We start from the raw sequence: 115,302 nt of genomic DNA on the forward strand, positions 1-115,302 counted from the left end.
CGCGGTGGCCGAGGCCAGCGCATCGCGCAATTCGCTTTCCATCTTGGTCAGGTCCTCTTCGGCGGCGGCCCGGCGCGCGCGACCTTCATCGGCGATGCGCAGACTGTCCTCGATCGTCGCGATCAGTTCGGCATTGGCGGTCTTGACTGCGTCGATGTCGAAGACGCCGCGTTCGGTTTCGGTCCGGATCTGGGCGTTCGCCTGACGCAGGTTTTCCGCATTCCGGGTCAGCAGGTCGTTGGTCAGGTCGCCGGCTTCCTTGACGGCGCGCGCAGCCTCGGCGCTGCGCTGGATGGTGACGGCCTGCGCAAGCTGGGTTTCCCAAAGCGGGACGGTATTGACCAGTGTCGAGTTGATCTTGGTGACCAGCGACTTGTCGTTTTCCTGCACCAGCCGAATCGACGGCAGCGACTGCATCGTCACCTGCCGGGTCAGTTTCAGGTCGTGCACGCGCCGTTCCAGATCGTCGCGGGCCGCGCGCAGGTCGCGCAGTTCCTGCGCCTGCATCACCTGATCGGGCTCGCCGGCCGCGTGGACCGCCGCTTCGCTGGCCGGGATCACCTCGCTGTCCAGTTCATGCAGTTTCGCCTCGCCCGCCGCGATGTAGAGGGCTAGTTCGTCATAGAACCCAAGCGTCCGGTCATACAGCATGTCCAGCGCCTTGATGTCCTTCAGCAGACGCTGTTCATGCGTTTCCAGATCCGATGTCACGCGGTCGATCTGGGTCTGGACCTTCTCGTAGTTGGCGACGAACTTGGCGAAGGGCGCGGACCGCCCAAGCAGTTTTTCCCACCAGCTTCTTCCGCGGCGCATGTCCAGTTCCGAACTGGAAAATCCCCGGATCGTCGTCACGATCTCGCGCAGGCTTTCCCCGGCGGGGCCGACATCCTTGCTTTTGACATCAGCCAGCATCTTCTGGCTGATCTCCTGCAACTCCGACTGTGCGCGAGTGCCGAAGCGAACGATCGAGCCGGTGTCGCCGATGTCGATCTCGGCCATGCGCCGCCGGATCTCGTCACTGGTTGGGGCGTCGGCCTTATCCAGCGTGACCGGATCCTGACCTGGCTCGGGCAGCACGACCGAGGTCACGTCCTCGATATCCTTCAACGTGGCTTCGGCGCGGCGGCGGGTATCTTCGGTCATGGACGCAGTCCTTTTGCTAAGCATCGGTCGGCGATGGCCGGACGCATGTTGCGCTGCAGCATATGCTGATTTTGGTACGGATCAACGGTCGAGGGGGACGAAACCTCGTCCCCCTTGCAACCTCGCCACAGCCCGTCACCCTGTCGCCAGAGCAGCGGCCGGTCTATCACGCGGCGCGCGATCCGAACCTTCCGTAGAAGCTGTCCCCGCTGTCGGCCATGTCGCGCAACAGCCTGGGCGCTGCGAAGCGGTCGCCATTGCGTTCGGTCAGTCCGTCGCAGATTTCGACCGCGCGGGCGGCGCCCAGCATGTCCAGCCAGCCGAAGGGTCCACCCGACCAGGGCGCAAAGCCCCAGCCCAGGATCGCCCCGACATCGCCTTCGCGGATATCTTCCAGCACGCCGGATTCCAGTGCGCGCACGGCCTCCAGCGTCTGGGCGAACATCAGGCGGTGCTGCACCTCGGTCAGATCAGGCTGGTCGCCCGCGTGCGGATAGCGGGTCTCCAGCTCGCTCCACAGACCATGACGCTTGCCCTTCTCGTCATAGTCGTAAAAGCCGGCATTCGCCTTGCGGCCCATGCGGCCTGCATCGGCCATGGCAAAGATCACCTCATCGACCGCATCGTCGGGATAGGCGTCGCCCATCGCGGCGCGGGTTGCCTTGGCGATCTTAACACCCAGATCTATGCTGGTCTCATCGACCAGTTGCAGCGGCCCCAGCGGCATCCCCATCATCTTTGCGGCGTTTTCGATCAGGGTCGGGTTCACGCCCTCGCCGACCATGCGGATGCCTTCGTTGATATAGGGGATGATGCAGCGGTTGGCGTAGAAGAACCGTTCATCATTGACCACGATCGGCGTCTTGCGGATCTGGCGCACGAAATCCAGCGCTTTGGCGACGGCGCGGGGACCGGTCGCCTTGCCCTTGATGATCTCGACCAGCAGCATCTTGTCCACCGGGCTGAAGAAATGGATGCCGATGAACTGTTCGGGGCGGCTGCTGGCACCTGCCAGATCGGTGATCGGCAGGGTCGAGGTGTTGGTGGCGAAGATCGCATCCTCGGGGATCACGGCCTCGGCCTTCTTCGTGACCTCGGCCTTGACGGACGGATCCTCGAACACGGCCTCGACGATCAGGTCGCAGCCTTTCAGTGCGTCGTAATCCGTCGTGGCGGTGATGCGGGCCAGCACTTCGGCCTTCTTTTCCTCGGTCGATTTCTTGCGGCTGATCGCTTTGTCCAGCAGGCCTTCCGAATAGGATTTGCCCTTTTCGGCGCTGTCCTGTTTTGCGTCGATCAGCACGACCTCGATGCCCGCCATCGCGCTGACATAGGCGATGCCCGCACCCATCATGCCCGCGCCAAGGATGCCGACCTTCCTGACGGTCTGGTCAGGCGCTTCGGGGCGGTTCGCGCCTTTTTCCAGCGCTTCCTTGTTGATGAACAGGCTGCGGATCATCGCGCTGCTGCTGGGGTTCATCATCACATTGGTGAACCAGCGCGCTTCGATTTTCAGCGCCTGATCAAAGGGCACCAAGGCACCCTCATAGACCGCCGAAAGCAGCGCCCTGGCCGCAGGATAGACGCCCATGGTCTTGCCATGCACCATCGCGGATGCACCAACGAAGGTCATGAAGCCTGCGGGATGGAACGGCTCGCCGCCCGGCATCTTGTAGCCCTTGGAATCCCAGGGCTTGATGATGTCGGCGTCCGATGCGTTCAGCACCCATTCCTTGGCGGCGGCGACCGGATCGTCCGCCACTTCGTCGATCAGCCCGGCGGCCTTTGCCTTCTTCGGGTCCGACAGCTTGCCTTCCAGCAGGAAGGGGGCCGCAGCCATCGCGCCCAGCTTGCGCGTCAGGCGGGTCGTGCCGCCGGCGCCGGGAAAGATGCCGACCATGATCTCGGGCAGGCCGATCTTGGCCTTGGCGTTGTCGGCCGCAAAGATGCGATGCGTCGCCAGCGGCAGTTCCAGCCCGATGCCAAGCGCGGTGCCGGGCAGGGCGGCGGCGATGGGCTTGCCGCCCTTCTTGGTCTTGGGGTCCATGCCCGCCAGTTCGATCTTGCGCAGCAGGTGATGCAGGCCCATCACGCCGTCAAAGACGCCCTGCGCGCCGCCGTTGTCGCGCATCCCGGCGATGACGTTCAGGTCCATCCCGGCGGCGAAATCCTTCTTGGCCGAGGTGATTACGATGCCCTTGACCGCGTCATCGGCCAGCGCGTCGTCGATCAGGTCGTTGAGGGTGTTGGCGCCCTCCATGGACAGCACGTTCATGGATTTTCCCTGAACGTCCCAAGTGATGATCGCGGCGCCGTCGGCGCCTTTTTCCATCGTGAAATCGGTCATGGTCTGATCCCTCACACGCGTTCAATGATGGTGGCCGCGCCCATGCCGGACGCGATGCACAGGGTCGCCAGACCCACATTCTTGTCCTGGCGCTCCAGCTCATCCAGCAGGGTGCCGATGATGATCGCGCCGGTCGCGCCAAGTGGGTGTCCCATGGCGATGGCACCGCCATTGACGTTCACCCTGGCCGGATCGACCTGGAAAGCCTGCATGAATCGTAGCACGACCGAGGCAAACGCCTCGTTCACCTCGAACAGGTCGATATCGCCGATGGACATGCCGCTGTCCTTCAGGATCTTCTCGGTCACGGGGACCGGACCGGTCAGCATGATCGTCGGATCGGTGCCGATCTTGGCAGTGGCGCGGATGCGGGCGCGCGGTTTCAGGCCGTGGGCCTTGCCGAATTCCTCGTTCCCGATCAGCACGGCCGCCGCACCGTCCACGATGCCCGACGAGTTCCCGGCGTGGTGGATATGTTCGACATGGTCCAGATGCGGATATTTCAGCATCGCCACCTTGTCGAAACCGGGCATCATTTCGCCCATTTCCTTGAAGGCGGGTTTCAGCTTGGCAAGGTCGTCGATCGTGGTGCCGGGGCGCATGTATTCGTCACGGTCGAGGATGGTCAGACCGTTCTGATCCAGAACCGGGACGATCGACTTGTCGAACCGTCCTTCCTGCCATGCCTGCGCGGCGCGGCGCTGGCTTTCCAGCGCCAGTGCGTCGGCCTGATCGCGATCAAAGCCGTATTCGGTCGCGATGATGTCGGCGCTGATGCCCTGCGGTACGAAGTAGGATTTCATCGCGAGGCTGGGATCGACCGCGATGGCCGCCCCGTCACTGCCCATCGCGACGCGTCCCATCATCTCGACCCCGCCGGCGATATAGGCCTGGCCCGCGCCGCCCCGGATCTGGTTCGCGGCCAGGTTCACGGCTTCCATGCCGCTGGCGCAGAAGCGGTTTATCGACAGGCCGGGAATGCGTTCGTCCAGATCCGAGGCCAGCACCGCGCTGCGGGCAAGGCAACCGCCCTGTTCCTTGACCTGGGTGACGTTGCCCCAGATCACGTCCTCGACCGCATGGCCCTCCAGCCCATTGCGTTCCTTCACTGCGTTCAGCAGGCGCGCGGACAGCGCCAGCGAGGTGACCTCGTGCAGGCTGCCATCGGGGCGGCCCTTGCCGCGCGGCGTGCGGGCGGCGTCATAGATGAATGCGTCGGTCATATGTCCTCCTTGGGCGCCCGGTCGGATGGATTGCCGGGCATCAGGTCATAGGGGTGTTTCCAGCCGGGCAGGGCTTTGATCCCGTCCAGCCAGCGGTCGATATGGGGCCATTCCTTGCGGTCGAAGCCGAAGGGTTCGGGGTAATACAGATAGCCGCAGCAGGCGAAGTCGGCGATCGTCGGCGCGTCGTCGGCGATCCAGTCGCGCCCTGCCAGATGATCGTCCAGGATCTTGTAGGCTGATTTCACGCGGCCCTGCAGATAGTCGATGCCGCCCTGTGGACGCTTTTCCGGCGGCAGGAAGTTCATCAGAAAGCGCAGCGGTCCCGCCTGTGCGGACAGTTTGTGATTGTCGAACATCAGCCAGCGCAGTGTTTCGTTCCGATCGCGACCAAGGAATTTCCCGGTCCGCTCGGCGATGTGCAACTGGATCACGGCGGATTGGCTCAGCGTCAGATCGCCCTCGCGGAAGACCGGGACTTCGCCCATTTCGTTCAGCGCCCGAAACGCGGGGGCGCGCGCCTCTCCATTGAAGAAATCGACATAGACGGGCGACCAGTCGTAGCCCGCCAACTGCATTGTCAGCGCCGCCTTGTAGGCATTGCCGGATTCGCCAAAACACCAGAGTTGAGCGGTCATATTTCCTCCTTGCCGCGGGGGGCTTTGCGCCCGCCGCACCCCCCGCTGGGTATTTCCGCAAAGAAGAAGATGGGGTTAGCCCTTCTTCAACCTTGCATTGCTGGAACGGCTTCCGCGGTACAGGCTGAGTAGCCGGTGGCCGCCAAAGGAGAAGTCGTCCCGGTTCCGGGGCGGCCAACGTCCGCCCCGCCGCAGCGACGGAGGGGCCGGGACGCGTTCGTGCTTATTTGCACAAATACCCATTCCAACCTTCTCATAGCGCTGCGTGTCAGAACAGGTCCGCGTCCAGCGCCATGACGGGTTCGCCACCTGACTGAATGCGGGCCAGATGAGTCGACGTGATCGGCAACTGACGCTTCATGTAATAGCGTCCCGTGGTCAGCTTGGTCTGCAGGAAAGATGCATCTCCCTGGCCGGCATCCAGCGCGGCCTGCGCGGCAGCGGCCATGCGCGCCCACATGAAGCCAAGCGCGACATGCCCGAACAGGTGCATGAAGTCATAGGATCCGGACAACGCATCGTCGGGGTTCTTCATGCCGCGTTCGGTGAAGTACATCGCGGCAGATTGAAGATCCTTCGAGGCCGATTTCAGCGGCGCGATGAAATCGTCGGCCAGCATCTGGTTGTCAGCATGCTGCTTGCAGAACGTCTTTACCCGTTCGAAGAACGCCATGATGTGCTGACCGCCATCCTGCGGCAGCTTGCGCGCCACCAGATCAAGCGCCTGCACGCCGTTGGCACCCTCGTAGATCATCGCGATCCTGGCATCCCGAACGAACTGGCTCATGCCATGTTCCTCGATATAGCCGTGTCCGCCGAAAACCTGTTGGGCCTGTACGGCCGCGTCGAAACCACGGTCGGTCAGAAAGCCCTTCGCCACCGGCGTCAGCAGCGACACGAGGCCTTCGGCCTCGGCATCGCCATTCTGGCCGCGGTCGATCAGATGCGCACACCACAGCACCAATGCGCGCGCGCCCTCGACGAAGGATTTCTGATCCATCAGGCTGCGGCGGATATCGGGATGCACGATCAGCGGATCGGCGGCACCGTCGGGATTCTGCACGCCCGTCGCCGCGCGGCCCTGCAATCGGTCCTTGGCATAGGCGACCGCGTTCTGATAGGCGGCCTCGGCGCAGGCATAGCCCTGCAAGGCGACGCCAAGACGCGCCTCGTTCATCATCGTGAACATCGCCCGCATGCCCTTGTGCAGATCGCCCAGAAGCCAGCCTTTCGCGCCGTCGTAGTTCATGACGCAGGTGGCGTTGCCGTGAATGCCCATCTTTTCTTCAAGGCTGCCGACGCTGACCGCGTTGCGTTCGCCCAGAGAACCGTCTTCATTCACAAGGAATTTCGGCACGATGAACAGCGAGATGCCCTTGGTGCCTTCGCCGCCGCCGGGCGCCTTGGCCAGCACAAGATGGATGACATTTTCGGACAGGTCGTGGTCGCCGGCCGAAATGAAGATCTTCTGCCCCGAGATAAGATAGCTGCCGTCGTCCTGCGGTTCAGCCCTGCTGCGCAACAGACCCAGATCGGTGCCGCAATGCGGCTCGGTCAGGTTCATCGTGCCAGTCCATTCGCCGCTGACGATCTGCGGCAGGTATTGCTGCTTCTGGGCGTCGGTGCCATGGGCGTGGATCGCCGAATAGGCGCCATGGGCGAGGCCCGGATACATCGCGAACGCCATGTTGGCGGACGAGAACATCTCGCTGACGGCCTGTCCCATCACCACCGGCAGGCCCTGACCGCCATATTCGGTGTCACAGTCCAAAGCGGTCCAGCCGCCCTCCTTCAGCGCGTCATATGCGGCCTGAAAACCCTCGGGCGTACGCACGATGCCGTTTTCAAGGCGGCAGCCCTGCCGGTCGCCGGATACGTTGATCGGGGCCATCACTTCGGCCGCCAGCTTGCCTGCTGCATCCAGGATCGCTTCGGTGAAGTCGGGATCCAGATCCTCGTGGCCCGGCAGCTTGGCATGCTGCAGTTGCAGCAAGTCTTGCAGCACGAATTGCAGGTCGCGAACGGGGGGGGTGTATGAAGGCATGCTGTTATCCTGTCTTCGTGTCGTCTTGGGCCGTGGCAAGGCGTTGCTCGGCGTCTGCGATATGCTGTTTCAGTTCGTCGATGGCCTCACGCAGTTCGGCATATTGGCGTTCCATGTCCGCCAGCCGTTCGCGGCCGACCGAAAGGGTCGCGGCGATCTGGGTGCGGTTGCAGCCGCCCGGTTCGTAGATTTCAAGAAGCTGGCGCATCTGTTCCAGGCTGAATCCGAACCGCTTTCCGCGCAGGATCAGAATCAACCGGGCGCGGTCGTGGCGATCATACAGCCGGTGCTGACCGCGGCGTTCGGGAAATATCAGTTCCCGTGCCTCGTAGAAACGCAGTGTGCGCGGCGTGACGTCGAACGCGTCGCACATTTCGCGTATCGTCATCAGGTCGTCGTTTGGCATGAAACGTGACGCCTCCTTCGCGGGCTTCTGCCGATCTTCAGAGACGATATAGGGGCTACTTGACGCGAACGTAAGCGGGACGCTGCGTCACGGCTTCGCGAGGTTGCGCAGTCGTCTAGCTGGCGCCGTCCACCTGGTCGCTGGTCTTGTCCCGCAGCGATTTCAGATCGGCGCGCGCGCATTGCAATTCGGCGATCTGTTCATCCAGCAGCTTCAACTGCCGATCGGCCAGCGCCAGCCAGACCTCGTGCTGTTCACGGCTGCCTTTCTGTTCATAGATCAACAACCACTGGCGGATTTCCTCGAGCGAGAAGCCAAAGCGGCGTCCGCGCAGAATCAGTGTCATTCGCGCAACTTCGCGGGCGCCGTAAAGGCGTGACCTGCCTTCACGGCGCGGGCTGATAAGCTCGATATACTCGTAATACCGCAATGTCCGGGGCGTAACGTCGAAACGCGCGCACATGTCCTTGAAGCTGATCTCACGCTCGTCCGGCATCCGATATCTCCGTGACGGTTCATCCGCCAAACAAGCTAGCCCCTTGCCGGATGCTTCTCAACCTTTGCGCGCGTCAGAGTTGATCGGGGTTGAGAACATGCGGCTCGGACGGCTAAGCCTGTGCAGGAACCGCAAGGAGGCGCCGAAGCCGATGGATGACAGGGACACGCAGGACGATGAGAACCGGATAAGGATTGCGCAGCAGTTCATCGGCGCGATCCCGCATGCCCGCGCGCTGGGGATGCAGGTCGATGACCTGGGACCGGGACGCGCCACGATCAGCATGCCCTGGGCGGAACATCTTGTCGGCGATCCGCGGCGCGGCGTCGTGCATGGCGGCGTGGTGTCCGCGCTGATGGATACCTGCTGCGGTGCCGCGGTGATGATGCATCCCGCAACGCCGCGTTCGACCGCGACGATCGATCTGCGTATCGACTATATGCGTGCCGCCGAGCCCGGCCAGCGGATTACAGCAAGGGCGGAATGCTATCACATGACGCGCAGCGTGGCCTTTCTGCGCGCCGTTGCGGTGGACGAGGACGATCAGAATCCGGTCGCCACCGCAACCGGAACCTTCACGGCCGAGAGGTAAGCGCCATGGATCGCAACGAACCCCTGGAGCAGATCAAGTCCCGGCGCGATTCGGCGCTGAAGGCGCTTGTTTCCGGCGTGCCCTACATGAACTGGCTCGGGATCATGTTCGACCGTCGCGGTGACGAACTGACCGCGGTGCTGCCCTTCGACCAGAAACTGATCGGCAACCCTGCCTTGCCGGCATTGCACGGTGGGGTGACTGCCGCATTCCTGGAGATGACCGCGATCATCGAACTGTCCTGGACCGCGATGTGGGAAGATCTGGAATCCGGGCGCATCGCACCGGATGCCGCCGTGCCTGACAGCCTGCCGCGGCTGCCCAAGACGATTGATTTCACCGTCGATTACCTGCGCAGCGGCCTGCCGCGTGACGCCTATGCCCGGGCGCGGGTCGTGCGGTCCGGGCGGCGCTATGCCAGCGTCCATGTCGAGGCATGGCAGGACAACCGCGCCCGGCTGTTCGCGCAGGCGACCGGGCATTTCCTGATGCCACAGGGATAGGCGGCGACCGATGAAGACCCAGATCGGCCCGCTGACCCATCGGCGGGTCCTGAACATCGCCCTGCCCATTGTCCTGTCGAACGCGACTGTCCCTCTGCTGGGTCTGGTCGATACCGGCGTGGTGGGCCAGTTGGGCCGGGCCGAACCGATCGGTGCAGTCGGCATCGGCGCGGTGATCCTGACGTCGATTTTCTGGATCTTCGGTTTCCTGCGCATGGGCACGTCCGGGCTGGTGGCGCAAAGCCACGGCGCGGGCGATGAGGCGCAGGTGGGCGCCCATCTGCTGCGCGCATTGACCATCGCGGGATCTGTCGGGCTGATGATCGTCGCGCTGCAGATACCCTTGTTCTGGGCTGCCTTTCGCGTCGCACCCGCCAGCGCCGAGGTCGAGATGCTGGCGCGCAACTATCTTCAGATCCGCATCTGGGGGGCACCGGCAACCATCGGCCTGTATGCGATCACGGGCTGGCTGATCGCGGTGGAGCGGACCCGTTCGGTCCTGGCGCTGCAGTTGTTGCAGAACGGACTGAATGTCGCGCTGGACATCTGGTTCGTGCTGGGACTTGGGCTGGGCGTCGCTGGTGTGGCTTGGGCCACGCTGATCGCCGAATGTTCCGGGCTGGCGCTGGGACTGTGGATGGCGCGCCATGTCCTGCGTTCCGCCTTGGCCGCGGCGCGCAACCTGGCCACGCTGTTCGCACGGGATCAGCTGAACCGTTTCATGCGAATCAATGTCGACATCATGATCCGTTCGGTTCTGCTGCAGGCAAGTTTCACGACGTTCCTGTTCCTTGGTGCGGCGGAAGGTGATGTCACGCTTGCGGCAAATCAGGTGCTGGTACAGTTCCTGTCGATCACAGCCTTTGCACTGGATGGCTTTGCCTTCGCGGCGGAATCCCTCGTGGGCCAGGCGGTCGGCGCGCGGCGCCCCGAACATGTTCGCCGGTCCGCGATCCTGACATCGCAGTGGGGTCTGGGCGGTGCGATGGCCTTGGGGGTTCTTTTCTGGTTCGGCGGCGGGGCCATCGTCGATCTGCTGACCAGCGCGCCCGAGGTGCGGGCCGAGGCGCGTCAGTATCTGGTCTGGCTTGGCTTTGCACCGCTGATTGGCGTGGCCAGCTGGATGTTCGACGGGATCTTCATCGGCGCAACCCTGACGCGAGAGCTGCGGATCGCGATGTTGCAGGCAGTCGCCGTCTATGTGGCCGCGGTCATCATCCTGCCGCCGGTGATGGGCAATCACGGTCTGTGGGCCGCCCTGATGATCCTGAACGTTGCGCGCGGCCTGACGATGGCACGGCTTTATCCCCGCGCCGAGGCGGCGGCGCGACCGGCGGGCTAGCGCATCCGCGCATCGCCTGTATGCGGCGTCGGTCCAGCGGGCAGGCTGACCACCCCTTCCAGCAGGCCGGGCTCGACGATGGTCGTCGCGCCAAGGTCGCGCGCAAGAGCCCGCATGCCCAGATTGTCGGGCACATGAAAGATGTGGATCTTGCCTATGCCCGTGCGGCGCGCGATCAGCACCATCGCAAGGCTCAGCAGCTTGCCGATGCCCGCGTGCTGATAGGCGCGCTCGACCGAAACGGACAGTTCGGCCTCTTTGCCCTGTTTGTTCGGGATCAGCTCTGCCAAACCCCGCAGCGTGCCGTCGACAAATGCACCAAAAACCCAGATGTGCCGCCAGTCGAGGTTGCGGGAATAGGCAAGGATCGCGTCGTCGCTGAGCGCGGTGTTGAACCGCGCGCGTCTGTCCTGCGCTGTCAGGCGCAGCAGATGGGCGGCGTGCAGCGCGTGATCGCGCGCGACCAGTCCCCGTAGCCTGACATTGCCGCGATGCACCGCCATCAGCGGCCTTGCAGGATTTCGGTGCCGTGATGCCGGCATGTCTGGCCTCCGTCGGGTCGCCACGGGTAGGGCAGGGCGGACGCGATGCCCGATCTGCAACGCCGCTGTCGCGGCATCGACCGGTATGTTGGGCGCCCGACATGCGTTCGCCAGCACGGGCGGTTCATTTTTCCGTGATCCTCGCGGGTGGTATCTGCGTGCCCCGTCTGGTCAGAAATCCAGTCCCAGATCCAGCGTCGGCGCCGAATGGGTCAGCGCGCCGCAGGAAATATAGTCCACGCCGGTCGCGGCGACTTCGGCGATCCGATCCAGCCGCATGTTTCCCGACGCCTCAAGAACGACGCGGCTCTGCGCCATGGCAACGGCTTGTCGCAGCGTCGCCGTGTCCATGTTGTCCAGCAGAACGACATCGGCGCCGCCTTCGTCCAGCACCTCGGACAGTTGGTCCAGCCGGTCCACCTCGATCTCGACCCGCATCATGTGCGATGCGCGGGCCTTGCAGGCCTGCAGGACCGGTCGAATGCCGCCCGCCGCAGCGATGTGATTGTCTTTGATCAGGATCGCATCGGACAGCGAAAAACGGTGAGCAAAGCCGCCGCCATGCAGCACCGCCTGTTTCTCGACCAGCCGCAATCCGGGTGTCGTCTTGCGAGTGCATGTGATGCGTGCGGTTGTGCCCTGGGTTCGGGCCACGAAGGCGGCCGTCATCGTGGCAATGCCGCACAGACGTCCGGCAAAGTTCAGCGCAACCCGTTCGGCGGACAGGATCGACGCCGCATCGCCTTCGATCTCGGCCAGCACGTCGCCGGGCTGAAAGGCCATCCCGTCGGCCCGCAGGATGCGCACATCAAGCGCCGGATCGATCAGGTGGAACGCGATCCGGGCAAGGTCCATCCCCGAGGCGACCCCGGCCTCGCGTGCCCGGATGCGCGCGCAATAACGTGTGCCGGCGGGGATCACGATGCGGGTCGTGATGTCGCCATTGGTGCCCAGATCCTCGATCAGCGCAGCACGGACCAGCGGTTCAAGGATCATCGGGGGCAGGGGAGAAGTGGCGTGCGTCATATCGTCTCCGTGGCAATCGCATCGCGGATGGCCATCGCGTCTGCCAGCGTCAGCTGGCTGCGCGTGGGGGTGGGAGAGGCATCGGGAAATTCACTGCGGTAATGTGCGCCGCGGCTTTCCCTGCGCTGCAGCGCGGCCGCGCAGATCAGCGTCGCCGTTGCTGTCATGTTCAGAAGGTTGTCGGAATTCGGCTGCAGCGACTCGATCGTCGCGATTTCGGTCAGCGCCCTTCGCAGGCCCGCCTCGTCACGCACGACGCCAGCCCCATCGGTCATCGCGCGCCTCAGTCGCGCGACCAGATCCGCGTCAGGCAGTTCCCCGGCAGGCAGGTCGGGCAGCGCGACAGTGGCGCAATCCGCCGTCATGCTGATCGTCTTCTGGATGCTGGCCGCACAGATCCGCGCATAGACCAATGCCTCCAGTAACCCGTTCGAGGCCAGCCTGTTCGCGCCGTGCAGCCCGGTCGAGGACGCCTCGCCACAGGCCCAAAGCCCGTCAAGGCTGGCGCGTCCGGTGCTGTCCACGGCGATCCCGCCCATGTGGTAATGGGCGGCTGCGGCCACAGGGATCGCTTGGGTCGCGGGGTCGATACCGTTTCGCAGACAGGCGCCGGCGACCGCGGGAAATTCGGTCAGGATACGCGTGCCCAGACAGGCGCGTGTGTCCAGAACCGGTCGCAGCCCGGCCTGTGCCTGCGCATAGATCGCGCGCGCGACGATGTCGCGGGGCGCAAGTTCGGCGTCAGGGTGCAGCGCCTGCATGAAACGGTCGCCCTGCCGGTTTCGCAACTGAGCGCCTTCGCCCCGAAGCGCCTCGGTCGCCAGCGGTGCGGGGTCTTCGCCGCAGTCGATCGCAGTCGGGTGGAACTGCACGAATTCGGCATCCGCGATGATCGCGCCTGCGCGGGCCGCCATGCCGATCACCTGTCCGCAGATGCGTGGCGGGTTGGTCGTGATCGCGAACAGACCGCCCGAGCCGCCACCCGCCAGCAGGACCGCCGGTGCCAGGATCTGGACGGAATGCGAACCATGGGTGCGCGCAATCCGCACCCCCGTCACGCGGCTGCCGGTTGTCACCAGCCCGGTCGCAATGGTGCCTTCCAGCACCTGGACCGACGGTGTGTCGCGGACGGCGGAAACCAGGGCGCGCATGATTTCCGCCCCGGCCTGGTCGCCCTTGACCCGCACGACGCGGGCGAAACTGTGCGCAGCCTCGCGCGACAGGACATAGCCGCCCTCGGGGGTGCGATCGAAGGGGGTGCCGAAGGAGGTCAGGTCAAGGATGTGGGCGCGCGCCTCGTCGGTGACCAGTTCCGCGATGTCGGGATCGACGGTGCCGGCCCCGGCGCGCACGGTGTCGCGCGCATGCGATCGGGCGCTGTCCGCGGGGTCCATCGCCGCGGCGACCCCGCCCTGAGCCCAGGCGGAGCTGGCGCCCTGCCCAAGCGGATCGGGTGAGATCATCAACACCGGACGCGGGGCAAGCTTCAGCGCCGCATACAGCGCACCCAGCCCGGCACCGACGATCACGACACGGTCGGTGGCGATCTGCCTCATGCGCGAGCGATCCTCAGGCTGCCAACTGGCGCGACAGATCGATCATGCGCTGAACCGCGACGCGCGCACGGTCGGCAATGTCGGGTGCGACCTCGACCGCGCCGGTCATCGTGTGCAGCGACCACAGCACCTTCTCGAGCGTGATCTTCTTCATATAGGGACACATGTTGCACGGCCCCAGGAACTCGACCTCGGGATGCGCGTCCGAGATATTCGCGGCCATCGAGCATTCGGTGACCAGCATCGCCTGCCCGGGACGTTCGCGGCCGACCCAGTCCAGGATTCCTGCGGTCGAGCCCGCGAAATCCGCCTCGGCCAGCACATCTGGGGGGCATTCTGGATGGGCGATGATCTTCAGATCGGGGTGCCAGCCACGAAAATCGCGCAGATCCTGTGCGGTGAATTTCTCGTGCACGATGCAGCGCCCATCCCACCACACGATGTTCTTCTGCGGCACCTGTTTCGCGACATTCTGGGCCAGATACTTGTCCGGCGTCATGATGACCGTGTCACCCTCCATCGCGGCGACGATCTGGGCCGCGTTGGCCGAGGTGCAGCAGATGTCCGAGGCTGCCTTCACCTCGGCCGTGGTGTTGACATAGCTGACGACCGGTGCCCCGGGATACTGTGCGCGCATTTCCGCGATGCCCGCAGCGGTGATGCTTTCGGCCAGCGAACAACCTGCCTCCATGTCGGGCATCAGAACGGTCTTGGCCGGGTTCAGGATCTTCGAGGTTTCGGCCATGAAATGCACGCCGCATTGCACGATCACGTCTGCTTCGACCCGGGTCGCCTCGATCGCCAGCGCAAGGCTGTCGCCCACCACATCCGAGATGCCGTGATAGATCTGCGGCGTCATGTAGTTATGCGCCAGAACCACGGCATTGCGTTCACGTTTCAGGTCGTTGATTGCCTTCACATAGGGCGCGGCGATGGCCCAGTCCGGCAACGGCACGACACGTTCCATGCGGGCATGGATATCGGACATGCTCTCGGCAAGCTCAAGCGAGGGCTGAAGATCGTAATGCGTCTCAAGCTCTGCCCGAATGGTCGTCAGATCAAGCAATGTCCTCTCCTCCTGCGGCGGTCGTCGGGCCGTGGCACGGGCGTTGCACCCGTGACCGCGCCTGTTACCGAAAAGCTGACCTAGGGGCAATGTTGAACTGACCGGTCCGGCGCGGCTGCCGGCCCAGAGATGCTATTTGCCGCGCTTCTGCCATGGCGCCCCCCATTGCAGCCAGATCGCCGCCAGCCACCACAGCGCAAGGATAGCCCAAAGATCGACGACAAGCTTGCGCAGGAAGCCCTGGTCGGGCGGGTTCATCTGGAACGCATCACCGATCACGGACAGCATGACGCAGGCGATAAAGGACCAAAGGCCGCCCCTGCCGATCTGTTGAAGACCGACCCCGGCCCGGGTCGAGGCCAGCCGTTCCATGATGCCAGCCAGCGGCACGGCGACCAGCCAACTGGCGGCAAGGATGGCCAGAAAGCGGGTGCCGTCCAGCGGCCATTTGTCGATGCTGCCATAGACAAGCTTCAGCGCATTGCGCAGCGGCAGCGCGGGTTCCCCGAATTTCGAGGCGATGACGATGGTCGCGCCAAAGGCGAACATCGCCCAGGCGACGATCGTGATAAGCTTCGCGTGCGGCATCAGGACCGGCATGAAGCGCTGCCGGAACAGGCCCATCGCCACGCCGGCATAGAACAGCATCTGCCACCCGAACGGATTGAACAGCAGCCCGCCATCGCGATGATTGGGCACCAGCGGGTTCAGGATCGGGGCAAACCACCAAAGCGCCACCGAGCCCGCAGCGAAGCTGAACGGATAACGCAGCAGGATCGGCACCAGAACCGGCGCCGATGCGATCAGGATCACATAGACCGCCAGCACGTCCAGCAGGTTGGGCTGCAGCCACATCGTGGCCAGCACGCCCAGAAAGCCCCACGGATTGTCGATCACCCATTCGGCATACTGGTTCCAGATCGCGGTATGCTTCATGCCGGCCTCAAGCAATCCGGCCGACAGCAGTGCCATGACGATCCCGCCCACGACCAGCGCGCGCCAGACCTCGAAGGCGCGGCGGGCAAAGCGCCAGCGGGCGACGGGGCGCCCCTCCTTGCGCTCGACGCCCAGCCAGACCAGACCAACCAGAAAGCCCGATAACAGAACGAACAACTCGGCAGCGTCGAAGATCGAGAAATTGGCCAGCGTATACCCGCGAAGCGTGGACACCGGCATGTGGTCCAGCATGATGCAGACCAGCGCATATCCGCGCAGCATGTCGAGGGCGATCAGGCGTTTCATGAGGCTCGATATCTTATGGACCGCCGCTGCTCAAGCTGGCAGGCGGCTCCAGCGTTGCAGCAACGCTGCGTCCGAGACAAGCGCCTCGGTCTCGGCGCGGTCCAGAAAGCCCAGGGCCTCGGTTCGGGTGGTGGCGTGGTCAATCTTGGCTTCGGCGGTGATCAGGTCCAGACGGCGCGACTGCGGCATATCCCTGTCCGGTTCCAGCAGCGCGCAGTGGCTGGCCAGCGCCGCGGGATCGTCGCCCAGATGCAAGATCGCACTGTCTTCGGGCAGCGGCCGGGGCAGGGCGCGGGTGGCCGATGACGCGTCGGACAACAGCGGGGGGACGCTGCGTTCCTCGGGCGTGACAAGAAGGCCGCGCATCCTTGCCCAACGCCCGAAGACGGGGCTGGCCGAAAAGCGCGACGTGAACGGGGACAGGATCAGCCCGGCAAGGATCGGCGACAGCCAGATCAGCTGCGGCGGCGAAAACTGCGCCAGCACGATCAGCGTGCCAAGGCCCAACAGCACATGCACCCAGTGCCGTGCGATCACGACACCCCAGCCGGGCATCGATCCGGCACGGGTCTGGGCATTCCAGCCGCTGTCCCGGCCGCGCAGGATCTCGAAGATCTGGCGGGTCTGGATCAGCATCTGGACCGGGGCGATCAGGGCCGACAACAGGATTTCGAACAGCGAGCTGGCAAAGATCCGCACGGGGCCGCCCGAGGCGCGGGCCAGCGGCCGCATCCAGGCGCGGAACGTCGCGATCAGCTTGGGAAGCAGCAGCAGCGCCATCGCGCCGATGAACAGCCACAGCATCCTGCGGGCGTCGAAGATCGGCCATTCGGGGAACAACTGGTAGGCGTTCGGGAAATATTCTGGCGTGGACAGCAGCACGGTCGCAGATAGCACAAGCCCGACAAGGATCAGCGCAAGCCAGATCGGGCTCATCAGGAAGCCCATGATGCCGATGGCGAAATGCACGCGGCTGATGGCACGTGCGCCCTTCATGCCGAACAGCCGCGAATGCTGAAGATTGCCCTGCGCCCAACGGCGTTCGCGCGCCGCCATGTCCAGAAGCGTCGGCGGACAGCCTTCGAAACTGCCGCGCAGATCGTGATCCAGCCGCACCTTCCAACCGGCACGGCACAAGGCCGCCGCCTCGACGAAATCATGGCTGAGGATGGTGCCGCCGAAAGGGGGGCTGCCGGGCAGGCGCGGCAGGCCGCAGCATTCCGCGAACGCCCTGACGCGGATCATCGCGTTGTGCCCCCAGTAATTGCCGGTATTGCCCGACCAGGCGGCGACGCCGCGTGCGATCATCGGGCCATAGACACGACCGGCGAACTGGGTCAGCCGCGCAAAGATGGTTTCGCCGCCGATCAGCACCGGCATGGTCTGGATCAGCGCCAGATCCGGATCGGCATTCATGCGGGCCGACATCTGGCGGATCGTGTTGCCGGTCATCACGCTGTCGGCGTCCAGCACCACCATCTGATCATAGCGCCCGCCCCAGCGACGGACAAATTCGGCCACGTTGCCGGATTTTCTGTCTTCGTTGGTCTGCCTGCGCCGATACCAGATCGGCACCGGCGATGCGGCACGCGCGGCGTCGATCGCCAGCGTCTCGTTCACGGCGATCGACGGATCGCGGCTGTCGGACAGCACAAAGATCTCGGTGCGTTCTGCCATGCCCTCTTGCGCCAGTTCGCCGGCGAGCGCGGTCAACAGGCCGATGCTTTTCGTAGCATCTTCATGATATATGGGCATGATCACCGCGACACGTGCCGTATTGGGGTCGTGGGGAGTTCGCAGGCGAGGAGCCAGAAGTCCGGCGATCAGCCCGCAGAACGAGAACCCGACCCAGGCGAAGGTCGGAACGAACAGCACCAGCAGCGCCCACTGCATCGGTGTCGGCTTGTCGCCGAATGTCTGCAGCATCTGGGAAAAGCCGATCACGGCCAGCGAGGCAGTTCCGCCAAATGCGATCAGGCGTGCCAGCCAGACGCGCCAGCCCTCGCGCTGCCGGCGGCGCGGCGCGGGATGCGGGGCGCCGAAATCCTGAACCGGCATGTCCAACGGGGCCTCGGGCGGGATCGCCGCCGATGGCCGGGTGATCGCGACGGGGATGCTCATGCGGTCCAGCGTGCAAGCCAGCTTTCGCTAAGCGCGACGCCGTTCTTGTCGGTCAGCAGTGCCTGAAGATCGGCCTCTTCCGCGTCGCCCGGCTCGAATTCGAAGGCAAGGCGCAGAACATGCTGATCGGGCAGAGGCTTGAGATAGGCGTGGACGATCTTGCCCGCCGAAGTGGTGACCTTGGATTCGGGCATGTCGTCATCAAACAGCGACAGGTCGAAATCGACGATGAAGCTGCGGGTCGTTTCAACATTGATCGACCGGCCCGACCGTACCTGCCGAACCTTGGCCAGCGGCACGTCATTGGGTGGCAGCGGTGCGAAGCTGAGGCGATAGCGGAATTCGTGCCGCTGATCCTTGACCAGCGGTTCCTTGGGCAGCCAGTAGCTGACGACGTTATCGTTGAACTCGTTCTCGACCGGGATCTCGATCAGCCGGACTTCGCCTTCGCCCCAGTCCCCCTCTGGCTGGATCCACGCAGACGGACGCTGGTGATACATCGCCTCGGCGTCCTGGTAGTCGATAAAGTCGCGATTGCGCTGAATCAGCCCGAAACCGTGCGGATTGTTGTCCATGAAGGAAGAGGTTTGCAACGCCTTGTGAGAGGCCAGCGTCCGCCACAACGCCTGACCGGCCCCGGTATGCATCTGCAATCCGTCGCTGTCATGCACTGCCGGGCGATAGTCGTCGACCGTCCTGCGACTGGCCGGGCTGAACCAGAACATCGAGGTCAGCGGCGCGATGCCGGTATTCTGCAGATCGATGCGCGGGAAAATCGCGACGCGGGTCCGGATCATGGTCACGGCGCCGGGATTGACGTCGAACTGGAACGCGGCAGTCAGCGACTTGCTGTCCAGCACGGCATGGATGCGAACCCATTCGGACGTCTCGTCCGGCTCGTGGATCCAGAAATCGGTGAACAGGGGAAATTCCTCGCCGTCGGAACTGCCGGTCTTGATGGCAAGCCCGCGCGCAGACAGGCCGTAAAGCGTGCCGCGTGCAACGGCGCGGAAATAGCTGGCGCCCTGGAACACCAGGAATTCGTCCATGGTACCGGGCCGGTTCAGCACCGTGCGCAGACGGAAACCCGACCATCCCATCTCGCCCTTGGTTTCCAGATCGGCGCCGTCTGGAAACTGCGAGGGATCAAATTCCAGCAGATGCGGATCGAAAGCCAGTGTCTGGGGCTGGCCGTCGCGGACGATGCTGATATTCACCGGCTCGTAGAAGATCGCCCCGGGCGGCAGCAGATCCATGCTGAAGCGGCCCTTGCCCCCCAGCGGATCGGCGTCACGGCGAAAACGTATGCCGCGATACTGATCATAGTTCAGATCGGCAAAGCTGCCGACCTGTTCGGCGACAGGTTGGGTGTAAATGCGCGTTGCGCGTTCCGCCGCCAACTGGGCGACCTCTTCGAAGCCGAACACGGTCGGCGCGGATGTCGGCGCCTCGTTCTCGGCAGCGTTGGCACTGTCGGCTGCGGATTGCGCGTTCACAGGCGTTGCGGCCAGCGAACCGCCGGCGGCCAGGGCTGTGGCGGCATTGAGAAATTGACGACGCTTCATATCACGAGATTTGCTTGGAAAACCCGAGGACTATATCCGTCTCGCCGCGGCGCGGCAAGACAGGTCGGAAACGACGAATGATGCCCTCAGGTTGCATCAGGCCAGTAAAATGGCTGTCGTTGGGCGCTTTTCTGCCGATGCCGGTCACTGTTGTGCCAGCCATTCCGTCACCGGCCTGCGCAGATTGGTCACGCCACTGTCCTGCGCCTCATCAATCACCTTGCGCAGATCGGCGATCGAAACACGGCGGACCAGGTGCTTGACCGGCCCAATCGATGCCGGCCGCATCGACAGGCGGCGGATCCCAAGCGCGGCAAAGGTCAGCGCCTCGACCGGGCGTCCCGCATCCTCGCCGCAGAAGGACAGCGGCACCCGTGCGTCCTCGCAGCGCGCCACGATCTGCCGCAGCAGCGCCAGGAACGATGCATTCATCGTATCGTAACGCCGCCGCACGCGTTCGTTCTCGCGGTCCGCGGCGAAGAAGAACTGCTTCAGGTCGTTCCCGCCGATCGACACGAAATCGCACATCTCGAAGAACTTTCGGGGTGCGAAGGCCATCGAGGGCGTTTCCAGCATCGCGCCGACACGGATATCCGTCGGCATCTGATGGCCAAGCCGTTGTTCGCGCGACAATTCCTGCATCAGGATCCGATAGGCGTCCTCGTACTCGCTCATGTCGGCGATGAAGGGGAACATCACGTGCAGGGGCCGGCCTACAGCGGCGCGGATCAGCGCCTGCAACTGCATGCGCAGCACCCCTCGCTTGTCCAGCCCGACCCGGATCGCGCGCCAACCCATGGCGGGATTCGGTTCGTCCTGGGGCTTCATGTAGGGCAGCACCTTGTCCGATCCGATGTCCAGTGTCCGGAACATGACCGGCTTGCCCATCGCGCGGTCCATGACGTGCCGATAAAGATCCGCCAGTTCGCCCCGGCGCGGAACATGGTTGCGCGTCAGGAACTGCAATTCGGTCCGGAACAACCCCACGCCTTCGGCGCCCGAGCCTTCCAGCGACGGCAGATCGGCCATCAGCCCCGCGTTCATGAACAACTGGATCGTGGTTCCGCAGGTGCCGGTGGCCGGCAAGGACCGCAGATCCGCGTAGCGATTCTGTGCCTCGGCCTGCATCGCCATCTTGTCGCGAAACGCCGTGGCGACGGATTCCTCGGGGCGCAGATGCACGACCCCCTGATCGCCATCGACCAGGATCGGGTCGCCATTCAGCGCCTCGGTGGTGATCCGTTCCGCATGGATCACCAGCGGAATGGCCAGCGCGCGCGCGACGATGGCGGCGTGGCTGCCGACCGAACCTTCTTCCAGCACCACCCCCTTCAGGCGGCGGCCGTATTCCAGCAGTTCCGCCGGACCTATGTTCCGGGCGATCAGGATCGGGTCTTCCGGCATCTCGGCGCCGGTGTCGATGCCCTGACCGGTCAGGATCCTCAGCAGCCGGTTCGACAGATCATCCAGATCGTGCAGGCGGTCGCGCAGATAGGGATCGGCGGCCATTTCCAGCCGGGCCCGTGCCGCGGACTGTTCCTTCTCGACCGCGGCCTCGGCTGACAGGCCAAGCCGGATATCCTCTTCCATGCGCTTCAGCCAGCTGCGCGAATGGGCGAACATCCGATAGGTTTCCAGAACGGCGGCGTGTTCGCCTTCGCCGTCCATGTCCGCTGCGGCCATCATCGAATCGACTTTGGTCCGCAACTGTTCGACACCCTCGTGCAGCCGCACCAGTTCGCGGTCGGGATCGTCGCCGACCGGGTTCGAGACGACGACGCGCGGCTCGTGCAGCCAGACATGTCCTTCGGCGACGCCTTCCTGACCGGTGGTGCCCCGCAGCATCAGCGGGAAGCGATGTGCCAAAGGCAGGCTGTCGGACTGGCTGCCCTGAAACGCGCCAAGTTCGGTCATCTCGGCCAGCACCATGGCGACGACCTCGAGCCCGTAGACCTCATCCTCGCTGAACTGCCGCGCATCGGAACACTGGACCACCAGGACACCCAGCTTTTCTCCGACCCGTTGGATCGGCACGCCAAGAAAGCTGGGGAAGACCTCTTCCCCTGTCTCGGGCATGAACCGGAAACCGGGTTCGGACGGCGCGTCGGCGGTGTTCACGTGGCGGCCGGTGCGTGCGACGCGACCGACCAGACCTTCACCCAGGCGCAATCGGGTCTGATGGACGGCCTCGGCCCTCAGCCCCTCGGTCGCGCACAGTTCCAGCGTCTGGGGATCGCGGAAAAGATAGATCGAACAGACCTGCGAGCCCATCGAATCGGCGATGTGATGGGTGATCTGATCCAGCCGATCCTGACCGCCGCCGGGCGCGGCCAGAATCTCTTTCAGCCGCCGAAGCAGCTTGCGTGAATCGCTGTCCTTGCGGTCTTGCATCGCGTGCCTGCCTTTGCTGTCGCGATGGCCCCGCGGGCCTGTTCCGGATCTTCCGTCCGGCTTTGATCAGGCCGCTTCGAGGCCGAAGGCATCATGCAGTGCCTGAACTGCAAGTTCCATATACTTGCGGTCGATCAGCACCGAAATCTTGATCTCGCTGGTTGCGATGACCTTGATGTTGATGTTTTCGTCGGCAAGTGCCTTGAACATCCGCGCCGCGACACCGGCCGCGCTGCGCATCCCGATGCCCACGACGCTGACCTTCGCCACTTCGGTATCCACGATCAGTTCATCATAGGCGATGGTGCCGGCGGCACGCGCCTCTTCCATGGCGCGCTTGGCGCGCTCGACCTGATTGATCGGCACCGAGAAGGTCATGTCGGTCACCGATCCCTGGTGATGCTCGAAGTTCTTTTCCGAAATGTTCTGGACGATCATGTCCACGTTCACGCCCGCCTCGGCCAGCGGGGCAAAGATGCCCGCCGAGATGCCGGGCCGGTCCTCCACGGTCACCAGGGTGATCTTGGCCTCTTCCCGCGAAGAGGCGACGCCGTTGACGACTTTCGATTCCATGATTTCATCCTCATCGCAGATCAGCGTTCCGGAATTCTCATCGGTATCCTCGAACGAGGATAGCACGCGCAGCCTGACCTTGTAGCGCATTGCAAGCTCGACCGAGCGGGTCTGCAGGACCTTGGCGCCAAGACTGGCCAGTTCCAGCATTTCCTCGAACGCGATCTTCGGAAGCTTGCGCGCCTTCGAGGTGATGCGCGGATCGGTGGTATAGACGCCGTCCACATCGGTATAGATGTCGCAGCGTTCGGCGTCGAAGGCTGCCGCAAAGGCCACTGCGGTCGTGTCCGATCCACCGCGCCCCAGAGTCGTGATGCGCCCATCAGGCGCCAGACCCTGAAAACCTGCCACGACCGCGACCTTGAAGCCTTCCGAGAATTTCTGGTCCAGATTGTCGCGCGGAATATCGACAAAGCGCGCGGCGGAATGGGCGGCGGTGGTGTTGATCGGCACCTGCCAGCCCTGCCAGCTGCGCGCCGGAACCCCCATCTCCTGCAGGGTCAGGGCCATCAGCCCTGCGGTCACGTTCTCGCCCGAACTGACCACGGCATCGTATTCGCGGGCGTCGAACAGGGGCGAGGTCTTTTCGACCCAGCCGACCAGTTCGTTGGTCTTGCCCGACATCGCGCTGACGATCACGATGACGTCGTATCCGCGATCGACCTCGCGTTGCACCTTCTTGGCGGCATTCTTGATCCGGTCCAGATCGGCCACGGACGTTCCGCCGAATTTCATCACCAGAAGCGGCATCGCGGGCCTCCAGCCTCAGGGTTCATCATCGGCGGGGCTTGTATGGGGGGCGTGCAGAAAGGGCAAGGGGCGATGAAAGATATGCGCGGGCAAGTTGGGCCCGCACCGGCGCGTCGGCTCAGTTGGACTTCCGGCGCGGAATGAAGGGCAGAGGGGCGATGGGCACGCCTTCCTCGACCAGCTTTCGTGCCTCGGCCGGGCGCGCTTCGCCGTGGATCGAGCGGTGTTCGCTGCGGCCTTCATGCATCGCGCGGGCCTCATCTGCGAAGCGCAGGCCGACATAGTCCGAGTTCGCCTCGACATGCGCACGCAACCTGGCAAGCGCGGCCTCGGCCTCATTGCCCGGTTTCGGGGCCAGGGGGCGTTCGCGGCCGGCGGCTTCCTTTGACACCGATGGGGCCATCAGCAGTTTTTCGACCTGTCCCGATCCGCATTGCGCGCACACGACCTGGCCTGCGGCCCGCATCTTCTCGAACCCGTCGGACGAGCGGAACCAGCCGTCGAAGGCATGGCCTTCCTTGCAGCGCAGATCATAACGGATCATGTGACTTCCCCGAACATCGTCCTGAATATATCGGGGCCTCAGCGAGAATTCGCAAGATCGCGCAGATGGGCGATCAGCGGCGTCGGATCGCCTGCGCGCGCCGTCAGCAGCGCCCGTGCCGCAGATCCCATCCGCCGCGCCTGCATCGCGTCACCGGCAAGCCCGGACAGCGCCGCACCAAGACCGGCGGCATCGACAGATCGTGCGGCGCCCGCATCTTCCAGCGCGGCATAGGCATCGGAAAAATTCGAGACGTAGGGACCGTGCAGGATTGCGCAGCGATGGGCCGCCGGTTCCCAGGGTGTGTGGCCGCCCTTGTCGACCAGCGAACCCGCCACCAGACAGATCGCCGCTTGTCGATACCATTGGTCCATCTCTCCCAGCGTGTCTGCCAGCAGCACGGGTGCGCCGATCAGATCCTGCCCAAGGGTTTCAGACCGGCGGACCACCGGCAGGCTGCGCTCGGCGATCAGTCCGGCGACCTCGTCGGCGCGCGCGGGATGACGGATGGCAAGGATCAGGCGCAGACCCGGATGAAGGCGCCGTGCCGCAAGCCAGCCGTCCAGAATCGCCGCTTCTTCGCCTTCATGCGTCGATGCGGCCAGCACGGTCCGGTCACGCGCGGCGTCGTCGGGCGGTGGGACAACACGGGCAGGGGTCAGCAGCTTCAGGTCCAGCGCGGGCAGCAGCGCCCGTTCGGGCAGGCCGAGTTCCCGCAGCCGGGTTTCGCTGCCGCCGTCCTGTGCGGACAGGGCTGAGATACGTCCCAGCATCGGGCCGATGACGCCCGGCAGCCGCGACCATAATCCCGCCGAGCGTTGCGACATGCGCGCCCCGATCACGGCCTGGCTGACGCCGCGCTCGGCCAGCAGGCGCGACCGCAACGGCCAGAACTCGCTTTCGACGGTCAGTTGCAGCCGGGGCTGCACGGCGTCAAGAAACCGCGTCAGCGCGCCCGGCATGTCGAGCGGGGCCAGCCGTGCGGGCAGCCCCCAGGCCGAGACCATGTCGCGTCCGGTCGGCGAATTGGCCGTCACGATCACGCGGGTTCCACGGGCCAGCGCCTCGATCACAGGGCGGGCCGAGGTCAATTCGCCGACAGATGCCCCATGGACCCAGATATCTGCCCTGCCGGGCGGCGCGTCAGCCAGCAGCCTCTGCCGCAGATCCTGCGATCCGCCAAGCCGTGCCCGCACGCGCAGCGCGGCTTCGGCAAGGCGTGAGGTGACCGCATAGATCATCCGCGCGTTCGCGGCCTATTGGGACAGTTTTTCGGCGACCAGCTTGTTCACCGCCGCCGGATTGGCCTTGCCGCCGGTGGCCTTCAGAACCTGGCCGACGAACCAGCCAGCCAGCTTCGGATTGGCCTTTGCCTTTTCGACCTGCGCGGGATTGGCGGCGATGATCTCGTCCACGGCAGCCTCGATCGCCCCCATGTCGGTCACCTGCTTCATGCCGCGCGTCTCGACGATTTCCGCCGGATCGCCGCCCTCGGTCCACAATATCTCGAACAGGTCCTTCGCGATCTTGCCCGAAATGTCGCCCTTGGCGATCAGGTCGATCACGCCGCCCAACTGTGCGGCCGAAATCGGCGAGGTCTCGACGCCGAGTCCTTCCTTGTTCAGGCGTCCGAACAATTCGTTGATCACCCAGTTGGCGGCCATCTTGCCGTCCCGGCCCTGCGCCACGGCCTCGAAATAATTGGCGTTATCGACATCTGCGGTCAGAACACCCGCGTCATATTCCGAAAGTCCCATATCCTTCACGAACCGGGCCTTCTTTTCATCCGGCAGTTCGGGCATGTCGGCTTCGATGGCATCGACCCATGTCTGCTCGATCTCCAGCGGCAGCAGATCGGGATCGGGGAAATAGCGGTAATCATGCGCCTCTTCCTTGCTGCGCATCGACCGGGTTTCGCCCTTGTCGGGATCGTAGAGACGGGTTTCCTGGACGATGCTGCCGCCGTCTTCCAGAATGGCGATCTGACGTCGCGCCTCGTATTCGATGGCGGCCTGGATGAACCGCATCGAGTTCATGTTCTTGATCTCGCAGCGCGTGCCCAGATGGCTGAAATCCTCGGTCTCCTGGTATTTCTCGTAGGCGCCGGGCGGGCAGACGCTGACATTCACGTCGGCGCGCAGGTTGCCGTTCTGCATGTTGCCGTCGCAGGTGCCCAGATAGCGCATGATCTGACGCAGCTTGGCGACATAGGCGGCGGCCTCTTCGGGGCCACGGATGTCGGGGCGGCTGACGATTTCCATCAGCGCGACGCCGGTGCGGTTCAGGTCCACGAAGGACATGTTCGGGTCCATGTCGTGGATCGACTTTCCCGCATCCTGTTCCATATGGATGCGTTCGATCCTGACACGGCGTGCGACACCGGGCGCCATGTCCACGATCACCTCACCCTCGCCGACGATCGGATGATACAGCTGGCTGATCTGGTAACCCTGCGGCAGGTCCGGGTAGAAGTAATTCTTGCGGTCGAAGGCGCTGCGCAGGTTGATCGCGGCCTTCAGTCCCAGCCCGGTGCGCACCGCCTGGGCCACGCAGAATTCGTTGATGACGGGCAGCATGCCGGGCATGGCTGCATCGACGAAGGCGACATTGCTATTCGGTTCGGCCCCGAATTCGGTCGAGGCGCCCGAGAAAAGCTTGGCCTTCGAGGCAACCTGCGCATGCACCTCCAGGCCGATGACCATTTCCCAGTCGCCCTTGGCGCCGGCGATCGTCTTTGGTTCCGGTGATGTGAAGGTGAGGTGATCAAGCATCCAGGTGCCTCGCATGCGAAATGGCGGTGTGGCAGCGGTTCTAGGCCAGCCCGCAACCATTGTCACGGGTCGCGGTCACCTGCCGCGTGGTTTCGGTCCGGTTCGGTGGACCGAGCCGATTCGACGAGGGTCGATGCCGGAGGTGAGAGCCGAACTGCGCAAAGTTGAACACAGATCCGGGAAAAACGCACGGATCGGCGGATTTTCGTCACCATAGACATTGCTGGTGGCGTGATCTTGCCGAAGCAAATGCGCCAAGCTTGCGTCGCACGCCACCAAGACTAACGAGAACGGGCAACAGTCAACCCCGAGAGTCGCATGCGCGCCGCCATCCTGTCCTTCGCCGCCTTTCTTGCCCTGGCAGGGTGTCAGTCGGAGATCGAGCCCAAGACCAAAGCGCAGATCCAGGCCGAGGCACAGCAGATGCAGCTTGCGTCGCGTCCGCCGATGCGCTGGGGCGCGCGCAACGGTTCGGACGAATGGACCCGGGCCACGCTGGCGGCACTGGATCGCGACGGGGTCACCATCCTGTCGAACGTGCCGCATGACATCCAGACATACTGCCCCAATTATGCCGAACTGGGGCACACTGGGCGCAAGGCGTTCTGGGCCGGACTTCTGTCGGCGCTGGCAAAGCACGAAAGCACCTACAATCCGCAGGCCAGCGGCGGTGGCGGCAGGTGGCTGGGGCTGATGCAGATCGCGCCGGCGACCTGGCGTCACTATGGCTGCAGCGGAAACATTACCAATGGCGCCGACAACATGGACTGCGCAGTCCGCATCATGTCGCGTCAGGTGGGCCGCGACAACGCCGTGGTTCGCGACGGCAGCGGCGGCTGGCGTGGTGTGGCGCGCGACTGGGCGCCGATGCGCAGCGCGTCGAAGCGCGCAGATATCGCCGCGTGGACCAGTAGCCAGAGCTATTGCACCGCCGATATCGCCGGTTGAACCCGGGCTGGTCCGGTTTGTTGGCCAGCATCCTCACCCATACTGCAGCTGGCGGCGCCCGCGTCCGGCGGTCGGCGTAAACCCGACTTTCGAATCGAGATTCGATGTAAAACGCCACGGGTGAAATTCCGCCGAGGCGCTAGTACCGCAAGGGTTGAATTCCAAAACGTTTCAGCACTCATTTGGTGCGCCACGGCATTTGACCTGTCCCAAAAGGCAGGTCCGATTCCAGTTTATTATAGTTTTAACGATGGGCGGAAACGTGCCGAGATGTTATCTTCACCTCGTTAAAAGGCATCTCCTCCTCGATGCGAAAAGGCGCCAGGCGCAGTGGTTTTTGGCGAGGGGCCTTCGACAGTTCACAGTGCCGTCAGTGGCAGTTGTAGTCGGAGGGCAGGTTGCCGTGTGTCAATAGTGTGGGCGATATGTCGATGGATAATCAAATGGTTGCCGGTGTTTCAGTTGCAGGCGTAAAGACCTCCAGACAGCCAAAGCCGTGGTTTTACCGAACGTTTCTCAAACGTCCGCTTGATATTCTTCTGGTCGTGATGGCCGCGCCGTTTATCGTTTCGATTGTGTTTGTTTTGGCTTTTCTCGTTATGCGGGATGGCGGTAATCCGTTCTACTCGCAATTGCGGATCGGGCGGAGCGGACGGCTTTATCGGATGTGGAAACTGCGCAGTATGGTTGTGGATGCCGATCAGCGGCTTTCTGCCTATCTTGATGAAAATCCCGAGGCTAAACGCGAATGGGATGAGACACAGAAACTTCGCCAAGATCCCCGTGTGACCCGCTTCGGTCGGCTTCTGCGCCGCAGCTCGATGGATGAGTTGCCGCAGTTGTGGAACGTTCTGAAAGGCGACATGAGCCTGATCGGGCCGCGGCCGATGATGCCCGAACAGCAAGAGATGTATGAAGGCACCGGTTATTACGGCCTGCGTCCGGGTATCACCGGCTTCTGGCAGACCACGGGACGCAACGCGACGTCGTTCGCGGACCGTGCATGGTACGATGATCGCTATGAGCGGGATCTGTCCCTGACGGGTGATGTCGCGATCCTTTTCCGCACCTTCGGGGTGGTGATGCGCGCGACGGGTTGCTGATCGCAAGCCCCCTTCGATCATCCTTGACCTGAATGAAAGACCGGCCGCCTCTGTCAGAGGCGGCCGGTCTTTCTTTGTCGAAGTCCGGCTTGTGCGCGGTCTTACCGTTCGATGCTGCACACACACGCACAGGCTGATCGTCAGCCCATCGGGTTTGCGCGGACGCGGCGAAGCAGCGGCACTCAGCCGCTGCGCTTCTCGCGAATTTCGGGGATCGTCACCACCGGGCGCAGGCCTGTCCCACGCTCCATCTGTCCGGCAGATCTCAGCACCGGCTTCAGCATCTCCAGTAGAACCGCAATGGCCAATGCGAGCATCATCGATCCGGCCAGGCCGAAAACCATGATCTTCTTGCGGCCCGAGGAAAGCGGATAGTCGGGCTGGACCGCCTGTTCCAGCAGGATGAACTGTTCGCCTTCCTGTTCGACATTCAGGCGCTGCGCGGTTTCGGCCGCAGCGCGGCGCGCACCCATTTCGGCCTGCTGTTCGCGCAGATTGACAAGGCGGCGTTCGAAGGCCTGCATCTGAGCTTCGGCATTGACGCTGCGCCGACCCGAAGCTCGGATCTCGGTCATCCGATCCTGCAGTTGTTGTTCGCGTGTCGTCAGAACCTGGATTCGACTTTCGATCTCTCGCGCCTGGCGCTGTTCGATCGTGCTCAGCGTGCCGCGAGAGACAAGCTCTTCGTAGGCGCTGCGCGTTTCCAGAAGTTCACCGGATATCTCGTTCAGTTCGCCATCGATCGTGCGCATCTCGTCGGGACGATTGTCCAGAACGGTTGTCGGCAGAACGTCCAGGTTCTCATTGCGGAACGACGCCATCTCGTCTTCAACGGCATCGATCTGCGCCGCGATCCTGGCCTCTTCGCGACTATAGAATTCCAGCGTCTCCTGCGTCCGCTCGGTCTGGGTATTGGCATTCAGGTCAAGGACGCTGCGCGCCATTTCATTCGCCATATCGGCAGCCAGTTCCGGCGTGGACATGGTTGCGGTCACGCGCAGCACACCGGGCCACTGGTCGCTGTTGCCGTAATATTGGCCGCTGGTGATCGGTTCGATGCTGAACGCGCGACGCACGGCTTCGACCTGGATCGCCTCTGTCATCTGCGGCGTGTCGGAAAACAAATCGAACTTGTCGATCAGCGTCTGGATGTTTTCCCGAACCATAAGTCGTGCCTGAACCAGCTGAAGCCAGTAACCGGCAGGAATGCCGCCGCCGCTGCCGGCACGCGGCCCCTCGGACAGGGATCGAGGTGTCTCGATCTGCAGGATGGCCGACGCCTGATAGCTGTGAGGTTGACTGACCGCCACCTGATAGCTGACCGCAGCACCGGCCAGTATGGTGGTGCCCATGATCCAGCGGCGCCGCCACAGCATGGATACGATATCGCCGATTGAACCCAGACTACCCATTACACTTGTTCCTTGTCTCGACCGCCGAAAAATCGGTCGCGAATACCCTGAATGATCTCGAAGACCGATCTTCTGACCTCTCCGCGGTTCAGCACGACCGCGACCAGCCGGGTGCGTCCGGTCAACAGATCCTCGGCCTCGCGGACCTGCTGGCTGGTGTTCCGGGTGCCGTCCGCCACCAGCACCACCCCGTCCAACTGGGGCAGGAAGGACAACAGGTCGTCGCGTCCCAGAACCGGTGGCAGGTCATAGATCTCCAAAGTCGGCAGAAACTGTTGACGCATCTCGCGCAAGGCGTGTGCGGTGGCCGGCTCCTGCAGCATCTCGGCGCTGCTTTCGACGTTCTTCGAATTCAGAAGCAGCGCCAGGTTATTACCGAACAGTCGCAGATGGCCCGCCGCCGGCGCGCCGCCGGTCAGGACGTCCGACAAGGGGGCGGGAGGGTTCGCGCCGAACATCCGCGCAAGACCGGGACGCCGCAGGTTCATGTCGGCAAGCACAACGCGGGAACTGGGCCTCCGCGCCATCGCCAACGCCAGGTTCGCAGCAATGAAGGAAGTGCCCGAGCCACGCGTAGGCGCGGTGACGCCAAGGCGCAGGATCCCGTGTTCCTCGATCGTGTCGGCCATCAGCGTGCGCAGCAGGTCGAATCGGCGGGTGATGTCGTTGTCGCTGCTTTCCGCATACAGCCTGTGACGCCGCATCGTCGCGGGATCCGAGTTCAAGGCGCGCAATCCCGACCAGGCCGGTGCGCTGTCCAGGGCCGTCAGTCCGACATTGTTCTGGCTGCCAGTGCGATCAAGGCGCAGTCGTGCGACCTTTACAGGCGCCTGCGCGATCGCAGGCGCCTTGTCATGCGCTTGTTGCGGCGTCTCAGAGCTCATTACTCACAACCCATTCGTGACCATGCAAAATAGTCTGGCCGATACATGGCCTGCCTAACAGATGCATTGTCGGAATCAATTTATACAATAGAACAAGTCTGGTGGTTTTATCCGGATATTTGCAAGGTAGGCGGTTCATGGACAGGAAACAAGCTCAGGACGAGAATGGCGTGGTGGATGCCGTCGCGATAGGTCGCAACGAAGGATCGCGGCTGGTCGAATGCCTGGCCTCTCTGCGGCGCGCGGGTGTCCGCAGGATTGTCTATGTGGACAGCGGGTCTACCGATGGCAGCATTCTTGCGGCCGAGGCGGCTGGTGCCCATGTCGTCGCGCTGGACATGACCCGCCCCTTTACGGCCGCACGGGCAAGAAATGCCGGGTTTGCCGCGCTTCTGGAACAGGAAACACCGCCGGACTACGTGCACTTCATCGACGGCGATTGCGTGCTGCAACCCGATTGGCTGCCGCTGGCGCAAGCCTGCCTGCGCGACTATCCCCAGACCGTCGTTGTCTGCGGCCGCAGGCGCGAACGTCATCCGCAGGCATCGGTCTTCAACAGGTTGTGTGACGATGAATGGGATACGCCGGTGGGCGAGGCGCTGGCATGTGGCGGCGATGCATTGATGCGCCGAACGGCGCTGCAGCAGGTCGGAGGGTATCGCGAAGACCTGATCGCCGGGGAAGAACCCGAACTGTGCCTGCGGCTTCGCATGGCTGGAGGAAAGATCCGGCGTCTGGATGCCGAGATGACGTTGCACGACGCGGCGATGACCAGATTTTCCCAATGGTGGCGCAGGACGCGCCGCGCCGGGCATGCCTTCGCGGAAGGGGCCGCGCTGCATGGCGAATCAGATGAGCGGCACTGGGCTGCGGAAACGCGGCGGGCGATCCTGTGGGGCTCTGCGCTGCCGTTGCTGATCCTGATCCTATTCGCGCTGTCGCCGGCGCTGGCGCTGCTGTTGCTTCTGGCCTATCCGGCGCAGATCCTGCGACTGGCCGCGCGGCGCGGCATCTCTGCCCGCGCCTCGTGGGAAGCCGCGATCTTCATGGTGCTGGGAAAATTCGCCGAGGCGCAGGGCATCCTGTCCTATTGGCTGAACCGGGTGCGCGGACGGCGTGGCGGCCTGATCGAGTACAAGTAGCGCCTAGCTTTGGGGCCTCTGGCGAATCGCCCGGACGGCCTCGACCGGAAGGATCGCAGCGCATTTCGCATATCGCGGAACAAGACGGCGCGGCGCGGACAGCATCCGCCAGACCCATTCCATCGCGATCCTGCGCACCCAGATGGGCGCGCGTTGCTGGTTTCCCGCCAGAAAATCCAGTCCCGCCCCGACCGAAACAAATCCGATCCGTGGCTGAGCCTGCCGGCCACGCGCGGCAAGTCGTTCCTGCTTGGGTGCCCCCAGCGCCACGAAACAAAGCCGGGCGCCACTGTCTGCGACCTGCTGCAGGATGTCGTCGGCGACCTGTGAGTCGGGATCGAACCCCATCGGGGGCGCAATTCGCGCCACGATGCGCGCGCCCGGAACCTCGCGACCGATATGCTGCGCTGCCGCGTCCAACGCAGCCTCGGTCGTGCCAAGCAGTGCGATGGGCACATCCTCGGCAACGGCAAGACGGGACAGGGGAAGAACCAGATCGGATCCGGGCACCAGCGACACCGGTCGGCCCGCCAGGCGCGACAACCAGACGATCGGATTCCCGTCGGCGACCACCAGATCCTGGGCGGCATAGGCGTTACGGAACGACGGCTCCAGGCGCAGTTTCACCAGATGGTCAAGGTTGACCGTCGCAAGCGCAAAACCTTCATTTTCGCGGAAACGGCGTGTGACCTCGGCCATCAGTGCCGCCTGGTCAGGCATGTTCACGCGAATGGTGTGGTCGCCATAGCAGAAATTCATTGTCCAGACCGTCCGATGGCGCTGCAGCGTCGAAAACCTGTCGCTTTCTACAGGTTATCTGGCAGTTTTGACGGCGAGAGGCAATTGGCGACGCTTTGTATCGGTCGTGGCTTGTGCTATTTGTGCCGTGTTACAGAGTTCGCCCGGTTACGACAAAAAACGATATGCCCAACAGTCTTGCCATTCTGATGATGACCAGCTGGCCGTTTGTCACGCTGATCATGTATCTGCGGATGCCGGTGCGGTCGGCCGTGATCTGGTCGATTCTTGCGGGATATATGCTGTTGCCGGCGGCAATGTCGCTGGATCTGCCGGGGCTGCCGGGGCTTGGCAAGCAGACGATTCCCTCTCTCTTTGGCTATATCTACGCCAGCTTCATGCTGGGCCGGATGATTCCGCTGTTCCCGCAAAGTACCGCGGGGCGGGTGTTCGTCGGATTTCTTCTGGCCGGACCGTTCCTGACCGTCCTGACCAACGGCGACCCGATCCACCTGAATGGCAGGACGCTGCCTGGCCTGCGCCTCTATGATGCAGCGTCGATGGCCGTGGGACAGCTTGGCTTTCTGTTCACCTGGTCGCTGGGTCGCGAATTCCTGCGCGATTCCGCAGCGCTGCGGCAACTGGCCTACGCGTTGGTCATCGCATTCCTGTGGTATTCACTGCCGATGCTTTACGAGGTGCGGATGTCGCCTCAGCTGCATATCCGCATCTATGGTTTCTTCCAGCACGATTTCGCGCAGATGATGCGGCAGGGCGGTTTCAGGCCGATCGTGTTTCTGGAACACGGCTTGTGGATCGCGGTTCTGACCGCGATGTCGGCGATGCTTGCGGTCGTGATTGGTCGAGACGCGCCGCCCGAACGGCGCACCCGCTGGTACGGTGCTGCAGCTTACCTCATGATACTTCTGGTTCTCAGCAAAAGCCTTGCGGCACTGTTGTATGCGGCACTGCTGATCCCCGTCCTGATGTTTCTCGACGGGCGGCGGATTGCGCAGGTGGCCATGCTGCTTGGGGTCCTTGTGCTCAGCTATCCGGTGGTCAGGACGCTGGATGTCTTTCCGACTGACCAGTTGCTGGAACTGGCGAGCCGTGCGTCGGTCGAGCGTGCGCAATCGCTGCAGTTCCGCTTTGAGAACGAGGATGCCTTGCTGGCGCGGGCGATGGAACGGCCGCTGTTCGGCTGGGGCGGGTGGGAACGCAGCTTCATCCACGATCCCGCCACGGGCGAGACCATCTCGACCACTGACGGACTGTGGGTGATCGCGATGGGGTATTCGGGGTTCACCGGGTTCATTGCCCAGTTCGGCCTTCTGGCGCTGCCGATCTTCATGCTTGGCTCGGCCTATCGCGCCGCCGGTCGCGAGGTTCCGGTCTTTGCCGCGGGGTTCGCGGTCGTGCTGGCGGTGAACCTGATCGACCTGTTGCCCAACGCGACCATCTCACCGGTGACCTGGCTGTTTTCGGGTGCGATGCTGGGCTGCCTTGAAAGCCTGCGCCGCGGTGCCGAGGATCAGTCCGATCAGCAAGCCGCGATCCCCAATCCGGCGGCACGACAATCCTATGCAGGACTGGTCGGGCGACCTGCGGCGGGTCCGCGTACCCTGCTGTGAACAAGGTCCGCCAGGCCGCGTTAACCGTCGGCAGGGGTTCCTGTCGGCTTGACCCGGCTTTCATGCTAAGGTGCCAGTTGAAACGATCCGCCAATCCCGGAACCTGTCCAAAGCGGCAGGTTCAATCGCGGCGGTTTGCGTTTTAGCTGTTATGTCTGTGTGTGAATGTTGAATTGGTGCAAAATCATGATGGCAAGGGCGTATTCTGCCCCGGGATCCCGGTATCTGGCAAAGATGCCGCGTTTTATTATGCTCGGTCATGCTGCAAAACATGCATCAGTATTTGAACGGCGGGTGTCGATTCGATTTTCGACCGCTGCCGGATCACAGGAAAAAATGACGAAATGGACGGTGTGATGACTGGCCGGAATAGCTCTGTGGACGTTCCCGAAGGTGCAATTGCGATTGTGGGCATGTCGGCACACCTGCCGGGGGCGCCGGACGTGGCGACATACTGGACCAATCTGCGCGATGGCATCGAATCCATCCGCCATCTGACGGTCGAGGAGTTGACCGCGAATGGTGAAAGCCCGGCCCGGATGCGGCAGAAGAATTATGTCCCGTCGGCGTCGGTGCTGCAGGATTTCGAAAAGTTCGATGCCGAGTTCTTTGGCCTGTCGCCCAAGGAAGCCGCGATCATGGACCCCCAGCATCGCCAGTTCCTGGAATGCGCATGGGAAGCGCTGGAGAATGCCGGTCACACGCCCGAGGGCTTTGACGGTCCGATCGGCGTCTATGCCGGCTGCGGGATGGGTAGCTATTTCTATTTCAATGTCTGCTCGAACCCGGATCTGGTCAGGAACACCGGCATGTTCCTGTTGCGCCACACAGGGAACGACAAGGATTTCCTGTCCACCCGCGTCAGCCATATTTTCGATCTGAAAGGGCCCAGCCTGTCGATCCAGACGGCCTGTTCCACATCCCTGGTCGCGGTGCATCAGGCGGCGCAGTCGCTGCTGAACGGTGAATGCGACATGGCGCTGGCCGGTGGCGTGACCATCGAATTGCCGCATGCACGTGGCTATCTGTTCGAAGAGGGCGAGATCCTGTCCCCGGACGGGCACTGTCACGCCTTCGACCATCGCGCGCAAGGCACGGTGTTCGGATCGGGTGCGGGCTGCGTGGTGCTGCGCCGGCTTGAGGATGCGATCGCGGATGGCGATCATATCTGGGCCGTGGTGCGCGGCACCGCAATCAATAACGACGGTGCGGCCAAGGCCGGCTATCTTGCCCCGTCGGTCGAGGGTCAGTCGCGCGCGATTGCCGAGGCGCATGGCATCGCCGGCGTGACCGCCGACACGATCGGATATGTCGAATGCCATGGCACCGGCACCTATCTGGGCGACCCGATCGAGGTCGCGGCGTTGACCCAGGCTTTCGAGGAAACCACGCAGCAGCGCGGCTTCTGTGGCATCGGCAGCGTCAAGACCAATATCGGGCATACCGATACGGCGGCGGGTGTCGCCAGCCTGATCAAGGTCAGCATGGCACTGCATCACGGCCAGATCCCTCCCTCGCTGGGATACGAGGCACCGAACCCTGCCATCGATTTCGAGAATTCCCCGTTCAGGGTCAACGCGACGCTGAACGATTTCCCGCGCCTGAACGGCGCGCCGCGTCGCGCGGGGGTCAACAGCCTCGGCGTCGGGGGCACCAACGCCCATGCCGTCGTGGAAGAGGCCCCGCAGCGCGCCGCGTCCGAGGAAAGCGACTGGCCATTCCAGTTGCTGGTCCTGTCTGCGCGCAGCAAATCGGCGCTGGATCAGGCCAGCAGGAATCTGGCCGCGCATCTGCGCACCCATCCCGAACAGGATCTGGCCGATGTGGCATGGACGCTGAAGCAGGGCCGCCGCGCCTTTGAACATCGCCGCGTCCTGGTGGCGGGCAGCCATGCCGAGGCTGCCGAAAAGCTGGAAGAGGCCGATCCGCGCAAGGTCTTCACCCATCAGGAACTGCCCGAACAGCCCGAAACGGTGTTCATGTTTCCCGGCGGCGGCGCACAGTTCGCGGGCATGGCGCGCGATCTCTACGAGACCGAACCGGTCTTCCGCGAATGGATGGACAAGGGGCTGGATCATCTGGCACCGAAACTGGACTATGATCTGCGGGCGCTGTGGTTGCCCCAGCCTGATGGGATTGATGCGGCGACCGAACGGCTGAAGAAGCCTTCGGTCCAGTTGCCCCTGATCATGATTACCGAATACGCGCTGGCGCAGCTGTGGATGGATTGGGGCGTTCAGCCCGCCGCGTTGATCGGGCACTCGATGGGCGAAAATACCGCCGCCTGCCTGGCTGGCGTGATGTCGTTCGAGGATTGCATCGGGCTGGTGCATCTGCGCGGCCAGTTGTTCGACACGATCGCGCCCGGCGGGATGCTGTCGGTGCCGCTGTCGCAGGAAGGGCTGCAGGCCTATTGGGCCGACGATCTGGACATGGCGTCGGTGAACGCACCCGATCTGTGCGTCGTGTCCGGGCCGCAGGCGGCGCTTGACGCGCTGCAGGCAAAGCTGGCGGCCGACGAGATCGAGGCGCAGCGCATCCAGATCGACATCGCCGCCCACAGCCGAATGCTGGAACCGATCCTGACCCGGTTCGGCGATTATCTGCGGGCGATCACGCTGTCCGCCCCGCGCCTTCCGGTGATCTCGAACCGGACCGGCAAGCCGTTGACCGACGCCGAGGCGACCAGCCCTGATTACTGGGTCGCCCATCTTCGCAACACGGTCAATTTCGCCGATGGCATTTCGCACCTGATGGATCGCAAATGCCGCGTCTATGTCGAGATGGGACCGGGGCGCGCCCTGTCATCTTTGGCGCAGGCCAACGGCGTTCCGGCCAATCAGGTCGTGCCCGCCTTGCGTCATCCGCAACAGGACGTCCCCGACGATGAATTCTTCATCGCGACCGTGGGTCGTCTTTGGGCACTTGGGGTCAAGGTCGACTGGACTCCGATCTGGGGCGAGGCGCGGCGCGTTCGTGTGCCGCTGCCGACCTATCCGTTCCAGCGCGCCAGCTATTTCATCGAGCCGGGCCGCGCGGGCGCCCCGGTCGAGGAAGAGATGATCCAGCGGGTCGAGGGGATCGAGAACTGGGGCTGGCAGCCGCATTGGCGCCCCCGTGCCGCCGAGACCGAGATCGAGGCCGACGAACTGGATCAGGCGCCACAGCGCACATGGCTGGTCTTCGCGGACGAAGCCGGGCTGGCCGGACGCGCCATACGACGGCTTCGCGACGCCGGTCATAAGGTCATCGAGGTTCGTGCGGGCGATGTCTACGCCAGTGCCGGAGAAGACGCCTACACGATCTCGCCGGAACGCGGGCGCGAGGATTACGACCGCCTGATCCACGATCTGGTCGCGGCGGGTCTGGCGCCTCAGCGGATCGCGCATTTCTGGCTTGTGACGGCGGGCGAGACGTTCCGGCCGGGATCAAGTTTCTTCCATCGCAATCAGGAACAGGGGTTCTACAGCCTGATGTTCCTGGCCCAGGCGATCGCCGAGGAAAACCTGCCGCGTCCGATCCATCTGCTGGCCGTGACGAACGGCGCCGTGCAGGTGCGCGGCGAGACATTGCCCTATCCCGAGAAGGCGACGGTCGCCGGGCCGCTGCGGGTCATGCCGCGCGAATTGCCCGGCGTCACCTGCTCGGCCCTCGATCTGACGCTGCCCGAGGGGCGCCGCAACGACGCAGCATGGAATTCGCTGACGGATCATGTGCTGGAGGAAATGCTTGCCGATCCCGCGGACCTGTCGGCCGCACTGCGCGGCGACCGGCGGTATGAGATGGGCTGGCGGCATCTGAAACTGGCCGAGACTGCCGGCGACCTGCCGCAGGGTGCGGTGGTCATGCTGACCGGCGGTTATGGCGGGATCGGTCTGACCGTGGCCGAACGGCTTGCGCGCGACCGCGGCGCAAGGATCGCGCTGGTCGGGCGCCGCGCGCTGCCCGATCGCGACCAGTGGGACCGCATCCTGCGCAGCGCCGCACCGAACGACGTCATCGCGACGCGAATCCGCGGTGTTCAGGCGCTGGAGAGCGCCGGGGCCGAGGTGATCTGCCTGACCGCCGATGTCTGCAATCTTCAGGACATGCAGTCCGCGCGCGACGAGACGGTCATGCGTTTCGGGCGCATCGACGCCGTGATCCATGGCGCGGGCGTGGTGGATGACGCGCCGATTCTTGCCAAGACGCCGGGCAGCGCGGAAAATGTCTTCGCACCCAAGGTCCACGGCACAGAGGTGCTGGACAAGGTCTTTCCCGACGGTTCGGTCGGGCGGATCGTGGTGTTCAGTTCGACATCGACGGCCATCGCCCCGATCGGGCAGATCGACTATGTCGCCGCGAACGAGTTCCTGAATGCCTGGGCAAAGTCGCGCGCTGGCGGCAAGACCACAGTGACGGCGATCAACTGGGGTATCTGGTCGGGCGTCGGCATGGCTGCAGAGGCGCTGGCCGAACCAGAGCCCGCGCCGGTGACAGAGGCTGGCACTCCGCTGCTGGACAAGGCGACGTTCGACGCTGATGGCACGCGGATCTTCACGGCCGAGTTCACGACCCGGCAATGGCTTCTGGACGGTCACCGGACCAGGGACGGACAGGCGCTGGTTCCCGGCACGGGCTATCTGGATCTGATCGCCGAAGCGCTGCGCGCCAATGGCGAGCAGGGCGGGTTCGAAATCCGCGATCTGTATTTCTTTCGTCCGCTGGCGGTCGATGACGGCGCGACACGCAAGATGCGCCTGTCGCTGGCGCGCAATGACGAAGGCTATGCGGTCCAGATCCGCAGCGATGCCACCGCGGATGGACGCGAGGGATACGAGCTGAACGCACAGGCCCAGATAGGTTTTGACATCGACCCTGTTCAGGCAATTGATCTAAAAGAAATTTCAGCGCGTTGTTCAGGTGGTGTCGAGGTTGATCCCAAGGGTCTTGTCAGCCCGCAAGAGGCGCATCTGCGCTTTGGACCGCGCTGGCGGGTCCTGCGTCGCCGCGCCTATGGCGTGGGCGAGGGCCTGGCCGAACTGACGCTGCCCGACGCGTTCAGGGCCGAGCCTGCCCAAGGCTATCCGATCCATCCGGCGCTGATGGATCTGGCAACTGGTTGGGCCATGGGTCTGATCGAAGGATATCAGGCGAACCATCTGTGGGTGCCGGTCAGCTATGGCTCGGTTCGGGTCCATGCGCCGTTGACGGCCGAGATCCGCAGCTGGGTGCGCAACGCAGGCGATAATCGCAGTGGAAATCCGTTCGCGCGCTTCGATGTCACGCTGACGGATCCCGACGGCAAGGTTTTGATCGAAATTTCTGGCTTTACGATCCATCGCCTTGAAGGCGCTTTTGATTTCTCTGCCTCCAGCGGCAAGAGGGATGTGATTTTTCCCGATCAGCGTCAGTCTGATCGGAAGCTGTCTCAGGCCGAGGAACGTCTGCAGCACAACCTGTCCCAGGGCATTCGTCCAGAGGAAGGCGCCGAAGGTTTTGTCCGGGCGCTTGCGACCGGCAAGGCGCAGGTTGTGGTCTCTTCGATGCCATTGCCGCAGCTGATCGAACAGGCCGGGCAGGGCAGCGAGGAAATCGAAGAACGTCAGGGCTTTGAGCGTCCACAGCTCGACAGCGACTATGTCGAGCCGCGCAATGGCATCGAACGCACGCTGGTCGGATTCTGGCAGGAATTGCTGGGCGTGGGACAGGTGGGGGTCGAGGACAGTTTCTTCGATCTGGGCGGGCATTCTCTGATCGCCGTCCGGCTGTTCGCGATGATCCGCAAGACCTATTCCGTTGATTTCCCGATCTCTGTCCTGTTCGAAGCGCCGACGATTGCCGCCTGTGCCGCTATGATCGAGGAACGGATCGGACCTCAGGATGGCGAGGCGACCGATGCGCCGAAGAAGGCGCCGTCGCGGCGCTTTACGCATCTGGTGCCGATGCATCAGGGCGAGGGTGGGCCGAAGCGGCCGTTCTTCCTTGTCGCCGGCATGTTCGGCAACGTGCTGAACTTGCGGCATCTGGCACAGCTTCTGGGCGGCGACCGGCCGTTCTACGGGCTGCAGGCGCGGGGGTTGTTCGGCGAAGACAAGCCGCACGACAATTTTGTAGATGCGGCAACGGATTATGTCGCCGAGTTGAAGCAGGTTCAGGCCGAAGGCCCCTATCTTCTGGGCGGGTTCTCGGGCGGCGGGCTGATCGCATGGGAAATGGCCCGTCAGCTAGAGGCCGAGGGCGAAGAGGTCGCGTTGACGGTGCTGCTGGATACACCACTGCCGATGCGCCCGTGGCTCAGCCGTCAGGACAAGGCGCTGATCAAGCTGGCCGAACTGCGTCGCAAGGGGCCAGGCTATCTGGTTGAATGGATGAAAGCGCGCGCCGATTGGAAGCGGCAGCAGGCGGAACGTGCAAACGCCGCGCCCGAGGCTGCGAACCAGTTCCACAACACCGCCATCGAGGCGGCATTCCGCGCCGCGCTGCCGAATTACGACATGCAGCGGCGCGACGGTCGCGTGGTGCTGTTCCGTCCGCCGCTGGACCTGCACTGGCAGGTGTCAGGCGGGCGCTGGGTCAGTGCGGCCAAGGAATATGTCTTCCCTGACAACGACCTGACCCGGTTCGCGCCGGAATTGCAGGTGATCGAGGTTCCAGGCGATCACGACAGCATGGTGCTGGAACCGAATGTCCGGGTGATGGCGGCACGCATGCGCGAGGTGATTGCCGAGTCCGAGGCCGGGATCGCGCCACGCCTGGCGCAGGCGGCGGAGTAGATCATGGCCAGCGTTCTGACTGTCATCCTGAACTGGCGCACGCCCGACATGACCCTCCGCTCGGCCGAGGCGGCGATCCTGGCGATGGAGGGGATCAAGGGCGGCATCGTGATCGTCGACAACGACAGCGGCGACGGCTCGGAGGAGCGGCTGCGGGCGGCGGTCGCTGATCGCGGCTGGGATCGCGTCCGGGTCATCCAGTCGGGCCGCAACGGCGGCTTCGGTGCGGGCAACAATGTGGGAATACGCGCCGGACTGCAGGACGGCGCGCGACCGGACCATGTCTATCTTCTGAATTCGGACGCCTTTCCGGCAACGGACGCGATCCGCGTGTTGCTGGATCACATGCAGTCGCATCCCGAAACGGGAATGGCGGGCAGCTATATCCACGGCACAGACGACGCGCCGCATGTGACCTGCTTCCGCTTTCCCTCGGTGGCGTCCGAATTCGAGGGGGGCGCGCAGACCGGGCCGATCAGCCGCATCCTGCGTCACGCGATCATCCCGCAACCGATTCCCGATGGGACCACGCGGATGGATTGGGTCGCGGGCGCCAGCCTGATGATGCGGCAGGACATGCTGGACCGGATCGGTGCCTTCGATGAGGAATATTTCCTGTATTTCGAGGAAACCGATCTGTGTCTGCGTGCCGCGCGGGCAGGGTGGCACACCGATTACGTGCCGGCCAGCCGCGTCGCCCATATCGGGTCGGTCTCGACCGGAATGAAGGAATGGGGGCGCACGCCCGGCTACTGGTTCGACAGCCGATGGCGCTATTTCCGCAAGAATCACGGGCTGGGGACGGCAATCGCCGCGACGCTGGCGCAGACCGCCGGGTTGATGATCAACCGGCTGCGGGTCGCGCTTGGCAGTTCCCGCCGCACGGGCGGTCAGCGCTTCATGCGCGACCTGTTGGCCCACGACATACGCGCGCTGACGACGGGTATCCGGCCCGCCGTCCATCATCCTGACGAAGCTTCCGTCACCGAGAGGACGACATGACGCAATCAGCCCTTTTCATCGGCAACGAATCCCTGCTGATCCAGTGCGCCACCCAGTGGCGCGACCGCGGGCATTCGGTCAGCGCAATCCTGACCCGCGACCCGGCCATCCGCGACTGGGCCGAGGCGCAGGGCATTCGCGTGGCGGCCCAGGCGGACACCCGCGAGCCCGGCGATCTGGAATATGACTGGCTGTTCAGCGTCGCCAACCTGTCGCTGGTGCCGGATGCGCTGCTGACCCGCGCGGCCAAGGGCGCGATCAATTTCCACGACGGCCCCCTGCCGCGCCGGGCCGGGCTGAACACACCCGCCTGGGCAATCCTTCAGGGCGACACGCAGCATGGCATCACCTGGCACCTGATCGAGGGGGATATCGACGAGGGTGACATTCTTGAACAGCGGCTGTTCGACATTGCCCCCGACGATACCACGCTGACACTGAATACCCGCGCGTTCGAGGCCGCCATCGAAAGTTTCGGCGCGGTGATCGGGCAGGTCGAAAACGGTCTGAACCGGCAGAAACAGGATCTGTCACAGCGCGGCTATCACGCCCGCGCCGACAGGCCCGAAGCTGCGGCCCGGCTGGATTTCCACGGATCGCGCGAGGCGGCGTCGCGGCTGATCCGGGGTCTGGATCATGGCGATTATGCCAACCCGATTGCCCTGGCCAAGTTCGAGGTCGAGGGCCGGGTGATTGCCGTCGCGCATGTCGAGCCGGCCGAAGGCTATGGCGCGCCCGGCACGGTCACCGCAGCCTGCGCGCAGGGCGCGACGGTGATGTTCGCCGATGGCGCGTTGCGAGTGAACGGTCTGACCGCGCTGGACGGGGCCGAGTTCGATCCGTCCAGCCTGCAAGGCAAGGTTCTCGCGACCTCTGGCGATATGTCGAACCTGACACAGGCGATGGCGGCGGTCGTTGCCGGAGAGGGATACTGGCGAAAGGCGCTGAAATCCCTTGCGGCGGCGTCTGTTCCCTTGGCGATCAGTGGGAACGCGGCGGACGGCAAGGCGGATTGGCAGTCCCTGCCGGTCGAGGGCAGCGCAGGCGATCTTCTGGCGGCCACGGCCATGCTGGCAACGACGCTGTCGGGCGGCGAAGCGGTCGATCTGGCCCTGCACGATCCGGCCGCGCCGCGGGCGCCCGGATATCTGTCTGACTGGGTGCCGCTGCGCGCCCATGCCGATCCCGAAGTCACGACCGACGATCTGCGCCAACGGATGACTGCGTCGCTGGAGCGGGCGCGCCAGTATCCCGCCTTCGCGCTGGATCTGCCTCTGCGCGACCCGGCAATCGACACGCCGCAGCGCCCGCAGATCGGCGTCGCGGCGGCGGGCGAATCGCCTGTCCCGGGCACCGTGATCTCGGTGGCGCCGGAGAGCGGCCACCTGCATTACGATGCCTCGCGGATCGACGCGGCGTCGGCGCGCCTGCTTGCAGCACGCCTGGCGCATCTGACGGCGGCAGTCGGGCAGGGCGGGCGCGTGGGCGATGTGGCGCCGATGCCCGATGCCGAACACGACCAGGTCGTGAATGGCTGGAACAACACCGCGACCAACTTTCCCGACATCTGCATCCACCATGCGTTCGAGGCCCAGGTGGCGCGCACGCCGGGCGCGGTCGCGCTGACGGTCGAGGATCGCAGCCTGACCTATGCCGAACTGAACGAACGCGCCAACCGCGCGGCGCATGTGCTGCGCGGGATGGGGGTGAAGCCCGGCACGCTGGTCGGCATCTACACCGGACGCACCGAAAGCCTGCTGATCGGCACCCTGGCGATCATGAAGGCGGGGGGCGCCTACGTGCCGCTGGACCCCGCCTATCCGGCCGACCGGATCGCGCTGTATATCGAGGACAGCGGCTGTCCGGTGATCGTGACCGAGGCTGCGCTGTCGCAGAACCTGCCCTCGCACGGCGCGCAGCTTCTGGTGCTGGATCAGGACAGCCGGCTTCCCGAGGCGGAAACAGGCAATCCGGACAGTGGCGTGACGACCTCTGATCTGGCCTATCTGATTTATACGTCGGGTTCGACCGGCCGGCCGAAAGGCGTGATGCTGGAACATCGCAATGTCGCGAATTTCTTCACCGGGATGGATGACCGCATCCAGCACGACCCGGCTGGCGTCTGGCTGGCCGTCACGTCGCTGTCCTTCGATATCTCGGTGCTGGAACTGTTCTGGACGCTGGCGCGCGGTTTTCAGGTCGTGCTGATGGGCGATGCCGAACGCGCGCTGGTGTCGGGCGGCGCATCGGTCAGCGACAAGAAGATGGACTTCAGCCTGTTCTACTGGGGCAATGACGACGGCATCGGACGCGAGAAATATCAATTGCTGCTGGACGGCGCCAAGTTTGCTGACCAGCACGGCTTCTGCGCGGTCTGGACGCCGGAACGCCATTTCCACGCGTTCGGCGGCCCATACCCGAATCCGTCGGTGACCGGCGCGGCGGTTGCCGCCGTGACAAGGAATCTGGAGGTTCGGGCCGGATCCTGCGTCGCGCCGCTGCATCATCCGATCCGCATCGCCGAGGAATGGGCGGTGATCGACAACCTGACCAATGGCCGGACCGGGCTGGCCATCGCATCGGGCTGGCATCCCGAGGACTTTGTCCTGCGCCCCGAGAACTCTCCGCCGGAAAACAAGCCGGCGATGTATAAATCCATCGACATCCTGCGCCGTCTGTGGCGCGGCGAGAAGGTCGCCTTCCCGATGGCGGGCGGCAAGATGGTCGATGTCCTGACCCAGCCGCGTCCGGTGTCGGACGAAATCAATATCTGGGTGACGACGGCGGGCAATCCGCAGACGTGGAAAGAGGCCGGCGAGATGGGCGCCCATGTGCTGACCCACCTGCTTGGCCAGTCGATCGAAGAGGTCGGCGACAAGATCAAGATCTATCACAAGGCGCTGCGCGACAGCGGCCGCGATCCGTCCAAGTATCGCGTCACGCTGATGCTGCACAGCTATCTGGCAAAGGACCGCGAGACCGCGCGCGAGGTCGCGCGCCAGCCGATGAAGGATTACCTTGCCTCGGCCGCCGCGCTGGTCAAGCAATATGCTTGGGCCTTCCCTGCCTTCAAGAAGCCGCAAGGCGTCAACAACCCGATGCAGATCGACCTCGGCAGCCTCAGCGATGAGGAAAACGAGGCCATTCTGGACTTCGCGTTCCACCGCTATTTCGAGGATTCGGGTCTGTTCGGCACGATCGATGAGCTGCTGCCGCGCGTCGAACAGCTGAAAGAGATCGGCGTGACCGAGATCGCGGCGCTGATCGATTACGGCATCCCGCGCGAGCAGGTTCTGGAAGGTCTGAAGCCGCTGGCCGAATTGCTGGCGCGCGCAAATGCGGGCACCGCGCCCGCGCATGACGACTTCTCGATCGCGGCGCAGATTCGACGTCACGATGTGTCCCATCTGCAATGCACGCCCTCGATGGCGCGGATGATCGCGATGAACGATGACGCGCGCGCGGCGCTGGCCAGGGTGCGGCACCTGATGATCGGCGGCGAGGCACTGTCCGGGTCGCTGGTCTCCGATCTGAACCAGGCAAGCCATGCGGGCATCGAGAACATGTATGGTCCGACCGAAACGACGATCTGGTCCACGACCGCGACTGCCGACGCCGCCGAACCGATTGCCAGCATCGGCACGCCGATCGCCAACACCCAGGTTTATGTGCTGGACGAGGCCATGCAGCCGCTGCCGGTCGGTGCGCCGGGTGAATTGTGGATCGGCGGCGCAGGGGTGGCGCGCGGCTATTGGCAACGCGATGATCTGACTGACGAACGTTTCAAGCCCAACCCGTTCCACGCGGGCCGCATGTACCGGACCGGCGATCTGGTCCGCTGGAAGGCCGACGGAAGATTGGAGTTCCTTGGACGCGCCGATCATCAGGTGAAGATGCGCGGCTACCGGATCGAACTGGGCGAAATCGAGTCTGTCGCCGAAGGTTTTGCCGGTGTCCGTCAGGCGGTGGTCATGGCGCGCGAGGACCGGCCCGGCGATATGCGGCTGGTCGCTTATGTCACCGGCGACAGCTGGCTGGCGACCGATGCGCTGAGGGATCATCTGGCGCATGTCCTGCCGGCGCATATGGTGCCCGCCCATGTCGTGAAACTGCCGGAATTCCCGCTGACGCCGAACCGCAAGGTGGACCGCAAGGCACTGCCCGCCCCGGCCGACGCCACGGCGCCCGCAAACCAGACCTATGTGGCGCCCGAGGTCGGTGTGCAGGCGACGATCGCGCAGGTCTGGTCGCGCATCCTCAACCGGCCCCAGATCGGCGTGAAGGACAATTTCTTCGCGCTTGGCGGCCATTCACTGCTGGCCGTGCAGGCGCATCGAGAGATAAAGCAGGCACTGGGTGGCGGGGTGAAGCTGTCGATCACCGACATCTTCCAGTTCCCGACACTGGAGGCGCTTGCCGGGCATCTGGGCGAGGGAGATGCCGCGAACAGCGCCACCGAACCCGCCGCGGGGCCTGCGGGCGATGCGGGCACGCCCGAGGAGCGGGCAGCGGCACGGGCCAAGGCGATGTCGGATCGACGCGCGCTGCGGGCCGGGCGGCGGCAGGGCTAGGCCATGACAGGGCTGGCGCGCGTCATCGCGGGGCTTTTCCCCCACGGCGTCGGGTCGGCGGCCGTGACCATCGGTGCCGCGCCGCAGCCTTTGCGGGACGAACTGCGCGCTGTCGAGAACGCCGTGCCGCATCGCAGGCTCGAGTTTGCGGCGGGCCGGGCCGCGGCCCGCGCGGCGATGCGCGCCGCAGGGCTTGCCGAGGCGGCGATCCCTATGGATGATGATCGCGCGCCTATCTGGCCGTCCGGCATGGTCGGCAGCATCACCCATGCCGAAGACGTCGCGCTGGCTGCTGTGGCGTCACTGGATGTGGTCGCGGGCCTGGGCCTTGATGCGGAACCGGATGCGCCTCTGCCCGACGACGTCCTGTCGGAGATCTGCGACGGCGAGGAATGCGCCTGGATTGCCGGTCAGGCGCAGCCGTTGCGCTGGGCGAGGCTGATCTTCGTCGCGAAAGAAGCGGCGTTCAAGTGCCAGTATCCCGCCAGCAAGACGATCTTCGGCTTCGACGGGATGCGGATCGGGATCGATGTGGAACGCGGCGCGCTGACGGCGGCATTTCGGCGGGCCATCCCGCCGTTTTCCGAAGCCGAGGTGTTGCATGGACGCTTCGCCCGGTCGGCTGGTCTGGTCGTCGCTGGCTTCGTCCGGCAGCATGACTAGGATATATCTGTAATCGGGGAAGACATGAATCGCAGAGTGGGGTTGATCGGTGGACTTGCGGCGCTTGGCCTTGCCGGGCTGGGTGCTGCCGGGCTGTTCATTCGACGCCGCAACACAGGCGTTCCACAGCCGCTGCCCCAGATGCCGGCAGATGCATTCGCCGATGCACATGCGCCCTTGACCCCGCCCCAGGGATCGCTGCGCGTCTTTCATCTGGGTCACAGTCTGGTCGGTCGCGACATGCCGGCCATGCTGGCGCAGTTGGCGCCTGCGGGACATGCCTACGCCTCGCAACTGGGTTGGGGGGCCACTTTGCGATCTCATTGGCTGGGGCCTGACGAAGTGCCCGGATTCGCCGAAGAGAACGCCCATCCCGCACATCGCCCGGCTCGCGAGGCAATCCAAGGCGGTGACTATGATGCGGTCATCCTGACCGAGATGGTCGAACTGCGCGATGCGATCAAGTGGCATGGCAGCGGCAATTATCTTGCCGAATGGGCGCGTTTCGCGCGGCAGGCACGGCCCGATGCGCGGGTCTATCTTTACGAGACATGGCACCGGCTGGACGACAAGGAAGGCTGGCTGGACCGCATCGCGGGCGATGCCGGCCCGCTGTGGCAGGATGAACTGATGCGGCGCGCGATGGGGGCAGAAGGTGTAGGCCCGATCTATCGGCTGCCCGGCGGTCCGGCGCTGGCGGCCGTCGTGCGCGCTGCCGAGGCGGGCGAACTGCCGGGCGTGGACGGTCGCGAGGCGCTGTTCGCGCGGACGCCCGATGGCTCTGTCGATCAGATCCATCTGGGCGATCTTGGAAACTACGTGATCGCCCTGACCCACTATGCCGTCCTGTATCAACGCAGCCCAGAGGGACTGCCTGCGCAGCTTGGTCGCGCCGATGGCAGCGCGGCGCAGGCATTCGATGCGGAGAATGCGGCACGGGTTCAACGGATTGTCTGGCAGGTCGTGGCGTCCGATCCGCTGACCGGGATCGCGTCGTGATCGGTTGCGCCATTCTGACGGACATCCTGTTCATCGGAATGGGATTGTTCGGGGCAGACATGCCACAGATGATCGCCTCGGCGGGGCGCATGAACGGCGGTGAAACGACGGTGGAAGCGCGCCAGGCGCCCGAAGCGCCGCTTGCGTATCACTGGGTCAACGCTGCAGCCGGACCGGGTGTCGATCCCCGGGCCGTGCTGTCTGCAGGCGGCGTAGATCAGTTGGTCATGACCGAGGCGTTGCCCCTGACGGAAAGCCTCGTCCGGCATGACAGCATCGAGTATGCGACCGATTTCTGCGATCTGGCGGTTCGCGGAAACCCGCAGGCTGAATGCTTGCTGTATGAAAGCTGGCCGCCCCTGGATGGTCGAGACCCTAAGGGCTGGCGCGAAGAGGTGGCCGCTGCGGCGCCGCTGTGGCAGGCGATTGTGCAAGCGTTGAACGATCAGGGCCTTGCCGACAAGGATCACCCGCCCGCGAGGCTGATCCCACTGGCGCGGGGTTTGCTGGCGCTGGACGGTGCCATCGCTGCTGGTCAGGTGCCGGGGCTTTCCAGCATCACCCAGATCTTCGCCGAGGATGGACGGCGGCTGAACGGGCGCGGCAGCTATTTCGCAGCGATGCTGTTTCACGCAGCCCTCAGCGGCGAAGACCCACAGGGTCTGCCGGTCTGGCTGGGGCGGAACCGTCCGGCAACCCTGGAAGATGCCGTCACCGAGCCGATGGCGGGCGCCATGCAGCGCATTGCCCTGCGGGTCGTGCAGGACAGGATCGCTGTCGGGTCCGTCGATCGTGCGATGTGGCGTCAGGCAAAGGCGCTGGTCGACAGCACGATCTCGGATGACCGCGGATTCGTGTCGTGGCAGGGCCCCACCGACTCGTATCTGTCCGGGGTCGAGCGCGACGGCATCGCCTTCAACCTGACAGGCATATCGGACTGGTCGGCGAATTTGCCGTTTCTGGATGTCTTCAAGAACGCTCGTCCATGGATCGGGCATCTGCCCGGACAGTGGGGCGGATTCGACGCGCCGAAATTGCGCGAGGCCGGCTATCTTGACGAACATGGCTGGCCCAAGCGGATGCCGGACGAGGTCACGCATCTGACCACCCTGATCCTCAGCGATCTGGACAGCGGGATGATCTCGGCCGCCGGGCGATATGTCCTGCGCTATCGCGGCATGGGACGGATCGAGTTGGAAGGCAGGTTGGCGCGGAATATCAGCTACGAGGAAGGGCGCATCGCCTTTGACTATCTGCCGGGGCGCGGATCGGTGCATATCCATCTGCGCAGTACCGATCCCGAAGATCCGATCCGCGATATCAGCGTGGTGCGTCAGGACCGCCTTGCCCTTGCCGACGCAGGCCAGATCTTCAATCCCGACTTTCTGGCGCGATTGCGCGGGGCTGAGTTGCTGCGGTTCATGGACTGGATGCGGACGAACAATTCCACGATGACCAGCCCCGACCAGATCCCCGCGCGTGACGATTATATCTGGAGCACCGACCGCGGCGTCCCGCCCGAGGTCATGGTTGCGCTGGCCAACGAACTGGAGTCCGACCCGTGGTTCACGATCCCGCACCTGGCCAGCGATGATCTGGTGCGGCAATATGCGCGACGGGTTCGGGACAATCTGGCCCCCGGCCGCCGGGCGTGGGTCGAATTCTCGAACGAGATCTGGAACTGGTCGTTCGATCAGCGGGCCTGGGCGGACCACAAGGCTGCCGAGCTTTGGGGTGTCGAAGACGCGGGCATGCAATATGGTGCGTTCCGGGCGGCACAGGTTGTCGATATCTGGACCGAGGAATTCGCCCCTTCGGCCAGCGCCCGTCTGGTTCGTGTCGTGGGCACATTCACCGGCTGGACCGGCACCGAAGACGACATGCTGAACGCGCCGGCCTGGAAGGCGGCCGACCCGGACGGCTGGGAAACGCTGTCCGAACATTTCGATGCCTACGCGATCACTGGTTATTTCCATGCCAATCTGGAGAACCCCGAGAGGATGGAAATGCTACGATCGTTGCTGGAGGTCAGCCAGAACGATGCCGTCCGCCGCGCCGGGCTGCAGGGCTTTCAGGGGGCAGAACGCGAGGCGTTCATCCGTGCGCACCGCTTCGATCTTGCGATCGACCGCATGATCGCGGAATTGCGCGACGGCGCGATCAGCGGAGATCCGGAAGGCTCGGTCAGGTGGGTCATCGACAACCTGTTCCGCCATCACAGGCGCGCCGCCGCAAGACACGGCCTGGACCTTGTCATGTATGAAGGCGGCAGCCATGTCGTGGCCACGGGACCGGCCGCTGACGACGAGGAACTGACCGAGTTCCTGATCGCGCTGAACTATTCACCCGGCATGGGCGATCTTTATCTTGACCTGATCGAAGGCTGGCAACGCTACAGCGACCAGCCATTCAATTTCTACACCGCGATCGGCGGCCCCAGCCAATATGGCAGCTGGGGCGTTTTGCGTCATCTTGACGACGAAAACCCGCGCTGGGACGCTGTTTCGGAGTCTGACCCATGACCCATCGGCCCGCGCTCAGCGTTATTCTGCCGGCCAGCAACGAAGAGGCGTATCTGTCGTCCTGCCTGACGGCTCTGCTGAAAAGCGATCCGGTCCACGGTGGTGCCGAGGTGATCGTGGTCGCCAATGGCTGTCGCGACAAGACTGCGGATATCGCCCGCGGCTTTGCCGAGACAGCCCGCGCGTCAGGCTGGACCCTGCTTGTGATCGAACTTGAGAAGGGCGACAAGATCGGCGCGCTGAACGCGGGTGATCAGGCCGCGCAGGCGGAGCTGCGCGCCTATCTGGATGCCGATGTGATCGTCAGCCCGTCCTTGATGGGCGACCTTGCGCGGGCGCTTTCCGCGGCATCGGGGGCGGCCTACGCCAGCGGAACGGCAATCATTCCGCGTGCCGCCAGCCCGGTCACCCGCGCCTATGCCCGGCTTTGGCAGCGGCTGCCCTTTGCTCGCAGCGAGGCGCCGGGATATGGCCTGTTCGCGGTGAACCGGGCCGGACGGGCGCGCTGGGGCGCGTTTCCGCGGATCATTTCGGACGACACCTTCGTGCGTCTGCAATTCGCGCCCGACGAACGGATCGGGCTTCCTGCGACCTACAGCTGGCCAATGGTCGAGGGGTGGTCGCGTCTGGTGCGCGTGCGCCGTCGGCAGGACGCGGGTGTCAGGGAAATCGCCGCCCGCTGGCCGGATCTTTTGCGCAACGAAGGCAAGGCGGCACTGGGTGCCGGAAGAGCCGCGCGGCTGGCCCTGCGTGATCCGGTCGGATTCGCTGTCTATGCAGCGGTTTCGGTAGCGGTCCGGATGGAACGCGGACCGGCAGCCGGGTGGACGCGGGGACGATGAGATTGTCCCGAAGTGCAGGCAGGTGGCGCTTTCGCGGGCAGGCGAAATCAGCTAGGCCGAAACCGCCGCCTGTTGCGGCATGAGGTTAGGATCGTCGTGCGTATCGGTTACTTGTTGAATACCTATCCCCAGCCCAGTGTTACCTTTGTCCGGCGCGAGATTCACGCGTTGGAACGGCGCGGCATTTCGGTGCACCGTTTCGCCATGCGAAGCGACCGCGATGCGCTGGTCGATCCCGCCGATCTTCAGGAATACGACCGCACAGAACTGGTGTTGCAGGCTGGTGCGGGGCGGCTGCTGCGGGATCTGCTGGGCATGATGGTCGCCCGCCCCACCGGATTTGGTCGCGCGCTGGCATCGGCGTGGCGGATGGGCGGGCGTTCGGCACAGGGCAGGTTGCGCCACCTGATCTACCTTGCTGAAGCGGCGCATGTCGCCCGTCGGGCCACGGCACTGGGGCTGGACCATCTGCACGCGCATTTCGGTACCAACTCGGCGGCAGTTGCGGCGCTGGTGCGCGATCTGGGTGGACCGGGCTACAGCTTCACCGTTCACGGCCCCGAGGAATTCGACAGTCCGCTGGCGCTGAGCCTTGGCCGCAAGGTGGCCGGGTCTGAATTCGCGGTCGCGATTTCGGCGCATGGGCGCAGCCAGCTTTGCCGCTGGGCAGACTATGCCGACTGGCCCCGGATCCGGGTGGTGCATTGCGGGATCGAGCCTGCGCGATTTCCCCAGCCGGCCGAGATGCCGGGCGGGGGCACGCTGCGGCTGGTCAATATCGGACGGTTCGCCGAACAGAAGGGCCAGTTGCTGCTGCCCGAGGCGTTGGCGATGGCGCGCGCGCGCGGCGTGGATGTTCACCTGACACTGGTCGGCGACGGTCCGATGCGACCGCAGATCGAAGCCGCGATCGCGGCGCACGGGGTTGGCGATGCGGTCACGCTGACCGGCTGGCTTGACGAGGCGGGGGTGCGCCGCGTTCTGGCAGAAAGCCACGCGCTGATCCTGCCCAGCTTCGCCGAGGGCCTGCCAATGGTGGTGATGGAGGCGATGGCCGCCGGTCGTCCCGTGATCGCCACCTATATCGCCGGGAACCCCGAACTTGTCGTACCGGGTGAAACCGGATGGCTGGTTGCTGCAGGTGACGCCGAGGCGTTGGCGAAGGGCATCATCGACGCGGCCGGGACGTCGGGCGAACATCTGCATCGGATGGGGCAGGCGGGGCGCGCCCGTGTCCTGCAACGCCATGACATTGACCGCGAGGCCGAAAAGCTGGCTCGCCTGATCGAGGAAGCGACCCGCCGATGAAACGCGTTTTCAGCTTTATGTCCGGCACCAGCATCACCCAGCGGGTGCTGCGCGGATCGGCGATTTCGGGAATGGGCTATTTCTTCAGCCAGGGTATCCGGCTGGCCAGCAACCTGATCCTGACACGTCTGTTGTTCCCGGATGCATTCGGCCTGATGGCGCTGGTCACGATGTTCGTCCTGGGCGTCGTGATGATGACCGATGTCGGACTGACGCCCTCGATCATGCAAAGCAAGCGTGGCGACGATCCGAAATTCCTGAACACCGCCTGGTCGGTCAAGATGCTGCTGCACAGCTTCTATTTCGTGGTCATCTGCGCGCTTGCATGGCCCGCTGCGCAGTTCTATGACGCGCCGCAATTGGTGCAGCTGATGCCAGCGGTCGGTGCCAGCCTTCTGATCGGCGGGCTGGTATCGCCAAATATCGAACACGCACAGCGCCATATCAAATTGGGCACGGTCACGTTGATCGACCTTGCCAGTCAGGCAGCGTCGGTCGGCTCGATGGTGATCTTCGCGCTGCTGACCCGGTCGATCTGGGCGCTGGTTTTCGGGCAGTTCGTGGCGGCTGGCGTCAAGGCGGTGCTGACCCGCTATTACCTGAAGGGGCCGACCACCGGTTTCGGCTGGGACAAGGAGGCCGTGCACGAGCTGATCCATTTCGGCAAATGGATCACCCTCAGTTCGGCAGGCGGGTTCGTGCTGTCGCAGGGCGACAAGGCGGTTCTGGGCAAGTATCTGAGCCTTGAGCAGCTTGGCGTCTACAACATCGGCTTTTTCCTGGCGTCCTTTCCGATGGCGCTGGCCGAGAACATCACCGGCCGCACGATCATTCCGGTCTATCGCGACAGTCCGCCGCATGAATCGCCGCAAAACTTTGCAACCGTCCGCCGGATGCGCATGGGGCTGTCCGCCATCGTCCTGTCGATGATCGCGGTCATGGCGGTCGGCGGGCCGTGGATCATCGAACTGCTCTACGACATCCGCTATCAGGGCGCGGGGCCGATCGTGTCGCTGATCGCCAGCGCGCAGGTGCCGGTTGTGCTGGGCATGACCTATCCTCAGGCGGCGCTGGCGGCCGGGGATTCCCGCAGCCCGTCGCTGTTGCAGATGCTGCGGGCCGGGGTCCAGATCGGCGCCTTCCTGATCGGCGCCGAACTGGGCGGGCTGACCGGCGCGATCATCGGGCAGATGATCGCCGGTTGGGTTCTGCACCTGTTCATCATCCGGATCGCCATCAAGCATCGGGTCTGGGATCCGCTGCACGATGTCATCTTCGCGATCTTCGGGGCGCTGATCACCTTCGTGGGCATGTCCCACATGCTGATGACGGGCTGAACCGGAACCGCCCGCCGCATCAATCGCGGCGGGTCAGCCCTTCGGCAGGTAGGGAATTCCGCCTGCCAGGTCGGTGTCGTCGATGACATGGAAATTGCTGACGCTGCCCTTCTGACGCCCCTCGGCGAAGGGAGCGTATTCGGGATCGTTGGCGAACGCCGACACCGCCTCGCGCGAGGGGAACTCGATCAGCGCGATCAGGGTACTGTTCAGGGGCGTGCCTTCGATGGTTTCGATATTGCCACTGCGCGACAGATAGCGGCCGCCATGCTTGGCCGCAATATCATGAACCCGGGCGGCATAGTCGGGCACCCACGCGTCGTCGGTCACCGTAACCTCTGCAATCAGATAGACAGGCATCGTGCATCCTCCCTCGTGCTGAAACGATCCTGCCGACACAGTAGCCCGTCGGCGGTATCCGGCAAACCCGGTCATTCGTCTGGTGTGACGCGAGGTCGAACAGACTCCGGCGCCGGTCAGAATGCCCCTTGGGGATCTGCCCGGTGCTAGATCGCCTCGACCAGGTGACGAGCGTGCCGGGCATGCCGCTGCGCAAGGTCGCGCCCTTCGCGACCGCTTAGCAGGCGCCGCGCGCCGATGGCCTGGAACCCCGGCTGTGACATTTGCGGAAACAGCGCGAAAATCTCGTTTCGCGCGTCGGGCCCTACGGCTTCCATCGCTTGCGGGCCGATGAACAGGCTTTCGCTCCAGGCGCCATCGGATGACACCACTTCGTGGCCGTCGAACAGCATGTGCCAATAGGTCACACCATGATCGGGTCGCATGACCTCGATGCCGGGCAGGCCGACAAGATGCTTGGCAGCGACAAGGATTTCTTCCTCGCCGAACAAACGCCGCGCGATGGACGAGCGTACCAGGATCCGATGCTGCGGAGACACGATCAGGTTTCGCGCCGGAACCCCTTGCGCCAAAGCGCCCGCCCTGATCCGGATCGGACGCAGATTGGGCTGCTGGTCAAGCGTCCCAGCGTCGAGATAGGTGGACCCGATCCAGGACAACCACCGCATGCCGTTGTCGCGGGTGCGGATCATGTCACCCACGGAAAGGCTGTCGATGGCGCGCGGCCCGAACATCGTGTCGATCATCGTGCCCGAGGCGAAGCAGGGCACCGCAGCAGAAGGCGCATAGCTGGGCGCCCCCGCGTCACCGGATTGCAATGGCACGGTGCGGACATAGCCGAAATTCGCATTCGGATCGAAGCTGGGATAGCTGCTTTCTCCGGTCACCGGATCGATCCGTTCCACCGGCATGATCAGCACCGAATATCTGCCGCCAAGTTCTGTCCCGATCGAGCCGTTGAAGTCGCGCGGAAACAGGGCGTGGAATTCGTTCCCGTCCTGATCGCGGATCAGCGATGCGGTGAAGTTGCTGATCTTTGTGCCTGCCACGACGGTTTGCGCCCCGGCGCCGTAGCCGAAGGTCGTGTCCTCGGCCAGGAATTGCTGGGTTTCGCCTGGGGAATAGTAGCGCGAGTTCAGCACCGGGTCGTCATCGGTGATCGTGATGGTGCTAAGCGTCGGGTTGGAAAGACTGATCGAGGAATACTGATTGTACCAGGGCGCGTAGCGGGCGTTTCCAGAGCTTCCGGACGGGATGACCTGACTGACCGTCAGCATCGTGACCTGATAGTCCATCTTTGCCTGTCGCCTTGTGCTGATCCATGCCCCAAAGTTTCCGGTTCGGCCGGAAATCTCGTGTCGCGGACATGTTTCGCGGCCCGCGAAAAGCGGAGTATCAACAGAAGGTTAACGATGCGTTAACGGGGAAGGGAATGTGGCCCGTTTCAGCGGTTCGCAATCAGCTTTGTCCGGCTTTCGACGCCGAACCGGTGCCGCGTTCGCGATAGGGCGTGCTGCCGTAAAGCGCACGATAGCATTTCGAGAAATGCGAAGGACTTGAGAACCCCGAGGCCAGCGCGACCTCGATGATCGACATCTCGGTCTGCATCAGCAGGTTGCGGGCGCGGGCAAGCCTGGTTTCCATGTAGTACCGCTTGGGGCTGCGGTTCAGATATCGGCGGAACAGGCGTTCCAGCTGACGTGCCGACATCCCCGCGTCAGATGCAAGCTGCGCGGGGCTGATCGGCTCTTCCAGATTGGCTTCCATCCGGGCGATGACGGTGGAAAGGCGCGGGTGGCGCACGCCGATGCGGGTCGGGATCGACAGGCGCTGACGGTCCTGGTCGCTGCGGATCGTGGTATGCAGCAACTGATCGGCCACTTCTGCCGTCAAGGCGTCACCCAGCGTTTCCGAGATCAGGTGCAGCATCAGATCCACCGACGCGGTTCCACCCGCCGCCGTCATCCGATTGCCGTCATGGACGAAGACCGAACGAAACAGATCGACCTCGGGAAATGCTTCGGCGAAGCCGTCATGGTTTTCCCAGTGGATCGTGGCCTTGCGCCCGTCCAGAAGACCCGCTTCGGCCAGAATCCACGCGCCCGTGCAGACCGCGCCCATCGCGGCGCCACCCCGCGCCTGCCGGCGCAGCCAGTTCAGCACCGGCTTGGTGGCCTCCCGGGCTATTTCGGTGCCGCCGCAGACGATCACCACATCGCCGCGCCCGACCGGGGCTTCGCTGTCCAGCCCCGCATCCAGTCTTACGCTTGTCCCGTTGGAACAGGTCGCCACATCGCCGGCTGGCCCCACCAGCCGCCACGAGAAATGCGCCACCCCCGAGGCTCGATTCGCAAGCCGCAGCGGCTCGATCGCCGCGGCAAACGGCATCAGCGTGAAGCGGTTGAGCAGCAGGAAGGTAAAGCGGCGCGGTGTCTCGGATGGCATGGTGCTGTCTCGGCGCGATTGGATTCCCATCTCTCATCAGGGAATGGGAAACGCTGCAAGGGGGGAAACGTGGCCTGCACCCGAAGTCGCATGACGGTTTCGCGAGCCGTCTGCCCTTTCCCCTGCGGCGCTGACCGATTATATCAACCCGAATGAATTCCCCAAGGAGTGCGTGCCATGACGCAGGAGACCCGCAAGACCGCCACCCAAAACTGGGACAAGGCCGGCTGGCGTGCCCGTCCGCGCGTTCAGATGCCGGACTATACCGATCCCGACGCGCTGAACGCGGTCGAGGCGCAGCTTCGCCGATATCCGCCGCTGGTTTTCGCAGGCGAGGCGCGGCGCCTCCGCGAACAGTTGGCCGATGTTGCGGCCGGTCGCAGCTTTCTGCTGCAGGGCGGTGATTGCGCCGAAAGCTTTGGTGAATTCAGCGCCGACAATATCCGCGATACGTTCAAGGTGCTGCTGCAGATGGCGGTCGTTCTGACCTGGGGGGCGCAATTGCCGGTGGTCAAGGTCGGCCGGATGGCGGGACAATTCGCCAAGCCGCGCAGTGCGCCGACCGAATCCATCGATGGCGTGGAACTGCCCAGCTATCGCGGTGACATCATCAACGGCTTCGACTTCACCCCGGAAGCGCGCATTCCCGATCCGACCCGCATGCTGGCGGCCTATACGCAAGCAGCGGCGTCGCTGAACCTTCTTCGCGCGTTCTCGACCGGCGGTTTCGCGGACATGCACCGCGTTCAAAGCTGGATCGCCGATTTCGTGGGCGGCCCCGAGGCGGCGAAGTATCGCGACATCGCCGACCGTATCCGCGATGCGATGGCCTTCATGCAGGCAGCCGGTGTGAACTCCGAGACGGCGCATCAGTTGGGCAAGGTCGATTTCTATACCAGTCACGAGGCGCTGCTGCTGGAATACGAAGAGGCGCTGGCCCGGATCGACACCACGACCGGCCTGCCGGTGGCAGGGTCCGGCCACATGATCTGGATCGGTGACCGGACACGCCAGCCGGACGGCGCGCATGTCGAGTTCTGCCGCGGCGTGCAGAACCCGATCGGGCTGAAATGCGGCCCGACCACGACCGCCGAGGATCTGAAGGTTCTGATGGCAAAGCTGAACCCGGCGAACGAGGCCGGACGGCTGACGCTGATCGCGCGGTTCGGTGCGGGCAAGGTGGGCGACCATCTGCCCCGGCTGATCAAGGCGGTTCAGGAAGAGGGTGCGAATGTCGTCTGGTCCTGCGACCCGATGCACGGCAACGTCATCAAGTCCTCGACCGGCTACAAGACACGGGCCTTCGATTCGATCCTGCGCGAGGTGCGCGAGTTCTTCGCGATCCACAACGCCGAAGGCACCATCCCCGGTGGTGTGCATTTCGAGATGACCGGCAAGGATGTGACCGAATGCACCGGCGGTGTCCGCGCCGTGACCGACGAGGATCTGTCAGACCGCTATCACACCGCCTGCGATCCGCGCCTGAACGCCAGCCAGTCGCTGGAACTGGCGTTCCTTGTGGCCGAAGAACTGCGCGCCCGCCGCGAAGCCTCGGCGCCGCTGCGCGGTGCGAAGGTCGGCTGACCTGAAGGCAAGCTGCAAGATGAGAACGGCCGCCAAAGCACTGGCGGCCGTTTTTTTGTTTGGACCTGCACGATGCGCGTCGATGCGGCGTGCCGGGCGCGTGTCAGCGCCAGCCCAGGGCAGGGGCGACATGTCTCAGAATGCTGTCGATGACATGCAGGTTGTAATCGACGCCCAGCATGTTCGGGACCGTCAGCAACAGCGTATCCGCCTCGGCGATCGCCTCGTCCTCGCGCAGGTCTTCGATCAGCCGGTCTGGCTCGTCCGCATAGCCGCGTCCGAAGACGGCCCGGAAATTGTCGATCTGGCCGATCTGGTCGCTGTCCTTGCCGCGTCCGAAATACATCCGGTCGGTGTCGTTCATCAGCGGAAAGATCGACCGGCTGACCGAAACGCGCGGCGTGCGGTCATGCCCCGCCTCGGCCCAGGCCGCGCGATAGGCGCGGATCTGGCGGGCCTGCTGTAGATGGAAAGCCTCGCCGGTCTCATCAACCTTGAGGGTCGAGCTTTGCAGGTTCATCCCCATCCGTGCCGCCCAGATCGCAGTCTCGTTCGAGGCAGAGCCCCACCAGATTCGCTCGCGCAGCCCCTCGGAATGCGGCTCCAGGCGCAGAAGCCCCGGCGGATTGGGAAACATGGGCCGCGGGTTGGGCCGGGCGAAGCCCTTTCCTTCCAGCCGTTCCAGGAACAATTCGGTGTGGCGCCGTGCCATGTCCTGATCGGTTTCCCCCTCGGCAGGCTCATGGCCGAAATGACGCCAGCCCTCGATCACCTGTTCGGGGCTGCCACGGCTGATGCCAAGCTGCAGCCGTCCGCCCGAGATCAGATCCGCCGAACCCGCATCCTCGATCATGTAGAGAGGATTTTCATACCGCATGTCGATCACGCCGGTCCCGATCTCGATCCGGTCGGTGCGCGCACCGACGGCGGCAAGCAGCGGAAAGGGCGAGGCCAGTTGCCGGGCGAAGTGATGGACGCGGAAATAGGCGCCATCCAGGCCCAGGTCTTCGGCCCCGACCGCGAGGTCGATGGATTGCAGCAGGACATCGCTGGCCGAGCGGACCTGCGATCCGCGGTCAGGCGACCAGTGGCCGAATGACAGGAAACCGATCTTCTTCATGGGATATCCCATTTCGTCACGTCATGGGCAGAAACGCCCTTGGGCGGGATGTAGGGTCACAGGTGGCGGCATGACAATGACAGGCAACGCACACGGGCTGTGCGGCAGCGCGCGCCGCGGCTGTCTATTTCCAGCGGCGATGCACCCAGAACCACTGGTCCATGTGCTGTCTGACCAGCTTTTCGAGATCGTCGTTCAGGTCCTGCATCATCTGTTGCGGATCGCCATGAGCCAGCGGGTTTCCGACATGAACACGGAAGCTTACGCCGTCGGGCTGGCGGATCGCGTGGATCGGCAGGATCAGCGCGTCGTATCTGATCGCCAGCTCGGCCGGGGTCAGGACTGTTCTGGCCGGAAGGTCGAAGAACCGCAGTTCAGGCGCATGGCGGTCGTGCTGATCGAATCCCAGGGCCAGCCAGCCGCCGCCCTTCAGAAAGCGCAGCATCGAGGCAAGTCCGGCGCGCCCGCGCGGGAACAACGGCTCGGCGATGGCGGTGATTGCCGGGATGTAGTGGCGGTTGAACGCCTCGTTGTTCATCGGCCGATACAGCGCGCCGACCGGCCAGCCCCGGGCCGAAAGCGCCGCCCGCATCGCGTCATAATTGCCGAAATGCGCGCAGGCGATGATGACCGGGCGATGCGCGTCGAACGCCTGTTCGAGGGCGGGCAGGCCCGGCCCCTCCAGCGGATCGGCGGCGCGGATCCGGGCGGTGAATTCATCGCCCGAATAGATTTCGGCGACCGAACGGCCCGCATTGGCCGGAACGGCGCGGGTCAGCCGCCGCACGTCCTGTGCGGACATGTCAGGCCGCGCCAGTGTCAGGTTTTCGCGGATCCGCCGACGCCAGCCCGCCACGGGGGCCAGCAGATGGGCGAAGATCCAGCCGACCGCCGGGATGCGACGTTCATAGGGCAGCAGCCGAGCCAGCGTCATCACCGCCAGGAACGCGCCGCTGGCCAGCCGGTCGGTTGGCGATGTCCGGTCCTCGTCGCTCATCGGTCCTTCCGCGCTATCCGCGCCTCGCGCGACCAAACGTAAAGCCCCGCGCCGACGATAATCACCGCGCCGACAATGGTCCAGCGATCGGGCAGCTGGCCGAAGAACAGCCACCCCCACAGACCGGCCCAGACCAGTCCGGTATAGCCGAATGGCGCCAGAACGCCGGCCTCGGCGATCGCGAATGCCCGGATCAGCAAGGTCTGGCTGATCGTGCCGAACAGGCCCAGGGCGGCGAAGGCCCAAAGGTCCGCTGCCGCGACGGGTTGCCAGAAGAACGGCACCGCGACCGAAGTCAGCGTCGCCCCGACCAACGCCGACCACAGGACCGAAGTCGCGGTCGAATCGCCGCGCACGACGCGTGTCAGCAACGCCCCTGCGGCGTAGGTGAAGGCACCGATCAACGGCAGCAGCGCGGCGGATTGGAAGACCCCCATTCCCGGTCGGATGATGATCATCGCCCCGACCAGCGCGGCGGCAATGCCCATCACGCGGCGAAGCCCGATGCGCTCGCCCAGAAACAATGCCGCGCCGAGTGTGATCAGCACCGGGTTGGTGTCCATGATCGCGGTCGCCTCGGCCAGTCCGATGAATTGCAGCGAGGTGAAGAACAGTCCGACTGATGCAAGCTGCGTCAGCGCCCGACCGAATTGCAGGCCCGGATGGCGGGTTCGCAACAATGCGGGGATTCGGGAACGGAACAGCAAGACGAGGATCGCGACATTCACGATGAACCGCGCCCAGACCACCTGCCCGGGGTGATAGCTTTGCGTCAGGTGTTTCGCGGTCGCATCCATCATGGTGAAGCACAGGACCGCGCCACAGATCAGCAGGATGCCAAGACCCTGCTGGTCGCCGGACGGGTGACGCAGCCCCGCCCGTTCCAGTCCCATCAGCGCGAAGCCCCGTGACAGAACCCGCATCAGCCAGTCGCGGTGGCACAGGCCGGACAGATGCACGACCGTTGGTTCAAGGTGCGATCAGCTCCGCCGATGGCGGAGATGTTCGTCACAGCAATGCCTTGGCGCGCGTGACGACAACCTCGGCGGTGATCCCGAATTCCTGATACAGCGCCGGGGCCGGGGCAGAGGCGCCGAACCCGGTCATGCCGATGAAATCCGATTTTTCCTCGCGGCCGCGCTCACCCAGAAGCAGCCAGTCCCAGGGTTGCCGCACCGCAGCCTCGATGGCGATCCGGACGGTTCCGGCAGGAAGGATCTCTTCGCGGTAGGTCGATGGCTGGTCGCGGAACAGCTCCATCGACGGAACGGACACGACGCGCGTGGGCGTGCCATCGGCCTCCAGCGTCTCGCGCGCCGCAACGGCGATCTCGACTTCGGAGCCTGTGGCCATCAACACGACCTCGGGCTTGCCACCGGTCGCCTCGCGCAGCACATAGGCGCCCTTGGCGGACAGGTTGTCGTCCTTGTGCGTGGTGCGCAGCGTCGGCAGTCCCTGCCGCGACAGCGCCATGATGGTCGGGCGGTCGCTTTGCGACAGGGCCAGTTCCCACGCTTCGGCGGTCTCGACCTGGTCGCAGGGGCGCAGGGTCAGGATATTCGGCGTCGCGCGCGCAATCGCCAGATGTTCGACCGGCTGGTGGGTCGGGCCATCCTCGCCCAGCCCGATGCTGTCATGGGTCATGACATAGATCACCGGCAGTCCCATCAACGCCGACAGGCGGATCGCACCGCGTGCATAGTCGGTGAAGGTCAGGAACGTCCCGCCATAGGGCCGGAACCCGCCATGCAGCCAGATGCCGTTCATCGCGGCCGACATGCCGTGTTCCCGGATGCCGTAATGGACATAGCGCCCCAGCCGGTTCTCGGCCGAGAAGACCTTCATGTCGGCGGTCCGGGTGTTGTTCGATCCGGTCAGGTCGGCCGAGCCGCCCAGGTTTTCGGGCATGTGCGGGTTCAGAACCTCAAGCACGTTCTCGCTTGCCTTGCGGGTCGCGACCTTCGGCTTGCCTTCCGAGGTCTGGGTCTTCAGGGCACGGACCGTGCTGGCCAGCGCCGGGCTTGCGCCATTGTCGATGCGGCGCCTGAATTCCTCGCGGCTGTCGGTGCTTAGCGCCTCGACGCGGGCCTCCCACGCGCTGCGGTCATCGCTGCCGCGGGCGCCGATCTTGCGCCAGTCGGACAGGATCTGTTCGGGGATCTCGAAGGCAGGGGCGTCCCAGCCGAAGGCGCTGCGCACCGCGTCGATTTCTTCGGCGCCCAGGGGCGAGCCATGCGCCTTGGCGCTGTCGGACTTGGTCGGCGCACCGAAGCCGATGATCGTCTTGCAATCGACCAGCACCGGACGGCCGTCATCCTGTGCGGCCTCTTTCAGCGCGCGTGCGATGTCGGCCGCGTCATGCCCGTCGCAGGACAGGACCCGCCAGCCGGATGCCTCGAACCGGGCGCGCTGATCGGTCTTGTCCGACAGGCTGACCCGGCCGTCTATGGTGATGTCGTTGTTGTCCCACAGCACGACCAGACGGCCCAGCTTCTGCGCGCCGGCAAGTGCGATCGCCTCGTGGCTGATACCCTCCATCAGGCAGCCATCGCCGGCGATGACCCAGGTGCGGTGATCGCACAACTCGGACCCGAACTCTGCCCGCATCGCCTCTTCGGCCATCGCCATGCCGACAGCGGTCGACAGGCCCTGACCCAGCGGCCCGGTCGTCGTCTCGATGCCGGTGGCGTGGCCGTATTCCGGGTGACCCGCGGTGATCGAGCCAAGCTGACGGAAGTTGCGGATCTGATCCATCGTCATGTCGGCATAGCCAGTCAGATGCAGCAGCGCGTAGAGCAGCATCGAGCCATGGCCTGCGGACAGCACGAACCGGTCACGATCGAACCAATGCGGCGCGCTGGCGTCGAATTTGAGATGATTGCGGAACAGCACCGTGGCGACGTCGGCCATACCCATCGGCATGCCCGGATGGCCGGAATTGGCGGTTTCGACGGCGTCCATCGCCAGGACGCGGATGGCGCTGGCCAGTTTCCAGTGCTCGGGGTCGGCTTTGCGGCGGGCGGCGATGTCCATTGCGGTCCCTTCTTCGGGCTGAGATACGTTGCGGTTTTTGTTAGGGGCGATGGGGGCCGGTTGCAAGCCGTTGACCCGCTGTACCGCCCCGCAAGGCCGTCCGAGGCGAAGCAACTGCTAAACGGACCTTTGCGGTTGCCGAAAGCGTCGCGGACGGCTTTTCCCGACCACCGGATCGTGCGCGGTCGTGTTCGCCGTGCGATACGAAGGCAGGCCTTGGCCGAAGGGCTTCGGGAAACGTTCGACGCCTAGCTGTCGTCCGCCACAGGGGCCAGGGATCTGATCCTGAGCCGAGTGATGCGGTTCTCACGCCGCGCCGCCACCTCGAAGCGATAGCCGTGGAACGAAAAGACCTGACCCTGTTCCGGGATCGACTGGGCCATGTGAATCACCAGGCCCGCGACGGTATTCGCCTCGTCATCCGGCAGGTTCCAGTCCAGTTGCCGGTTCAGGTCGCGGATCGTCATGCCGCCATCCACGGTATAGTCGTCCTTCGCGTTGGGGGTCAGCGTCGGGTCGGCCTCGGTGTCGTGTTCGTCCGCGATCTCGCCGACGATCTCTTCGATGATGTCCTCCAGCGTGATCAGCCCGCGCAGCGTGCCGTATTCGTCGACGACCAGCGCAAAATGCGTGCGCCGTTTCAGGAACTCGCGCATCTGTTCGTCCAGCGCGGTGGTTTCCGGCACGAAATAGGGCTTCATCGCGACCGCCATCACGTCGAAACGCGACAACGCGGTGGGATCACCACTGTCGCGGATGGCCTTGTTGACGGCGCGCAGCAGATCCTTGGCATGGATCACCCCGACGACGTTCTCGCGTTCGTCGCGATAGACGGGCAGTCTGGTATGCGGGCTGGCCAGCACCGCGTCGAGGATCTCGGCCGGCGGGCGGGCGGCATCGATCATCTGGATGCCCGAGCGGTGGCGCATGATCTCATCTACGGTGCGGTTGCCCAGATCCAGAGCCCCCAGAAGTCTGTCGCGATCCTCTTTCTGGACAGCCCCCGCAGCATGGCCGATCGACAGCGCGCCCTCGATTTCCTCTTGCAGAGAGAACATGTGAGAGCCGGGATCGGTCTTCAGCCCGAACAGGCTCAGAATGCCGCGCACGATCAGCCGGACGACCATCACGACCGGCGACAGGATCAGCGTCACCCAGCGGATCGGTCGGGCGACACGGCTGGCGACGGTTTCAGGTGCCGAGATGGCATAGGTCTTTGGCATCACCTCGGAAAAGATCAGCACCAGGACCGTCATCACCAGCGTGGCCATCGCAACGCCGCTTGATCCCAGAAGCCGCGTGAACAGCGCCGTGGCAAGGCTTGCGGACAGGATGTTGACGACGTTGTTGCCCAGAAGGATGGCGCCGATCAGGCGTTCGCTGTCCTCGGTCACGTCCAGCGCGGCGCGCGCGCCCTCATCGCCACGGTCCGCGCGCGAATGCAATTTCGCGCGGCTGGCCGCCGTCAGTGCCGTTTCCGAGCCTGAAAAGAAGCCCGACAGCATCAGCAGGATCATGATGGAAAAGCCGGTCAGCCAGAAGGCTGCGTCGAGGATGCTGGATGCGTCGTCCATGTGCCCTTATCGGTTCCAGAGTTAGGTCTGCCCGGTAACGCCGGCCAGAGGATGATGGTTCAGGACCAGATCGCGCATCCGCGCGTCCAGAACATGGGTGTAGATCTCGGTGGTGCCAAGATCGGCGTGCCCCAGAAGCGTCTGGATACTGCGCAGATCCGCGCCGCCTTCCAGAAGATGCGTGGCGAAGGCATGCCGGATGACATGCGGGGTGACGCGCGCCGGATCAACCCCCGCACGCACCGCGATGTCGTTCAGAAGCCGGCCAAAACTTTGACGCGGCATGTGTCCGGCCGCGCCGGGGGCGGGAAACAACCACCGCCCGGCCTTGCCCGCGACAAGACGGCCCAACGCACTGTCAGGGCGCGCGTTGTCGCGCAAATCAAGCCACCCGGCCATCGCCATGCGCGCGGGCGATGTCAGCGGCACCATCCTGTCCTTCCCGCCCTTTCCCCGGATCAGCAGCAGTTCGGGATCGCCACGACAGGCGGCGACCGGCAGCGTGACCAATTCGCTGACGCGCATCCCGGTGGCATAAAGCATCTCGATCAGGCACAGGTTGCGGGCGCGTTCGGCCGGGCCGCGACCGGTCTGCGGCGCGGCTGCCAGCAGCGCGTCCACCTCGGCGCGATCAAGCGTCTTTGGCAGGCGCTTGGCACGACCCGGCCCGGCGATGCGGATGGCAGGGTCATCCTCTCGCCAGCCTTCCTCAAGCGCGAAGCGGGTGAACTGGCGGATCGATGACAACCGCCTTGCGCGGGTCGCGCGTGACAGGCCTTGGGCGTCGCAATGGGTCAGGTAATCCTCGACCATTTCGCGTGACAGTTCCGCCAGCGACAGGCCGCGACCATCCAGCCAGTCCGACACATCGCGCAGGTCACGTCCGTAAGCCAGCAGTGTGTTCTGCGCAGCGCCCGCCTCGGCCGCCTGGGCGTCGAGAAAGGCGGAAATCGCGCGATGATCGCCGGGGGTCAGGGTCATTGGGTCGCTGCCATGTTCGGGCGCAGGGCAAGCTGGCTGGCTGCCAGCCCGGCATCCTCGGTCAGGCCCAATGCGCGCAGCGTCGCCAGACCGCGCGCCGCGCGCGGCAGATCGCCGTCGATGCCGGCATCGATATCGGCCATCGCAGACAGCAGCGCCTCGCCCTTGCGCCCGGGTGTTGGCTGCGACTTCGGTGCCTGCAGTTCTTGCGGAATCTCTTCGGGCTGGTCAACCGGCAGGCCCTGCCACTGACGCAACCAGCCGGAAATTTGCGCGGCGTCCTCGTTGGCGTGCGGGGCAGGGGTTTGCGGCAAATCCTCGGCGATCATGCCTGCCAGCACATCGGCCATGTCCGCGGCACGGAACTGATCGAAGGCGCGCGGCAGTGCGGTCAGCGGATCACCTGCAGCGATCGCCGCCTCCATCGTGCGCATCGCGCCTGCGCGTTCCCAGACGCCGCCCGACGCTGCCGGTTTCTGTTCGGCATAGATGTCGCGCAGCCGCTGAGAAGAGATCGCGCCGGCCCGTGCAAGACGTTCTGCCGCCTCCAGCCGGGCCTTCCAGCCGTTGTTCAGGCGCAGGTCCGATTGCGCGAAGGCAAGGGGTAGGGGGACTGTTGGCAGGGGCTGACCGATGGCTTCGTGGATACGGAACTCCAGTGGTGTCAGCCGGTCAGAGGGAGGCACCGTCTCGGCTGCGTCGACGAAGCCATCATCAAGGAAATGTGTCAGCAACAGCGCCTGCTGCGGTTGGATCAGGTCAAGTGCCTCGGCGCCGCGCAGGCTGATCGCCGCCGCCGCCCAGTCGCCGGTGTGGGCAAGGCAGAAGATGCGCGCCGAAAAGCTGGGCGCGACGCCGGGCGTGGTATTCATGATCCGGCAGGCGCGCGCCTCGTCGCCCTGCAGCAATGCAATATCGAACAGGCGGCGAAACACCTGTGCATCTCCGGGGCCCGCGGTCATCAGCAGCGCCTGGGCCTGATCCAGCGCGCCCATGTCCAGAAGCCGGTCTGCGCGTGCCAGGAACAATTGCCCTGATTGAAGCGGCTGGTCCGGGGCGGCCTCGGGCGGGGTCAGTTGGGTCAGCAGCACCCGCCGCAGCAACGCGTTCATCGCGGGCAGTCTGGCGGGGGTCTGCTGGATCAGGGGCGCCAGGGTGGCAGCCGCGCTGCCGCGCCAGAGATCGTTGGGCAGCCCTGCCTTGCGTGCGGTGATGGTTCCTGCGGAATCGGGGTTGCCGCCATCCAGCCGGGTAACCTGAACCGCACCGACCGCGCCGGTTTCGGCCACCGGGCGCGACCTGTCGCGTGCGGGCGGCGGTCGCTGGCCGGGCCGCCAGGCGGAACTTTCCCGCGCCGGGCCGCGGACACTTCCTGACAACCAATCACTTGCCGATAAAGGCCTTCCCTGTTGCGCGAAGATCGGACCGGTGGCGCAGATCCCGATCAGCGCCGAGATCGCGACGGCGCGGCATATGCGGTGGGTTGTGTCACTCACCCGCGCCCCCGGCCGTCACCGGCGTCCGCATCTCTTGCCGCACCGGATCCATGTCACCCAGATAGGCATAACCGACCAAGCCGACCATCGCCGCCAGAATCAGCACCACCAGAAGTTTCAGCAACCGCATCGAATTTCGCCTCGCTCGCCCTGCATTTCATGGCTTTCCGACGCTTTGTGCGCCGGTTAGGCCCGAATATATATGGCAATTCCGGAAAGATCACGCCATTCAGTCACGCGATGGAAAGGGCAGGTATGAGACAGGTTCTCGGGCGGCATATCGTGTTGATCGGCATGATGGGGGCAGGCAAGACCGCCATCGGCAGCGAACTTGCCCGACGTCTGCAGGTGCCCTTCACCGATTCCGACACCGAGATCGAGGCCGCCGCCGCCATGTCGATCAGCGAAATCTTCGCCCGCGACGGCGAGACGTTCTTTCGTGATCGCGAGACGCAGGTTCTGGCCCGCATCCTGGATGGCACGCCCGGAATCGTCTCGACCGGCGGCGGCGCCTGGATGCGGGAAAGGAATCGCGATCTGATTGCCGCGCGCGGATTGTCGATCTGGCTGAACTGCGATCTGGAAACGCTGTGGCACAGGGTCCGTCAGCGCAGCACGCGCCCGCTGCTGAAAACCGCCGACCCCAAGGGGACGCTTGCCGCGCTGATCGCCGAACGTTACCCGGTCTATGCAAGCGCGGACCTGACATTCGACGCCCGTCCGGGCGACACGGTCGAGGCGGCCGCCCTGCGGCTGCTTGACCAGATCGGCACCGCCCATCCCGAATTGCTGGAGACGAAATGACCGAAACCGTTACCGTCCATGTGCCGCTGGGCGCGCGCGCCTACGATGTTCGTATCGGCGCCGGGCTGGTCGACAGGACCGGTGCCGAGATCGCGCCTTTCCTGCATCGTCCGCGCGTGGCGATCGTGACCGACGAATCCGTGGCGGCGCTGCATCTGGACCGGCTGCAATCCGCGCTGAACGCCCAGGGCATAGCCTCGGACGTGCTGCGCCTGCCGTCCGGCGAGGCCACGAAAAGCTGGACTTTCCTGAGCCGCACGGTCGAATGGCTGCTGGAGCGGAAGATCGAGCGGCGCGATGTCGTGATTGCCTTCGGCGGCGGCGTGATCGGCGATCTGGTCGGCTTCGCCGCCGCGATCCTGCGGCGCGGCGTGCGCTTTGTTCAGATCCCGACGACGCTGCTGGCACAGGTGGACAGCAGCGTGGGCGGCAAGACAGGCATCAACAGCCCGCATGGCAAGAACCTGATCGGCGCCTTCCACCAGCCGACCCTTGTGCTGGCCGACATCGCCATTCTGGATACGCTGCCGAGGCGCGATTTTCTGGCGGGTTATGGCGAGGTGGTGAAATACGGCCTGCTGGGGGACATGGATTTCTTTGCCTGGCTGGAAGAAAATGGTCCGCGGCTGCAGCAGGATAGGGCGCTGCGCCAGCGCGCGGTGGCGCATTCGGTCGCGATGAAGGCGGGGATCGTGACCCGCGACGAGACCGAGCAGGGCGAACGCGCGCTGCTGAATCTGGGCCATACCTTCGGCCATGCGCTGGAGGCTGCAACGGGATATTCCGACCGGTTGCTGCATGGCGAGGGCGTGGCCATCGGCTGTGCGCTGGCGTTCGATCTGTCCGCCCGGATGGGGTTGTGCAGCCAGGAGGCGCCAAGCCGTGTTCTGGCCCATCTGGCAACGATGGGGATGCCTGCGCGTCTGTCCGACATTTCCGGCGACCTGCCAGATGACGCCGCGCTGATAGATCTGATGGCACAGGACAAGAAGGTCGTGGATGGACGCCTGCGCTTTGTTCTGGCGCGCGGGATCGGCGAGGCCTTCGTCAGCGACGATGTGCAGGCCGAACAGCTTTCCTCGGTCCTGCGCGACGCACGCTAGTCATGGGTCAGACACGCCGCACATGGCGGCGTGTCGCATGATTTGCGGCCATCAGCCGTCGAAATTGACTTCCTCGATCAGCGTCAGGGCCTCGGGACGCAGCTTCGAGACTTCGGTCAGGGGCAGGTCGTCCGGGGTGAATTCGCCCCAGCTTTGCACCAGTTCGGACCGCTCGACGCCCTCGACGACCGGGAATTCGTGATTCGTCTCGGCATAGATGCGCTGTGCCTCGTCGCTGACAAGGAAATCCATCAGCTGCATCGCGGCCTCCTTGTTCGGCGCGGATTTCGTCATCGCCACACCCGAGACGTTCACATGCGTGCCGCCTTCCTCGAAGGTCGGGAACACGATGCGCACGGCATCCGCCCATTCCTTCTGTTCCTCATCGGCCAGCATCTGGCCCATGTAGTAGGTGTTGCCCAGGCTGATGTCACATTCGCCGGCCCAAATCGACTTGACCTGACCGCGATCGTTTCCTTCGGGCTGCTTGGCAAGGTTGGCCTTGACGCCTTCCAGCCAGGCTTTCGTTTCCTCGGCGCCGTGATGGGCCAGGAATGCGGCGGTCAGTGCGACGTTGTAGTCATTGGTGAACGGGCGGGTGCAGATGCGGCCCTTCCACTTGGGATCGGCCAGATCCTCGTAGGTGGTCACCTCGCCGTCGGCGACGCGATCCTTGTGCGCATAGACGATCCGCGCGCGCGTCGTCAGCCCGAACCACTGGTTGTCTGCGTCGTGCAGCGTGTCGGGAATCGCGTCCAGTGCCTCGTCCTCGACGGCCTGGGTCACGCCGGCATCCTTGACCTCGCCCAGGCGTGCGACGTCGACGGTCATGATCAGATCGGCGGGCGAGCGGTCACCTTCGGCCTGCAGACGCTCGACCATGCCCTTGTCCACGAATGCCGTGTTGACGGTGATCCCGGTCGATTCGGTAAAGGCGTCGGTCAAGGGTTTCAGCAATTCAGGCTGGCGATGTGAATAGATGTTCACCTCTTGGGCCAGCGCGGGCATGGCTGCGGTGCCGGTCAGCAAGGCCATCATCATCAAGCGCATCATCGTCTCCTTCTGGACATTGGATGCCGGTATTTATCGTTGTTAGGCGACCGGATCGCAATAGTTAACAAAAATAATCGGACAATCGCCTCGATTGACCGCGGCAGCCGGTCGCGATACGGGCCGCAGCATGGCACGCGCACCCCTTCTGCAACTTACCGATATCTCGCTGACCTTCGGCGGCGATCCCGTTTTCGACACGCTGTCGCTGACCGTCCAGCAGGGCGACCGGGTCGCGCTGGTCGGCCGTAACGGGTCGGGAAAATCGACGCTGATGAAGGTCATGGCCGGGCTGGTCGAACCGGACCGGGGCGCTGTCGTTCTGAATGGCGGGGCCAAGGCCGGGTATATGGAACAGGATCCCGACCTGTCCGGCTTTGCCACGCTTGGCGAATTCGCCAGCGACGGCCTTGAAGAGGCCGAGGCTTACCGGGTCGAGATGGCCGCCGAGGGGCTGAAGTTCGACGCCGCGCGCCCGGTTGTCACCGCGTCCGGCGGTGAGCGGCGCCGCGCCGCGCTGGCCAGGCTGCTGGCCCAGGCACCGGAACTGATGTTGCTGGACGAGCCGACCAACCATCTGGACATCGAGGCGATCGGCTGGCTGGAAGATCAGTTGAACCAGACCCGCGCGGCCTATGTCATCATCAGCCACGACCGTGCCTTTCTGCGGCGATTGACGCGCGCGACGCTGTGGATCGACCGGGGCGAGATGCGCCGGCAGGAACGCGGCTTCGAATATTTCGAGGATTGGCGCGAGGCGGTGTGGTCGGCCGAAGACGACGCCCGGCACAAGCTGGACCGCAAGATCAAGGCAGAGGCGCGTTGGGCGGTCGAAGGCATCAGCGCGCGCCGCAAGCGCAATCAGGGCCGGGTGCGCGCGCTGGCCGCGCTGCGCGCCGAGCGTGGCGCCCAGATCCGCCGTCAGGGCGCTGCCGCCATGGCGCTGGAGGCCGGGCCGCAATCGGGCAAGCGGGTGATCGAGGCGAAAGGCATCACAAAGACCTTCGCCGATCGCACGATTCTGAAGCCGTTCGATCTGCGTGTGCAGCGCGGTGACCGGGTCGCGTTCGTCGGCCCGAATGGCGCCGGCAAGACGACGCTGATCAAGATGCTGACGGGTGAGATCGCGCCCGATGACGGAACGGTCACTTTGGGCACCAATCTGGACGTCGCGGTGTTCGATCAGGCGCGCGCCGCGCTGAACCCCGACCAGACCCTGTGGGAATCGCTGACGGGCGATCCGGACATGCGGGTTTCGGGGCGCGCGGATCAGGTCATGGTCCGGGGCCAGCCGAAGCATGTCGTGGGGTATCTGAAGGATTTCCTGTTCGACGAGTCGCAGGCCCGGGCGCCCGTTCGCAGTCTTTCGGGGGGCGAAAAGGCCCGGCTGTTGCTGGCCCGGTTGATGGCCCGTCCGTCGAACCTGCTGGTGCTGGACGAACCGACCAACGATCTTGATGTCGAGACGCTGGATCTGTTGCAGGATCTGCTTGGCGATTACGACGGGACCGTGCTGCTGGTCAGCCATGATCGTGATTTCATCGACCGCGTCGCCGACACCACGATCGCCATGGAGGGCGATGGCCGCGCGGTCGTCTATGCCGGGGGGTGGAGCGACTATCGCGCCCAACGCGGTGTCGATGCACCTGACACCGCGGTGCCAACGCCCGCCGGCGGCGCCCGTCCCGCCGCGCCGTCCGCACCTGCCGTCGCCAAGCCCGCACGACCGGCCAAGCCCGCGCTCAGCTTCACCGAACGGCACCGGTTGGAGGAATTGCCGGCGATCATCGAACGGCTAGAGGCCGAGATCGCAAAGCTGTCCCGGTTCCTGGCCGAGCAGCCAGATCTGTATCAGACCTCGCCGGTCCGGTTCAGGAAGGCGACCGAGGCAATTGCCGAGCGACAGGCCGCGCTGCAGGCTGCCGAAGAAGAATGGCTGACGCTGGAAGAAAAGGCCGATTGAACCTCTGGGCGGGGCGGCGGTTCACGCCCCGCGCGCCGTATGGTTCATCAGCCAGTCATGGGCGAATATCATCTTCTCGCGGATCTTCGGCGTCAGGATGAACGGATAGAGATCGCCTTTGTCCAGTGCGCGATTGATGTCGTTGATCGCGATGACGACCGCCGTCGCAAGCGTCAGCAGACGGTTCGCATCGGGGTCGTGATAGGCTGAATATTCGGCGGGAATCCCCGGCATTGTCAGCCCGGCATGCACAAAGCTGTCGGTGATATCGACAAGGTGCAGAAGATGCGCCACGGTTTCCGCCCAGTCTTCGTGCGGATGCGCGGTCGCATAAGCCGTGATGTGGGTCTGTCCCGGCGCCGACGGCGCGGCATAGTGACGTTCCAGCGCCGCAGCATAGTCGGCGCGTTCGTCACCGAACAGGGCCCGGAAGGCGGCCGAGAAACCATTTGCCTGTGAAAGCCTGTCGAACAGGAAATGCGCCATTTCATGCCGGAAATGTCCGATCATCGCGCGATAGTCCTCGCCCAGGCTTTGTTGGCGCTGCAGGCGGGTCAGGGCGTCGGCTTCGGTCACGTTTATGGTGATGTCGCCATTGGCGTGACCCATCACGATCTGTTCGGTCCGCGCGCCCCCGGCGTCTTCGGACAGCATGAGAAAGCGCGGCCTTGGCCCGCGATCGGCGTCGTTGAACCAGTTCCAGTTCGACAGGTTGGCGAGCATCCGTCGTTTTGCGCCTTCGGCCCGTGTCAGAAGGCCGCGGTTGTCACCGATATTCAGCGCCGGCACCACATCTGACATCGCGCAGGACCGGCAAAGCGGTCCGTTGGGGATCGCGACCCAGTTGCAGCCGATCGTGTCGCGATTGGCGCAAGGTGCCGCGACGTTCCACATCGCGCGGGCCTCTGGCTCGTAAAACAATGCCTCACCGCAATTGCAGACAAGATTGTCGAAGTAGACAGGCGCCTTGCAGGCTGGGCAGAAAAAGCTTCTCATGTTCCTCGTCCTTGAATCTCGCAGCAGGAAATGCCCTGATCTGTTGCAGGGTTCCGTTCGGCGCCGCAATGACGTCAGTCCGATCGGTCCGGTCGCTTGACTTGCGGCGCATGATCGGCCATATGCACGCGACCGGTCGGGCGACCGCCTGTGACCGGTCATTGTTTTTGAAATGACATCCCGATGCGCGGGATGCGCTGTCCGAAGGCGGGATCATCCCATGACGCCGGTCTGCACCGGGGCCGAAGGACGCGGAGAACGAAGGAAACGAAGCGATGTTCGCGGTTCTGAAGACGGGCGGCAAGCAATACAAGGTGCAGGCGGGCGACGTCCTGCGCGTTGAAAAGCTGAATGCTGCCGCTGGTGAAAAAGTCCAGTTCAATGAAATTCTGATGGTGGGTTCGTCCCTGGGCGCGCCGCTGGTCGAGGGTGCTTGCGTGCAGGCCGAAGTGATCGACCAGATCAAGGCTGACAAGGTCATCACCTACGTCAAGCGCCGCCGCAAGCACAGCTCGCAGCGTACGCGTGGTCATCGCCAGCAACTGACCTTGCTGCGCGTCACGGACGTGCTGGACAAGGGTGCGGACAAGACCGGTGTGAAGACCGCCGTCGGCGCCCGCACCAAGGATGAGGCCGCGGCCAAGCCCGCCAAGGCCAAGAAACCGGCGAAAGACGCCGTCGAAGCGTAAGGAGACTGACCCATGGCACACAAGAAAGCAGGCGGTTCGTCCCGCAACGGTCGCGATTCGGCTGGTCGCCGTCTCGGCGTCAAACTGTATGGCGGTCAGGAAGCGACCGCCGGTAACATCATCGTGCGTCAGCGCGGCACCAAGTGGTGGCCGGGCGACAATGTCGGCATGGGCAAGGATCACACCCTGTTCGCGCTGACCGACGGTCATGTGACCTTCAAGAAGGGCCTGAAAGGGCGCACCTTCATTTCGGTGATTCCCGCGAGTCTCGAAGCCGCCGAGTAACCCGAATTTAACATTTCGATGTTAGGGGGATCGGCGAAAGCCGGTCCCCCGACCTGTTTTCAGGTCCTGTTTTCCGGGGGAGGGAAAATGGTTATGTCTGCACCGATGCGGGAGGGCACGCGATTGGATGATCTGAAGCCCGATGTCATCACCCTGAACCAGCCCGTCATCGAGACCGAGCGTTTCGTGTTGCGGCCCCTGCGACCCTCGGATGCCGGGATGATCGCACATTACACCTCGGATCGCCGCGTGGCCGAGGGGACGCGGGCCATTCCGCATCCTCTGCCGCCGGGCGCGGCGGAAGGATTTGTCGCGCGTGCGCTGGCTGCGGATCGCAGCGAGGATGTCTGGGCGATCGACGGGTCGGCACATCGTCTGGCCGAACTGTTGGGTGTCGTCTCGCTGACGCGGATGGAGGGCGACCAGTCCGAACTTGGCTTCTGGATCGGCGCGGGATTCTGGAACACCGGATTCGCGACCGAGGCGGTCGAGGCGCTGGTTGCCGCCAACCCGCACGGATCGCGCACCTTGTTCGCCGAGGCATTCCAGGACAATCCCGGCTCGGCGCGCGTGCTGACCAATTGTGGATTCGTCTATCTGGGCGACGCCGAAAGCTGGTCGGTCGCGCGCGGCGCGCGGGTGGCGACCTGGACCTATCTGCGGAAAATGGGCTGAGGCAACCGGGGCGTGCAGGCGCCGATCCGGCAAGATCTGGGCCGGATGCGTCGCGCGATGCAGAAACTGCAATTCCGGTGATTGCATTTCGTCGCGCGACACCTAACTCGGTTTCATGAGCATTCCTTATTCCCTTCTCGATCTGGCGCCGGTCCCCGAAGGTTTCGACGCCGGTGACGCGATCAGCAACACCCTTGATCTGGCGCGCAAGGCCGAAGGCTGGGGCTATCACCGGTTCTGGATGGCCGAGCATCACAACATGCCGGGTATTGCCAGTTCGGCGACCGCCGTCCTGATCGGGCTTGTCGCGCAGGCGACCCGCACCATGCGGGTGGGTGCGGGCGGGATCATGCTGCCAAACCACGCGCCCCTGACCGTGGCCGAGGCGTTCGGGACCTTGGCCACGGTGTTTCCGGATCGCATCGATCTGGGACTGGGCCGTGCCCCCGGCGGTGACGGCGCGGTGATCCAAGCTCTGCGCCGTGATCCGATGGCCGACAGTTTTCCCAATGATGTCGTCGAATTGCTGGATTACCTGGGGCCTGCGCGTGACGGTGCCGCGGTGCGCGCTCTGCCGGGCGAGGGGACGCAGGTTCCCGTCTGGATTCTTGGCAGCAGCCTGTTCGGCGCCCAGTTGGCGGCCCATCTGGGCCTGCCCTATGCCTTCGCCAGCCATTTCGCGCCGAATGATCTGGAACGGGCTCTGGCGATCTATCGCGACCGGTTCCGCCCCTCGCCTTGGGGCCAAAAGCCGCATGCGATGATCGCGATCAACGTTTTCGCGGCCGACGACGCAGACGAGGCGCATCATCTTCGCACCACGATGCAGCTTGCCTTCGCGCGGCTGCGCACCGGCTTGCCCGGCAAGCTTCCACGTCCGACGCGCGATCTGGACGGCGAGATCGGGCCGCAGATGCGCCGCGCAGTGGATCAGGCGCTGCGGGTCAGCGCGGTGGGAGGCAAGGCGCAGGTCAGGGATCAGCTAGCCGCGCTGATTGATGCGCATAATCCCGACGAGGTCATCCTGACGGGGCAGATCCACGATCACGCCGCGCGATTGCGCAGCTTTCAGATCGCAGCCGAGGTGATGCAGTCGCTGCCCGCCTAGGGCAGCATCAGCCGTGTCAGCCCCGGAAACGCCGCGATCAGGATCAGGCCGATGACGCTGGTCACCAGGAAGGGCAAGGCCCCCCGCGCGACCTTTTCCAGCGGCAGCCGGGTGATGTTCGCCGCGACGTAAAGATTGATCCCCACCGGCGGTGTGATCAGTCCGATCGCCAGATTGACCATGATCAGCACTCCGAACCAGACCGGATCCCAGGCCAGTTCGCGCATGACCGGCAGGAAGATCGGCAGGCAGATGAACATGATCGTGACCGCGTCCATGAACATGCCGGCAATCAGTACTACCAGCATGATCACCGCAAGGATCACCCACTGGTTCGACGACAGCCCCAGCAGCGCGCCAGAGTAGCGGCCGATGAGGTCGTCCACGGTCACGACCCAGCCGAAAAGCCCGGCATAGGCGACGACCAGCATCACCACCGACGATCCCGCCGCGCTGTCGGCCAGGCATTCATACAGGCCACGGATCGTCAGCGTGCGATAGATCAGGCCGCCCACCGCCAGCGCATAAACCGAGGCGACGATGGCGGCCTCGGTCGGGGTGAATATCCCCGAATAGATCCCGCCAAGGATCACGACAGGTGTCATCAGCCCCCAGAAACTGTCGATAAAGGATCGGCCCAGTGCCCGCGCATAGGACATGCCCGGATAGGGATTGGGGCTAAGCGCGCGGGTTGCGGTCGCGTTCCGCACGCGACCGAAGGGCAGGGCGCACAGCATCAGTGCTCCGCACAGGATGCCAGGCAGGATCGCGGCGATGAACAGGTCCGCGATCGAGGTTTCGGCCAGAACCCCATAGATCACCAACCCGATCGAGGGCGGAATCACGATCGACATGGCCGCGCCTGTGCTGACAAGACCCGCGGCAAAGGCGCGGGAATACCCGTCCTCTTCCATCGAGCGGACGATCATCGGACCGATGGCCGCGACCGACGCCGGACCCGATCCGCTGACAGCGCCCCAGAACAGGCAGACCACCGTTCCGACCAGACCCATGCCGCCCGGCAGTCCGCCGACCAGCACCCGGAAGAAGCGGATCATCCGGTCGGCGATCCCCAGCCGTCCCATCAGGTTGCCGGCCAGAATGAAGAACGGGATCGCCAGCAGCGAGAATTTCCCGATCCCTGCCGTCAGCAGGTCGCCCACAAGATCGAGGCCGAAGCCCAGTTGCCACATCGCGGCAAGCGCCGACAGGCCAAGCGCGAAGGCAACCGGCACGCGCAGCACCAGCAGCAGGAAGAACAGCCCGACCATCATGCTGCCGGCACCGATCTCAGGCATCAGGGCCCCGCAACGCAGCCTGAACGAAACGGATCAGCACCAGCGCAAAGCCAAGCGGCAGCGCGGCGGAATACCACCACAGCGGCAGCCCCAGCCCATAGCTGCGCATCCCCGTGCCCATCTGGTTCAGCACAAGTTGCCAGCAGAACCAGACCGAAGCCGCCAGCAGCGCGGCCGACAGCAGCGTGGCCAGCACGATGACTGCCCGCCGCAACGCGGCAGGCAACATATCGGTGATCAGTTCGACGGCAAGATGCTGCCCGCGGCGTGCTGCAATCGCCGCACCGAACACGGTCAGCAACACGAAACCGCCGGTCAGCAGTTCCTCGGTCGCGGCCAGCGAATGGTTGGTGCCATAGCGTACAACGACATTGGCGAAACCAAGCCCCGTCATCGCCAGCAGCAACACCGCGCAAACGGCCTTTTCGAACTGATCCAGCAGGCGCATCTACTGCGCGTTCGCTTCGTCTGTGAACAGTTTCACGATATCGGCGCCGATCTGGTTCGACCATTTGTCAAAGCTGGGCTTGGTCGCCTCGCGGAACGCGGCCAGTTCGTCGGCGGTCGGCTCGTGAACCTCCATGCCCTGTTCCTTCAGGAACTCCAGCCCGCTTGCGGTGGCTTCGCGGCTGATCTGGATCTGATAGGCCATCGCCTCGTCCGCGGCCTTCTGGAACTTGGCCTTGGTCTCGTCGTCCAGCGAATCCCACTTGTCCTTGCTGATGCCCAGGAACAGCGGATCATAGCTGTAGTGCCACGGCGTGATGTATTTCTGGACCTCATAGACCCGCTGCGGAATGATCACTGCGCCGATCGGATTTTCCTGTCCGTCCACGACGCCCTGCTGAAGCGCGGGGAACGTCTCGGACCACTGCATCTGCTGCGGGTTGGCCCCCAGATCATTCATGACGTCGATATACATGGGCCCCGCGACCCGCATCTTCAGGCCCTTCATGTCATCGGGCGAGGTGATCGGATGCTTGGAATTGGTGACTTCGCGGAACCCGTTCTCGCCCCAGGCCAGGACATGGATGCCGTGGCCCGCCATGATTTCTTCCATCTTCTCGCCAGCCGCGCCCTGCGTGGTGCGATCCACCGCATCATAGTCCGGATACAGATAGGGCAGCGAGAAAGCGGCCATTTCGGGCGCCAGCGGGGTGACGTTGATGGCCGATGTCAGCACCAGGTCGATGGCCCCGCGGCCCGTCATCTCGGCCTGCTTCATCTGGTCGCCACCGGAAAGCTGGGCGTTGGGAAAGACCCGAATATCATAATCGCCGCCGGTTTCCTGTTCCAGAAGTTCGCCGAACTTGTCGGCCCCCTTCTGCCAGGTGGTCGTGTCGCCCGTATTGTGCGACAGACGCAGGGTTTCGGACGCGGCGGGCAGGCACAGCGCAAGTGCGGTGGTCAGCCCAAGAGCCAGCTTCATGAACATGGTTTCTCCTCCCATTCCACAATGCGGCACGCCGGCCGCTTTTGTCGTTGGCATGTTTACGGATGAAGAATAGCCATGCAATAAGAATCGGCGGCTTTCTGAGGGCGGCGGGAGAATTCGGTTCCACATGATGGAAAGCATCATCGAACAAGGCACGCAAAGCATCGGACGCGCGGTGGCGGTCTGGCGCCGGATCGGTCGCGCAACCGAAACCGGGTTGTCCCTGGCTGACCTGGCCGACGCGACCAGCCTTGCCAAGCCCACGCTGCGGCGGATTCTGGTCGCGCTGATCCGCGAAGGATTGGTGGAACAGGATCTCGCTACACGCAGATATTTTCCGGGGCCCGAGACCTATGTGACCGGTATGCTGGCCGCGCCGCGCTTTGGCCTGTTGCGCATAGCGCAGCCTGCGTTGATCCGCGTCGCGCGGCTCAGCGGCGACACCTGCTTTCTGACCGTCCGACGCGGTCTGCACGCGGTCTGCCTGCTGCGCGAAGAAGGCAGCTATCCGGTTCGGACGCACGCGCTGCAACCAGGCGACGAACATCCGCTGGGGATCGGGGCGGGATCGCTGGCCATCCTTGCGGGATTGCCTGACGACGAAATTGGCGGGCTTCTTGACGATCTGGCGCCACTTCTGTCCGCGCCGCGCTATGATGCCTATGACCCGCAGGTTTTGCGGACCGCCATCGCGAACGCCCGCACCCATGGTTACGCGCTGAATCCCGGCCTGATCGTCGCGGGCAGCTGGGGCGTCGGCGTGCCGATCCGTCACCCGCTGGGGACAATCGCGGGCGCGCTGTCGCTGGCCGCGATCGACCAGCGCCTGACGCCTCCCCGCCAAGCCGAGATGGCCGCCCTGTTACGGGCCGAGGCGTCCCGGATCGAAACTGAACTGACCCACCTGCTTGCGAGGAAGACATGACGGATCTGCCCCCTGCGCCGGAAGGCCGCATCATTGGCTGGGCCCATACGCGCTTTGGCAAATCGGACGCACAGGACGTCGAAGCCCTGATGGCCGAGGTGACGGGCGCTGCGCTGGATCATGCGGGCATCCCTGCCGATCAGGTCGAGGGCATTTTTGTCGGTGTCTATAACGGCGGCTTCCAGAAGCAGGGCTTCGAGGCCGCATTGGTCGCACTGGGCCATGATGGCCTGCACCATGTGCCTGCGGTGCGCCTGGAAAACGCCTGCGCCACCGGATCGGCCGCAATCACTGCCGCACTGGATTTCATCGGGTCGGGACGCGGGCGCATTGCATTGGTCGTTGGGGCCGAGAAGATGACCGCGACCCCCGGAGCCGAGATCGGCGACATTCTTCTGGGTGCAAGTTACCGCGCCGAGGAAGGCGATACGCCGGGCGGGTTCGCGGGCGTGTTCGGGGGAATCGCCAACAGCTATTTCCAGCGCCATGGCGACGCGTCGCGCGAACTGGCGATGATCGCGGCCAAAAACCACGCGAACGGCGCGCTGAACCCTTTCGCGCATATGCAGAAGGATGTGGGTTTCGATTTCTGCAATACGGTCAGCGACAGGAACCCGATTGCGGCGGGACCGCTGCGGCGGACCGATTGCTCGCTTGTCTCGGACGGGGCGGCGGCGCTGGTGATCGCGCATCCCGATATCGAAAGCCCGCGTGCCATCGCGTTCCGGGCGCAGCGTCAGGCAAACGACTATCTGCCCCTGTCGCGTCGCGACATTCTGGAATTTTCAGGTGCGCGAAAGGCATGGGCACAGGGGTTGAAGCAGGCTGGCGTCATGCTGGACGATCTGTCGCTGGTGGAAACCCATGACTGTTTCACCATCGCGGAGCTGCTGGAATACGAGGCTATGGGGCTGGCCGAACCGGGGCAGGGCGGCAGGATCATCGCAGACGGGATCAGCGCGCGCGGCGGCCGGTTGCCGGTGAACCCGTCGGGCGGGCTGAAATCGCGCGGACATCCGATCGGCGCGACCGGTGTCTCGCAGCATGTCATGGCGGCGATGCAGTTGACCGGCGAGGCCGGCGGCATGCAGATCCCCGGTGCCAGTCTTGCCGGGGTCTTCAACATGGGCGGTGCCGCTGTCGCGAACTATGTCTCGATCCTTGAGAGGGTGAAATGACGCCCTGTTCGACCCGCACGATGAATCTGGGACATCTGCTGGATCAGACGGCCCGGCGGCTGCCCGAAAATCCTGCGATGATCTGGGGTGACGGGCGCTGGACATGGGCGCGGATGCTGGCGCGGGTGGATGCAATGGCGCGCCTGCTGGCCCGTGACTATGGTATCTGCAAGGGCGACCGGATTCTGGTGCAGTCGTCCAACAACAATCAGATGTGGGAAAGCCTTTGGGCCTGCCTGAAACTGGGCGCGATCTGGGTGCCCGCGAATTTTCGCGGCTCGCCGGACGATCTGCGCTGGATGGCAGAATTGTCGCAGCCGAAGCTGCTGATCTGCGAGGCTGAATTCCCCGATCACGCCGCGATCTGCGGTCTGCCGACCCTGGCGATCGGCAAGGCGGATTTCGGACCCGACATCGAGACGCTATTGTCAGTGCAGGATGACACGCCCCTGCGCGCGTTCGATGTGGACCGGGACGATCCGGCCTGGCTGTTCTTCACCTCGGGCTCGACGGGCAGGCCGAAGGCTGCGGTGCTGACCCATGGGCAGATGGGGTTCGTGATCGCCAATCATCTCGCCGACCTGATCCCAGGCACCACCGAGGGTGACGCCTCGCTGGTCGTCGCGCCGCTCAGCCACGGCGCCGGGATCCATCAGATGCTGCAGGTGGCGCGGGGCGTGCCGACGATCATGCCCGATGGCCCTTTTGATCCGGCAGAAATCTGGCGTCTGGTGGCGGAATATCGGATCAGCAACATGTTCACCGTGCCGACCATCGTGAAGCTGCTGACCGAACATCCCGCCGTCGATCAGTACGATCATTCCAGCCTGCGCCATGTCATCTATGCGGGTGCGCCGATGTATCGCGCCGATCAGGTTCGCGCCCTGAAAAAGCTGGGCCCCGTGCTGGTCCAGTATTTCGGGCTGGGCGAAGTTACGGGCTGCATCACCGTGCTGCCGGCGCGTCTTCATGACCCCGCCGATGGCTGGGGGTTGCAGGGCAGTTGCGGATACCCCCGCACCGGCATACAGATCGAAATTCAGGATGAAGCCGGCCAGCCCTTGCCCGCAGGCCAGACGGGCGAACTTTGCGTGACCGGGGGCGCGGTCTTCGCAGGCTACTGGAACGACCCCAAGGCGAACGCCAAGGCCTTCCGCGATGGTTGGTTCCGCACCGGCGATCTGGGTCACATGGATCAGCGCGGCTTCTTCTACCTGACCGGGCGCGAAAGCGACATGTTCATTTCGGGCGGCTCCAACATCCATCCGCGCGAGATCGAGGAAAAGCTGTTGCTGCATCCCGAGGTCGCCGAATGTGCCGTGATCGGCATGCCCGACCCGACATGGGGCGAGGTCGGCGTGGCGATCTGCGTCACCCGCGCCGGAACACGGCCCGATCTTGCGGCATGGCTTGCCCCCAGAATAGCGCGCTACAAGCTGCCCAAACGCATCCTGTTCTGGGATGGTCTGCCGAAGTCGGGTTACGGCAAGATCACCAAGAAGCTGGTGCGCGAAGAACTGATACGGCGCGAGGCATTGACCGAAAATGGCTGAAACGCTGTGCCATCCCGGTGCCGCCGACGGGCCGCGTCTGATGCTGGCACCCACCCGCGTGGAACGGCTTCAGATTGCCCTGGCGGCGGATATACCGATCCATGACGCGATCCTCGGCGCGCTGGACGGCGCCGACAGTGCGTGGATCACCCTTCATGGCGGGCGCGGCGATCTGCGCTTCGTGCTGCCCGACCGATCCCGCGACGGGGTGCATGGGGCGTGGTATTCCGCGCCGCATGATCTGACGGATGCGGTCATCCATCGCGCAGGGATTGTCTGGGGGCGCCGCGACGGTCGCGCCTTTGGCCATTGTCATGGGCTGTGGGACAAGGCGATGGGACATCTGCTGCTGGAAGACACCGTCCTGACCCATCCTGTCCAGGCCGAGGCATGGTTGTTCGGTGACGCGGTTTTCGAGGCAGGGCCCGACGCCGAGACCGCGTTCACCCTGTTCAAGCCGCGGGGCATGCCCGTGGACCGGCCCGAGGCGGCGTTGTTGCGCATCGCACCCCATGTCGAACTGGCCGAAGGGCTGCGCGAGGCGATGGATCGGCTTGGCTGGGAACATGCCCGACTGGCCGGTTTGGGCAGCCTGAACACGGCGCGATTCGACAACGGCGAAGTTCTTGACAGCCACGCGAGCGAATTTCTGGTCCGCGACGGCTGGATCGACCGGCGCGATGCACGGGCAGAGATCGATATCGTGGGGATCGGCGGCGCAAGGGCGGGCGGCAAGCTGTCGCTGACGCAAAACCCGGTCTGCGTGACTGCCGAACTGATCCTGCTGAAGTCCTGACAGGTCGGCAAGCAGGAACGGCCGGCAGGGCTTTCGCGCTGCCGGCCGTTGCAGGAATTCGGGCGTCGGTCAGATCAGCTTGCCCATCGCCACCGCGGTATCCGCCATCCGGTTCGAGAAGCCCCATTCATTGTCATACCAGGTCAGGATGCGGCACAGCTTGCCCTCCATGACCTTGGTCTGGTCCATGTGGAAGATCGACGAATGCGGGTCATGGTTGAAATCGGTCGAGACCAGCTGTTCCTCGGTATAGCCAAGGATGCCTTTCAGCGTGCCGTCAGCGGCGGTCTTGATCGCCGCGTTGATTTCCTCGACCGAGGTGTCGCGCTTGGCTTCGAAGGTCAGATCGACAACCGACACATTGGGCGTCGGCACGCGGATCGCGACGCCGTCCAGACGACCCTTCAGTTCGGGAAGCACCAGGCCGACCGCCTTCGCCGCACCGGTCGAGGTCGGGATCATCGACAGGGCTGCGGCGCGGGCGCGATACAGGTCCTTGTGCATCGTATCCAGCGTCGGCTGGTCGCCGGTATAGCTGTGGATGGTGGTCATGAAGCCGCGATCGATCCCGATGGCGTCGTTCAGAACCTTGGCCACAGGCGACAGGCAGTTCGTGGTGCAGCTTGCATTCGACACGACCAGGTCATCCGCGGTCAGCGTGTCGTCGTTGACGCCGAACACGATGGTTTTGTCAGCACCATCCCCGGGTGCCGAGATCAGCACGCGCTTGGCGCCGGTCTGCAGATGCGGCTGGCATTTTTCCTTCGAGGTGAAGATGCCGGTGCATTCCATGATGACATCGACATCGCCCCAGGGCAGGTCTGCAGGATTGCGGATCGCCGTGACCTTGATCGGGCCGCGACCGACATCGATCGTGTCGCCATTCACCGTCACCGTTGCGGGAAAGCGGCCATGCACGCTGTCATAGCGCAGCAGATGGGCGTTGGTTTCGACCGGGCCCAGATCATTGATCGCGACCACCTCGATATCGGTGCGTCCCGATTCGATGATACCGCGCAGCACGTTGCGCCCGATGCGACCGAAACCGTTGATGGCGACTTTGACAGCCATGGTTCTCTCTCCCGACCAGATGACGTTGCGCCATGCTCTAGCGTGGCTGCCGGGCCGATGCAAATACCCGTTGACCGGCACGCCGCGAAAAGCGGGTCATGCCCCGCGGATGTGCCTAGCGCTGCGATATGTGTCAGCCCCGGTCCTGACCAACCACCAGCGACTGGTGCGTACAGAGCGGTGGAACCGATTTGGTTCAGCGCCAGAAGCTGAGATAATCGACCGACTCGACCAGCATCCTGCCCGCCATGACCGGCAGGTCCAGATGCAGCCACAGCCGATCGGCCAGCAGCAGCACGATGATCAGAACGGCCAGGGCGATAGCGATGCGATTGGTCATGAACACCTCATGGCGACGCTTATCAGCCGGGTGGCGCGTGCTGACAAGTGATCAGAACCCCGTCAGGTGTCGTCATCCTCGTCCAGCGGAAGGATCAGGGTCAGCTCGCCCTGTTCTTCAAGGCGGCGGATCGCCGTGATCACCTCGGTCTTGGCGTCCTCGATATCGCGGGCGCGGACCTTGCCCATCTCTTCCATTTCCTCGCGCAGGCCATCGGCCATCCGCTGGGACAGGTTCGACAGGATGAATTCCGCGGCCGCGGCATCGGTTGGATCGGGTGCGGACAGTGCCCGCAGAAGCACGGGTTGTTCCACCTCGCGCACGATCCGCGCGACATCGCGGCTTTCGATACGTTCCGGAATATGGCTGAAGATGAAGATCGCCTTGCGGACACCCACGGCAAAGCCCGAATCCTCGCGTTCCAGCGACTGCAACACATCGTCGCGCAGATCGGCCGTGGCAAAGTTCAGAATCGCGCCGACCCGGTCTGCTGCCGGTGTGTCGATGGCCGGGCGGGGCAGCGCGTCGGCGGCCCGAAGCAGGATCAGCCCGACACGCTGCAGCGCCTGTGGCGTGACCCCCGATGTCAGCGACATGGCCCGCGCCACGGCGCGGGCACGATCGCGGGGCAGTGCCGTGAACACGTCCGAGGCCCGTCCGACCGGCAGTTTCGACAGCATCAGTGCCACGATCTCGATCGCTTCGGAATTCGCCAGCGCGAGGATGTCGTCCTTTGGCAGGCCCGCGACGCGAAGCCAGGGGTCGCCTTTTCCCGACATCGCGGCCATGCGACGCAGCCTGTCGGTGCTATCCTCGGACAGTCTGCCGCCCAGCATCGCCAGGGTGCCATCCAGATCGCCGGGAAAGGTCAGGCCGACGGATTCCAGCCGGTCGCAGAATTCGGTGATGACCGCATCGCGGGTCTGGCGGTCGACAAGTTCCATCCCCGCCATTTCTTCCGCAAGCAGGGTCTGGGAACCGCTGTCCAGCCGCGACAGGCTGACCGCGTCCTCGTCGTCCAGCAAAAGCCGCACGATCACCGCCGCCTTCTGCCGCTGGCTGAGCCCGGTCTGCGTGTTCATCGTGATCCCCCGATCCTGCGTTGCGTCGCGCGATATCGGGGCAATCTGGCAGAGGAACCCTAACGCGGGATTACCCGGTACGAAAAATTACAGGGGATTTGAATCGAACACCCGCGAAAAGATCCGATCAACGTTCTTGGTGTGATAGCCAAGGTCGAATTTTTCTTCGATCTGGGCGGGCGACAATGCCGCCGTCACTTCCGCGTCGGTCAGCAATTCTTCTTTGAAATCCTTGCCTTGTTCCCACACCTTCATGGCGTTTCGTTGCACCAGCCGATAGGCGTCCTCGCGTGAGACGCCAACCTGTGTCAGCGCCAGCAGCACGCGCTGCGACATCACCAGGCCTTTGAACTTGTTCATGTTGGCCAGCATCGTGTCGGGATAGACGACCAGCTTTTCGATCACGCCCGCCAGCCGGTTCAGTGCGAAATCCAGCGTGATCGTCGCATCCGGCGCAATCCCGCGTTCGACCGAGGAATGGCTGATATCGCGTTCGTGCCACAGCGTCACGTTTTCCATCGCCGGCACCACCGTCATCCGCACAAGCCGCGCAAGCCCTGTCAGGTTCTCGGTCAGGACCGGGTTGCGCTTGTGCGGCATCGCCGACGAACCCTTCTGGCCCGGGCTGAAAAATTCCTCGGCCTCAAGCACTTCTGTCCGCTGCATGTGGCGGATTTCGGTAGCGATGTTTTCCATTGACGAGGCGATCACGCCAAGCGTGGCAAAGAACATCGCGTGCCGGTCGCGCGGAATGACCTGGGTGCTGATCGGTTCCGGGCGCAGTCCCATCCTGGCGCAGACATGTTCCTCGACCGCCGGGTCGATATTGGCGAAGGTGCCCACGGCGCCGCTGATCGCGCCGGTGGCGACCTCATCGCGCGCACGTTCCAGACGCGCCTTGCCGCGTGCCATTTCGGCGTAGAAGCGGGCGAAGGTCAGGCCCATCGTCGTAGGTTCGGCATGGATGCCGTGGCTGCGTCCGATCCGGACGGTGTCCTTGTGTTCGTAGGCGCGACGTTTCAGTGCGTCCAGAACCCTGTCCATGTCGGCCAGCAGGATGTCGGCGGCGCGGACAAGCTGGACATTCAGGGTCGTGTCCAGAACGTCGCTGCTGGTCATTCCCTGATGCACGAAACGCGCCTCGTCGCTGCCGATATGTTCGGCCAGATGGGTCAGGAAGGCGATGACGTCATGCTTGGTCACCGCTTCGATCTCGTCGATACGGGCGACGTCGAATTCGACGTCCTTGGCACGCCAGACAGCATCCGCATTTTCGCGCGGGATCACGCCCAGATCGGCCTGAGCGTCGCAGGCATGGGCCTCGATCTCGTACCAGATGCGAAACTTGGTCTCGGGTGACCAGATCGCGGTCATTTCCGGGCGGGCATAGCGAGGGATCATGGCTGGCTCCTTGGTCGTCGGCAGGGGCATAGCCCTGCCGTGCCGCAGGGGCAAGATTTCTTGCATGGAAAGCGGGTTGATCAGGGAACATTCCGTGGTGCTGGCGGTTTTGTAAACAATCCAACGCCAATTTCCGGAGGCGATACGAATGCATTCCCGCGACGATGATGTCCATGGCCTGACCGAGGCAGACCGCACCAGCCAGACCCGTTTTGGTCCGCGCCCGGTGCCGAAGGGTCACAAGACCGCAAGTCCCTATCCGCACCGCCCGATGCGCTCCAGCCGGGTGATCCCGTCTGCGCCGATGTCGCTTGACGGTCGTGCGGCCTATCCCGCGCCCTCGCTTGCCAGTCGCATGATCGTTTGGGGTGGTGTTGCAGTCGGCGTGGCCGGGCTGACCGCTGGTGCGGTCCTTGCCGCGCGGCGGATTGCGGGGACCGACAAACCCTCGAAAGTCGAACTGATGCGTCAACAGCGTATGCAGCCTGCAGTCGCGCCGCGCTTTGCCGAGATGGACGAGGTCGAACAGGAACGGATGCGACAGCGTGTCCGGGCCCGTGCACGAGACGACCAGAAGATCGCCGCGCGGCAGCGTGCAAAGGCCGCGCGAAGCCGGGGCAACATCGCCCGGGACCTGACAGACACCGCGGACAACCTGTCGGGCAGTCTGGAGGGGTTGGTCAGTTCCCTGATCGGTGCATTTCACGGTTTTCGCAGCGTCGCGGGGCAGGCCAGCGGCATCGTCGGCGATTTCGCGGCGGCCGCCGATCAGGTTTCCGGCCTTCTGCGTCGCGATCGGCCAGACGATCCGCGTGATGCCGCCGCGCCACGGACCTCTGCCCAGGATCGCACCCACCGCTTGTGAGCACGCTTCCAGCCGCGCTAGATTGGCGCAACAACCGACGCGAAAGCCCAATATATGACTGACTATGATCGGCCTGGTGTCTATGACGCGCTGTTCGGGCCGCTGGACGACAAGACCAGACGCCGCTTCGGGCTTCAGCGCAGCGAAGCGGAAGCCAGCGGTCATGCCGATTCTCGCGGTGATCGGCCGCGCCAACAGATGACATTGTGGCAACTGCGTTTCGCGGATGTCGTCGCGATCACCAAGGCGACATTTCGGCAGATCGGCGATGACAGGGTGACGGCGGTCGCCGGAGGCGTGACCTTCTTCGGCCTTCTGTCGCTGTTTCCCGCCATCACCGCTTTCGTGTCGATCTATGGCTTGGTGGCCGATCCTGACACGATCACCCGGCATCTGGACGTTCTGGAAAGCTTTCTGCCCGCCGGTGCGCTGGACATCATCCGCACTCAGGTCGAATCGATTGCGGCCTCGCCCTCGTCGGCGCTGTCTCTGGCGGGGATCATGGGGCTTCTGATCGCGTTCTATTCGGCGAATGGCGGGATGAAGGCGCTGTTGTCGGCGTTGAACGTGGCGTTCTACCAGAAGGAAACCCGTGGATTTCTGCAGCTGAACCTTGTCGCGATGGGGTTCACGCTGTGCGGATTGTTGCTGCTGGCCCTGATGCTGGGCGTGGTCGCGGTCATCCCGATTTTGCTGCAGTGGATACCGTTGCCCGGAGACAGCGCCACGACGATATCGCTGCTGCGCTGGCCAGCACTGTTCATGGTGCTGGTCTTGGCACTTGCCGCCATCTATCGCTGGGGGCCTGCGGCGCCGGATGCACGCTGGCGCTGGATTTCCCCCGGCGCCGTCTTCGCATCGGTCGCCCTTGTCGGCGCGTCGATGCTGTTCAGCTGGTATGCCGCGAATTTCGCCAACTATAACGAGACCTATGGTTCGCTGGGTGCCGCGATTGGCCTGATGATGTGGCTGTGGTTAAGCGCGACGATCGTGCTGGTCGGCGCAGAAATCAATTCCGAGGTTCAGCGCCGGATGCGGCAGATCGCGGGCGAGCCCCTGGCCGGGGCGGGCGACACCAGATGATCGCATCCCCCTATCTGGCGCTGGTTCTGGCCATCGGACTTGAGGTTGTCGGCACCTCCTTCCTGCAGCGTTCCGCGCAATTCACGCGGCTATGGCCCACCGTGGGCATGGCGCTGTGCTATCTTGCCAGCTTCTACCTGCTGTCACTCAGCCTGCGCGTGCTGCCTCTGGGGGTCGCCTATGCGATCTGGAGCGCGCTTGGGATCGTTCTTGTGGCGGTGATCGGGTTGCTGGTCTTCGGTCAAAGACTGGATCTGCCTGCGGTGATCGGGCTGGGCCTGATCGTGGCAGGCGTCATCGTCGTCAACCTGTTCTCGAACACGATCGGGCATTAGCGCTCGGTCAGTTTCAACTCGATCCTGCGGTTCTGGGCACGTCCCTCGGGCGTGTCGCCATTCGCGACCGGGCGGGTATCGGCAAAGCCGGCCGCAGCAAGACGATTGGCGGGAAAGCCAAGATCATCGATCAGGTAGCGCACCACGGCCAGCGCGCGCGCCTGGCTAAGTTCCCAGTTGTCGCGATAGCGACCTGTTCCCGACAGCGGTGTGCTGTCGGTGTGGCCGTCCACCCGGATGATCCAGTCGATTTCGGATGGGATGTCGTCCGAAATATCGGACAGCATCTGCGCCACCCCGGCGATCTGGTCGCGTCCCGGAGGTGACAGTGTCGCCTCGCCGGGCGCAAACAACACTTCGGACTGGAACACGAAGCGGTCGCCGACGATCTGCACGCCTTCGCGCCCCGCAAGGATCTGTGACAGCCGGCCGAAGAACTCGGATCGATAGCGGGCCAGATCGCGCGCTTCTTCCTCGGCCTTTCTGCGCGCCTCTTCCTCCAACTCAAGGCGCCGATCCTTTTCTTCGGCGGCCCGCAGCAGGGCAGCATTCAACTGCTGTCCCAAATTCTCGACCCGCAGTTCGGCCTCGCGCTGATCTTCGCCCGCAGTTTCCAGCAACGCCTGCAGTGATCCAAGCTGCGCGGTCAGGGTTGAGACCTGTTCGTTCAGCAATGCCACGCGACGCTGACTTTCGGCGGACATGTCTTCCTGTTCGGCAAGCTGCTGCCGCGCCGTGGTCAGCAACGCCTGCTGACGTTCCGCTTCGGATGCGTTTTCCGCCGCTTCCTGGGACAACTCGTCTCGCGCGCTTTCGGCGGCGGCCAGAAGGGTCAGTGTCTCTTCTGCCTTCTTGCGGCTTTCTTCCAGCGACAGGGTCATCGCGGTCAGTTCACTGTCGGCGCGTTCCAGGCGCGCGCGCAAGGCGGCGGCTGCCTCGGCCTCGGCCAGTCGCGCGGCCTCGGCCTCGCTCAGTTCCGATTGCGCGGCTGTCAGATCCGATTGCAGCGCGGCGGTGCGTTCCTCGGCGCCGGCGTTGCGGCGGCGCAGATCCGCGATCAGGGCCTGCAACGCTTCGCGTCGCGCGGCTGCCAGGCGCGCCTGTTCCTGCTGCGCATCGATTTCCTCGCGCGCTGCCGCCACGGCCAGTTCGGCGGCCGAGGCACGGTCCTGTTGCGCATCCAGTTCCGACTGCAATGCCTGCGTCTGCGCGTCCGCGCGGGCCTGATCGTCGGCACGCGCGGCCATCAGTGCGGCTACCTCGGCCTCGAAATCGGTCAGGCGTGACCGCGCCTGATCCAGTTCCGCTCGGCTGGCTTCAAGCTGATTGCCCAGCCTGGTGATGCGGGCGGCGCGGTCGCGTGCTTCGGCCTGTGCCTGTGCCAATGCCTCCTCGGCGCTTTGGGCGCGGCTGGTCTGATCTTCGACCTGGCCCTGCAGGTTCTGCTCGCGTGCCTCGGACGCTGTCAGCGCATCCCCCAAGGCCGATACCTGCCGTCCCAGATCGTTCAACTGCTGTTCCTGACGCGAGATGACCGCGCCCTGATCCGAAATCGTCTCGTCCTTCGTGGTGATCTGTTCGCGCAGCACGGACTGGACGATCATGAAGATCGTCAGTACGAACATCAGCACCATCAGCAGTGCCGTCATCGCATCCACGAAGCCGGGCCAGATGGTGGCCGAGAACCGGTTCCCCGAAGATGCGCGACGCAGGGACATTCGCCTAGGTCCTGTCGCGCCGGATCAGGGGATCGTCGCGCAGATCGTCCGGAAAGGGATCGCCGAACCGCGCGGCGCGAACCGCCCGCGTCAGGACCAGCAGATCGGACCGCAATTCGGCAACCATCTCTTCCCGGCCCGCATTCAGATCCGCGACAAGCCGCGACAAGGCATCCTCGACGCCCGACAGATCGGCGGCGGCGGCGCCTGAGGGCTGATCGGCCCGCTGCCGCGCGATCTCCAGCATCCTGTCCTGACCGTCGGCCACCCGGTTCATCGCCTCGCTGAGGCCTGCGGCGCGCGCAAGCGTGGCTTCGCGTTCGGCCTCGGCGCGGTGGGCAAGCGCCTCGATCGCCTGGGCCATCACCACGACCCGCTCATCGGCCATGGCCGCCGCATCTTCGCGCGCCGCGTCGCGTTCGGCATGAAACTGATGCAGGCGGTCCATCTGTGCGCCGATCTGTTCCAGAAATCCGACCAGCGCGGTCTGGTCCACACCTTCGCCGTCCGATCCGGCCAGGCTGACGCGGGTGAAGCCCGACATCCATTCCTCGAGCTCGCGGTAAAAGCGGTTCTGGCCATGCGTCACGAACAGTTCCAGCAGCCCCACGACCAGCGATCCCGCCAGTCCCAGCAGCGACGACGAGAACGCCGTGGCCATGCCGCCAAGCTGCGCCTCGAGCCCGTTCATCAGCTTGTCGAACACGTCGATGCCGGATTCGCCGTTCTGCGGTGCCAGCGCGCGGATCGTCTCGACCACCGCTGGAACGGTCGTCGCAAGACCGTAGAACGTTCCCAGAAGCCCAAGGAAAATCAAGAGATTGGCAAGGTATTTCGTGATGTCGCGCAGTTCTTCGATGCGCGTGCCGACCGAATCCAGGATCGATCGCGCCGACCCGGTCGAGATCACGCCACCCACCGGGCCACGCGTGCCCAGCAACGCGGCCAGCGGTGCCAGCAGCCGCGGCGGGATATCCCCGTCCGATGCGCCCCTTGCGGCCACGCCCTTGTCGACGGCATTGCGGCGCCGTTCGGCAAAGCGTTCGATCCAGCTGACCGACCGGACAAGCTGGGCCACCTGCCAGAAACAGGCCAGGATCCCTAGCGCGAAGACGGTCAGGATCAGGCCGTTCAGCCAGCGATTGGCCATGAAGATCGGCAGGATACGACCATAGGCTATGAACCCGCCGGCCATGACCAGCGCAAGCAGCGTCAGCATCATCAGGATCTGGCGGACCGGCTGCGAGAATTGCGGGGCGGCGGGCGGCATCGCACCGCCGCCACGGGTGGCGGTGATGCGGCGGTTCGGCAGATGCAGCCTGCTGCGGTCCTGCGGGGGCACGCCGGGATCGTCCGGTCCGTGGAAATTGTCTGGATCGCTCAAAAGGTCCCGGTCCCGTCTATCGTTGCCGACATTGTGGTTGGGCCAAGTGTAGGATGCGCCCCGCCACTTGCCAAGCGATCCGAAAGTCAGGTCGCAGCGTCGCGGTCGCGTCGTGCCATCAGCAACCGTCGGACATCGTCGGACAACTGATCCAGTGCCGCATCGGCCAGCCCGATTTCGGCCAGATGACGCGCGGTATTGAACAGATAATCCGCGTTCGGGCCTCGCCCGCCCGCAGCCCCTGCAATGATCCGCGCCTGTTCGCGGACGCACAACCCGCCCGCATATTGCCAGTGGTCGCGTTTCATCACATAGGCCAGCGCCTGGACGCGACGCCCGTCCTGCAGTGTCAGCGGCAGCACCATCTCGTCATAGGCGCCGGTGTCCAGCTCGCGCTCGCGCAGGTAGGCCAGCGTTTCGGCGTGACGGTCCTCGGGGATGCGCAGGGCAAGCCCCGCGCAGCTTGCGCCGGGTTCGGAGTCCAGCCCCAGAACAAGGCCCGGCGCCTCTTCGGTGCCGCGATAGCGGGTCGAACGCAGGCAGAAGCTGCGGGAATATCCCTCCAGCCGGGCCTTGACGGTTTCGACCGGCCCGAAGCCCGGATCCCACATCAACGATCCGTAACCGAATACCCAGAAGACATCGTTCATCGTCGCACACCCTTTTCCGTGCCCGGAAACTAGGTCACGATGCAGCGCGATGAAAGCCCTGCGGCCCGGACCGCCAGTATGCCGGGCTTGAGATGCTGTGGCATTGGGCAGGGGACGAATGCGCATTCTTTCAGGGTTGGTTCTGCTACTTCTTCTGGCGGTCGCGGGACTGTGGATCGGCGGCGAGACATGGCTCGCCGGCAGGATCATGCGCGAGGCAGAGGCGAATCCCGGGCTGCAGGTCGCCGCGACCGACCCCATGCGCAGGATCGACCGAATCGGTGTGCGGCTGGACGAGGCAAGCTATCAGAATCCCCGCTTCTCGCTTGCCCTTCCCTGGCTGGAACTGTGGATCGCGCCCTTGTCGCTGACGACGGCGCAGGCCGGGCTGCCGGATCAGGCGATGCTGCGGCATTACGGGCGCGATCATGCGTTGGGGGTCGCGAACGGGGCGCTAAGCCTTCGCCTCGCGCCGCTGCATGGCGGCGCGGTGGCGCGCGCCAGCGTTGACAGCGGGCCGGTCACACTGGACGCGCAGGGTCTGGCGGACCGGATCGCGCTGTCGGCCGCGATGACCGGGCTTGGACCGTTTGCCCCCGCCAAAGCCCGATCGGCCTATGACATGCAGCTTGGGTTGCAAGGGATTGACCCTGACGCGCTGGTTGCGCTGGGAATGCCGTCGCTGGCACTGCCCGGCAAGGTTTCCATCGCGGGACCGGCGACGGTCTGGCTGAACGGGATCGTCGGGCCACGCAGCCTTGATGCGCCCGCGCAGTCGGTCTGGCCGGTCGGAATTCGCAGCACCGGCGTGGATATGCGGATCGGAGAGCTTCGGGCGCGTCTTGCCGGGTTCCTCTGGCGCGGCGATCACGGCCGCATCGAGGGGCGGCTGGCCATCTATACCGACGATGCATCTGCGTTGCTGCGACAGGCCAGCGACGCGGGGCTGATCGCGTCCGATGCGGCGATGCTGGTCTCGGCGCTGCTGAACGGGATCGGACGGATGCCGTTTCCGGATGGGGTCCGCGATGACGGGCTGAGCCTGCCCGAACCTGCCGAAGGTGAATTGCGGCTGCCGGTAACGATGAAGGACGGCAGGCTGTTTCTGGGCGATATCGAGATCGGCGCCGCGCCATTGTTCCCGTTGCCGCAATAGGGGCGCGGGTCAGGTTTTTGGTGTTGTCGCCACGCGTCCGAAATCGGGCGCCTCGGTGTCCTGACCGGCCTCGATGATGCCGCGCCGGATCGCACGCGTGCGCGAAAAATAGTCGAACAACTGCTGCCCGTCGCCCATGCGAATCGCGCGTTGCAGCACGAAAAGCTCCTCGGTGAAGCGGCCGAGAATATCCAGCGTCGCCTCGCGATTATGCAGGAACACGTCCCGCCACATGGTCGGGTCGCTGGCCGCGATGCGCGTGAAATCGCGGAACCCCGCGGCGGAGTACTGGATCACTTCCTCATCGGTCACACGGCGCAGATGGTCGGCCACGCCGACCATCGTATAGGCGATCAGGTGCGGGGCGTGGCTTGTCACGGCAAGGACCAGATCGTGATGTCCGGCCTCCATGTTGTCGGTCTTGGCACCCATCGCCCGAACCAGATCCGACAAGCGGGCGACCGCGTCGGGGTCGCTGTCGGGCAGGGGGGTCAAAAGCCACCAGCGGTTGCGGAACAACGAGGCAAAGCCAGACCGCGGACCGGAATGTTCGGTTCCGGCCAGCGGATGGCCGGGAATGAAATGCACGCCTGCGGGCAGATGCGGGCCCACCGCGTCGATGACGGATTGCTTGACCGATCCGACATCGGTGATCGTCGCGCCGGGTTTCAGATGCGGCGCGATTTCGGCCGCGACATCGCCCATGGCGCCGACCGGCACAGCCAGCACGACCAGGTCCGCATCCCTGACGGCGGCAGCGGCGCTGTCCTCGACCCGGTCGCACAGGCCGATTTCGCGTGCGATGTCGCGAGTCTCGGCGCTGCGGGCGTAACCCACGATCTCACCGGCCAGACCGCCATCGCGCATCGCATGGGCCATCGATCCCGCGATCAGGCCCAGCCCGATCAGCGCCACCCGGTCATAGATCACACTCATGCGTCCCTCCGATCCGCCATGAAACGGCCGAGACAGTCCAGGACGCGGGTGCAGCCCTCCTCATCCCCGACGGTGATGCGCAGGGCTGCAGGCAGGCCATAGCCGCCGACCCGCCGCACCAGTATTCCGTCCGCGCGCAGCGCCGCGTCGGCGGCCTCGGCCTGATCCGGGTCCGAAAACCGCGCCAGCACGAAATTCGCAAAGCTGTGGTCGCAGCCGATGCCCATCTGGATCAGGGAATCCCGCATCCGCGCACGCATCCGGTGGTTCAGATCGGCGCAATGCGCGGTGAACTCGGTGTCGCGGATTGCGGCCTCGGCCGCGGCCATCTGCGCGTTCGACAGGTTGAACGGTTGGCGGATGCGGTTCAGCACGTCGATGATATCGCGCTGCGCGTAGCCCCAGCCGATCCGCAAGCCGCCCAAACCGTGGATCTTCGAGAAGGTGCGCGTCATGATCACGTTCGGATGCCGGTCGACCAGCGACACGCCGCCATCGAATCCGCCTGCGAATTCGGTATAGGCGCCGTCATGAACCAGGATGACATTGGTGGGCAGGCCATCCACCAGACGCTGCAATTCGCCTTCACCCAGCATCGTTCCGGTCGGGTTGGCCGGATTGGCGATAAAGACGATGCGTGTCCGGTCGGTGACGGCGGCCAGGATTGCCTCGACGTCGATCCGGCGTTCGGCCTCGGGAACGGTCACGGGCTGCGCGCCGACCATGCGCGCAAGGATCGGATACATGGAAAAACCGTGCTGGGTCGTGATGACCTGATCGCCGACCCCGGCATAGGCCTGGGTGACGAATTGCAGCACCTCGTCCGACCCGACGCCGCAGATGATCCGCTCGGGGTCCAGCCCGTGCACATGACCGATGGCGCCGCGCAACCCGGCATGATCGGTCGAGGGATAGCGGTGCAGATCTGCACCGGCGGCGGCAAATGCGGCACGGGCCTTGTCGCTGCATCCCAGCGGATTTTCGTTCGATGACAGTTTCAGCACCCGATCGTGCCCTGCCAGGCTGCTTTCGCCGCTGACGTAAAGCGCGATATCCATGATGCCGGGCTGCGGGGTGATCTGGGTCATGGGCATATCCTTCGGTCCGCGCCGGTCTAATCGGCGTGGCCCTGCATTGGAAGTGGCGAAATTCTTTGCCCTCGGGCGTCTCGTGGTCGATAAAGGCCGCGTCACGAGTAACAGTGAAGTGCAATGCCTGATCCCGGACTTCCCAAGGTGCTGATCGTCGCACCCAATGCCTCGGCCCGTTTCGGCGGCGAGGCGTTTCTGCCGCTGAACTATTTCCGCATCCTGTCACGGCGCGGCCACCCGGTGCAGTTGATCGCCCATCACCGCAACGCTCAGGAACTGCTGGCGCTGCCGGACTGCGATCCCGAAAACATGCATTTCGTGCCAGACACGCGCTGGCACCGGATGATCTGGCGCGCGTTCGGCCGCATGCCTGAACGGGTGCGCGACCTGATCGGCGGCGGGCTGATGACATGGCTGAACGAGTTGTATCAGGCCCGGCTGATCCGACAGTTGATCGCACGCGGCGAGGTGGATCTGATCCACCAGCCGATCCCTGTCTCGCCGCTGATGCCGTCGAACCTGCACCGGTTCGGTGTGCCGCTGGTGATCGGTCCCATGAATGGGGGGATGGATTATCCCGCCGGATATGAGGATTACGAGGGTGGCGCGACGCGCGCCTCGATCGCGCTGGGACGTCGCGTCGCGTTGTTGTTCAACCGGATCAACCCCGGCAAGCACAAGGCGGCGGCGCTGCTGGTCGCGAATGAACGCACGCGCCGCGCGCTGCCGAACCCCCGCCATCCGCATGTCGAAACCCTGATCGAGAACGGCATCGACTTCACCCGCTGGCGCGCGCCCCAGCAACAGCGCCCCGATCCGCGGCCCGATTGCCTTCGGCTGGTCTATCTGGGTCGGTTCGTCGGCTGGAAGGCCATCGACATCACGCTGCGGGCCGTCGCCATCGCCCGAGAATCCGGATCGGACGTGACGCTGGACCTGCTGGGGGACGGCGAGGGACGCGCGGAACTGGAAACGCTGGCCGACGAATTGGGCATCGCGGATCATGTCACCTTCCATGGCTTCCAGCCGCAGGAACGCTGTGCGCAGGTTCTGGCGATGTCGGATGCGCTGGTACTGAACTCGCTGCGCGAATGTGGTGGTGCGGTGGTGCTGGAGGCGATGGCGATGGGCCTGCCGGTGGTGGCCAGCGCGTGGGGTGGCCCGCTGGACTATCTGAACGCCGAAAGCGGCATTCTGGTCCATCCGGTCCCGCGTCACGACTTCCCGCAGCGGTTGGCGGGCGCCTTCGCGACGCTGGCGCATGATCCTGATCTGCGTTCGCGTATGGGGCAGGCGGGCCAGAAGATCGTGCGCCGCGACTTCGACTGGGAATCCAAGGTTGATCGAATGGTGCAGATCTATCGCGAGGCAACGCAGAACCACTAGAGTGCCGCATCGCCGCAGCACGGATCCCGACCACCCTTCCGGCGTTTGGAAATGTCTTCGGCACACAGGTGGCAGCGCGCCGAAACGCGACCTGCGCGGACAGCGAATGCGGCGCCATCCATGTTGAAAAATCTGAGGAAACGCGTGCTGAATGGTAGGCCCGGAGGGACTTGAACCCCCAACCAAGGCGTTATGAGCGCCCTGCTCTGACCAATTGAGCTACAGGCCCATGCAGCGAGGTCTGACTACTGCCGGGTCGTTGGGCGGTCAAGCGCAACCTCTGCGTTGGCCGTTGCCGAACAGGGCGGCATCCGTTATCGGGGGCGCAGATTTCAGCCCGGGGGTGGTGATGACGAAAAACGGGATCAGCTATCGCGATGCGGGCGTCGATATCGACGCGGGCAATGCGCTGGTCGACAGGATCAAGCCTGCGGCTGCGGCCACCGCGCGGCCCGGCGTCATGGATGCGCTTGGCGGGTTCGGTGCGTTGTTCGATCCGCGTGCGGCAGGCTATGACGATCCCGTCCTGGTCGCCGCCACCGACGGGGTGGGCACGAAACTGCGCATTGCGATCGACACCGGGCACCTGGACGGGATCGGCCAGGATCTTGTCGCGATGTGCGTCAACGATCTTGTCTGTCAGGGCGCCGAGCCCCTGTTTTTTCTTGATTACTTCGCGACCGGCAAGCTGTCCGTAGACGAGGGCGCGCGTGTCGTCGAAAGCATCGCGCGCGGCTGCGGAATTGCCGGCTGTGCTCTGATCGGCGGCGAAACCGCCGAGATGCCTGGCATGTATCACGACGGTGATTTCGATCTAGCGGGATTTGCGGTGGGGGCGATGCAACGCGGCACTGCGCTGCCGCGTGATGTGAAGGCGGGCGATGTGCTGTTGGGGCTGGCCTCGGACGGGGTGCATTCCAACGGATATTCTCTGGTCCGCAAGGTCGCCGAACATGCGGGGCTGGGTTGGAACGACGCCGCGCCCTTCGCCGAGGCAAGCCTGGGCGAAGCATTGCTGGTCCCGACGCGGCTGTATGTCCGGCCGGCGCTGGCCGCGATCCGTGCCGGAGGCGTGCATGCCTTGGCCCATATCACCGGCGGCGGTCTGACCGAGAACCTGCCGCGCGTTCTGCCTGCCGATCTTGGGGCCGACATCGATCTGGGGGCCTGGCCTCTGCCTTCGGTCTTTGCTTGGCTGGCCGAGGCTGGCGGCATCGAACAGGCCGAGATGCTGAAGACCTTCAACAGCGGCATCGGCATGGTACTGGTCGTTGCGGCCGACCGGGCCGATGCGCTGTCGGGGCTGCTGACCGACAAGGGTGAAACCGTTCACCGGATTGGTCAGGTCGGTGCCGATGCGGGCATCCGCTACAGCGGGACGCTTGCGTGAAACGCGTCGCGATCCTGATTTCCGGCGGCGGCTCGAACATGCTGCGGCTGGTCGAGGACATGACAGGCGATCATCCCGCGCGACCGGTTCTGGTTGCCTCGAACGACCCGACCGCCGCGGGGCTGGCGCGCGCCGAACGGCTGGGAATTTCCACCGCTTCGGTCGATCACCGCGACTTTCCCCGCGACAGGGCCGGGTTCGAGGCCGCGCTGCTGAAACCATTGCTGGACGCGCAACCGGACATCATCTGTCTTGCGGGGTTCATGCGGATCCTGACGCCTGAATTCGTAACGCGCTTCGCAGGGCGCATGCTGAATATCCACCCGTCGCTGCTGCCCAGCTATCCGGGGCTGAACACGCATGCCCGCGCCATCGCTGCAGGTGATCCAGAGGCCGGGGTGACCGTTCACGAGGTCACGCCGGAACTTGATGCCGGTCCGATCCTGGGTCAGGCGCGCGTGCCGATCCTGCCCGACGACACGCCCGAGGTGCTGGCCAGCCGTGTGCTGGTGCAAGAGCATCTTCTGTATCCGGCCGTCCTGCGCCGGTTCGCGGCTGGCGATCGCAGCCCGGTCATGCTCTAGCAGCGGTTAGCTTGCCGCGGGGCGAAACTATCCCCACAGCGCGGTCAGCGCCGACAGCGGGTCATCCTCGGACCAGATTTCGGGGCCGATGGCGATGAAGTCGCAGGCAGACCACATCTGGGAGATCAGTTCGCGGGTCACCGCGCCTTCTGCCACCACCGGCAGTTCGATCATTTCCGACCACCACTGGAACAGTTCCAGCGGCGCAGGTCCGCCGCGCCCCAGCGCGCTGTCGCCGACAGGGCCGAAGCTGACATAGTCCGCGCCGGCCTCGCCCGCGGTGATTCCCTCGTGGCGCGAAGATCCGCAGAATGCGCCGACCACGGCATCGGCGCCCAGTTCCTTGCGGGCCAGACGGACACCGCGCGCGCCATCAGTCAGGTGAACGCCGTCAAGGCCGTGACGCTGTGCCAGCTTTACATGGTCGTCGATCACCACTGCCACGTCGCGGGCGTGGGCGATCTCGCGCGCCAGGTCCGCAAGCCGGGACAGCTCGTCTTCCTCGGCGCCGCCGCGAATCCTGAGACATGCGACCTGAAACCGGTCCATCACCTCGGTCAGCATGGGTCCCAGCGCGGATGCCTGGGCGCCGGCGGGGGTCATCAGATACAGCTGCGGACCTTCGGACATCATGTTCTCCTTCGTATCGCACGCAGATAGCGCAGCTTGCCGCTGGCTTCCAGACGGACTATGCGAACCGCCATGCAAGACAGCCGCCAACCCGTCATGATCCTGGTCCGCCCGCAGATGGGCGAAAACATCGGTGCCGCCGCGCGTGCCATGCTGAATTTCGGCCTGACCGAAATGCGGCTGGTTGATCCGCGCGACGGTTGGCCGAATCCGAAGGCGGTCGCGATGGCGTCGGGCGCGGCGGGCAGGGTGCTGGACCACGCACGCGTCTTCCCGACGCTGGCCGAGGCGATGCAGGGCATCGACTATGCCTTCGCCACGACCGCGCGCGGACGTGAACTGTCAAAGCCGGTCTTCACGCCCGCCACCGCGATGGAAAAGGCCCGCGCCCATGACGGCCGCTGCGCGATCATCTTCGGCCCCGAACGCGCGGGACTGGAAAATGATGATGTCGCGCGCGCCAATGCCATCGTGACGGTGCCGGTAAATCCTGATTTTCCCTCTTTGAACCTTGCCCAGGCTGTCTTGCTGATGGGCTATGAATGGGGCCGCGACACTTTGCCGCCCGAACCCGCGCCGCATGCCCGCAAGGCGGATGCAGAGCTGCTGGCCGACCGGGTCGAGATCGAGCGTCTGGGCGATCATTATCAGGAAAAGCTGACCGAGGCGGGGTTTTTCTTCCCCGAAACCAAGGCCGAGTCCATGCGGCTGAACCTGCGCAACATGTGGTCGCGCCTGACCCTGACACGCGGCGATGTCCGCATCCTGCACGGCGTCTTGCGGCAATTGACCCGCCGGTAGACGCAACCTAACCTCCGCCCGACGTCAAAGGAGCCGAAAATGGCCAAGCGCCCCGTTTTCGAGGAAGTCTCGGACCAGACCGCCCCGCGCCAGACGGTGCAGACCGGCATGATCGACGCCGCGCCCAAAGGCGCGCGCCGCGCGATCCGGGTCTGGCTGGTGATCCTGTTTGCCATGGTTGCCGCGATGATCGCCCTGGGTGGGGCGACACGGCTGACGGGATCGGGCTTGTCAATCACGGAATGGGCGCCGGTCACGGGCGCGCTGCCGCCGATGTCGCAGGCGGATTGGCAAGCGGAATTCGACGCTTATCAGCAGATCCCACAATTCTCCGAAGTCAATCACGACATGGATCTGGCGGGCTTCAAGTGGATTTACTGGTGGGAATGGTCGCATCGGTTGCTTGGGCGATTGGTCGGCCTTGTCTGGGCGGTGGGCTTTCTTGGCTTTCTTGCGACGCGCAGAATTCCGACCGGCTGGACGCCGCGCCTGTTCGGGATCGGTGTGCTGGGCGGCGTTCAGGGTGCAATTGGCTGGTGGATGGTCAGTTCCGGGCTGGTGGACGGGATGACGCGGGTTGCCTCGTATCGGCTTGCCACGCATCTGGGCATCGCCTTCCTGATCCTGGGCCTGATCGCCTGGTATGTACTGCTTCTGGCCCGCCCCGAGGCCGCTTTAATGCGCGCCCGCCGCGCGGGCGAGCAGAAACTGTTCTCGATGACCACGGGCCTGATGCATCTGGCTTTTCTTCAGATCCTGATCGGCGCGCTTGTCGCGGGCATCGATGCGGGGCGGACCTATACCGGTTGGCCGACGATGGGCGGGGAATGGATCCCCGCAGCCATCTGGAACGATACGCTTGGTTGGCGGAACTTTTTCGAGAACCCTGCGCTGGTTCAGTTCATTCATCGCATGGCGGGATATCTGCTGGCGATTTTCGCGCTGGTGGTCTGGCTGCGGTCGCGCCGTTCGCCCCATCCCGTCACGCGCGGCGCGTTCACGGCGATGATCGTGACGGTGGCGGTGCAGGTCGGTCTTGGCATCATGAACGTCATGCATGCCTCGCCGCTGCCGCTGGCATTGACCCATCAGCTTGGCGCGGTTGCGCTGTTCACGCTGATCATACGCGCCCGCGCACATGCGCGATACCCGCGCGAAACCTCGGTCAGGGGGACCATCAAATGAGTGCTTTCGACGATCTGCTCGCCTTCCAGCGCCAAACCGAGGCGCTGTCCTCGATCGCGGAACGCCTTGGCTGGGACCAGGAAACCGTCATGCCGCGTGGCGCGACCGAACAGCGCGCCGAAGAAATGGCCGCCATCGAAGAAGTGCTGCACGACCGGCGAACCGACCCGCGACTGGGCGAATGGCTGGCTGCCGCCGAACCGCGGGACGAGGCCGAGACGCGGATCGTCGAACTGATCGGCCGCGATTTCACCCGTGCCAGCCGCGTTCCGGCGCGTCTGGCCAGCGAACTTGCCAAGACCACCTCGCTGGCGCAGGGCATCTGGGCCGAGGCCCGCGCGAATGAAGCGCCCGAGGACTTCCTGCCGACGCTGGACCAGGTGCTGATGCTGAAGCGCGAGGAAGCCGCGGCGCTGGCCGATGGGGGCGATCCTTATGATGCGCTGCTGGAGGATTACGAACCCGACACCACCGCGACCGAGATCGCGCAGGTCTTCGACGCCATGCGCCCACGTCTGGTGGCCCTGCGCGAGGATGTGCTGGGGGCCGAATTCCAGCCGCAATCTCTGGCCGGTCACTTCCCGCAGGAAACCCAGCTGCGGCTGGCGCGCACCTGCGCGACCGCTTTCGGCTATGACTGGACGCGCGGGCGGATGGACATGGCGGTGCATCCGTTCAGTTCGGGGCGCTGGCAGGATAGCCGCATCACCACGCGGGTTGTCGAAACAGACCCGTTCAACTGCATCTATTCGACCATCCACGAAGTCGGCCATTCCAGCTACGAGCTGGGCATCGACCCGGATTATGCCTTCACGCCGCTGGGGCGCGGCGTGTCGATGGGCGTTCATGAAAGCCAAAGCCGGATCTATGAAAATCAGATGGGCCGGGGCAGGGCGTTCACCGGCTGGCTTTTCAACCGCATGTCGGACGCGTTCGATGGCCTGAACATCACCGATGCGGATGCTTTCTATGCAACCGTGAATCGCGTGACGCCCGGCTATATCCGCACAGAATCGGACGAGGTGCAGTATAATCTGCATATCATGCTGCGCTTTGATCTGGAACGCGACCTCATCTCTGGCAAGCTGGACACCAGCGATCTGGTCGAGGCGTGGAACGCCCGGTTCCTCAAGGATTTCGGCGTTGCCGTGGATCGTCCCGCCAATGGCGTTCTGCAGGATGTTCACTGGTCCGTCGGCCTGTTCGGCTATTTCCCGACCTATGCGCTGGGGAATGTCTATGCCGGCTGCCTGAACGCCGCGATGCGCGAGGCGGTGCCCGATCTGGACGACGCGCTTGGCCAGGGCGACGGCGGACCCGGCGTCGAATGGCTGCGCGAGAACATCCAGCGGCACGGCGGCCTGAAACCGCCGCGCCGGCTGATCGAAGAGGCGACCGGTTCGCCGATTTCGCCGGATCCGCTGCTGGACTATCTGGAAGAAAAATTCGCCCGGATCTATCGGCTCTGATCTCTTTTTGCGCGTGGTGCCGACGCGCCGTCCGTCCGTTGTTTGCACCGGGCGGCGTGATCTGTCACGATTTCGAGATCGAATAGCGCGAATAAGAAGGAAGAAATTATGGCAACCGGAGTCTGGATCAGTCTGATCCTCTATTTCCTGCTGATGCTTGCCATCGGCGTTTATGCGTGGCGCAAGTCCACATCCAATTCAGAAGAATACATGCTTGGCGGTCGCAACCTGCCGCCCGCCGTCGCCGCATTGTCCGCCGGTGCCTCGGACATGAGCGGCTGGTTGCTGCTGGGTCTGCCGGGTGCGCTGTATGCGGCCGGGCTTGTCGAGGCGTGGATCGGGATCGGTCTGTTCGTGGGTGCGCTGGCGAACTGGATCATCGTCGCACCCAGACTGCGCGAGCAGACCGAGCGCTATGACAACTCTCTGACGATTCCGGGCTTTCTGGCCAATCGCTTTCCGACGCAGGCGTTGCCGCTGCGGGTCATTTCGGCGGTGGTGATCGTGGTATTCTTCGCGGTCTATACCGCCTCGGGGCTGGTTGGCGGCGGCAAGCTGTTCGCCAGCGCCTTTGATGGCAGCTATCAGGTCGGTGTCTGGCTGACCCTTGGCGTCGTCCTGGCCTATACGGTGGTTGGTGGCTTTCTGGCCGTCAGCCTGACCGACTTCGTGCAGGGCTGCATCATGATGCTGGCGCTGGTCATCATGCCGCTGGTCGTGCTGATGGGGCCGGGTGGCGGCGGCTTCGCGCAGGCGCAGGAAACCTTGGCCGGTGTCGATCCGAACTTCATGTCGCTGACGCAGGGTCTGACCCTGGTCGGCTTCCTGTCGGCGGTGACCTGGGGTCTTGGCTATTTCGGCCAGCCGCATATCATCGTCCGCTTCATGGCCGTGCGCAGCGTCGGCGAGGTCTCGACCGCCCGCAATATCGGCATGGGGTGGATGGCCGTGTCGCTGCTGGGTGCGATCGGTCTGGGGATCTTTGGCCGCGCCTATGTGGTGCGCAACGGGCTGACGATCGACGACCCCGAGACGATCTTCATCGTGCTGGCTGAACTGCTGTTCCACCCGCTGGTCACGGGCTTCCTGTTCGCCGCCCTTCTGGCCGCGATCATGAGCACCGTCAGCAGTCAACTTCTGGTATCGTCGTCGTCGCTGACCGAAGATTTCTATCGCCTGTTCCTCAACCGCGACGCGGACGAGAAGACCCTGGTCCTTGTGGGCCGCGTCGCCGTTCTGGCAGTCGGCATCGTGGCCGCGATCATCGCGCGCGATCCCGATTCCAACGTGCTTTCGCTGGTCGCGCATGCATGGGCGGGCTTTGGTGCCGCGTTCGGGCCGCTGATCATCCTGTCGCTGACCTGGTCCCGGATGACCGGACGCGGGGCGGTTGCGGGCCTGATCGTCGGTGCGGTGACGGTGATGGTGTGGACCTGGCTGGGGCTGAACTCCAGCTTCATGGGTGGGCCCGGCGTCTATGAGATCATTCCCGGCTTCATCCTCGCGATGGCCGCGATCATCGTCGTCAGCCTGATGTCCGAGGCGAAGGGAGAGTTTCGTCCGCTGGCCAAAAGCTAAGGACGGGCTTCGCATTCGGTCCCGCGCAGGGCCGGGGACAGCCCCCGGCCATCGCGGGACGCATAAGGCGGCCGAGGTTCCCTCGGCCGCATTTTTGCATTGTGGACCTGCTTCCTCAAGGCGTTCGGGCGCATCTACAGGCGGTGGTTCGAGACGCCGGCGGTCTGCGCTCAATGAACGCGCGCCAGCGGCGCTGGAGCGCGGACCGCGATCTTCCGAGTAACATATTGCGATTCTGTGTTATGTTCGAATGGCGAACAAGGCGGATGAGGTCATCGATGAATCGCAGCTTCAGGCGAGCACGACATATGGGGGTGGCCGCGGCGGCCATCATCTTGGCGGTGGCGACGCAAGGCCGGTCGGACCAGCAGCAAGGGGCGGCCCCGATCGGCGATGCAGAAGCCGGCGCCGCGGTCTTTGCCGAGGATTGCGCCGCCTGCCACCAGATCGGCAAGGGTGCCACGGATCAGGTCGGGCCACAGCTGACCGGCATCTTCGACCGCCCTGCGGGTGCAATCGAGGGGTTCGACTATTCGCCCGCGCTTCAGCGGATGGGGGCTGACGGTCTGATCTGGCGGCTGAAGACGCTGGACGCCTTTCTGGCAAATCCCGTCGCGATGGTCAGCGATACAGCGATGATCTTTGATGGTATCGCCGATAGCCCTCGCAGGCAGGATCTGCTGGCCTTCCTGCGTGCCCACTCGGCGCAGCCCGGCGATATTCCCGAATCCGCCCCGACGGCCAAGGCGATCCTGTTCGAACTGCCACCCGAAACCGCAGCGCTGGTTGGCGACCCGGAATATGGGCAATACCTGGCCCAGGAATGCGCCACCTGCCATCAGGGCGATGGCAGCGCCGAGGGTATTCCGGCGATTACCGGCTGGCCTGCGCCTGATTTCATGGCAGCGATGCACGCCTACAAGGCCAAGCTGCGCCCCCATCCGGTGATGCAGATGATGGCCGGGCGGCTGGATGACGAACAGATCGCCGCGCTTGCAGCCTATTACGAACAGATCGGTGAGTGAGTTTCCTGCCCCCGGTGAACGCCAAATTCGGGTGCGGGACAGATTGACGGCAGCAAGCCGTCCGCAAGGCCGCAAAAGCCGGCCGCCAAAACAGGGAGGAAGACGATGAGTTGGAACAGACGGCATTTTCTGGCGATGACCGGAATGGCCACCGGAACGGCCCTGCTGCCGGCGCCGATGGTCATGGCGCAGGCGCGACCCCGTGTCGTGGTGATCGGCGGCGGCACCGGCGGCGCAACGGTCGCGCGCTATCTGGCCAAGGACAGCGAGGGCGCCCTTGATGTGCTGCTGATCGAGCCGACGCGGCGCTATTACACCTGCTATTTCTCGAATCTCTACCTTGGCGGGTTCTGGGACTATGACGCGCTTGGCCACGGCTATGCCAATCTGGCGTCGGACAACGGCGTGAACGTCGTCCATGACTGGGCGATCGGGGTGGATCGTGACGCGCGGACGGTTCGCCTGGGCGGCGGCGGCAGCGTCGGCTATGAACGGCTGGTGGTCGCGCCGGGCATCGATTTCGTCGAGGGTTCGGTGCCGGGCTGGGATGTGTCCAGTCAGCACATCATGCCTCATGCCTACAAGGCCGGCAGCCAGACCCAGTTGCTGAAGGCGCAGATCGAGGCCATGCCCGAGGGGGGCACCTTTGCCATGGTGGCGCCCCCGAACCCCTATCGCTGCCCGCCGGGGCCCTATGAACGGGTGTCGATGGTCGCTCACCTGCTGAAACAGTCGAACCCCACCGCCAAGATCCTGATCGTCGATCCGAAAGAGAGCTTTTCGAAACAGGCTCTGTTCGAGGAAGGCTGGCAAAAGCACTATTCAGGAATGATCACCCGGATCGGCCCCGATTTCGGCGGCAACAATGTCGAGGTGCGGCCCCAGACGATGGAGATCGTCATCGATGGCGAAGCTGAAAAGGCCGATGTCTGCAACGTCATTCCCGCACAGAAGGCGGGATTGATCGCGGCGGATGCGGGGCTGACCGATGACACGGGCTGGGCGCCGGTCACGCCCCAGGACATGCGGTCGCGGCTGGACCGGAATGTCTTCGTGCTGGGCGACAGTTCGGCGCAGGGCGACATGCCGAAATCGGGGTTCTCGGCCAACAGCCAGGCCAAGGTCGCGGCCAATGTCATCCGCGCTGACCTGACCGGCAGCAGGGCATTCCCGGCGCGCTACAGCAATACCTGCTGGTCGCTGATCGCCGATGGTGACGGGGTCAAGGTCGGCGCCTCTTACGAGCCGTCCGAGGACAAGATCTCGTCGGTCGAAAGTTTCGTGTCGAAGACCGGCGAGGACACGGATCTGCGCCGCCAGACCTATGAAGAAAGCATCGGCTGGTACAAGGGCATCACCGCGGATGTCTTTGGCGCGCCGACGGCCTGACCCGGCGGTTCACCCGGAAAAGACAGACAGGGCCGGATGACGGCAGGTCATCCGGCCCTGTCCAACCTCGGGCGGGCAGGGCCTATTCCGCGGCCTTGGACATCGGGTTGTTCGGATGCGTCGTCCAGTTGGCATAGCCGCCGCGCGGGATGCCAGTTCGCAGATCCGTCTCGTCCGGGGCCAGTTCGCGCATCGTGATGCAGTCCTCGACCGGACAGACATCGACGCACAGATTACACGCGACGCATTCCTCTTCGATGACCTCGAAGACCCGTCCCGGCCGCATTGCGACGGCCTGGTGGCTGGTATCCTCGCATGCGGCATAGCAGCGGCCGCACTTGATGCAGGCATCCTGATCGATCACCGCCTTGGTGACATAGTTCAGGTTCAACTGGTTCCAGTCAGTGACATTCGGCACCGCGCGACCGATCAGGTCCGACAGCGCCATGTCGTGCGTGTCCAGATAGTCGCGCAGGCCCGAGATCATTTCCTGCACGATCTTGAACCCGTAAGTCATCGCGGCGGTGCAGACCTGCACATTGCCGGCCCCCAGCGCCATGAATTCGGCTGCATCGCGCCATGTGGTGATGCCGCCTATACCGCTGATCGGCAGGCCGCGCGTCTCGGGGTGCCTGGCGATCTCGGCCACCATGTTCAGTGCGATGGGCTTGACCGCGGGGCCGCAATAGCCGCCATGCGCGCCCTTGCCGTCGATGGTCGGCTGCGGGGCGAACAGGTCCAGATCGACCGAGGTGATCGAATTGATCGTGTTGATCAGGCTGACCGCGTCGGCGCCGCCGCGCTTTGCGGCCTCGGCGGGCTTGCGGACATCGGTGATGTTGGGCGTCAGCTTCACGATGCAGGGCATGCGCGAATACTGCTTCACCCAACGGGTCACCATTTCGATGTATTCCGGCACCTGACCGACTGCGCTGCCCATGCCGCGCTCGCTCATCCCGTGGGGGCAGCCGAAATTCAGTTCGACCCCATCGGCGCCGGTATCCTCGATCCGTTTCAGGATGTCGCGCCAGCTGTCCTCGTCGCACGGCACCATCAGGCTGATGATCAGCGCCCGGTCAGGATAGTCCCGCTTGACCGACTTTATCTCGCGCAGGTTCACCTCCAACGGGCGGTCTGTGATCAGTTCGATGTTGTTCAGCCCCAGCACCCGCCGGTCCGGGCCGTGTATCACTCCGTAGCGCGGACCGTTGACGTTGACGACCGGCGGACCTTCGGATCCCAGCGTCTTCCAGACCACGCCGCCCCAGCCGGCCTGAAAGGCGCGCCGGACATTGTATTCCTTGTCGGTCGGCGGCGCCGAGGCCAGCCAGAACGGGTTCGGGGACTTGATCCCCACGAAGTCGCTGCGCAGATCGGTCATGTTCCTGCCCTTTCTCAGCCGGGGATTTCCACGGGGCGGCCCATCAGTCGGGCGTCGATGTCCTCGGCCGCGTCGCGACCTTCGGCCACCGCCGTCACGGTCAGGTCGTCGCCACCCGCCGCACAGTCTCCGCCCGCCCAGACACCGTCGATGCTGGTTCTGCCGGGCCCGGTGACCGCGATCTTGCCGCTGCCGGTCAGTGCAAGCGTGTCAAGGGGTTCTTCCAACCGCTGTCCGATCGCCTTGAAGACCTGATCCGCCTTCAGCCGGAACCGGTTCTCGGTCAGGTGGACCTGGCCTTCGACCACGGCGGTATAGGCGAACTCGACCGCTTGGGCCTGACCATCGCCGCCGATCACCGCGACAGGCGCCGCGCCGGTAATGATGCGCACGCCCTTGCTGGCGGCATGATCCTGTTCGTGCTGCGAAGCCCCCATCTGGTCGCGCGTGCGGCGATAGACCATGGTGACGTTCTCGGCCCCCAGCAGCCGTGCCTGCACGGCGGCATCGACGGCGGTCATGCCGCCACCGATCACCACCACGTCACGTCCGATGGGCAGCGACAGAAGATCGCCGCATTGCCGCAGATCGCCGATGAAATCCACCGCATCGCGGACGTTCCGAAAACCCTCGCCCTCCGCCCGCAAGGCGTTCACCGCGCCCAGGCCGATGCCCAGAAAGACCGCGTCGAAATCATTCTGCAGGCTGTCCAGCGTCAGATCGCGTCCCAGCGCCTTGCGCGTCTCGATCGTGATCCCGCCGATGCCCATCAGCCATTCGACCTCGGCCTGTGCAAAGCCGTCGACTGTCTTGTAGCTGGCGATGCCGTATTCGTTCAGCCCGCCCGGCTTGCCGCGTGCATCGAAGATCGTCACGTCGTGACCTTTTGCCGCCAGACGATGCGCGCAGGACAGGCCGGCAGGCCCGGCGCCCACGACGGCGATGCGCTTGCCGGTCGGGTCGGCGCGACGGAAGGGATGACCCTGCTGCGCCATCAGCCCGTCTGTCGCATAGCGCTGCAGGGCACCGATCCGGACCGGTTCCGCCTCGGCATCCATCCGCACGCAGGCACCTTCGCACAGGTTTTCGGTCGGGCACACGCGGGCGCACATGCCGCCCAGGATATTGGCGTGAAAGATGGTCATCGCCGCCGCGTCGGGCGTGCCCGTGGCGATCTGGCGGATGAACAGAGGGATATCGATTCCGGTCGGACAGGCCGTGATGCAGGGGGCGTCGTGGCAGAAATAGCAGCGATCTGCCGCAACCCGTGCCTCGTGAGGGTCCAAGGGGGGCGCGACATCCGTGAAATTCGCGGCCAATTCATCGGGTGTCAGCCGACCGGAAACAATTCCGGGCGACAGTCTGGCTTGGGACATTTGCGTCTCCTGGCTCACCTGTTGGTACGAATCAGGCTGGCACAGGTCTGAAATTTTATCAAATGGTAAAACTACGACCGGCGGGCTTTGCACAAATTTCAGGCGGGCAGGGTCAGGATCGCCGAAAGCCCGCCAAGCGCGCTGCGCTCAAGGCGCAGGTCGCCGCCATGCAACGCGGCAAGATCGGCCACGATGGCAAGCCCCAGTCCCGACCCCGAGACTCCGTGTTCGTCCAGCCGTCCGCCACGGATCAACGCCCTTGGTGCGTCGGTCTGGGCCATGCCGGGGCCGTCATCCTCGACCCGCAGCGTCACCGTTCCGGCGTCCATCGTCACCGCGATGCGCAATTTGTGCCGACCCCATTTCACCGCGTTGTCGGCAAGATTGCCGATCATTTCCTCAAGATCCTGACGTTCTCCGGCGAAGCCCGCATCTTCGGGGCAATCGATCCGGGCAGTGATATGCTTGTCCTGCATCGGCCAGCGCAGCACCAGAAGGATGTCGTCGATCACCGCCTTCACCGGGGTTCGCTGTCCCAACACCCTTGGCCCGGCCGATCTTGCCCGCCGCAAATGCCAGCCGATCAGCCGGTCCATCCGCGTGATCAGCAACTGTCCCGTGTGATCGGGTGGCAATTCATTGGCCAGTGCCGCCAGCGGGGTTTTCAGCGAATGGGCCAGATTGCCCAGATGCTGCCGGGAACGGGCCAGCAGGGTGGCATTCTGATCCAGTGCCGCGTTGATCTCGGCGGTCAGGGGGCGCAATTCGCTGACATCGGGCATGGGCAGGCGATCCGCCTGACCGGCGCGAACGCGGCGCAGATCGGCGCCGACGCGGGTCAGACTGCGCAAACCGACCTGCACCTGAATGATGCTGGCCGCGGCCAGTCCCGCGCCCAGAACGATCAGCGCGATCGCCAGCGGGCGCCGGATCTGGCGCAGGCTGTCGCGGATCTGGGCCTGGGGCGCGGTGACGGTGACAGCGACCAGCGCGTCGCTTTCCGGCACGGTGACTTCGCGTCGCAACACCCGCAAGGCAGCGCCATCGGCGCCGCTGCCGCGACCTCCCAGAAAATTTCCGCCGGGCCCGTTCAGGCGCCCGTCCAGCAAGGAATTGGACCGTGCCACCACCCGGCCCTCGGCAGCGACCTGCCAGTACCAGCCGCTGAGCGGCAGGCCGAACCGGGCATCGGGTGGCAAGCCCTCGACCGCGATTCGGCCATCCCCGCCCACCTCCACTGTGGCGATCAGCGTGTCGGCGACAGCCTCGGCCTCGGCGTCGAAACGCCCGGTCACGAAATCATCGAGTAGCCCCGAGATGAAGATGAACGCCGCCAGCAGAGCAGCCGTCAGCCAGACCGCCCCCAGCACCAGAAGCCGCGCGCGGATCGAACGCATCAGCCCTGCGCCCGCAGCACATATCCCGCGCCGCGCCGGGTCTGGATCAACCCGTCGCCGATCTTGCGGCGCAGCCGCCCGATGACCACCTCGATCGACTTGAAATCGCGGTCGGTTTCGGCCTCGTACAGATGTTCGGATAGCTCTGTGCGGCTGACGACCCGATCCTGGTGATGGATCAGATAGGACAGGATGCGGGTCTCGAACGCGGTCAGCTTCAGGGCGATGCCGTCGCGGGTGATGACACCCAGCTGGCTGTCCAGTTGCAGCGGCCCTGCGGCAATCACCGGACGCGCATGGCCTGCGGCCCGACGGATCAAGGTCCGGGCCCGCAGCACGACCTCGTCCAGGCGGAACGGCTTGACGGCATAATCGTCCGCGCCCGCGCGGAACCCTGCGACCTTGTCGGTCCAGTCGCCCCGCGCGGTCAGGATCAGCACCGGAACGGTGATCCCCTGATCGCGCCAGCGGGTCAGAACCTCGATCCCCGGCAGGCCTGGCAGGCCCAGATCAAGGATCGCCACGTCATAGGCTTCGGTCGCGCCCAGGAATTCGCCCTCGACCCCGTCGGCTGCGCGGTCGGTCACGAAACCCGCATCCTGAAACGCTGTGACCAGCTGTTCGGACAGCAATGGATCATCCTCGACAATCAGGGCGCGCATTCAATCCTCGTCGAAATCATTGTCGTCATCGTCGTCCGGCGGCTCGCGGCGCAGGGCCGCGATCTGGCCTCGACCCGCGACCTCCAGAAAGCGACCGTTGCGGGCGTCCATCCGGATCAGCAAAAGATGCCGCTGCGGCGTCATCAGTCGAAATTCATAGACCAGGGCCGCGCCCAGATCGCGTTCCTGCGGAGTCGGTGGCGCGATGTCCGCACCGATCAGGCGACCCCGGTATCGCCGATCCACCCGTTCGGCCAGTTCGTGGAACGGCAGGGGGCGGAAATCCTGCGCGGCAACGCGAAGGGTCAGCGTATTGCCCTGCCGGAACACGCCATGCGAATGGGGGCCGTCCTCGCGGCTGGCGCCGACAAGAACGACAAGTGTCATCAGGGACAGGAACAGCAGGCCGCGATACATGGTGCCAGTTATGCCGATCAAACCCCAAATGGAAACCAAACCGGACATTGGCGTTCCATTCGGCATTGCCGCGCTAGAAGCGATTCGTGGGACGGGGGCAACGGACCTTGTCCGGACGAAGAAAAGGAAGTCGATATGAGCAAACATATTGTGAAACTATCCGCCGCGACCTTTGCGCTGATCGCAGGGCTCGCTGGCGCAACGCAGGCGCAAGAGGCTGCACCCGCCGCCGGAAACGACCTGCCAGAGGTGCTGCGGGCCCTGAACCTGACCGATCTCGAGGTGAAGGATGGTCCGCGCGGCGGCCGCAAGGTGGAAGGCGATCTGCCCGGTGGAGGCGAGATCGAGGCGTTTATCGACCGCGACGGAAATCTGGCGTTGGTCGAGGCGGACGATGTCGCGATGCCATCATCCCTGATCGATACTCTGCTGCCGCAAACCGTGCGGGACGGCGAAATCCTGTCGCAGTTTGCCCGGATCGAGCGGATCGGCGGACGTGACGGGCGTGTCATGATCCGCGGCGAGGACAGCGAGGGCGAGGATGTTCGCGCAGGCTTCGACCGCGAAGGCCGTTTGCTGGGGTTCGGCCGTGGCGACGATGACGATGGCAAGGGGCGGCGCGGTCCGAAACACGGACGTGGCGATCATGACCACCACAAGGGCAAGCACTGGATGCACGGTGACAAGGATCATGCCCGCCATGGCGGCAAGGAAAAGCGCGGTCCTCGTCCGATGCCGCAGGTCGATGATGCCGCCCTGAACCGGACCCTGGACGGGGCCGGCTACAGCGATATCGGCGCGGCGCGTCCGGCGGGACCGCGCCTGGTCCTGGATGCCGTGAACGCGGCGGGCGAACCGGTCACACTGGAAATCGCCCCGGATGGCGAGGTGATCCGCGAGACGGCACGGGCAGCCGCCGCCGAGTGATCCCCCGCTGTGGTCGCGCCGGTCAGAAGCCAGCGCGACCACGCGCAAAGCGGCAGTACCGGCCGTGGACTGTGTGCGGGGTTCATCGTTGCGATGTTGGAACAGCCCGGCCAGCCAAATTTCCGTAAGCGTCTTCAGCGCCCCACCTTCCGGCTCTCATCCTGATCGGTTCTTTGGACCTTGGTGATTGTTGGAATGGATTTTCTCCATGGAGACTACATTGGAGGTTCTCCCGGTTGGCGGTCGTGGCCGTCGGAACCGGAAGTGGCCAGATGAGGTGAAGGCCCGGATCGTGGCGGAGACGCTGACGCCGGGTGTCACGGTGAATGCTGTGGCGCGGCGTCATGGCGTTCCGGCGAACCACGTTTCGGCCTGGCGCACGCTGGCGCGGAAAGGGCGGCTGGTGC

Annotated in this window: 97 protein-coding genes, 1 tRNA gene and 1 pseudogene (1 of these 99 running past the window's edge); 44 read left to right on the forward strand and 55 right to left on the reverse strand. The window is 64.5% G+C overall.

Features of this window, described 5'->3' with window-relative positions:
• The 7 genes from J7359_RS09400 to J7359_RS09430 form a co-directional block, all read right to left on the reverse strand.
• Window positions 1–1,143: the 5' portion of a toxic anion resistance protein gene (locus J7359_RS09400; protein ID WP_209056378.1), read on the reverse strand. The gene continues 42 nt to the left of window position 1, outside the view; the window shows 1,143 of its 1,185 coding nt (coding positions 1–1,143); the start codon lies at window positions 1,141–1,143; the stop codon falls past the left edge of the window.
• 166 nt (window positions 1,144–1,309) lie between these two features.
• Window positions 1,310–3,490, reverse strand: coding sequence for a 3-hydroxyacyl-CoA dehydrogenase NAD-binding domain-containing protein (locus J7359_RS09405; protein WP_209056379.1), 2,181 nt, complete (start codon window positions 3,488–3,490; stop codon window positions 1,310–1,312).
• Window positions 3,491–3,501: 11 nt separating this feature from the next.
• Window positions 3,502–4,713 carry an acetyl-CoA C-acetyltransferase gene (locus J7359_RS09410; RefSeq protein WP_209056380.1) on the reverse strand — a complete coding sequence of 404 codons (1,212 nt, stop codon included), beginning with the start codon at window positions 4,711–4,713 and terminating at the stop codon, window positions 3,502–3,504.
• A complete protein-coding gene (locus J7359_RS09415; RefSeq protein WP_209056381.1) occupies window positions 4,710–5,351 on the reverse strand; it encodes a glutathione S-transferase family protein in 642 nt (213 codons plus the stop codon). The genes J7359_RS09410 and J7359_RS09415 overlap by 4 nt, the downstream gene beginning before the upstream one ends.
• Window positions 5,352–5,619: 268 nt before the next feature.
• Window positions 5,620–7,395, reverse strand: a complete 1,776-nt coding sequence (locus J7359_RS09420) for an acyl-CoA dehydrogenase C-terminal domain-containing protein (protein WP_209056382.1) — start codon at window positions 7,393–7,395, stop codon at window positions 5,620–5,622.
• Between the two features lie 4 nt (window positions 7,396–7,399).
• Window positions 7,400–7,801 carry a MerR family DNA-binding transcriptional regulator gene (locus tag J7359_RS09425; RefSeq protein ID WP_209056383.1) on the reverse strand — a complete coding sequence of 134 codons (402 nt, stop codon included), beginning with the start codon at window positions 7,799–7,801 and terminating at the stop codon, window positions 7,400–7,402.
• Window positions 7,802–7,916: 115 nt separating this feature from the next.
• Window positions 7,917–8,297, reverse strand: a complete 381-nt coding sequence (locus J7359_RS09430; protein ID WP_209056384.1) for a MerR family DNA-binding transcriptional regulator — start codon at window positions 8,295–8,297, stop codon at window positions 7,917–7,919.
• Window positions 8,298–8,448: 151 nt separating this feature from the next.
• Here J7359_RS09430 and J7359_RS09435 point away from each other — a divergent pair, with 151 nt between their 5' ends.
• The 3 genes from J7359_RS09435 to J7359_RS09445 are packed head-to-tail and all read left to right on the forward strand — an operon-like array spanning window position 8,449 to window position 10,734.
• Window positions 8,449–8,889 (forward strand): PaaI family thioesterase, encoded by a 441-nt coding sequence (locus tag J7359_RS09435; protein WP_209056385.1) that lies wholly within the window; start codon window positions 8,449–8,451, stop codon window positions 8,887–8,889.
• Between the two features lie 5 nt (window positions 8,890–8,894).
• Window positions 8,895–9,392 carry a PaaI family thioesterase gene (locus J7359_RS09440; RefSeq protein WP_209056386.1) on the forward strand — a complete coding sequence of 166 codons (498 nt, stop codon included), beginning with the start codon at window positions 8,895–8,897 and terminating at the stop codon, window positions 9,390–9,392.
• Window positions 9,393–9,402: 10 nt separating this feature from the next.
• Entirely contained in the window at window positions 9,403–10,734 is a 1,332-nt protein-coding gene (locus J7359_RS09445; protein ID WP_209056387.1) for an MATE family efflux transporter, read from the forward strand.
• Here the strand turns inward: J7359_RS09445 and J7359_RS09450 are convergent.
• From J7359_RS09450 to gatB, 13 genes are all read right to left on the reverse strand, one after another.
• Entirely contained in the window at window positions 10,731–11,276 is a 546-nt protein-coding gene (locus tag J7359_RS09450) for a GNAT family N-acetyltransferase (RefSeq protein ID WP_209056388.1), read from the reverse strand. The two genes, J7359_RS09445 and J7359_RS09450, sit on opposite strands and share 4 nt — an antisense overlap.
• A 171-nt stretch (window positions 11,277–11,447) precedes the next feature.
• Window positions 11,448–12,302, reverse strand: coding sequence for a carboxylating nicotinate-nucleotide diphosphorylase (gene nadC / locus J7359_RS09455; RefSeq protein WP_209056389.1), 855 nt, complete (start codon window positions 12,300–12,302; stop codon window positions 11,448–11,450).
• Entirely contained in the window at window positions 12,299–13,858 is a 1,560-nt protein-coding gene (locus J7359_RS09460) for an L-aspartate oxidase (RefSeq protein WP_209056390.1), read from the reverse strand. Before J7359_RS09460 ends, nadC begins: the two co-directional genes overlap by 4 nt.
• Before the next feature lie 13 nt (window positions 13,859–13,871).
• A complete protein-coding gene (gene nadA / locus J7359_RS09465) occupies window positions 13,872–14,924 on the reverse strand; it encodes a quinolinate synthase NadA (protein WP_209056391.1) in 1,053 nt (350 codons plus the stop codon).
• Between the two features lie 132 nt (window positions 14,925–15,056).
• A complete protein-coding gene (gene opgC / locus J7359_RS09470) occupies window positions 15,057–16,166 on the reverse strand; it encodes an OpgC domain-containing protein (RefSeq protein ID WP_209056392.1) in 1,110 nt (369 codons plus the stop codon).
• A 30-nt stretch (window positions 16,167–16,196) separates the two neighbouring features.
• The gene (gene mdoH / locus J7359_RS09475) at window positions 16,197–18,287 is read right to left on the reverse strand and encodes a glucans biosynthesis glucosyltransferase MdoH (protein WP_209056393.1); all 2,091 of its coding nucleotides are present in this window, start codon (window positions 18,285–18,287) and stop codon (window positions 16,197–16,199) included.
• A complete protein-coding gene (locus J7359_RS09480; protein WP_209056394.1) occupies window positions 18,284–19,852 on the reverse strand; it encodes a glucan biosynthesis protein in 1,569 nt (522 codons plus the stop codon). Before J7359_RS09480 ends, mdoH begins: the two co-directional genes overlap by 4 nt.
• A gap of 1 nt (window position 19,853) precedes the next feature.
• Window positions 19,854–20,015 carry a hypothetical protein gene (locus J7359_RS09485; RefSeq protein ID WP_209056395.1) on the reverse strand — a complete coding sequence of 54 codons (162 nt, stop codon included), beginning with the start codon at window positions 20,013–20,015 and terminating at the stop codon, window positions 19,854–19,856.
• Complete coding sequence (gene ptsP, locus J7359_RS09490; protein ID WP_209056396.1) at window positions 19,997–22,243, reverse strand: phosphoenolpyruvate--protein phosphotransferase; 2,247 nt, start codon at window positions 22,241–22,243, stop codon at window positions 19,997–19,999. The genes J7359_RS09485 and ptsP overlap by 19 nt, the downstream gene beginning before the upstream one ends.
• A gap of 66 nt (window positions 22,244–22,309) precedes the next feature.
• Entirely contained in the window at window positions 22,310–23,566 is a 1,257-nt protein-coding gene (locus tag J7359_RS09495; RefSeq protein WP_209056397.1) for an aspartate kinase, read from the reverse strand.
• A 118-nt stretch (window positions 23,567–23,684) separates the two neighbouring features.
• Complete coding sequence (locus tag J7359_RS09500; RefSeq protein WP_209056398.1) at window positions 23,685–24,110, reverse strand: DUF1178 family protein; 426 nt, start codon at window positions 24,108–24,110, stop codon at window positions 23,685–23,687.
• Between the two features lie 38 nt (window positions 24,111–24,148).
• On the reverse strand, window positions 24,149–25,351 hold the full coding sequence (locus J7359_RS09505) for a glycosyltransferase N-terminal domain-containing protein (RefSeq protein WP_209056399.1): 1,203 nt from the start codon (window positions 25,349–25,351) through the stop codon (window positions 24,149–24,151).
• 15 nt (window positions 25,352–25,366) lie between these two features.
• A complete protein-coding gene (gene gatB, locus J7359_RS09510; RefSeq protein WP_209056400.1) occupies window positions 25,367–26,881 on the reverse strand; it encodes an Asp-tRNA(Asn)/Glu-tRNA(Gln) amidotransferase subunit GatB in 1,515 nt (504 codons plus the stop codon).
• Between the two features lie 318 nt (window positions 26,882–27,199).
• Between gatB and J7359_RS09515 the strand changes: the two genes are divergently transcribed.
• Both J7359_RS09515 and J7359_RS09520 read left to right on the forward strand, forming a co-directional pair.
• Window positions 27,200–27,829: a lytic transglycosylase domain-containing protein gene (locus J7359_RS09515; RefSeq protein ID WP_209056401.1), complete on the forward strand. Its 630-nt coding sequence runs from the start codon at window positions 27,200–27,202 to the stop codon at window positions 27,827–27,829.
• 425 nt (window positions 27,830–28,254) lie between these two features.
• Window positions 28,255–28,932, forward strand: a complete 678-nt coding sequence (locus J7359_RS09520) for a sugar transferase (protein WP_209056402.1) — start codon at window positions 28,255–28,257, stop codon at window positions 28,930–28,932.
• 182 nt (window positions 28,933–29,114) lie between these two features.
• Here the strand turns inward: J7359_RS09520 and J7359_RS09525 are convergent, their stop codons facing one another.
• Together J7359_RS09525 and J7359_RS09530 are read right to left on the reverse strand one after the other, a co-directional pair.
• Entirely contained in the window at window positions 29,115–30,344 is a 1,230-nt protein-coding gene (locus J7359_RS09525) for a Wzz/FepE/Etk N-terminal domain-containing protein (RefSeq protein WP_209056403.1), read from the reverse strand.
• Window positions 30,344–31,228 carry a hypothetical protein gene (locus J7359_RS09530; protein WP_209056404.1) on the reverse strand — a complete coding sequence of 295 codons (885 nt, stop codon included), beginning with the start codon at window positions 31,226–31,228 and terminating at the stop codon, window positions 30,344–30,346. The genes J7359_RS09525 and J7359_RS09530 overlap by 1 nt, the downstream gene beginning before the upstream one ends.
• A gap of 137 nt (window positions 31,229–31,365) precedes the next feature.
• Here J7359_RS09530 and J7359_RS09535 point away from each other — a divergent pair, with 137 nt between their 5' ends.
• The gene (locus J7359_RS09535; RefSeq protein ID WP_209056405.1) at window positions 31,366–32,370 is read left to right on the forward strand and encodes a glycosyltransferase; all 1,005 of its coding nucleotides are present in this window, start codon (window positions 31,366–31,368) and stop codon (window positions 32,368–32,370) included.
• A 3-nt stretch (window positions 32,371–32,373) separates the two neighbouring features.
• Here the strand turns inward: J7359_RS09535 and J7359_RS09540 are convergent, their stop codons facing one another.
• Entirely contained in the window at window positions 32,374–33,129 is a 756-nt protein-coding gene (locus J7359_RS09540; protein ID WP_209056406.1) for a WecB/TagA/CpsF family glycosyltransferase, read from the reverse strand.
• A gap of 191 nt (window positions 33,130–33,320) precedes the next feature.
• Between J7359_RS09540 and J7359_RS09545 the strand changes: the two genes are divergently transcribed.
• The 11 genes from J7359_RS09545 (at window position 33,321) to J7359_RS09590 (ending at window position 54,738) form a co-directional block, all read left to right on the forward strand.
• On the forward strand, window positions 33,321–34,739 hold the full coding sequence (locus J7359_RS09545) for a hypothetical protein (RefSeq protein WP_209056407.1): 1,419 nt from the start codon (window positions 33,321–33,323) through the stop codon (window positions 34,737–34,739).
• A 234-nt stretch (window positions 34,740–34,973) separates the two neighbouring features.
• Window positions 34,974–35,096 (forward strand): hypothetical protein, encoded by a 123-nt coding sequence (locus tag J7359_RS20155; RefSeq protein WP_280637497.1) that lies wholly within the window; start codon window positions 34,974–34,976, stop codon window positions 35,094–35,096.
• Entirely contained in the window at window positions 35,096–41,494 is a 6,399-nt protein-coding gene (locus J7359_RS09550; RefSeq protein ID WP_247740296.1) for a type I polyketide synthase, read from the forward strand. Before J7359_RS20155 ends, J7359_RS09550 begins: the two co-directional genes overlap by 1 nt.
• A 3-nt stretch (window positions 41,495–41,497) precedes the next feature.
• A complete protein-coding gene (locus J7359_RS09555) occupies window positions 41,498–42,496 on the forward strand; it encodes a glycosyltransferase family 2 protein (RefSeq protein ID WP_209056409.1) in 999 nt (332 codons plus the stop codon).
• Complete coding sequence (locus J7359_RS09560; protein WP_209056410.1) at window positions 42,493–47,067, forward strand: MupA/Atu3671 family FMN-dependent luciferase-like monooxygenase; 4,575 nt, start codon at window positions 42,493–42,495, stop codon at window positions 47,065–47,067. The genes J7359_RS09555 and J7359_RS09560 overlap by 4 nt, the downstream gene beginning before the upstream one ends.
• 3 nt (window positions 47,068–47,070) lie before the next feature.
• A complete protein-coding gene (locus J7359_RS09565; protein WP_209056411.1) occupies window positions 47,071–47,730 on the forward strand; it encodes a 4'-phosphopantetheinyl transferase superfamily protein in 660 nt (219 codons plus the stop codon).
• A 24-nt stretch (window positions 47,731–47,754) separates the two neighbouring features.
• Window positions 47,755–48,729, forward strand: coding sequence for a hypothetical protein (locus J7359_RS09570; protein ID WP_247740297.1), 975 nt, complete (start codon window positions 47,755–47,757; stop codon window positions 48,727–48,729).
• Complete coding sequence (locus tag J7359_RS09575) at window positions 48,726–51,251, forward strand: hypothetical protein (RefSeq protein ID WP_209056412.1); 2,526 nt, start codon at window positions 48,726–48,728, stop codon at window positions 51,249–51,251. The genes J7359_RS09570 and J7359_RS09575 overlap by 4 nt, the downstream gene beginning before the upstream one ends.
• Complete coding sequence (locus J7359_RS09580) at window positions 51,248–52,093, forward strand: glycosyltransferase family A protein (RefSeq protein ID WP_209056413.1); 846 nt, start codon at window positions 51,248–51,250, stop codon at window positions 52,091–52,093. Before J7359_RS09575 ends, J7359_RS09580 begins: the two co-directional genes overlap by 4 nt.
• Before the next feature lie 96 nt (window positions 52,094–52,189).
• Window positions 52,190–53,401 carry a glycosyltransferase family 4 protein gene (locus tag J7359_RS09585; protein ID WP_209056414.1) on the forward strand — a complete coding sequence of 404 codons (1,212 nt, stop codon included), beginning with the start codon at window positions 52,190–52,192 and terminating at the stop codon, window positions 53,399–53,401.
• Complete coding sequence (locus J7359_RS09590; RefSeq protein ID WP_209056415.1) at window positions 53,398–54,738, forward strand: oligosaccharide flippase family protein; 1,341 nt, start codon at window positions 53,398–53,400, stop codon at window positions 54,736–54,738. The genes J7359_RS09585 and J7359_RS09590 overlap by 4 nt, the downstream gene beginning before the upstream one ends.
• 33 nt (window positions 54,739–54,771) lie before the next feature.
• On the opposite strand, the gene J7359_RS09595 is transcribed toward J7359_RS09590, so the two are convergent.
• The 3 genes from J7359_RS09595 to J7359_RS09605 all read right to left on the reverse strand — a co-directional run bounded on the left by J7359_RS09595 (window position 54,772) and on the right by J7359_RS09605 (window position 57,573).
• The gene (locus J7359_RS09595; RefSeq protein ID WP_209056416.1) at window positions 54,772–55,098 is read right to left on the reverse strand and encodes a DUF1330 domain-containing protein; all 327 of its coding nucleotides are present in this window, start codon (window positions 55,096–55,098) and stop codon (window positions 54,772–54,774) included.
• 146 nt (window positions 55,099–55,244) lie between these two features.
• On the reverse strand, window positions 55,245–56,393 hold the full coding sequence (locus tag J7359_RS09600) for a Hint domain-containing protein (protein WP_247740299.1): 1,149 nt from the start codon (window positions 56,391–56,393) through the stop codon (window positions 55,245–55,247).
• A 163-nt stretch (window positions 56,394–56,556) separates the two neighbouring features.
• Window positions 56,557–57,573 (reverse strand): GlxA family transcriptional regulator, encoded by a 1,017-nt coding sequence (locus J7359_RS09605; RefSeq protein ID WP_209056417.1) that lies wholly within the window; start codon window positions 57,571–57,573, stop codon window positions 56,557–56,559.
• A 147-nt stretch (window positions 57,574–57,720) separates the two neighbouring features.
• Between J7359_RS09605 and J7359_RS09610 the strand changes: the two genes are divergently transcribed.
• Window positions 57,721–59,127, forward strand: a complete 1,407-nt coding sequence (locus J7359_RS09610; RefSeq protein WP_209056418.1) for a 3-deoxy-7-phosphoheptulonate synthase class II — start codon at window positions 57,721–57,723, stop codon at window positions 59,125–59,127.
• A gap of 103 nt (window positions 59,128–59,230) precedes the next feature.
• Here J7359_RS09610 and J7359_RS09615 read toward each other — a convergent pair whose 3' ends face one another.
• The 8 genes from J7359_RS09615 to J7359_RS09650 all read right to left on the reverse strand — a co-directional run bounded on the left by J7359_RS09615 (window position 59,231) and on the right by J7359_RS09650 (window position 68,458).
• Window positions 59,231–60,247: an LLM class flavin-dependent oxidoreductase gene (locus J7359_RS09615; protein ID WP_209056419.1), complete on the reverse strand. Its 1,017-nt coding sequence runs from the start codon at window positions 60,245–60,247 to the stop codon at window positions 59,231–59,233.
• 124 nt (window positions 60,248–60,371) lie between these two features.
• On the reverse strand, window positions 60,372–61,244 hold the full coding sequence (locus tag J7359_RS09620) for a lysophospholipid acyltransferase family protein (protein WP_209056420.1): 873 nt from the start codon (window positions 61,242–61,244) through the stop codon (window positions 60,372–60,374).
• Window positions 61,241–62,203: a DMT family transporter gene (locus tag J7359_RS09625; RefSeq protein WP_348524364.1), complete on the reverse strand. Its 963-nt coding sequence runs from the start codon at window positions 62,201–62,203 to the stop codon at window positions 61,241–61,243. The genes J7359_RS09620 and J7359_RS09625 overlap by 4 nt, the downstream gene beginning before the upstream one ends.
• Window positions 62,204–62,252: 49 nt before the next feature.
• Window positions 62,253–64,277, reverse strand: a complete 2,025-nt coding sequence (gene tkt / locus J7359_RS09630; RefSeq protein ID WP_209056421.1) for a transketolase — start codon at window positions 64,275–64,277, stop codon at window positions 62,253–62,255.
• A 248-nt stretch (window positions 64,278–64,525) separates the two neighbouring features.
• Window positions 64,526–65,851 carry an HlyC/CorC family transporter gene (locus J7359_RS09635; RefSeq protein WP_209056422.1) on the reverse strand — a complete coding sequence of 442 codons (1,326 nt, stop codon included), beginning with the start codon at window positions 65,849–65,851 and terminating at the stop codon, window positions 64,526–64,528.
• Window positions 65,852–65,872: 21 nt separating this feature from the next.
• Window positions 65,873–66,832, reverse strand: a complete 960-nt coding sequence (locus J7359_RS09640; RefSeq protein ID WP_209056423.1) for a site-specific tyrosine recombinase XerD — start codon at window positions 66,830–66,832, stop codon at window positions 65,873–65,875.
• Entirely contained in the window at window positions 66,829–68,121 is a 1,293-nt protein-coding gene (locus tag J7359_RS09645) for a hypothetical protein (protein WP_348524365.1), read from the reverse strand. Before J7359_RS09645 ends, J7359_RS09640 begins: the two co-directional genes overlap by 4 nt.
• Window positions 68,122–68,320: 199 nt before the next feature.
• On the reverse strand, window positions 68,321–68,458 hold the full coding sequence (locus J7359_RS09650; protein WP_209056424.1) for a hypothetical protein: 138 nt from the start codon (window positions 68,456–68,458) through the stop codon (window positions 68,321–68,323).
• 110 nt (window positions 68,459–68,568) lie between these two features.
• Between J7359_RS09650 and J7359_RS09655 the strand changes: the two genes are divergently transcribed.
• Together J7359_RS09655 and aroB are read left to right on the forward strand one after the other, a co-directional pair.
• On the forward strand, window positions 68,569–69,132 hold the full coding sequence (locus J7359_RS09655; RefSeq protein WP_209056425.1) for a shikimate kinase: 564 nt from the start codon (window positions 68,569–68,571) through the stop codon (window positions 69,130–69,132).
• Window positions 69,129–70,235, forward strand: coding sequence for a 3-dehydroquinate synthase (aroB, locus tag J7359_RS09660; RefSeq protein ID WP_209056426.1), 1,107 nt, complete (start codon window positions 69,129–69,131; stop codon window positions 70,233–70,235). Before J7359_RS09655 ends, aroB begins: the two co-directional genes overlap by 4 nt.
• 51 nt (window positions 70,236–70,286) lie before the next feature.
• Here aroB and J7359_RS09665 read toward each other — a convergent pair whose 3' ends face one another.
• Entirely contained in the window at window positions 70,287–71,285 is a 999-nt protein-coding gene (locus J7359_RS09665; RefSeq protein WP_209056427.1) for a Fe(3+) ABC transporter substrate-binding protein, read from the reverse strand.
• 130 nt (window positions 71,286–71,415) lie between these two features.
• Here J7359_RS09665 and J7359_RS09670 point away from each other — a divergent pair, with 130 nt between their 5' ends.
• On the forward strand, window positions 71,416–73,248 hold the full coding sequence (locus tag J7359_RS09670) for an ATP-binding cassette domain-containing protein (RefSeq protein ID WP_209056428.1): 1,833 nt from the start codon (window positions 71,416–71,418) through the stop codon (window positions 73,246–73,248).
• Between the two features lie 21 nt (window positions 73,249–73,269).
• Here the strand turns inward: J7359_RS09670 and J7359_RS09675 are convergent, their stop codons facing one another.
• The gene (locus J7359_RS09675; RefSeq protein ID WP_209056429.1) at window positions 73,270–74,244 is read right to left on the reverse strand and encodes a putative zinc-binding metallopeptidase; all 975 of its coding nucleotides are present in this window, start codon (window positions 74,242–74,244) and stop codon (window positions 73,270–73,272) included.
• A gap of 275 nt (window positions 74,245–74,519) precedes the next feature.
• Between J7359_RS09675 and rplU the strand changes: the two genes are divergently transcribed.
• The 4 genes from rplU (at window position 74,520) to J7359_RS09695 (ending at window position 77,001) form a co-directional block, all read left to right on the forward strand.
• Window positions 74,520–74,933, forward strand: coding sequence for a 50S ribosomal protein L21 (rplU, locus tag J7359_RS09680; protein ID WP_209056430.1), 414 nt, complete (start codon window positions 74,520–74,522; stop codon window positions 74,931–74,933).
• Between the two features lie 12 nt (window positions 74,934–74,945).
• A complete protein-coding gene (rpmA, locus tag J7359_RS09685; protein WP_209056431.1) occupies window positions 74,946–75,218 on the forward strand; it encodes a 50S ribosomal protein L27 in 273 nt (90 codons plus the stop codon).
• Window positions 75,219–75,350: 132 nt separating this feature from the next.
• Window positions 75,351–75,893, forward strand: a complete 543-nt coding sequence (locus J7359_RS09690; protein ID WP_247740316.1) for a GNAT family N-acetyltransferase — start codon at window positions 75,351–75,353, stop codon at window positions 75,891–75,893.
• Between the two features lie 121 nt (window positions 75,894–76,014).
• The gene (locus J7359_RS09695) at window positions 76,015–77,001 is read left to right on the forward strand and encodes an LLM class flavin-dependent oxidoreductase (protein ID WP_209056481.1); all 987 of its coding nucleotides are present in this window, start codon (window positions 76,015–76,017) and stop codon (window positions 76,999–77,001) included.
• Here the strand turns inward: J7359_RS09695 and J7359_RS09700 are convergent.
• The 3 genes from J7359_RS09700 to J7359_RS09710 are packed head-to-tail and all read right to left on the reverse strand — an operon-like array spanning window position 76,998 to window position 79,728.
• Window positions 76,998–78,299, reverse strand: a complete 1,302-nt coding sequence (locus J7359_RS09700; RefSeq protein ID WP_209056433.1) for a TRAP transporter large permease — start codon at window positions 78,297–78,299, stop codon at window positions 76,998–77,000. The two genes, J7359_RS09695 and J7359_RS09700, sit on opposite strands and share 4 nt — an antisense overlap.
• Window positions 78,292–78,747, reverse strand: a complete 456-nt coding sequence (locus J7359_RS09705) for a TRAP transporter small permease (protein ID WP_209056434.1) — start codon at window positions 78,745–78,747, stop codon at window positions 78,292–78,294. Before J7359_RS09705 ends, J7359_RS09700 begins: the two co-directional genes overlap by 8 nt.
• Window positions 78,748–79,728 carry a DctP family TRAP transporter solute-binding subunit gene (locus J7359_RS09710; RefSeq protein ID WP_247740303.1) on the reverse strand — a complete coding sequence of 327 codons (981 nt, stop codon included), beginning with the start codon at window positions 79,726–79,728 and terminating at the stop codon, window positions 78,748–78,750.
• Between the two features lie 133 nt (window positions 79,729–79,861).
• Between J7359_RS09710 and J7359_RS09715 the strand changes: the two genes are divergently transcribed.
• The 4 genes from J7359_RS09715 to J7359_RS09730 are packed head-to-tail and all read left to right on the forward strand — an operon-like array spanning window position 79,862 to window position 84,186.
• A complete protein-coding gene (locus J7359_RS09715; RefSeq protein WP_247740304.1) occupies window positions 79,862–80,659 on the forward strand; it encodes an IclR family transcriptional regulator in 798 nt (265 codons plus the stop codon).
• A complete protein-coding gene (locus J7359_RS09720; RefSeq protein WP_209056435.1) occupies window positions 80,656–81,837 on the forward strand; it encodes an acetyl-CoA acetyltransferase in 1,182 nt (393 codons plus the stop codon). Before J7359_RS09715 ends, J7359_RS09720 begins: the two co-directional genes overlap by 4 nt.
• A complete protein-coding gene (locus J7359_RS09725) occupies window positions 81,834–83,390 on the forward strand; it encodes an acyl-CoA synthetase (RefSeq protein ID WP_209056436.1) in 1,557 nt (518 codons plus the stop codon). Before J7359_RS09720 ends, J7359_RS09725 begins: the two co-directional genes overlap by 4 nt.
• Window positions 83,383–84,186 (forward strand): hypothetical protein, encoded by an 804-nt coding sequence (locus J7359_RS09730; RefSeq protein WP_209056437.1) that lies wholly within the window; start codon window positions 83,383–83,385, stop codon window positions 84,184–84,186. The genes J7359_RS09725 and J7359_RS09730 overlap by 8 nt, the downstream gene beginning before the upstream one ends.
• Before the next feature lie 69 nt (window positions 84,187–84,255).
• Here the strand turns inward: J7359_RS09730 and gap are convergent, their stop codons facing one another.
• The 4 genes from gap to purB all read right to left on the reverse strand — a co-directional run bounded on the left by gap (window position 84,256) and on the right by purB (window position 88,080).
• The gene (gap, locus tag J7359_RS09735; RefSeq protein WP_209056438.1) at window positions 84,256–85,257 is read right to left on the reverse strand and encodes a type I glyceraldehyde-3-phosphate dehydrogenase; all 1,002 of its coding nucleotides are present in this window, start codon (window positions 85,255–85,257) and stop codon (window positions 84,256–84,258) included.
• A 196-nt stretch (window positions 85,258–85,453) separates the two neighbouring features.
• The gene (locus J7359_RS09740; RefSeq protein ID WP_209056439.1) at window positions 85,454–85,597 is read right to left on the reverse strand and encodes a hypothetical protein; all 144 of its coding nucleotides are present in this window, start codon (window positions 85,595–85,597) and stop codon (window positions 85,454–85,456) included.
• Between the two features lie 62 nt (window positions 85,598–85,659).
• Window positions 85,660–86,679, reverse strand: a complete 1,020-nt coding sequence (locus J7359_RS09745) for a FliG C-terminal domain-containing protein (protein ID WP_209056440.1) — start codon at window positions 86,677–86,679, stop codon at window positions 85,660–85,662.
• An 87-nt stretch (window positions 86,680–86,766) separates the two neighbouring features.
• On the reverse strand, window positions 86,767–88,080 hold the full coding sequence (purB, locus tag J7359_RS09750) for an adenylosuccinate lyase (protein ID WP_209056441.1): 1,314 nt from the start codon (window positions 88,078–88,080) through the stop codon (window positions 86,767–86,769).
• A gap of 148 nt (window positions 88,081–88,228) precedes the next feature.
• Here purB and J7359_RS09755 point away from each other — a divergent pair, with 148 nt between their 5' ends.
• Genes J7359_RS09755 through J7359_RS09765 form a run of 3 tightly spaced genes read left to right on the forward strand, consistent with a single transcriptional unit; the run spans window position 88,229 to window position 90,363 of the window.
• Window positions 88,229–88,945, forward strand: a complete 717-nt coding sequence (locus J7359_RS09755; RefSeq protein ID WP_209056442.1) for a hypothetical protein — start codon at window positions 88,229–88,231, stop codon at window positions 88,943–88,945.
• 54 nt (window positions 88,946–88,999) lie between these two features.
• On the forward strand, window positions 89,000–90,028 hold the full coding sequence (locus J7359_RS09760; RefSeq protein ID WP_209056443.1) for a YihY/virulence factor BrkB family protein: 1,029 nt from the start codon (window positions 89,000–89,002) through the stop codon (window positions 90,026–90,028).
• Window positions 90,025–90,363 (forward strand): SMR family transporter, encoded by a 339-nt coding sequence (locus J7359_RS09765; RefSeq protein WP_209056444.1) that lies wholly within the window; start codon window positions 90,025–90,027, stop codon window positions 90,361–90,363. The genes J7359_RS09760 and J7359_RS09765 overlap by 4 nt, the downstream gene beginning before the upstream one ends.
• Here the strand turns inward: J7359_RS09765 and J7359_RS09770 are convergent.
• The 3 genes from J7359_RS09770 to J7359_RS09780 form a co-directional block, all read right to left on the reverse strand.
• Window positions 90,360–92,081 (reverse strand): peptidoglycan -binding protein, encoded by a 1,722-nt coding sequence (locus J7359_RS09770; RefSeq protein WP_209056445.1) that lies wholly within the window; start codon window positions 92,079–92,081, stop codon window positions 90,360–90,362. The two genes, J7359_RS09765 and J7359_RS09770, sit on opposite strands and share 4 nt — an antisense overlap.
• A 4-nt stretch (window positions 92,082–92,085) precedes the next feature.
• Window positions 92,086–93,351: a biopolymer transporter ExbB gene (locus tag J7359_RS09775; RefSeq protein ID WP_209056484.1), complete on the reverse strand. Its 1,266-nt coding sequence runs from the start codon at window positions 93,349–93,351 to the stop codon at window positions 92,086–92,088.
• Between the two features lie 200 nt (window positions 93,352–93,551).
• On the reverse strand, window positions 93,552–94,115 hold the full coding sequence (locus J7359_RS09780; protein ID WP_209056446.1) for a gamma-glutamylcyclotransferase: 564 nt from the start codon (window positions 94,113–94,115) through the stop codon (window positions 93,552–93,554).
• A 118-nt stretch (window positions 94,116–94,233) separates the two neighbouring features.
• Here J7359_RS09780 and J7359_RS09785 point away from each other — a divergent pair, with 118 nt between their 5' ends.
• Window positions 94,234–95,271: a DUF2125 domain-containing protein gene (locus J7359_RS09785; RefSeq protein WP_209056447.1), complete on the forward strand. Its 1,038-nt coding sequence runs from the start codon at window positions 94,234–94,236 to the stop codon at window positions 95,269–95,271.
• 9 nt (window positions 95,272–95,280) lie between these two features.
• Here J7359_RS09785 and J7359_RS09790 read toward each other — a convergent pair whose 3' ends face one another.
• Together J7359_RS09790 and hisC are read right to left on the reverse strand one after the other, a co-directional pair.
• Window positions 95,281–96,207, reverse strand: a complete 927-nt coding sequence (locus J7359_RS09790; protein WP_209056448.1) for a prephenate/arogenate dehydrogenase family protein — start codon at window positions 96,205–96,207, stop codon at window positions 95,281–95,283.
• Entirely contained in the window at window positions 96,204–97,295 is a 1,092-nt protein-coding gene (gene hisC, locus J7359_RS09795; protein ID WP_209056449.1) for a histidinol-phosphate transaminase, read from the reverse strand. Before hisC ends, J7359_RS09790 begins: the two co-directional genes overlap by 4 nt.
• 123 nt (window positions 97,296–97,418) lie before the next feature.
• Here hisC and J7359_RS09800 point away from each other — a divergent pair, with 123 nt between their 5' ends.
• Window positions 97,419–98,684 carry a glycosyltransferase family 4 protein gene (locus J7359_RS09800; protein ID WP_209056450.1) on the forward strand — a complete coding sequence of 422 codons (1,266 nt, stop codon included), beginning with the start codon at window positions 97,419–97,421 and terminating at the stop codon, window positions 98,682–98,684.
• Between the two features lie 152 nt (window positions 98,685–98,836).
• On the opposite strand, the gene J7359_RS09805 is transcribed toward J7359_RS09800, so the two are convergent.
• Window positions 98,837–98,913: transfer RNA gene (locus J7359_RS09805), tRNA-Ile, on the reverse strand.
• A 114-nt stretch (window positions 98,914–99,027) separates the two neighbouring features.
• Between J7359_RS09805 and purM the strand changes: the two genes are divergently transcribed.
• Together purM and purN are read left to right on the forward strand one after the other, a co-directional pair.
• Entirely contained in the window at window positions 99,028–100,074 is a 1,047-nt protein-coding gene (purM, locus tag J7359_RS09810; protein ID WP_209056451.1) for a phosphoribosylformylglycinamidine cyclo-ligase, read from the forward strand.
• Entirely contained in the window at window positions 100,071–100,658 is a 588-nt protein-coding gene (gene purN / locus J7359_RS09815; protein ID WP_209056452.1) for a phosphoribosylglycinamide formyltransferase, read from the forward strand. Before purM ends, purN begins: the two co-directional genes overlap by 4 nt.
• Window positions 100,659–100,685: 27 nt before the next feature.
• Here purN and J7359_RS09820 read toward each other — a convergent pair whose 3' ends face one another.
• A complete protein-coding gene (locus J7359_RS09820; protein WP_209056453.1) occupies window positions 100,686–101,288 on the reverse strand; it encodes a thiamine phosphate synthase in 603 nt (200 codons plus the stop codon).
• Between the two features lie 72 nt (window positions 101,289–101,360).
• Between J7359_RS09820 and J7359_RS09825 the strand changes: the two genes are divergently transcribed.
• The 6 genes from J7359_RS09825 (at window position 101,361) to J7359_RS09850 (ending at window position 108,735) form a co-directional block, all read left to right on the forward strand.
• Window positions 101,361–102,089, forward strand: a complete 729-nt coding sequence (locus J7359_RS09825; RefSeq protein ID WP_209056454.1) for an RNA methyltransferase — start codon at window positions 101,361–101,363, stop codon at window positions 102,087–102,089.
• A gap of 39 nt (window positions 102,090–102,128) precedes the next feature.
• Window positions 102,129–103,274, forward strand: coding sequence for a heme A synthase (gene ctaA, locus J7359_RS09830; RefSeq protein WP_209056455.1), 1,146 nt, complete (start codon window positions 102,129–102,131; stop codon window positions 103,272–103,274).
• The gene (locus J7359_RS09835; RefSeq protein WP_209056456.1) at window positions 103,271–104,743 is read left to right on the forward strand and encodes a carboxypeptidase M32; all 1,473 of its coding nucleotides are present in this window, start codon (window positions 103,271–103,273) and stop codon (window positions 104,741–104,743) included. Before ctaA ends, J7359_RS09835 begins: the two co-directional genes overlap by 4 nt.
• Before the next feature lie 108 nt (window positions 104,744–104,851).
• Complete coding sequence (gene putP, locus J7359_RS09840) at window positions 104,852–106,321, forward strand: sodium/proline symporter PutP (RefSeq protein ID WP_209056457.1); 1,470 nt, start codon at window positions 104,852–104,854, stop codon at window positions 106,319–106,321.
• A 308-nt stretch (window positions 106,322–106,629) separates the two neighbouring features.
• Window positions 106,630–107,346, forward strand: a complete 717-nt coding sequence (locus J7359_RS09845) for a c-type cytochrome (RefSeq protein WP_209056485.1) — start codon at window positions 106,630–106,632, stop codon at window positions 107,344–107,346.
• Between the two features lie 105 nt (window positions 107,347–107,451).
• Window positions 107,452–108,735, forward strand: a complete 1,284-nt coding sequence (locus J7359_RS09850) for an NAD(P)/FAD-dependent oxidoreductase (RefSeq protein ID WP_209056458.1) — start codon at window positions 107,452–107,454, stop codon at window positions 108,733–108,735.
• An 82-nt stretch (window positions 108,736–108,817) separates the two neighbouring features.
• On the opposite strand, the gene preA is transcribed toward J7359_RS09850, so the two are convergent.
• From preA to J7359_RS09875, 5 genes are all read right to left on the reverse strand, one after another.
• Window positions 108,818–110,116: an NAD-dependent dihydropyrimidine dehydrogenase subunit PreA gene (gene preA, locus J7359_RS09855; protein ID WP_209056459.1), complete on the reverse strand. Its 1,299-nt coding sequence runs from the start codon at window positions 110,114–110,116 to the stop codon at window positions 108,818–108,820.
• 14 nt (window positions 110,117–110,130) lie between these two features.
• Window positions 110,131–111,492 (reverse strand): NAD(P)-dependent oxidoreductase, encoded by a 1,362-nt coding sequence (locus J7359_RS09860; RefSeq protein ID WP_209056460.1) that lies wholly within the window; start codon window positions 111,490–111,492, stop codon window positions 110,131–110,133.
• A 98-nt stretch (window positions 111,493–111,590) separates the two neighbouring features.
• Window positions 111,591–112,889 carry a HAMP domain-containing sensor histidine kinase gene (locus J7359_RS09865; protein ID WP_209056461.1) on the reverse strand — a complete coding sequence of 433 codons (1,299 nt, stop codon included), beginning with the start codon at window positions 112,887–112,889 and terminating at the stop codon, window positions 111,591–111,593.
• On the reverse strand, window positions 112,889–113,551 hold the full coding sequence (locus J7359_RS09870; RefSeq protein ID WP_209056462.1) for a response regulator transcription factor: 663 nt from the start codon (window positions 113,549–113,551) through the stop codon (window positions 112,889–112,891). The genes J7359_RS09865 and J7359_RS09870 overlap by 1 nt, the downstream gene beginning before the upstream one ends.
• Window positions 113,552–113,968, reverse strand: coding sequence for a hypothetical protein (locus J7359_RS09875; RefSeq protein WP_209056463.1), 417 nt, complete (start codon window positions 113,966–113,968; stop codon window positions 113,552–113,554).
• A gap of 135 nt (window positions 113,969–114,103) precedes the next feature.
• Here J7359_RS09875 and J7359_RS09880 point away from each other — a divergent pair, with 135 nt between their 5' ends.
• Both J7359_RS09880 and J7359_RS19915 read left to right on the forward strand, forming a co-directional pair.
• A complete protein-coding gene (locus J7359_RS09880) occupies window positions 114,104–114,895 on the forward strand; it encodes a hypothetical protein (protein ID WP_209056464.1) in 792 nt (263 codons plus the stop codon).
• A 289-nt stretch (window positions 114,896–115,184) separates the two neighbouring features.
• Window positions 115,185–115,302: pseudogene (locus J7359_RS19915) on the forward strand (transposase); the annotation flags it as partial.

It is taken from the genome of Paracoccus sp. R12_2 (assembly GCF_017744015.1).
Classification (GTDB): Bacteria; Pseudomonadota; Alphaproteobacteria; order Rhodobacterales; family Rhodobacteraceae; genus Paracoccus.

Coding starts and splice junctions, on each gene's coding strand:
- ctaA (WP_209056455.1), top strand. CDS start 102,129: ATGGCCAAGCGCCCCGTTTTCGAGGAAGTCTCGGACCAGACCGCCCCG.
- J7359_RS09515 (WP_209056401.1), top strand. CDS start 27,200: ATGCGCGCCGCCATCCTGTCCTTCGCCGCCTTTCTTGCCCTGGCAGGG.
- tkt (WP_209056421.1), bottom strand. CDS start 64,277: ATGGACATCGCCGCCCGCCGCAAAGCCGACCCCGAGCACTGGAAACTG.
- J7359_RS09450 (WP_209056388.1), bottom strand. CDS start 11,276: ATGCCGGCATCACGGCACCGAAATCCTGCAAGGCCGCTGATGGCGGTG.
- J7359_RS09705 (WP_209056434.1), bottom strand. CDS start 78,747: ATGCGCCTGCTGGATCAGTTCGAAAAGGCCGTTTGCGCGGTGTTGCTG.
- J7359_RS09555 (WP_209056409.1), top strand. CDS start 41,498: ATGGCCAGCGTTCTGACTGTCATCCTGAACTGGCGCACGCCCGACATG.
- J7359_RS09610 (WP_209056418.1), top strand. CDS start 57,721: ATGACGCAGGAGACCCGCAAGACCGCCACCCAAAACTGGGACAAGGCC.
- J7359_RS09430 (WP_209056384.1), bottom strand. CDS start 8,297: ATGCCGGACGAGCGTGAGATCAGCTTCAAGGACATGTGCGCGCGTTTC.
- J7359_RS09600 (WP_247740299.1), bottom strand. CDS start 56,393: ATGGACTATCAGGTCACGATGCTGACGGTCAGTCAGGTCATCCCGTCC.
- nadC (WP_209056389.1), bottom strand. CDS start 12,302: ATGACGCACGCCACTTCTCCCCTGCCCCCGATGATCCTTGAACCGCTG.
- J7359_RS09505 (WP_209056399.1), bottom strand. CDS start 25,351: ATGATCTATGCGGTCACCTCACGCCTTGCCGAAGCCGCGCTGCGCGTG.
- J7359_RS09565 (WP_209056411.1), top strand. CDS start 47,071: ATGACAGGGCTGGCGCGCGTCATCGCGGGGCTTTTCCCCCACGGCGTC.
- J7359_RS09670 (WP_209056428.1), top strand. CDS start 71,416: ATGGCACGCGCACCCCTTCTGCAACTTACCGATATCTCGCTGACCTTC.
- J7359_RS09745 (WP_209056440.1), bottom strand. CDS start 86,679: ATGAACACGCAGACCGGGCTCAGCCAGCGGCAGAAGGCGGCGGTGATC.
- J7359_RS09710 (WP_247740303.1), bottom strand. CDS start 79,728: ATGAAGCTGGCTCTTGGGCTGACCACCGCACTTGCGCTGTGCCTGCCC.
- J7359_RS09620 (WP_209056420.1), bottom strand. CDS start 61,244: ATGAGCGACGAGGACCGGACATCGCCAACCGACCGGCTGGCCAGCGGC.
- J7359_RS09520 (WP_209056402.1), top strand. CDS start 28,255: ATGTCGATGGATAATCAAATGGTTGCCGGTGTTTCAGTTGCAGGCGTA.
- gatB (WP_209056400.1), bottom strand. CDS start 26,881: ATGCTTGATCACCTCACCTTCACATCACCGGAACCAAAGACGATCGCC.
- J7359_RS09595 (WP_209056416.1), bottom strand. CDS start 55,098: ATGCCTGTCTATCTGATTGCAGAGGTTACGGTGACCGACGACGCGTGG.
- J7359_RS09425 (WP_209056383.1), bottom strand. CDS start 7,801: ATGCCAAACGACGACCTGATGACGATACGCGAAATGTGCGACGCGTTC.
- mdoH (WP_209056393.1), bottom strand. CDS start 18,287: ATGAGCATCCCCGTCGCGATCACCCGGCCATCGGCGGCGATCCCGCCC.
- rplU (WP_209056430.1), top strand. CDS start 74,520: ATGTTCGCGGTTCTGAAGACGGGCGGCAAGCAATACAAGGTGCAGGCG.
- J7359_RS09760 (WP_209056443.1), top strand. CDS start 89,000: ATGACTGACTATGATCGGCCTGGTGTCTATGACGCGCTGTTCGGGCCG.
- J7359_RS09675 (WP_209056429.1), bottom strand. CDS start 74,244: ATGAGAAGCTTTTTCTGCCCAGCCTGCAAGGCGCCTGTCTACTTCGAC.
- J7359_RS09715 (WP_247740304.1), top strand. CDS start 79,862: ATGATGGAAAGCATCATCGAACAAGGCACGCAAAGCATCGGACGCGCG.
- J7359_RS09500 (WP_209056398.1), bottom strand. CDS start 24,110: ATGATCCGTTATGATCTGCGCTGCAAGGAAGGCCATGCCTTCGACGGC.
- J7359_RS09405 (WP_209056379.1), bottom strand. CDS start 3,490: ATGACCGATTTCACGATGGAAAAAGGCGCCGACGGCGCCGCGATCATC.
- J7359_RS09775 (WP_209056484.1), bottom strand. CDS start 93,351: ATGCCGCCCGCCGCCCCGCAATTCTCGCAGCCGGTCCGCCAGATCCTG.
- J7359_RS09880 (WP_209056464.1), top strand. CDS start 114,104: ATGAGCAAACATATTGTGAAACTATCCGCCGCGACCTTTGCGCTGATC.
- J7359_RS09605 (WP_209056417.1), bottom strand. CDS start 57,573: ATGGGAATCCAATCGCGCCGAGACAGCACCATGCCATCCGAGACACCG.
- J7359_RS09540 (WP_209056406.1), bottom strand. CDS start 33,129: ATGAATTTCTGCTATGGCGACCACACCATTCGCGTGAACATGCCTGAC.
- J7359_RS20155 (WP_280637497.1), top strand. CDS start 34,974: ATGCCGCGTTTTATTATGCTCGGTCATGCTGCAAAACATGCATCAGTA.
- aroB (WP_209056426.1), top strand. CDS start 69,129: ATGACCGAAACCGTTACCGTCCATGTGCCGCTGGGCGCGCGCGCCTAC.
- J7359_RS09665 (WP_209056427.1), bottom strand. CDS start 71,285: ATGCGCTTGATGATGATGGCCTTGCTGACCGGCACCGCAGCCATGCCC.
- J7359_RS09655 (WP_209056425.1), top strand. CDS start 68,569: ATGGAAAGGGCAGGTATGAGACAGGTTCTCGGGCGGCATATCGTGTTG.
- J7359_RS09525 (WP_209056403.1), bottom strand. CDS start 30,344: ATGGGTAGTCTGGGTTCAATCGGCGATATCGTATCCATGCTGTGGCGG.
- J7359_RS09440 (WP_209056386.1), top strand. CDS start 8,895: ATGGATCGCAACGAACCCCTGGAGCAGATCAAGTCCCGGCGCGATTCG.
- J7359_RS09460 (WP_209056390.1), bottom strand. CDS start 13,858: ATGAGGCAGATCGCCACCGACCGTGTCGTGATCGTCGGTGCCGGGCTG.
- J7359_RS09530 (WP_209056404.1), bottom strand. CDS start 31,228: ATGAGCTCTGAGACGCCGCAACAAGCGCATGACAAGGCGCCTGCGATC.
- J7359_RS09435 (WP_209056385.1), top strand. CDS start 8,449: ATGGATGACAGGGACACGCAGGACGATGAGAACCGGATAAGGATTGCG.
- J7359_RS09835 (WP_209056456.1), top strand. CDS start 103,271: ATGAGTGCTTTCGACGATCTGCTCGCCTTCCAGCGCCAAACCGAGGCG.
- J7359_RS09780 (WP_209056446.1), bottom strand. CDS start 94,115: ATGAACGATGTCTTCTGGGTATTCGGTTACGGATCGTTGATGTGGGAT.
- putP (WP_209056457.1), top strand. CDS start 104,852: ATGGCAACCGGAGTCTGGATCAGTCTGATCCTCTATTTCCTGCTGATG.
- J7359_RS09860 (WP_209056460.1), bottom strand. CDS start 111,492: ATGTCCCAAGCCAGACTGTCGCCCGGAATTGTTTCCGGTCGGCTGACA.
- purB (WP_209056441.1), bottom strand. CDS start 88,080: ATGATCCCTCGCTATGCCCGCCCGGAAATGACCGCGATCTGGTCACCC.
- J7359_RS09870 (WP_209056462.1), bottom strand. CDS start 113,551: ATGCGCGCCCTGATTGTCGAGGATGATCCATTGCTGTCCGAACAGCTG.
- J7359_RS09580 (WP_209056413.1), top strand. CDS start 51,248: ATGACCCATCGGCCCGCGCTCAGCGTTATTCTGCCGGCCAGCAACGAA.
- rpmA (WP_209056431.1), top strand. CDS start 74,946: ATGGCACACAAGAAAGCAGGCGGTTCGTCCCGCAACGGTCGCGATTCG.
- J7359_RS09650 (WP_209056424.1), bottom strand. CDS start 68,458: ATGCGGTTGCTGAAACTTCTGGTGGTGCTGATTCTGGCGGCGATGGTC.
- J7359_RS09785 (WP_209056447.1), top strand. CDS start 94,234: ATGCGCATTCTTTCAGGGTTGGTTCTGCTACTTCTTCTGGCGGTCGCG.
- J7359_RS09825 (WP_209056454.1), top strand. CDS start 101,361: ATGCAAGACAGCCGCCAACCCGTCATGATCCTGGTCCGCCCGCAGATG.
- J7359_RS09535 (WP_209056405.1), top strand. CDS start 31,366: ATGGACAGGAAACAAGCTCAGGACGAGAATGGCGTGGTGGATGCCGTC.
- J7359_RS09570 (WP_247740297.1), top strand. CDS start 47,755: ATGAATCGCAGAGTGGGGTTGATCGGTGGACTTGCGGCGCTTGGCCTT.
- J7359_RS09850 (WP_209056458.1), top strand. CDS start 107,452: ATGAGTTGGAACAGACGGCATTTTCTGGCGATGACCGGAATGGCCACC.
- J7359_RS09485 (WP_209056395.1), bottom strand. CDS start 20,015: ATGGCTGGCACAACAGTGACCGGCATCGGCAGAAAAGCGCCCAACGAC.
- J7359_RS09410 (WP_209056380.1), bottom strand. CDS start 4,713: ATGACCGACGCATTCATCTATGACGCCGCCCGCACGCCGCGCGGCAAG.
- J7359_RS09875 (WP_209056463.1), bottom strand. CDS start 113,968: ATGTATCGCGGCCTGCTGTTCCTGTCCCTGATGACACTTGTCGTTCTT.
- J7359_RS09445 (WP_209056387.1), top strand. CDS start 9,403: ATGAAGACCCAGATCGGCCCGCTGACCCATCGGCGGGTCCTGAACATC.
- J7359_RS09730 (WP_209056437.1), top strand. CDS start 83,383: ATGGCTGAAACGCTGTGCCATCCCGGTGCCGCCGACGGGCCGCGTCTG.
- J7359_RS09615 (WP_209056419.1), bottom strand. CDS start 60,247: ATGAAGAAGATCGGTTTCCTGTCATTCGGCCACTGGTCGCCTGACCGC.
- J7359_RS09800 (WP_209056450.1), top strand. CDS start 97,419: ATGCCTGATCCCGGACTTCCCAAGGTGCTGATCGTCGCACCCAATGCC.
- J7359_RS09545 (WP_209056407.1), top strand. CDS start 33,321: ATGACCAGCTGGCCGTTTGTCACGCTGATCATGTATCTGCGGATGCCG.
- J7359_RS09700 (WP_209056433.1), bottom strand. CDS start 78,299: ATGCCTGAGATCGGTGCCGGCAGCATGATGGTCGGGCTGTTCTTCCTG.
- J7359_RS09480 (WP_209056394.1), bottom strand. CDS start 19,852: ATGAAGCGTCGTCAATTTCTCAATGCCGCCACAGCCCTGGCCGCCGGC.
- preA (WP_209056459.1), bottom strand. CDS start 110,116: ATGACCGATCTGCGCAGCGACTTCGTGGGGATCAAGTCCCCGAACCCG.
- hisC (WP_209056449.1), bottom strand. CDS start 97,295: ATGACCCAGATCACCCCGCAGCCCGGCATCATGGATATCGCGCTTTAC.
- J7359_RS09765 (WP_209056444.1), top strand. CDS start 90,025: ATGATCGCATCCCCCTATCTGGCGCTGGTTCTGGCCATCGGACTTGAG.
- J7359_RS09560 (WP_209056410.1), top strand. CDS start 42,493: ATGACGCAATCAGCCCTTTTCATCGGCAACGAATCCCTGCTGATCCAG.
- J7359_RS09590 (WP_209056415.1), top strand. CDS start 53,398: ATGAAACGCGTTTTCAGCTTTATGTCCGGCACCAGCATCACCCAGCGG.
- J7359_RS09740 (WP_209056439.1), bottom strand. CDS start 85,597: ATGACCAATCGCATCGCTATCGCCCTGGCCGTTCTGATCATCGTGCTG.
- J7359_RS09865 (WP_209056461.1), bottom strand. CDS start 112,889: ATGCGTTCGATCCGCGCGCGGCTTCTGGTGCTGGGGGCGGTCTGGCTG.
- J7359_RS09720 (WP_209056435.1), top strand. CDS start 80,656: ATGACGGATCTGCCCCCTGCGCCGGAAGGCCGCATCATTGGCTGGGCC.
- J7359_RS09770 (WP_209056445.1), bottom strand. CDS start 92,081: ATGTCCCTGCGTCGCGCATCTTCGGGGAACCGGTTCTCGGCCACCATC.
- opgC (WP_209056392.1), bottom strand. CDS start 16,166: ATGAAACGCCTGATCGCCCTCGACATGCTGCGCGGATATGCGCTGGTC.
- J7359_RS09415 (WP_209056381.1), bottom strand. CDS start 5,351: ATGACCGCTCAACTCTGGTGTTTTGGCGAATCCGGCAATGCCTACAAG.
- J7359_RS09790 (WP_209056448.1), bottom strand. CDS start 96,207: ATGAGTGTGATCTATGACCGGGTGGCGCTGATCGGGCTGGGCCTGATC.
- J7359_RS09420 (WP_209056382.1), bottom strand. CDS start 7,395: ATGCCTTCATACACCCCCCCCGTTCGCGACCTGCAATTCGTGCTGCAA.
- J7359_RS09495 (WP_209056397.1), bottom strand. CDS start 23,566: ATGCCGCTTCTGGTGATGAAATTCGGCGGAACGTCCGTGGCCGATCTG.
- J7359_RS09845 (WP_209056485.1), top strand. CDS start 106,630: ATGGGGGTGGCCGCGGCGGCCATCATCTTGGCGGTGGCGACGCAAGGC.
- J7359_RS09635 (WP_209056422.1), bottom strand. CDS start 65,851: ATGGACGACGCATCCAGCATCCTCGACGCAGCCTTCTGGCTGACCGGC.
- J7359_RS09755 (WP_209056442.1), top strand. CDS start 88,229: ATGCATTCCCGCGACGATGATGTCCATGGCCTGACCGAGGCAGACCGC.
- J7359_RS09550 (WP_247740296.1), top strand. CDS start 35,096: ATGACTGGCCGGAATAGCTCTGTGGACGTTCCCGAAGGTGCAATTGCG.
- gap (WP_209056438.1), bottom strand. CDS start 85,257: ATGGCTGTCAAAGTCGCCATCAACGGTTTCGGTCGCATCGGGCGCAAC.
- J7359_RS09725 (WP_209056436.1), top strand. CDS start 81,834: ATGACGCCCTGTTCGACCCGCACGATGAATCTGGGACATCTGCTGGAT.
- J7359_RS09640 (WP_209056423.1), bottom strand. CDS start 66,832: ATGACCCTGACCCCCGGCGATCATCGCGCGATTTCCGCCTTTCTCGAC.
- J7359_RS09820 (WP_209056453.1), bottom strand. CDS start 101,288: ATGTCCGAAGGTCCGCAGCTGTATCTGATGACCCCCGCCGGCGCCCAG.
- ptsP (WP_209056396.1), bottom strand. CDS start 22,243: ATGCAAGACCGCAAGGACAGCGATTCACGCAAGCTGCTTCGGCGGCTG.